83 protein-coding genes and 2 pseudogenes are annotated in these 93,071 nt (G+C 65.8%); 37 read left to right on the top strand and 48 right to left on the bottom strand.

Annotated elements, in window-relative coordinates; genetic code table 11:
- The 3 genes and pseudogenes from AB3347_RS23360 to AB3347_RS23350 form a co-directional block, all read left to right on the top strand.
- A pseudogene (locus tag AB3347_RS23360) lies at positions 1–120 on the top strand (IS1595 family transposase); the annotation flags it as partial.
- 76 nt (positions 121–196) lie between these two features.
- Positions 197–1,309: a DNA polymerase IV gene (dinB, locus tag AB3347_RS23355; protein WP_369094104.1), complete on the top strand. Its 1,113-nt coding sequence runs from the start codon at positions 197–199 to the stop codon at positions 1,307–1,309.
- An 88-nt stretch (positions 1,310–1,397) separates the two neighbouring features.
- Positions 1,398–2,294, top strand: coding sequence for a recombination-associated protein RdgC (locus tag AB3347_RS23350; protein WP_369094103.1), 897 nt, complete (start codon positions 1,398–1,400; stop codon positions 2,292–2,294).
- A 145-nt stretch (positions 2,295–2,439) separates the two neighbouring features.
- Here AB3347_RS23350 and AB3347_RS23345 read toward each other — a convergent pair whose 3' ends face one another.
- Complete coding sequence (locus AB3347_RS23345; protein ID WP_369094102.1) at positions 2,440–4,053, bottom strand: catalase; 1,614 nt, start codon at positions 4,051–4,053, stop codon at positions 2,440–2,442.
- A gap of 181 nt (positions 4,054–4,234) precedes the next feature.
- Positions 4,235–4,720 carry an asparaginase domain-containing protein gene (locus AB3347_RS23340; protein WP_369094101.1) on the bottom strand — a complete coding sequence of 162 codons (486 nt, stop codon included), beginning with the start codon at positions 4,718–4,720 and terminating at the stop codon, positions 4,235–4,237.
- A 135-nt stretch (positions 4,721–4,855) separates the two neighbouring features.
- Between AB3347_RS23340 and AB3347_RS23335 the strand changes: the two genes are divergently transcribed.
- A complete protein-coding gene (locus AB3347_RS23335; protein ID WP_369094100.1) occupies positions 4,856–5,614 on the top strand; it encodes an L-asparaginase in 759 nt (252 codons plus the stop codon).
- Between the two features lie 97 nt (positions 5,615–5,711).
- Here AB3347_RS23335 and AB3347_RS23330 read toward each other — a convergent pair whose 3' ends face one another.
- Positions 5,712–6,704: a D-2-hydroxyacid dehydrogenase family protein gene (locus AB3347_RS23330; RefSeq protein ID WP_369094099.1), complete on the bottom strand. Its 993-nt coding sequence runs from the start codon at positions 6,702–6,704 to the stop codon at positions 5,712–5,714.
- 336 nt (positions 6,705–7,040) lie between these two features.
- Here AB3347_RS23330 and AB3347_RS23325 point away from each other — a divergent pair, with 336 nt between their 5' ends.
- Positions 7,041–8,903: a phosphoenolpyruvate carboxykinase (GTP) gene (locus AB3347_RS23325; RefSeq protein ID WP_369094098.1), complete on the top strand. Its 1,863-nt coding sequence runs from the start codon at positions 7,041–7,043 to the stop codon at positions 8,901–8,903.
- A 215-nt stretch (positions 8,904–9,118) separates the two neighbouring features.
- On the top strand, positions 9,119–9,943 hold the full coding sequence (locus AB3347_RS23320; RefSeq protein WP_369094097.1) for a lipid-binding SYLF domain-containing protein: 825 nt from the start codon (positions 9,119–9,121) through the stop codon (positions 9,941–9,943).
- A gap of 31 nt (positions 9,944–9,974) precedes the next feature.
- On the opposite strand, the gene AB3347_RS23315 is transcribed toward AB3347_RS23320, so the two are convergent.
- On the bottom strand, positions 9,975–11,363 hold the full coding sequence (locus tag AB3347_RS23315) for a YfcC family protein (RefSeq protein WP_369094096.1): 1,389 nt from the start codon (positions 11,361–11,363) through the stop codon (positions 9,975–9,977).
- A gap of 13 nt (positions 11,364–11,376) precedes the next feature.
- Positions 11,377–12,495, bottom strand: a complete 1,119-nt coding sequence (locus AB3347_RS23310; RefSeq protein ID WP_369094095.1) for a succinylglutamate desuccinylase/aspartoacylase family protein — start codon at positions 12,493–12,495, stop codon at positions 11,377–11,379.
- A 184-nt stretch (positions 12,496–12,679) separates the two neighbouring features.
- On the opposite strand from AB3347_RS23310, the gene AB3347_RS23305 reads away from it, so the two are divergent.
- Genes AB3347_RS23305 through AB3347_RS23295 form a run of 3 tightly spaced genes read left to right on the top strand, consistent with a single transcriptional unit; the run spans position 12,680 to position 17,639 of the window.
- The gene (locus tag AB3347_RS23305; RefSeq protein ID WP_369094094.1) at positions 12,680–13,642 is read left to right on the top strand and encodes a MurR/RpiR family transcriptional regulator; all 963 of its coding nucleotides are present in this window, start codon (positions 12,680–12,682) and stop codon (positions 13,640–13,642) included.
- A 24-nt stretch (positions 13,643–13,666) separates the two neighbouring features.
- Positions 13,667–16,423, top strand: a complete 2,757-nt coding sequence (locus AB3347_RS23300; RefSeq protein ID WP_369094093.1) for a TonB-dependent receptor — start codon at positions 13,667–13,669, stop codon at positions 16,421–16,423.
- Between the two features lie 10 nt (positions 16,424–16,433).
- The gene (locus AB3347_RS23295) at positions 16,434–17,639 is read left to right on the top strand and encodes a cyanophycinase (RefSeq protein ID WP_369094092.1); all 1,206 of its coding nucleotides are present in this window, start codon (positions 16,434–16,436) and stop codon (positions 17,637–17,639) included.
- Between the two features lie 192 nt (positions 17,640–17,831).
- On the opposite strand, the gene uvrA is transcribed toward AB3347_RS23295, so the two are convergent.
- Positions 17,832–20,681 (bottom strand): excinuclease ABC subunit UvrA, encoded by a 2,850-nt coding sequence (uvrA, locus tag AB3347_RS23290; protein ID WP_369094091.1) that lies wholly within the window; start codon positions 20,679–20,681, stop codon positions 17,832–17,834.
- A gap of 350 nt (positions 20,682–21,031) precedes the next feature.
- Between uvrA and AB3347_RS23285 the strand changes: the two genes are divergently transcribed.
- The gene (locus tag AB3347_RS23285) at positions 21,032–21,757 is read left to right on the top strand and encodes an acetyltransferase (RefSeq protein ID WP_369094090.1); all 726 of its coding nucleotides are present in this window, start codon (positions 21,032–21,034) and stop codon (positions 21,755–21,757) included.
- Between the two features lie 213 nt (positions 21,758–21,970).
- Positions 21,971–22,474 carry a single-stranded DNA-binding protein gene (ssb, locus tag AB3347_RS23280; RefSeq protein WP_027867110.1) on the top strand — a complete coding sequence of 168 codons (504 nt, stop codon included), beginning with the start codon at positions 21,971–21,973 and terminating at the stop codon, positions 22,472–22,474.
- 433 nt (positions 22,475–22,907) lie between these two features.
- Here the strand turns inward: ssb and mnhG are convergent, their stop codons facing one another.
- The 7 genes from mnhG to AB3347_RS23245 are packed head-to-tail and all read right to left on the bottom strand — an operon-like array spanning position 22,908 to position 29,901.
- Positions 22,908–23,315, bottom strand: coding sequence for a monovalent cation/H(+) antiporter subunit G (gene mnhG, locus AB3347_RS23275; protein ID WP_369094089.1), 408 nt, complete (start codon positions 23,313–23,315; stop codon positions 22,908–22,910).
- Positions 23,312–23,590: a K+/H+ antiporter subunit F gene (locus AB3347_RS23270; RefSeq protein ID WP_369094088.1), complete on the bottom strand. Its 279-nt coding sequence runs from the start codon at positions 23,588–23,590 to the stop codon at positions 23,312–23,314. The genes mnhG and AB3347_RS23270 overlap by 4 nt, the downstream gene beginning before the upstream one ends.
- The gene (locus tag AB3347_RS23265) at positions 23,574–24,092 is read right to left on the bottom strand and encodes a Na+/H+ antiporter subunit E (protein ID WP_369094087.1); all 519 of its coding nucleotides are present in this window, start codon (positions 24,090–24,092) and stop codon (positions 23,574–23,576) included. The genes AB3347_RS23270 and AB3347_RS23265 overlap by 17 nt, the downstream gene beginning before the upstream one ends.
- Positions 24,089–25,708 (bottom strand): monovalent cation/H+ antiporter subunit D, encoded by a 1,620-nt coding sequence (locus AB3347_RS23260; RefSeq protein WP_369094086.1) that lies wholly within the window; start codon positions 25,706–25,708, stop codon positions 24,089–24,091. Before AB3347_RS23260 ends, AB3347_RS23265 begins: the two co-directional genes overlap by 4 nt.
- Positions 25,705–26,049 (bottom strand): Na+/H+ antiporter subunit C, encoded by a 345-nt coding sequence (locus tag AB3347_RS23255; protein ID WP_369094085.1) that lies wholly within the window; start codon positions 26,047–26,049, stop codon positions 25,705–25,707. The genes AB3347_RS23260 and AB3347_RS23255 overlap by 4 nt, the downstream gene beginning before the upstream one ends.
- On the bottom strand, positions 26,049–28,979 hold the full coding sequence (locus tag AB3347_RS23250) for a monovalent cation/H+ antiporter subunit A (protein ID WP_369094084.1): 2,931 nt from the start codon (positions 28,977–28,979) through the stop codon (positions 26,049–26,051). The genes AB3347_RS23255 and AB3347_RS23250 overlap by 1 nt, the downstream gene beginning before the upstream one ends.
- Positions 28,980–29,001: 22 nt before the next feature.
- On the bottom strand, positions 29,002–29,901 hold the full coding sequence (locus tag AB3347_RS23245) for a universal stress protein (protein WP_369094083.1): 900 nt from the start codon (positions 29,899–29,901) through the stop codon (positions 29,002–29,004).
- 154 nt (positions 29,902–30,055) lie between these two features.
- Between AB3347_RS23245 and AB3347_RS23240 the strand changes: the two genes are divergently transcribed.
- Complete coding sequence (locus AB3347_RS23240; RefSeq protein ID WP_369094082.1) at positions 30,056–31,831, top strand: ABC transporter ATP-binding protein; 1,776 nt, start codon at positions 30,056–30,058, stop codon at positions 31,829–31,831.
- On the opposite strand, the gene AB3347_RS23235 is transcribed toward AB3347_RS23240, so the two are convergent.
- Positions 31,813–32,811 carry a Gfo/Idh/MocA family protein gene (locus AB3347_RS23235; protein WP_369094081.1) on the bottom strand — a complete coding sequence of 333 codons (999 nt, stop codon included), beginning with the start codon at positions 32,809–32,811 and terminating at the stop codon, positions 31,813–31,815. The genes AB3347_RS23240 and AB3347_RS23235 overlap by 19 nt on opposite strands.
- A gap of 297 nt (positions 32,812–33,108) precedes the next feature.
- On the opposite strand from AB3347_RS23235, the gene AB3347_RS23230 reads away from it, so the two are divergent.
- The 5 genes from AB3347_RS23230 to AB3347_RS23210 all read left to right on the top strand — a co-directional run bounded on the left by AB3347_RS23230 (position 33,109) and on the right by AB3347_RS23210 (position 36,522).
- The gene (locus AB3347_RS23230; protein WP_369094080.1) at positions 33,109–33,534 is read left to right on the top strand and encodes an organic hydroperoxide resistance protein; all 426 of its coding nucleotides are present in this window, start codon (positions 33,109–33,111) and stop codon (positions 33,532–33,534) included.
- A gap of 597 nt (positions 33,535–34,131) precedes the next feature.
- Entirely contained in the window at positions 34,132–35,301 is a 1,170-nt protein-coding gene (locus AB3347_RS23225) for an MFS transporter (RefSeq protein WP_369094079.1), read from the top strand.
- 194 nt (positions 35,302–35,495) lie between these two features.
- Positions 35,496–36,122: a DUF4254 domain-containing protein gene (locus AB3347_RS23220; RefSeq protein WP_369094078.1), complete on the top strand. Its 627-nt coding sequence runs from the start codon at positions 35,496–35,498 to the stop codon at positions 36,120–36,122.
- On the top strand, positions 36,123–36,398 hold the full coding sequence (locus AB3347_RS23215) for a hypothetical protein (protein ID WP_369094077.1): 276 nt from the start codon (positions 36,123–36,125) through the stop codon (positions 36,396–36,398). It begins immediately after the preceding gene.
- Positions 36,391–36,522 carry a hypothetical protein gene (locus AB3347_RS23210; protein WP_369094076.1) on the top strand — a complete coding sequence of 44 codons (132 nt, stop codon included), beginning with the start codon at positions 36,391–36,393 and terminating at the stop codon, positions 36,520–36,522. The genes AB3347_RS23215 and AB3347_RS23210 overlap by 8 nt, the downstream gene beginning before the upstream one ends.
- 95 nt (positions 36,523–36,617) lie before the next feature.
- On the opposite strand, the gene AB3347_RS23205 is transcribed toward AB3347_RS23210, so the two are convergent.
- From AB3347_RS23205 to AB3347_RS23195, 3 genes are read right to left on the bottom strand one after another with little or no spacing between them, the layout of a single operon-like run.
- Positions 36,618–37,670 (bottom strand): glycosyltransferase family 9 protein, encoded by a 1,053-nt coding sequence (locus tag AB3347_RS23205; RefSeq protein WP_369094075.1) that lies wholly within the window; start codon positions 37,668–37,670, stop codon positions 36,618–36,620.
- Between the two features lie 11 nt (positions 37,671–37,681).
- A complete protein-coding gene (locus tag AB3347_RS23200; RefSeq protein WP_369094074.1) occupies positions 37,682–39,049 on the bottom strand; it encodes a N,N-dimethylformamidase beta subunit family domain-containing protein in 1,368 nt (455 codons plus the stop codon).
- Positions 39,046–39,510 (bottom strand): hypothetical protein, encoded by a 465-nt coding sequence (locus AB3347_RS23195; protein ID WP_369094073.1) that lies wholly within the window; start codon positions 39,508–39,510, stop codon positions 39,046–39,048. The genes AB3347_RS23200 and AB3347_RS23195 overlap by 4 nt, the downstream gene beginning before the upstream one ends.
- Before the next feature lie 196 nt (positions 39,511–39,706).
- Between AB3347_RS23195 and nudC the strand changes: the two genes are divergently transcribed.
- A complete protein-coding gene (gene nudC / locus AB3347_RS23190) occupies positions 39,707–40,528 on the top strand; it encodes an NAD(+) diphosphatase (RefSeq protein WP_369094072.1) in 822 nt (273 codons plus the stop codon).
- Positions 40,529–40,538: 10 nt separating this feature from the next.
- Here nudC and AB3347_RS23185 read toward each other — a convergent pair whose 3' ends face one another.
- Positions 40,539–41,459 carry a hypothetical protein gene (locus AB3347_RS23185; RefSeq protein WP_369094071.1) on the bottom strand — a complete coding sequence of 307 codons (921 nt, stop codon included), beginning with the start codon at positions 41,457–41,459 and terminating at the stop codon, positions 40,539–40,541.
- Positions 41,460–41,544: 85 nt separating this feature from the next.
- On the opposite strand from AB3347_RS23185, the gene folE reads away from it, so the two are divergent.
- The 3 genes and pseudogenes from folE (at position 41,545) to AB3347_RS23170 (ending at position 43,287) form a co-directional block, all read left to right on the top strand.
- A complete protein-coding gene (gene folE, locus AB3347_RS23180) occupies positions 41,545–42,111 on the top strand; it encodes a GTP cyclohydrolase I FolE (RefSeq protein WP_369094070.1) in 567 nt (188 codons plus the stop codon).
- A gap of 117 nt (positions 42,112–42,228) precedes the next feature.
- Positions 42,229–42,501: pseudogene (locus AB3347_RS23175) on the top strand (transposase); the annotation flags it as partial.
- 180 nt (positions 42,502–42,681) lie between these two features.
- The gene (locus AB3347_RS23170; RefSeq protein WP_369094069.1) at positions 42,682–43,287 is read left to right on the top strand and encodes a phosphatase PAP2 family protein; all 606 of its coding nucleotides are present in this window, start codon (positions 42,682–42,684) and stop codon (positions 43,285–43,287) included.
- A 132-nt stretch (positions 43,288–43,419) separates the two neighbouring features.
- Here AB3347_RS23170 and AB3347_RS23165 read toward each other — a convergent pair whose 3' ends face one another.
- A complete protein-coding gene (locus AB3347_RS23165; protein ID WP_369094068.1) occupies positions 43,420–43,848 on the bottom strand; it encodes a hypothetical protein in 429 nt (142 codons plus the stop codon).
- 196 nt (positions 43,849–44,044) lie between these two features.
- Between AB3347_RS23165 and AB3347_RS23160 the strand changes: the two genes are divergently transcribed.
- Entirely contained in the window at positions 44,045–45,280 is a 1,236-nt protein-coding gene (locus AB3347_RS23160) for an RtcB family protein (RefSeq protein WP_369094108.1), read from the top strand.
- Here AB3347_RS23160 and AB3347_RS23155 read toward each other — a convergent pair.
- On the bottom strand, positions 45,270–45,920 hold the full coding sequence (locus AB3347_RS23155; RefSeq protein ID WP_369094067.1) for an HAD hydrolase-like protein: 651 nt from the start codon (positions 45,918–45,920) through the stop codon (positions 45,270–45,272). The two genes, AB3347_RS23160 and AB3347_RS23155, sit on opposite strands and share 11 nt — an antisense overlap.
- A gap of 252 nt (positions 45,921–46,172) precedes the next feature.
- Positions 46,173–47,852 carry a 2-isopropylmalate synthase gene (gene leuA, locus AB3347_RS23150; RefSeq protein WP_369094066.1) on the bottom strand — a complete coding sequence of 560 codons (1,680 nt, stop codon included), beginning with the start codon at positions 47,850–47,852 and terminating at the stop codon, positions 46,173–46,175.
- Positions 47,853–48,644: 792 nt separating this feature from the next.
- Here leuA and infA point away from each other — a divergent pair.
- From infA to AB3347_RS23135, 3 genes are all read left to right on the top strand, one after another.
- On the top strand, positions 48,645–48,908 hold the full coding sequence (gene infA, locus AB3347_RS23145; protein ID WP_027867080.1) for a translation initiation factor IF-1: 264 nt from the start codon (positions 48,645–48,647) through the stop codon (positions 48,906–48,908).
- Positions 48,909–48,997: 89 nt separating this feature from the next.
- Positions 48,998–50,185 (top strand): fatty acid desaturase, encoded by a 1,188-nt coding sequence (locus tag AB3347_RS23140; RefSeq protein WP_369094065.1) that lies wholly within the window; start codon positions 48,998–49,000, stop codon positions 50,183–50,185.
- 83 nt (positions 50,186–50,268) lie between these two features.
- Complete coding sequence (locus tag AB3347_RS23135; RefSeq protein ID WP_369094064.1) at positions 50,269–51,918, top strand: ATP-binding domain-containing protein; 1,650 nt, start codon at positions 50,269–50,271, stop codon at positions 51,916–51,918.
- On the opposite strand, the gene AB3347_RS23130 is transcribed toward AB3347_RS23135, so the two are convergent.
- On the bottom strand, positions 51,908–52,885 hold the full coding sequence (locus AB3347_RS23130; protein WP_369094063.1) for a PHB depolymerase family esterase: 978 nt from the start codon (positions 52,883–52,885) through the stop codon (positions 51,908–51,910). The two genes, AB3347_RS23135 and AB3347_RS23130, sit on opposite strands and share 11 nt — an antisense overlap.
- A 227-nt stretch (positions 52,886–53,112) precedes the next feature.
- Here AB3347_RS23130 and AB3347_RS23125 point away from each other — a divergent pair, with 227 nt between their 5' ends.
- A complete protein-coding gene (locus tag AB3347_RS23125) occupies positions 53,113–54,210 on the top strand; it encodes a hypothetical protein (RefSeq protein ID WP_369094062.1) in 1,098 nt (365 codons plus the stop codon).
- A 49-nt stretch (positions 54,211–54,259) separates the two neighbouring features.
- On the opposite strand, the gene AB3347_RS23120 is transcribed toward AB3347_RS23125, so the two are convergent.
- A complete protein-coding gene (locus tag AB3347_RS23120; RefSeq protein ID WP_369094061.1) occupies positions 54,260–54,760 on the bottom strand; it encodes a hypothetical protein in 501 nt (166 codons plus the stop codon).
- Positions 54,761–55,145: 385 nt separating this feature from the next.
- Between AB3347_RS23120 and AB3347_RS23115 the strand changes: the two genes are divergently transcribed.
- Positions 55,146–55,445 carry a hypothetical protein gene (locus AB3347_RS23115; RefSeq protein WP_369094060.1) on the top strand — a complete coding sequence of 100 codons (300 nt, stop codon included), beginning with the start codon at positions 55,146–55,148 and terminating at the stop codon, positions 55,443–55,445.
- Between the two features lie 248 nt (positions 55,446–55,693).
- Here AB3347_RS23115 and AB3347_RS23110 read toward each other — a convergent pair whose 3' ends face one another.
- Genes AB3347_RS23110 through AB3347_RS23100 form a run of 3 tightly spaced genes read right to left on the bottom strand, consistent with a single transcriptional unit; the run spans position 55,694 to position 56,789 of the window.
- A complete protein-coding gene (locus AB3347_RS23110) occupies positions 55,694–55,867 on the bottom strand; it encodes a hypothetical protein (RefSeq protein ID WP_369094059.1) in 174 nt (57 codons plus the stop codon).
- Positions 55,864–56,286, bottom strand: a complete 423-nt coding sequence (locus AB3347_RS23105) for a hypothetical protein (protein ID WP_369094058.1) — start codon at positions 56,284–56,286, stop codon at positions 55,864–55,866. Before AB3347_RS23105 ends, AB3347_RS23110 begins: the two co-directional genes overlap by 4 nt.
- An 11-nt stretch (positions 56,287–56,297) precedes the next feature.
- Positions 56,298–56,789 carry an Hcp family type VI secretion system effector gene (locus AB3347_RS23100; protein ID WP_369094057.1) on the bottom strand — a complete coding sequence of 164 codons (492 nt, stop codon included), beginning with the start codon at positions 56,787–56,789 and terminating at the stop codon, positions 56,298–56,300.
- 169 nt (positions 56,790–56,958) lie between these two features.
- On the opposite strand from AB3347_RS23100, the gene AB3347_RS23095 reads away from it, so the two are divergent.
- Positions 56,959–58,248 carry an MFS transporter gene (locus AB3347_RS23095; protein ID WP_369094056.1) on the top strand — a complete coding sequence of 430 codons (1,290 nt, stop codon included), beginning with the start codon at positions 56,959–56,961 and terminating at the stop codon, positions 58,246–58,248.
- An 18-nt stretch (positions 58,249–58,266) separates the two neighbouring features.
- Here AB3347_RS23095 and AB3347_RS23090 read toward each other — a convergent pair whose 3' ends face one another.
- The 8 genes from AB3347_RS23090 to dnaA all read right to left on the bottom strand — a co-directional run bounded on the left by AB3347_RS23090 (position 58,267) and on the right by dnaA (position 70,504).
- Positions 58,267–59,439: a Wadjet anti-phage system protein JetD domain-containing protein gene (locus AB3347_RS23090; RefSeq protein ID WP_369094055.1), complete on the bottom strand. Its 1,173-nt coding sequence runs from the start codon at positions 59,437–59,439 to the stop codon at positions 58,267–58,269.
- On the bottom strand, positions 59,423–60,130 hold the full coding sequence (locus tag AB3347_RS23085; RefSeq protein WP_369094107.1) for an SbcC/MukB-like Walker B domain-containing protein: 708 nt from the start codon (positions 60,128–60,130) through the stop codon (positions 59,423–59,425). Before AB3347_RS23085 ends, AB3347_RS23090 begins: the two co-directional genes overlap by 17 nt.
- 1,073 nt (positions 60,131–61,203) lie before the next feature.
- Positions 61,204–62,742 (bottom strand): ATP-binding protein, encoded by a 1,539-nt coding sequence (locus AB3347_RS23080; RefSeq protein WP_369094054.1) that lies wholly within the window; start codon positions 62,740–62,742, stop codon positions 61,204–61,206.
- Positions 62,743–62,780: 38 nt separating this feature from the next.
- A complete protein-coding gene (locus AB3347_RS23075) occupies positions 62,781–63,419 on the bottom strand; it encodes a DUF4194 domain-containing protein (RefSeq protein ID WP_369094106.1) in 639 nt (212 codons plus the stop codon).
- 37 nt (positions 63,420–63,456) lie between these two features.
- The gene (locus AB3347_RS23070) at positions 63,457–64,917 is read right to left on the bottom strand and encodes a DUF3375 domain-containing protein (protein ID WP_369094053.1); all 1,461 of its coding nucleotides are present in this window, start codon (positions 64,915–64,917) and stop codon (positions 63,457–63,459) included.
- A 296-nt stretch (positions 64,918–65,213) separates the two neighbouring features.
- Complete coding sequence (gyrB, locus tag AB3347_RS23065; RefSeq protein ID WP_369094052.1) at positions 65,214–67,715, bottom strand: DNA topoisomerase (ATP-hydrolyzing) subunit B; 2,502 nt, start codon at positions 67,713–67,715, stop codon at positions 65,214–65,216.
- A 94-nt stretch (positions 67,716–67,809) separates the two neighbouring features.
- Entirely contained in the window at positions 67,810–68,916 is a 1,107-nt protein-coding gene (gene dnaN / locus AB3347_RS23060; protein WP_369094051.1) for a DNA polymerase III subunit beta, read from the bottom strand.
- A gap of 193 nt (positions 68,917–69,109) precedes the next feature.
- Positions 69,110–70,504, bottom strand: a complete 1,395-nt coding sequence (gene dnaA, locus AB3347_RS23055; protein ID WP_369094050.1) for a chromosomal replication initiator protein DnaA — start codon at positions 70,502–70,504, stop codon at positions 69,110–69,112.
- Positions 70,505–70,882: 378 nt separating this feature from the next.
- Here dnaA and rpmH point away from each other — a divergent pair, with 378 nt between their 5' ends.
- From rpmH to AB3347_RS23020, 7 genes are all read left to right on the top strand, one after another.
- Positions 70,883–71,017, top strand: a complete 135-nt coding sequence (rpmH, locus tag AB3347_RS23050) for a 50S ribosomal protein L34 (protein WP_040378179.1) — start codon at positions 70,883–70,885, stop codon at positions 71,015–71,017.
- Between the two features lie 33 nt (positions 71,018–71,050).
- Positions 71,051–71,461 (top strand): ribonuclease P protein component, encoded by a 411-nt coding sequence (rnpA, locus tag AB3347_RS23045; protein ID WP_369094049.1) that lies wholly within the window; start codon positions 71,051–71,053, stop codon positions 71,459–71,461.
- The gene (gene yidD, locus AB3347_RS23040; RefSeq protein ID WP_369094048.1) at positions 71,458–71,727 is read left to right on the top strand and encodes a membrane protein insertion efficiency factor YidD; all 270 of its coding nucleotides are present in this window, start codon (positions 71,458–71,460) and stop codon (positions 71,725–71,727) included. Before rnpA ends, yidD begins: the two co-directional genes overlap by 4 nt.
- 10 nt (positions 71,728–71,737) lie before the next feature.
- On the top strand, positions 71,738–73,417 hold the full coding sequence (gene yidC, locus AB3347_RS23035) for a membrane protein insertase YidC (protein ID WP_369094047.1): 1,680 nt from the start codon (positions 71,738–71,740) through the stop codon (positions 73,415–73,417).
- An 83-nt stretch (positions 73,418–73,500) separates the two neighbouring features.
- Positions 73,501–74,877 (top strand): tRNA uridine-5-carboxymethylaminomethyl(34) synthesis GTPase MnmE, encoded by a 1,377-nt coding sequence (gene mnmE / locus AB3347_RS23030; RefSeq protein ID WP_369094046.1) that lies wholly within the window; start codon positions 73,501–73,503, stop codon positions 74,875–74,877.
- A 152-nt stretch (positions 74,878–75,029) separates the two neighbouring features.
- Positions 75,030–75,605, top strand: coding sequence for a DUF1439 domain-containing protein (locus tag AB3347_RS23025; protein ID WP_369094045.1), 576 nt, complete (start codon positions 75,030–75,032; stop codon positions 75,603–75,605).
- A gap of 316 nt (positions 75,606–75,921) precedes the next feature.
- Positions 75,922–76,137: a hypothetical protein gene (locus AB3347_RS23020; RefSeq protein WP_369094044.1), complete on the top strand. Its 216-nt coding sequence runs from the start codon at positions 75,922–75,924 to the stop codon at positions 76,135–76,137.
- Here the strand turns inward: AB3347_RS23020 and AB3347_RS23015 are convergent.
- Positions 76,127–76,768: an Hpt domain-containing protein gene (locus tag AB3347_RS23015; protein WP_369094043.1), complete on the bottom strand. Its 642-nt coding sequence runs from the start codon at positions 76,766–76,768 to the stop codon at positions 76,127–76,129. The genes AB3347_RS23020 and AB3347_RS23015 overlap by 11 nt on opposite strands.
- A 2-nt stretch (positions 76,769–76,770) precedes the next feature.
- Positions 76,771–77,742 carry a CAP domain-containing protein gene (locus AB3347_RS23010; RefSeq protein ID WP_369094042.1) on the bottom strand — a complete coding sequence of 324 codons (972 nt, stop codon included), beginning with the start codon at positions 77,740–77,742 and terminating at the stop codon, positions 76,771–76,773.
- A gap of 140 nt (positions 77,743–77,882) precedes the next feature.
- Between AB3347_RS23010 and pssA the strand changes: the two genes are divergently transcribed.
- The gene (pssA, locus tag AB3347_RS23005; RefSeq protein WP_369094041.1) at positions 77,883–78,671 is read left to right on the top strand and encodes a CDP-diacylglycerol--serine O-phosphatidyltransferase; all 789 of its coding nucleotides are present in this window, start codon (positions 77,883–77,885) and stop codon (positions 78,669–78,671) included.
- 13 nt (positions 78,672–78,684) lie between these two features.
- On the opposite strand, the gene AB3347_RS23000 is transcribed toward pssA, so the two are convergent.
- The 12 genes from AB3347_RS23000 to AB3347_RS22945 form a co-directional block, all read right to left on the bottom strand.
- Complete coding sequence (locus AB3347_RS23000; protein ID WP_369094040.1) at positions 78,685–78,996, bottom strand: metal-sensing transcriptional repressor; 312 nt, start codon at positions 78,994–78,996, stop codon at positions 78,685–78,687.
- Between the two features lie 17 nt (positions 78,997–79,013).
- Positions 79,014–79,940 (bottom strand): aldo/keto reductase family oxidoreductase, encoded by a 927-nt coding sequence (locus tag AB3347_RS22995; protein WP_369094039.1) that lies wholly within the window; start codon positions 79,938–79,940, stop codon positions 79,014–79,016.
- Between the two features lie 97 nt (positions 79,941–80,037).
- The gene (locus tag AB3347_RS22990) at positions 80,038–81,183 is read right to left on the bottom strand and encodes a D-alanyl-D-alanine carboxypeptidase family protein (protein ID WP_369094038.1); all 1,146 of its coding nucleotides are present in this window, start codon (positions 81,181–81,183) and stop codon (positions 80,038–80,040) included.
- 101 nt (positions 81,184–81,284) lie between these two features.
- The gene (locus AB3347_RS22985) at positions 81,285–81,917 is read right to left on the bottom strand and encodes an alpha/beta hydrolase (RefSeq protein ID WP_369094037.1); all 633 of its coding nucleotides are present in this window, start codon (positions 81,915–81,917) and stop codon (positions 81,285–81,287) included.
- A 29-nt stretch (positions 81,918–81,946) separates the two neighbouring features.
- A complete protein-coding gene (locus AB3347_RS22980) occupies positions 81,947–82,273 on the bottom strand; it encodes a ferredoxin (protein WP_369094036.1) in 327 nt (108 codons plus the stop codon).
- 47 nt (positions 82,274–82,320) lie between these two features.
- On the bottom strand, positions 82,321–83,502 hold the full coding sequence (locus AB3347_RS22975) for a VanZ family protein (RefSeq protein WP_369094035.1): 1,182 nt from the start codon (positions 83,500–83,502) through the stop codon (positions 82,321–82,323).
- Entirely contained in the window at positions 83,499–84,143 is a 645-nt protein-coding gene (locus AB3347_RS22970) for an ABC-type transport auxiliary lipoprotein family protein (RefSeq protein WP_369094034.1), read from the bottom strand. Before AB3347_RS22970 ends, AB3347_RS22975 begins: the two co-directional genes overlap by 4 nt.
- 8 nt (positions 84,144–84,151) lie before the next feature.
- Positions 84,152–85,099 carry an MlaD family protein gene (locus AB3347_RS22965; RefSeq protein WP_369094033.1) on the bottom strand — a complete coding sequence of 316 codons (948 nt, stop codon included), beginning with the start codon at positions 85,097–85,099 and terminating at the stop codon, positions 84,152–84,154.
- 2 nt (positions 85,100–85,101) lie between these two features.
- Positions 85,102–85,947 carry an ABC transporter ATP-binding protein gene (locus tag AB3347_RS22960; protein ID WP_369094105.1) on the bottom strand — a complete coding sequence of 282 codons (846 nt, stop codon included), beginning with the start codon at positions 85,945–85,947 and terminating at the stop codon, positions 85,102–85,104.
- An 8-nt stretch (positions 85,948–85,955) separates the two neighbouring features.
- On the bottom strand, positions 85,956–87,107 hold the full coding sequence (locus tag AB3347_RS22955; protein ID WP_369094032.1) for an MlaE family ABC transporter permease: 1,152 nt from the start codon (positions 87,105–87,107) through the stop codon (positions 85,956–85,958).
- A 56-nt stretch (positions 87,108–87,163) separates the two neighbouring features.
- Entirely contained in the window at positions 87,164–88,648 is a 1,485-nt protein-coding gene (locus AB3347_RS22950) for a DUF4080 domain-containing protein (RefSeq protein ID WP_369094031.1), read from the bottom strand.
- Positions 88,649–88,751: 103 nt separating this feature from the next.
- Positions 88,752–89,930 (bottom strand): OmpA family protein, encoded by a 1,179-nt coding sequence (locus AB3347_RS22945; protein WP_369094030.1) that lies wholly within the window; start codon positions 89,928–89,930, stop codon positions 88,752–88,754.
- A 307-nt stretch (positions 89,931–90,237) separates the two neighbouring features.
- Here AB3347_RS22945 and AB3347_RS22940 point away from each other — a divergent pair, with 307 nt between their 5' ends.
- Complete coding sequence (locus AB3347_RS22940; protein WP_369094029.1) at positions 90,238–92,670, top strand: penicillin acylase family protein; 2,433 nt, start codon at positions 90,238–90,240, stop codon at positions 92,668–92,670.
- Positions 92,671–93,071 lie beyond the last annotated feature (401 nt).

Raw genomic sequence — 93,071 nt, 5'->3', positions numbered from 1 at the left:
GTGGCCTCGCGCTACCTGCCCAATTACCTGGGCTGGCGCTGGGCGCTCGACGGCAACCGGATCACCTCTGCCGAACAATTGCTACGCATTGCAATCGGGGTCATCCATAGTCAACGATGACAGCGCCTTCTTTTTTGACGGTTTGCAAGAAAAAACGGATACTGTATGGAATGACAGTAGTCGGCGCCGCCGTCACGTGAATCCTCCGCTCCGTAAAATCATCCACTGCGATTGCGACTGCTTCTATGCATCGGTCGAGATGCGCGACGATCCGTCGCTGCGCGGGCGTCCGCTCGCGGTCGGCGGCCGTCCCGACCAGCGCGGCGTGATCGCCACCTGCAACTACGAGGCGCGGCGCTACGGTATCCATTCGGCCATGGCCACCGCCCAGGCCATGAAGCTGTGCCCGCAGCTGCTGGTGGTCCCGCCGGCGATGGAAAAATACCGGATTGCCTCGCGCCAGATCATGGACATCTACCGCGACTACACCGAACTGGTGGAGCCGCTCTCGCTCGACGAGGCCTACCTCGACGTCTCGGATTCGCCGCACTGCAAGGGCAGCGCCACCCTGATCGCGCAGGAGATCCGGCGCCGCATCTTCGACACCGTGGGCATCACCGCCTCGGCCGGGGTGGCGCCGAACAAGTTCGTGGCCAAGATCGCCAGCGACTGGAACAAGCCGGACGGCCTGTTCCTGGTGCGCCCGGAAGAGGTCGACGCTTTCGTGGCCGCGCTGCCGGTAAAAAAGCTGTACGGCGTCGGCAAGGTGACGGCCGAGAAGATGAGCCGGCTCGGCCTGCAGACCTGCGCCGACATGCGCCACTGGAGCATCGAACGGCTGACCGAACACTTCGGCAGCTTCGGCTACCGGCTGTACAAACTCTGCCGCGGCATCGACGAGCGCGAAGTCAACACTTCGCGCGAGCGCAAGTCGATCAGCACCGAGGAAACCTATACGCCGGACGTGCCGAACCTGGACGCCTGCCTGCGTCTGCTGCCGGATTTGTACGAGCACCTGCTGGGCCGCATCAAGCGCAACGGTGCCGAAAAATTCATCAACAAGCTCTTCGTAAAAATCAAGTTCTCGGACTTCCAGCAGACCACGGTCGAGTGTGTTGGCTATGCACCACATATCCCGACCTATGCGCGCCTGATGGAAACCGGCTGGGCCCGGCACAGCCGCCCGGTGCGCCTGCTGGGCCTGGGCGTGCGCCTGAGCGACACCGAAACGGTCGAGCAACTGCGCCTGTTCGACGACGCGCTGCCGGCGGCGATCGTCGAGGCTGTTGGCGACTCGTCAACAGAATAATTTTTTCCCGCGACAGCGCGCTGAAATTTCCGCTCAGCAGCGTAGAATGTCGTTCCCTTGAAATACTGAAACAATCGGATAACAGCGTATGTGGTTCAAGAATCTCCAGATTTATCGCCTGCCCGCACCGTGGGCATTTAACCCGGAACAGATGGAAGAAGCACTGCAGTCGCAGGCTTTCACGCCCGCAAGCAGCAACGAGCTGCTGCGCCAGGGCTGGGATTCGCCACGCGGCAACGGCAAGCTGGTGCACGTCGTCAACAAGCAGATGCTGATGATGCTGGGAACCGAGAAAAAGCTGCTGCCGAGCTCGGTCATCAACCAGGTCGCCAAGGCCAAGGCGGCCGAGCTGGAAGAGCAGCAGGGCTTCCCGCCGGGTAAGAAGGCCATGAAGGAACTGAAGGAACGCGTGGCCGACGAATTGCTGCCGCGCGCCTTCTCGATCCGCAGCAATGTCTGGGTCTGGATCGACCCGGTCAACGGCTGGCTCGTGGTCGACGCCGCCAGCCCGTCGAAGGCGGACGACGTCATCAAGCTGCTGCTCAAGGCGGTCGACCGCATGCCGCTGGAATCGCTGCGCGTGCAGCGCTCGCCGGTGGCCGTGATGACCGGCTGGCTGGAGTCGGACGAAGCGCCCTACGGCTTCACCATCGACCAGGACACCGAACTGCGCGCCACCGGCGAAAGCCGCGCGGCCGTGCGCTACGTGAAGCACACCCTGGAACCGGACGACATCCGCCGCCACATCGCCGCCGGCAAGCAGTGCACCCGCCTGGCCATGACCTGGAACGACCGCATCAGCTTCGTGCTGACCGAGTCGCTGGCGATCAAGGGCGTCAAGCCGCTGGACGTGATCAAGGAAGGCGAAGCCGTCACCTACAGCGACGACGAGCGCTTCGACAACGACATCACCCTGATGACGGGCGAGCTGGCCAAGCTGCTGGCCGACGTGGTCGAGGCGCTGGGCGGTGAAGCCAAGGCGTAATTAGATGTCGGCGCCGTTCCGGTAACGCGGATGCCAACTATCACCGCGTGGGCGGGGAACCCGCCCACCCTACGAACAGCCTGTGCCCTGTAGGGTGGGCAGGTCTCCTGCCCACGCGTTCAAATAGTGCGTGAATTGACGCGTACTACTTCGCTCCTGCCATCTCCTCGCTGGTCGACGGCTCATCCCCCTGTTCCGGCTTGCCGCTCGAATAAGTCGGTCCCGACCGGTTCTGGTGCGGCGCCGGCTTGCCCGGCAGCGGCGGCAAGGCCTTGGCCTGCTCCAGGTCGATGCCGGCCACCTCGGCCACCCGGCGGCCGTAATCCTCGTCGCAGTGCCACAGGTGCCACACCATGCGCAGCTGGATCGGCGCCGGGCATTTCTTGAGGTCGCCGCCGACGTTGGCGACCAGGTCGTCGCGCTCCCAGTCCTCGAAAGTGCGGTAGCGCGCGCCGGCCTGGGCATAGTCGTCCGTCGTGCGGCTGGTCTGGTAGCGGCCCAGGTGGCCTTCCACGTACTGGTTGTATTCCTTGTCCGGCTTCGGCGCTTCGGCATAGCCGCCCATCAGGCTCGGCTCGTAGTTGATGTGCTTGTCCTCGCCGCGGCCGTCCACGTAATAGGTCATCTGGCCGTCGCGCTGGTTGGTGCGCGCCGCCGCGCCCTCCTGCGGCTGGTTGATCGGCAGCTGCAGGTAGTTCGGGCCCACGCGGTAGCGCTGGGTGTCCGAGTAGGACAGGGTGCGGCCCTGCAGCATCTTGTCGTCCGAGAAGTCGATGCCGTCCACCAGCACGCCGGTGCCGAAGGCCGCCTGCTCGGTTTCGGCGAACACGTTGTCCGGGTTCTTGTTCAACACGATGCGGCCCAGCGGCAGCAGCGGGAACTGGTCTTCCGGCCAGCGCTTGGTGTCGTCGAGCGGATCGAAATCGAGCTCCGGATGCGCGCCGTCGCTCATGAGCTGCACGCAGAATTCCCATTCCGGAAACTCGCCGCGCTCGATCGCCTCGTACAGGTCGCGCGTGGCGTGGCTGGTGTCCTGGGCCTGGATCTCGGCCGCCAGTGCGCTGGTGAGGTTGCGCACGCCCTGCCTGGGCTGGAAGTGGAACTTCACGAGGTGGGCCACGCCCTGGTCGTTGACCAGTTTATAGGTGTTCACGCCCGAGCCTTCCATCTCGCGGTAGGTCGCCGGGATGCCCCATGGGCTCTTGACCCAGGTGACCATGTGCAGGGCTTCCGGGTGGCTGCAGATGAAATCGTAGAAGCGCCACGGCTCCTGCTGGTTGGTGACCGGGTCGGGCTTGAAGGCGTGGATCATGTCGGGGAACTTGATCGCGTCGCGGATGAAGAAGACCTTCAGGTTGTTGCCCACCAGGTCCCAGTTGCCGTCGACGGTCTTGAACTTGATCGCGAAGCCGCGCGGGTCGCGCGCCGTCTCGGGCGACTCCTTGCCGCCGATCACGGTCGAGAAGCGCACGAAGATCGGCGTCTGCACACCGACTTCGTTGAGCACGCGCGCCCGCGTGTACTTGCCGGCGGGTTCGCCGCCGATGCTGCCGTAGGGCTCGAAGAAGCCGTGGGCGCCGGTGCCGCGCGCGTGCACCACGCGTTCGGGGATGCGCTCGCGGTCGAAGTGGGTGATCTTTTCGATGAATTGGTAATTCTCGAGCGTGGCCGGACCACGCTCTCCTACCGAACGCAGCGACTGGTTGTCGCGGACCGGGTGGCCCTGGCGCGTGGTCAGAAAGGGACGCTGCTCGTTCATTGCTCTCTCCTGGTACGGTGCGGTCAGAGAGAGCAGTATAGGCAGGCGCGCGCAGGGACAGCGCGCGCCTGCCGGAGCGCCTGACAATTCCCCTGACGGCTGCGTTGCATCGCCGCGCCGTACTCGCGTACTGTCGCGGCGAGGCGCCTTGCCCTCAGGTTTTTGTCAGACGCTCCAGAAATTACAGCTGCTGGAACACGCCCGCGGCGCGGTTCTTGGTGACGTTATCCCAAGGGAACACCTGGCCGTTCATGGCGACGTACACGCCGGCCGGCAGGGTCTGCGCGACGCCGCAGGCAAAGCCGAGATTGAACAGCGCGTCGGAATTCGCGATCTCGTAGGGGATCATGGCGCCGGTCAGCACGATGGTCTGGTCGAGCCCGGCGGCGCCCAGCACGGCCGCGGTGTCGCGCATGGTGTCGGTGCCGTGGATGATGACGATGGCTTTCTCGTTTGCCGCCTGGCAGGAAGCCAGCACGCGCTGGCGGTCCGGCTCCTGCATGTCGAGCGAGTCGAGCAGGGGCAGCACCTCCAGCTCGACGGGAATGGTCATGCGCGAACGCGCGATCACGGCCGGCAAATGGCTTTCGGCAAAGCCGAGCACGCCGTTCAGTTCGTTGTAGTGTTTATCGAAAGTGCCGCCGGTGGCGATGATTCGCAAAGTCATGTTGGTTTGTCCACGTGCAGAAAAAAGGTGGCTAATGATAGCCGTAAACGGGTGTGTATCCGTATGTGACTGCGCTAGAATCATCCGGATCGGATGAGTAGACTCCCATTTCCATTCTCTTCTTCACTTGTTCCCATGAAAGCCGTCGCACCGGGCACCGTCATCTTCCACCGCCATCGAGGCTATGGCGTGATCACCCACGTCAACCTGCTGACCGGCTGGATCTCGGCGCGCTTCGGCAGCGAGCAGCGCACGCTCGACCTGAACCTGTCGAGCGACGAGGTGCAGCATGCCGACGGCGAGCCAATTTTGTTCCGCCGCGCACCGCCCGACCGCATGCCGCACGCGCGCCTGATGGCCATGGTGCGCGCGCTGCACCAGGCGGGCTACCAGAAGCTGTACCTGTATTCCTGGCCCAAGCCATCGGGGCTGCACTGGCGCTGGCATCTGTTCACCGGCCCGCGCAACTGGATGCAGCGCACCTGGCGCGAAGGCTGGTACGGGTCGGGCGCGGACTACAACAACAATCCGGTGATGGGTTGGGGCGATTCGCCCGGCGCCAGCACCGACGAACTGATCCATGCGCTGGCGAAGTTCGATCCGCAGGGCCTGGCGCAGGCGCTGGGACGCGACGAAGACCACACGGCCTGGTTCGCGCAGGTGTGCGAGCTGCTGTTGCCGGCTTACATGTACAGCCTGAACATGGACCGGCCCGCAGGCGGCAAGCTGGTCGAGGCGCCGCCGGTGCCGGTGGTGCCGGTGCGCGCCGGGCTGCAGCCCTACGCGGGGCCGCAGATCGGCTGGCCGCCGGGCTGGGCAGGTTTGTGGAGCGGCACGCATGTGATGCCGGTGCGGAAGGTGAATCTGATTACCGGGGAGCCGGAGCTGCGCTGATTGTGCGGCGCGCTGCGCTCGGTTTTGTTCTCACTGCGCTGCGCAATCGGATCCCGGCGCAGGCCGGGATCCCATCGTTCTGCCTACGCCGCAACCGTCACCGCTTGCCCAGGGCCTCCGGATTCAGGATGTTATCCGGCTGCCCCGCTGCAAAGCGCACGACGTTCTCGAACGCCGTCTGGAAATAGATCTCGTAACTGTCCTGCTCCACGTAGCCCAGGTGCGGCGTCGCCAGCACCGTCGGGATCCGCAGCAGCGCCGCATCGGGCCGCAGCGGCTCGTTGTTGAACACGTCAAGCGCGGCGGAGCCCGGCCGTCCGGCCCGCAGCGCCTGTTCCAGCGCGCCTTCTTCCACCAGCTCGGCGCGGCTGGTGTTGACGAACAATGCATCCGGCTTCATGCGGGCGAAATCGTCCGCCTTCACGATGCCGCGCGTGGCGTCGAGCAGGCGCAGGTGCAGCGTGAGCACGTCGGCCTGCGCGAACAGCGCCTCGCGCGAGGCCGCGGCCTCGAAGCCGTCGCCCACTGCCGCCTGCCGGCTGCCTTCGCTGCCCCACACCAGCACGCGCATCCCGAAGGCGCGCGCATAGCTGGCGACGAGGCGCCCGATCTTGCCGTAGCCCCAGATTGCCAGCGAGCGCCCGCGCAGCGAGCGCCCCAGGCCATTGAGTACCGGATTAACCGAAGCTGTCTGCCACAGGCCGTCCTTCAGGTTGTTCGCATACGGCACGATCTTGCGGCTGGCCGCCATGATCAGGGCCCAGGTCAGTTCGGACGGCGCCACCGGCGAGCCGATGCCTTCGGCGATCGCGATGCCGTGTTCGGTGGCCGCCGCGACGTCGATGTGGCCGCTGGCCTTGCCGGTCTGCGAGATCAGCTTCAGGTTCGGCAGTCGCTGCATCAGCGCAGCCGGGAAGGCGGTGCGTTCGCGGATCAGCACCAGGGCCTCGAAGGGCGCCAGCCGCGCGGCCAGTTGCCCCATCCCGCGCGCCGAGTGTGTAAATACCTTGACCTCGTGGCCGTCGAGCAGGCGGAAGCACTGCAGGCCGCGCACCGCATCCTGGTAATCGTCCAAAACAGCTATTTTCATGTGAGTTGCTTCCAGTTAACGTTCCATACGTAGCGAAATAACAGCTTCCAAAACGACCTTGAATAGCCTACTACTTTACTCAGGCATTTCTGCTACTTTTTTGTAGTAGCTGAGCACGAATCGGGGTTTTCAGGGTGTACAATCGGCCAATTATTGAGGGTCTGACAGGCTTTATGCCGACCCCAGCAGCACCGTTTCCGGTCCCGTGCGACCGTCGGCACGACCGCCCGCCTTGCAAACCACGCCGCGCTCCAATGGAGCGGAAAGCCATTCTAAGGCACGGCCAGACGGACGATCCTGCCGTGACAGTATTCTTAATTGGCATTGGAGGTATCTATGAACCAGCCCGTGATGGGCGGCGTCGCCGCACTGAACGTTCCAGCTCACGTCAAACACCAAAAGCTCATCAATTGGGTCGCGGACATCGCCGCCCTGACGAAGCCTGACAGCATCTACTGGTGCGACGGCTCCGAAGAAGAGTACGACCGCCTGTGCGCACAGATGGTCGAGGCCGGTACGATGAAGAAGCTGAACCCGGCGAAGCGTCCGAATTCCTATCTGGCCTGGTCCGACCCGTCGGACGTCGCCCGCGTCGAAGACCGCACCTACATCTGCTCGGAAACCCGCGAGCAGGCCGGCCCTACCAACAACTGGATGGATCCGGCCGAGATGCGCCGCACCCTGAACGGCCTGTTCGACGGCTGCATGGCCGGCCGCACCCTGTACGTGGTGCCGTTCTCGATGGGCCCGCTGGGCTCGCCGATCGCCCACATCGGCGTCGAACTGTCCGACTCGCCTTACGTCGCCGTCAACATGCGCATCATGACGCGCATGGGCAAGGCCGTGTTCGACGTGCTGGGTACCGATGGCGACTTCGTGCCCTGCGTGCACACCGTCGGCATGCCGCTGGCCGCCGGCCAGAAAGACGTGCCGTGGCCATGCAATGCCACCAAGTACATCGTCCACTATCCGGAAACCCGCGAGATCTGGTCGTTCGGCTCGGGCTACGGCGGCAATGCGCTGCTGGGCAAGAAGTGCTTCGCGCTGCGCATCGCCTCGAACATGGGCTACCAGGAAGCGCAACAGGGCGGCACCGGCTGGCTGGCCGAGCACATGCTGATCCTGGGCGTGGAGTCGCCCAAGGGTGACAAGAAATACGTGGCGGCCGCCTTCCCGTCGGCCTGCGGCAAGACCAACTTCGCGATGCTGATCCCGCCGAAGGGCTTCGACGGCTGGAAAGTCACCACCATCGGCGACGACATCGCCTGGATCAAGCCGGGCGCGGACGGCAAGCTGTACGCCATCAACCCGGAAGCCGGCTACTTCGGCGTGGCCCCGGGCACCAACGACAAGACCAACCCGAACTGCATGGCCTCGCTGCGCGAGAACGTCATCTTCACCAACGTGGCGCTGACCGACGACGGCGACGTGTGGTGGGAAGGCATGACCAAGCAGGCCCCGGATCACCTGATCGACTGGCAGGGCAAGGACTGGACCCCGGCATCCGGCACCAAGGCCGCCCACCCGAACGCGCGCTTCACCGTCGCCGCGACCCAGAACCCGGTCATCGACGCGGCCTGGGACGATCCGGCCGGCGTGCCGATCTCGGCCTTCATCTTCGGCGGCCGCCGCTCGACCACCGTGCCGCTGGTGACCGAAGCCAACAACTGGGTGGAAGGCGTGTACATGGCCGCCACCATGGGCTCGGAAACCACCGCCGCCGCCGCCGGCCAGATGGGCGTCGTGCGCCGCGATCCGTTCGCGATGCTGCCTTTCATCGGCTACAACATGAGCGACTACTTCCAGCACTGGCTGGACCTGGGCAAGAAAATCGAGGCCCAGGGCACTGCGCCGAAGATCTTCTGCGTCAACTGGTTCCGTACCGGCGAAGACGGCAGCTTCGTGTGGCCGGGCTACGGCGACAACATGCGCGTGCTGAAGTGGGTGCTGGACCGCGCCGAAGGCACTGCGCCGGCCGGCCAGCAGCACCTGTTCGGCACCTCGCCGAACTACGGCGACCTGAACTGGGAAGGCGTGGAATTCACCGAGCAGCAGTTCATCCAGATCACCTCGATCGACAAGGATGCCTGGAACGACGAGCTGAAGCTGCACAGCGAGCTGTTCGAGAAGCTGGCCTACCGCCTGCCGCAGGAACTGGTGGACACCAAGGCCAAGCTGGAAAAGCAGCTGGGCGCATAAGCCGATCCCGGCTGGTGCAATAACAGGAAGGGACAGGCCGCGGCCTGTCCCTTTTGCATTTCCAGCCGAGCATACATCACAGACTGGTTGGAGCAGCCTCCGATCATGCGTACGAATGATTCCGGTTGGCTTTTTCCTGCATTCAAAGTGGCGCTCTCTGCTTGGCACGAGGTTTATGTTGGAGCTTTCCAACGCCACTGAAGGAGGGACTGAGCATGAACACGAAGCGAATCGTTGCGGCTTCCCTTGCCGCGCTGCTGGCGGGAGCCGCCGGGGCTGCCATGGCCCAGGTCGGATCGGCGAAGGAGGCCGCCACGCAGGGCACCGAGCGCAACCGGAAGGAGATGACGAAGGCAGCCGAGCACGTCGGCAAGGCCGTGCAGGTGGTGCACCGGATGGAAGCGACACCGGAAATGCGCGCCCTGCTGCAGCGTGCGAAAGGCGTGTTCGTCTTGCCGCGCTACGGTGAAGCGGCGCTCGGCGTGGGGGCGCGGGGCGGGGCGGGCGTGCTCCTGGTGCGCAATGGGAATACCTGGAGTAATCCCGCCTTCTACCACATGGGAGGCATCACTGCCGGCCTGCAGGCGGGCGCGCAAGCCGGCGCCGTCGCCTTCGTACTGAACGACCAGAAGGCGCTCAACAGCTTCATGCGGAACAACAAGTTCTCGCTGGGCGCCGAAGCTGACCTGACGCTGGTGGACTGGTCCAGGAAGGGGGCAGGCTCGGCCGGGTGGGGCAATATCACTGCCTGGTCGGATACCGAAGGCCTGTTCGGTGGCGCCGCGATCAATCTTACCGACATCGATTACGACGAGGAACAGACCGCGGCCTACTACAACCGTCAGGTAGCGGCGCGCGATGTCCTGAGCGGCAAGGTCAGCAATCCGCATGCGGACACGCTGCGCCAGGCGCTGGCCAATGTGTCCGGCGGCGGCGCGGCGTCGAGCATGGGCAGTAGCGGTACCGCAGGCGCGACGTCGAGCGGTCAGGCCGGGACCAGGAACGCGGAGCGCGAGCGGGAGCGCGAACGCCATCGCTAGATGAAGCCGGCGCCGTCCCGGTTCCGACGCCTCAGTTCCAGCCCATCAGGCAGGGCGGCACCAGCAGCAGCAAGGCCAGCACCAGGTAGATCAGCTGCAGCGGGATCATCCACTTGGCCCAGGTCAGCCAGGGGATGCGCGCCAGTGCCAGCACGCCCACCGTGATGCCGGAGGTCGGGATCATCGGCGTGGACAGCTCGCCCAGCTGGAAGGCGAGGATGGCGGTCTGGCGCGACACGCCCACCAGGTCGGCGAGCGGCGCCATGATCGGCATGGTGAGCGCGGCCTGGCCGCTGCCCGAGTGGATGAAGAAGTTGATCACCGACTGGATCAGGTACATCTTCTGGGCCGCGAACACCGGGTGGCTGGACTGCACCAGCGGCATCAATTCGTGCAGCATGGTATCGATGATGTGGGCCTCGCGCGCGATCACCATGGTGGCGCGCGCGATCGCGATCACCAGCGCGGTCGGCGCCAGGTCCTTCACCCCCTGCATGAAGGCCGCCACCCAGTCGTCGGCGCCGAGGCGCCCGACCAGGCCGACCACGATCGCCATGGCCAGGAACAGGGCCGCGATCTCGTCGATGAACCACTCGTAGCGCACCACCCCCACCACCATCGTGCCCAGCGTGAGCGCGAACAGCGCCAGCACCGCGGCATGGCGGCCGGTCATGCGTTGGTGTCCGTGGTCCGCCACCGGCACCGCCTCCCGGCGCTTGGTCTGGTCCAGTACATAGGTCGGACTCAGTGCCGGATTGTGCTTGACCCGCGCCGCATACCACATCAGGAACAGCACCGTCACCAGGGTTGCGCTGGCCCACACGACCAGCCGGTAGCCCATCCCCGAGAACACGGGCACGCCCGCGATGCCCTGCGCGATGCCGACGTTGAAGGGATTGAGAAAGGCGGCGCCGAAGCCGACCTGCGAGCCGAGGAAGGGAATCGACACGCCGGTCACGGTGTCGTAGCCCAGCGCCAGCGCCAGCGGCACGAAGATCAGGATGAAGGGAATCACTTCCTCGTTCATGCCGAAGGTGGCGCCGCCCAGCGAGAACAGGGTGACGAACACCGGGATCAGCAAGGCCCGCACCAGGGGCGAGCGCGTATGGGCGTGGGCGATCGAGCGGATGGCGGTGTCGATCGCCTCGGTACGCTGCAGCACCGCGAAGGCGCCGCCGACGAACAGCACGAAGCCGATGATCTGGGCCGATTCGACGAAGCCCCGGATCGGGGCCTTCAGCAGCGCCACCGGACCCTGGGGGTTGCTGGCCACGTAGTGGAAGGAAGCCGGGTCGACCAGCTGGCGGCCGTCGACCAGGCGGGTCTCGTACTTCCCGCCCGGGACGAACCAGGTCGCCAGCGCGATCAGGGCCAGGATGGCAAACAGCAGCACGAAGGTGTTGGGCATTCGAAGACGCATACGGATTGACTCCTTATTGGCTCAGCAGGGGACCCGAACGGAAGGGCGTGGCGCCCGCGATCTTGCAGACCTGCATGCCGCGCTGCAGGTAACGGTGGGCGGTGCTGGCGAACAGCAGGCCGTCCTGGCTGGCGCGCAGGGTGGCAGTGACGCCATTGACCGGGTTGACGATGTCGGCCACCGCCTCACCGGCGCCGACCCGGTCGCCTGGCTTCTTCAGCAGCACCAGCACGCCCGATTGCGGTGCATGGAGCGGCTCGACACCGGCCAGCGGGGTTGGGTCGCATTGCGGCGCCGGCGGTGCGCCGAACGGGATGTCGAGCAGGCCCTCGCACGCCAAAAACTGCAGCAGCGCGCGCGCATCCTGCTCGGCCAGGTCGTAGCGCACGTCCATCTCGCCGCGCAGTTCGACCGTCATGGCGGCGCAGGCCGGCGGGATCGGCGTGTCCGCGCCGAAGTGCGCCGCCAGCTCCCACCACAGGCGGCTGCAGGCTTCGTCGAAGGGGGCGCCGCCCGAGGCGCTCGACAGCAGCAGGGCGCGCGCACCGAGCAGCGCGGCCAGCGGTTCCGCCCGTTGCGCCAGCGGGGTGCCCGCGTACACGTGCAGCAGGCCTTCGTTATCGCAATGCAGGTCGAGCACGATGTCGGCATCGATCGCCATCGACAGCAGGGTCTTCTTCAGCAGCGCGACGCTGTCCTGCGCTTCCCAGCGCGCCACGGCGGCGCGCGCCTCGCGGCGGATCGTCGCGACGTTGGCGTGCGCATCGGGTCCGAGGCGCCCGGCCAGCGCCCCCTTCAGTTCCTCCGCGACGTGCAGGAAAGCGCGGTTGAAGTTGACGCCGGTGCCGAGGTCGAAGCGGCCGAAGGGGGTGCCGTGCACCACCTGGGACAGGCCGATGGGATTGGCCGCCGGGACCAGCACGATCTCGCCCTTGACGCGCCCCTGCGCGTCGAGCCGTTCCAGCTCGCGGCGCAGGAACTGCGCCACCAGCATCGCCGGCACCTCGTCGGCATGCAGGGCCGCCTGGATATAGGCCTTCCTGCCGCTGCCGGGCGCACCGTAGTGGCAGGACACGAGTTGGTGGAGGGCGAGTCCCGGCTCGGTCGCGATCGGGTGTGTCTGTATATGCATGCGAGCTCTCCGCTGGCCGGCATGGCGGCTCCGCCGGGGCGGAAACCGCGATGTCGGTTTTTTTACACAGTGTGTATCAATGAAAGAATATTTTCAAATTCCTGTTGAGTTTGCCACAGAAGATGATTACATTTGGAAAATATTTTGAATATTGCATGACATTAAAATAAGCGAAGCAGACAACATGTCCCCATCCGCCAAGGCCAACGCCTCACCCGACATCGGCTTCGCCGAGTCGTCGCTCGGCCAGTCGCTGCTGCGCATGCTGGCCGAAGGCTCGGCGTCGAACCGGACGATCGCCGACCACCTGTTGCGCAACCAGGTGCGCGTGACCGCCCTCGGGATCGAGGAACTGGCCGAGGCCTGCGAGGTGTCGACCGCCACCATCAGCCGCTTCGCGCGCGACCTCGGCTTCAAGAACTATGCGGCGATGCGCAGCGCCGTGGCCGAGACCCTGCAATCGGTGCTGCAGCCGGTCGAGAAGCTGCGCAGCACCATCGCGCGCCGCAGCGCCTCGCCGGCGCTGGAAAGCCTGGGCTATGCGGAAGCGGGCATCATCGCCACCAGCCGCGCGCTCACCAAGGACGAGCTCGATCGCATCGGCAGCGTCCTGATGCGCGCCCGCACCGTGTATGTGCTGGGATTCGGCCTCTCCACCTTCCTGGCCGGCGCGCTGGCCATGCACCTGCAGCCCTTCTGCCGCCACGTGGTCGAAGTCGCGGCCGCCGGCGGCACCGAGGTCGCGGCCAGCCAGCTGGCGACCGTCACCGACAAGGACGTGCTGGTGGTGATCTCGCTGCCGCGCTATACGCTGGCGGCGGTTTCGCTGACCCGCTTCGCGCGCGACAGCGGCGCCACCATCGTCTCGATCACCGATTCGCCCGCGTCGCCGCTCGCCGAACTGGGGCACCACGTGCTGTATGCGCACAGCGCGCACCCGGTGCTGCCCAGCAGTTCGAGCGCGGCGCTGGCCGTCATCGAGGCGCTCGCCGTGTCCCTGATGACCTCCAACAAGGCCAACGTGGCCAAGGCGGCCCGCCACACCGAGGCGATCGCCGCCTACCTCTACGGCGAACACCAGATCCGATCCAGCAGTACGCAGAAAAAAGAGGGCGCCCGCAAGCGCCAGTCCGTGAAGAAGTCCTGAGTCATCACCAACAGGGAGCAATGCATGAGCAAGCACATTTCGAGTACCTTGCGGCCGACCATTCTGGCCACGAGCGTGGTGGCCGCGCTGGGCCTGATGGCGCAGCAGGCCTGGGCCCAGGCTACGCCGCAGCCTGACGTTCCCAAGATCCAGCGGGTGGAAGTCACGGGCTCCCTGATCAAGCGCCTCGACAGCGAAGCGGCGCTGCCGGTGGAGGTGATCTCGCGCGAGAGCATCGACAAGATGGGCGTCACCACCGCGGCCGAGCTCATCAAGAACATCAGCGCCAACACGGCGCCCCTCACGGACGGCCCCAGCATCTCGGACTCGACCTCGGGCCAGCGCGGCTTCAACGGCGCCAACATGCGCGGCATCGGCGTATCGTCGACCCTGATCCTGCTGAACGGCCGGCGCCTGGCCAACTTCGCCTCGCCCGGCGACAACGCCGGCGTCGACCTGAACAACATCCCGGCCGGCGCGATCCAGCGCGTCGAGGTGCTCAAGGACGGCGCCTCCGCGATCTACGGCACCGACGCGATCGGCGGCGTGATCAACTTCATCACGCGCAAGGACTATACCGGCATCGACCTGGCGGCATCGGCCGCCGGCACCCAGCACGGCGGCGCCGGCAAGCGCACCGCCAGCATCAGCGGCGGCACCGGCGACCTCGCCACCGACCGCTTCAACGTCTGGGGCGTGCTCGACGTGCAGCAGCTCGACGCCCTGCGTTCGGGCCAGCGCAGCTTCATCGCCGAGCGCGCACTGGCCACCACGCTGCCGGCCCAGATGTCGAGCAACACCTTCCCCGCCAACGTCGACATCTCGGCCGCCCAGCGCAGCGCCCTGATCGCGGCCGGCCTGCTGCCGGCGGGCAGCCGCGCCAGCCGGGTCAACCCGAGCGCGCCGAACTGCAACCCGCCCGCCACCGTCTACGCGCCCCAGGGCCCGGGCGGCGTCGCCGGCTGCAGCTACGACTACATGGAAGACACCGAGATCTACCCGGATTCGCGCAAGATCGGCTTCATCGGCCGCGCCACCTTCCAGGTCGACGAGAACAACCAGCTGTTCGCCGAGCTGGTGCAGACCGAGGCCACCACCAAGTACGTGCTGTCGCCGAACCCGGTGCGCATCCGCAACCTGCCGGTGAGCATCCTGCCGGACGCCTACCGCCGCGCGCTGAGCGGCCCCGGCCTGCCGTCCACCTTCAGCGGCATCCGCTACCGCATGAAGGAAGCGGGCAACCGCAGCAACGAAGTGACCAGCGAAGCCCAGCGCCTGGTGCTGGGCGCCACCGGCAACATGGCCGGCTGGGACTACGACCTGGCCGTGGCGCGCGCCGAGAACCGCGCGGTCGACCGCTACTTCGACGGCTACGTCCTGTTCGACAAGTTCGACGCGGCCGTGCGCAACGGCACCGTCAACCCGTTCGCGCCTTCGTCCCAGGCCGGCCTGGACCTGATCAACTCGATCAAGGTCGACGACGAGGCGCGCAAGGCCAAGGGCGTCTCGACCTCGATCGACGGCAAGATGTCGCGCGCCCTGGCCACGCTGGGCGGCGGCGACCTGGCGCTGGCCATCGGCGGCGAATTCCGGCGCGAGCACCAGATGTTCACGCCCTCGAAACTGCTCGAGTCGAACAACATCGCCGGCGACCGCGACAGCACGGTGCCGGCCGGCCAGCTGCTCGAGGTCGAGACGGCCGACAACACGCGCAAGGTCGCGTCGGTCTTCACCGAGATCAACGCGCCCTTCACGAAAGAGCTGGAAATGCAGTTCGCGCTGCGCTACGACCACTACAGCGAGGTCGGCTCCACCACCAATCCGAAGATCGGCCTGCGCTGGCAGCCGAACGCCACTTTCCTGGTGCGCGCCTCGGCCGGCACGGGCTTCCGCGCGCCCTCGCTGTCGGACCTGAAGCGTCCGACCATCTTCGGCACCTCGGCCGGCATCCTGACCGATCCGCAATGCGTGGCGCAGGAGGGCAGCATCGACCTGTGCACCGACCAGTGGAACGTCGAGCGCCGCTCGAATCCCGACCTCAAGCCGGAAAAATCGCGCCAGTTCACCCTCGGTACCGTGGTCGAGCTGAACAAGCGCGCCAACTTCTCGATCGATTACTGGAACATCGAGAAGAAGGACGTGATCAGCACCCTGGGCGAGCAGGTCATCATCGAGAACCCGGCCGCCTACAACGGCAAGTACATCGAGCGCGACGAAGACGGCTTCATCTCGAACATCCTCCTCATGAAGGAAAACCAGGGCCGCCTGAAGACCTCGGGCATCGACATCGCGGCCGACTGGCGCAGCGAGCGCGGGGCCTGGGGCCGGTTCGGCGTGAACCTGTCCGGCACCCGCATCCTGAAGTACGACCGCCAGTACGGCCCGTCCGAGCCCTTCCGCAGCAACCTGGGCGTGTTCCTGAACGACCAGGCGATCCAGAAGTGGCGCCACCGGATCAGCCTCGAGTGGGACCACGGTCCGGTCAGCCTGACCCTGGCGAACCAGTACTCGTCCAGCTACACCGACCAGAACACCACCTACGACCCGTTCACCGACAGCCTGCTGGCGCCCAACCACGTGAAGGCCTACTCGCTGTGGGACCTGACCGGCAGCTGGACCATCACCAAGCAGCTCAAGCTGCGCGCCGGCGTGCTGAACCTGCTGGACAAGGATCCGCCGTTCTCGAACCAGGCCTATTTCTTCCTGGCCGGGTACGACCCGAGCTACACGGATCCGCGCGGCCGCAACGCCTTCGTCAGCCTGAACTATTCGTTCCGCTAAGCGAGGGTCTATGCTGAAGAGCCTGTGTTTCGCGCTGGCGCTCGCCGGCGCCTCCGCCGCTGCCATGGCCGCGGAGGCGCCGAAGGGATCGCTGGTCATCATCGGCGGCGGCCTGCGCGCCGAGAACGCCGCGGTGTGGGACAAGATCGTGGCCCTGGCGGGCGGCAAGGGGGCGCGCATCGCCGTGTTCCCGACCGCCGCCCAGAACCCGGCTTTTGAAGGGAGCAAGGCGGCGGAGAACCTGAACCGCCATGGCGCCCAGGCCTTCGTGGTGCCGCTGGCGCCCAAGCTTGCAGGCAGCGACGCCCGCAAGGCGGCGGAGGACCCGGCCATCGCGGACGCGGTGCGCGGCGCCGGCGGCGCCTTCTTCACCGGCGGCGACCAGGCCCGCATCACCGGCTCGCTGCGCCGGCCGGATGGCGGCAACAGCGCGGTGCTCGACGCGCTGTGGTCGATGTACCGGCGTGGCGGCGTGATCGCCGGCACCAGCGCCGGCGCCGCGATCATGAGCAGCACCATGTTCCACGATCCGCCGCTGGACGTGATCCCGGTGCTCAAGCACGGCGTGGTGGACGGCAAGGACATCGCGCCGGGACTCGGCTTCATCGGCGACGAGGTGTTCGTCGACCAGCACCTGCTGGTGCGCGGCCGCTTCGCGCGCATGCTGCCGGTCATGCTGGCCAAGGGCTACAAGCTGGGGCTGGGGATCGACGAGAACACCGCCGCCGTGGTCGGACCGAACCGCGAGGTGACGGTGGTCGGCTACACCGGCGCGCTGGTGCTGGATTTGACCGAGGCCGGCACCGACAAGGCCAAGCCCCTGTTCAACCTGTCGAACGCACGCGTCAGCTACCTGGACAACGGCGACCGTTTCAACCTGGCCAGCCGCAGCTATACGCCCGGCCCAGGCAAGGAAGCGGTCGACAAGAGCCTGCGCGAGCACCGCGAGGCGCTGTTCTACACCGACATCCTGGGCAATACCTCGATCGTCAACCTGCTCGAGAAGCTGGTGGACAGCAACCTGGAGCGCGCCACCGGCCTGGCCTTCGAGGGCCCGGCGAGCCGCGCGCCGGAGCGTGGCTTCGAGTTCACCTTCACCCGGGTGCCGGACAGCCAGGAGTACGTGACCAACCGCGAGGATGCCTGGTCGATCTACCGCATCCGGATGGACGTGCGGCCGGTGCGGATGCAGCAGCCGCTGTACACGGTGGAATGAAAAAAGGCCGCCCTGGATAGAACCAGGGCGGCCTTTTCGTTTGGCAGGAAGTCATCGTAGGGTGCACGGCTTCGCCGTGCGCGCGTTCGAACAGTGCGTGCACTGCAGACGCAGCATCCATGCGTATGGGAGTCGAACGCGCGGACGGGAAACCCGTCCACCCTGCCAAAACTCCCGCTTCGCCTGGCTGGATCAGCCCTTCAGCAGTGGCTTCAGATACTTGCCGGTGACGCTGGCCTTGTTCTTCGCCACTTCTTCCGGCGTGCCCGCGGCCACGATCTGGCCGCCGCCCGCGCCGCCTTCCGGACCGAGGTCGACGATCCAGTCCGCGGTCTTGATCACGTCGAGGTTGTGCTCGATGATCGCCAGCGTGTTGCCCTGGTCGCGCAGGCGGTGGATCACCTTCAGCAGCAGGTCGATGTCGGCGAAGTGCAGGCCGGTGGTCGGCTCGTCCAGGATGTACAGGGTACGTCCGGTATCGCGCTTGGACAGTTCCAGCGACAATTTGACACGCTGCGCCTCGCCGCCGGACAGCGTGGTCGCGCTCTGGCCCAGCTTGATGTAGCCGAGGCCCACGTCCAGCAGGGTCTGCAGCTTGCGCGCGATGACCGGCACCGGCTTGAAGAACTCGTGCGCATCCTCGACCGTCATCTCCAGCACTTCGGTGATGTTCTTGCCCTTGTACTGCACTTCGAGCGTTTCGCGGTTGTAGCGTTTGCCGTGGCAGACGTCGCAGGGCACGTACACGTCCGGCAGGAAGTGCATCTCGACCTTGATCACGCCGTCGCCCTGGCAGGCCTCGCAGCGGCCGCCCTTGACGTTGAACGAGAAGCGGCCCGCCGAGTAGCCGCGTTCCTTCGCGGTCGGCACGGTGGCGAACAGGTCGCGGATCGGCGTGAACACGCCGGTGTAGGTCGCCGGGTTCGAGCGCGGGGTGCGGCCGATCGGCGCCTGGTCGACCGAGATCACCTTGTCGAAGTGCTCCAGGCCGTGGATCGAATCGTGCTCGGCAGGCTCGGTCTGCGAACCGTACAGGTGGCGCGACAGGGCCGGGTACAGGGTATCGTTGATCAGGGTCGATTTACCGGATCCCGAGACCCCGGCGATACAGGTCATCAGGCCCACCGGCAGCGTGAGCGACACGTTCTTCAGATTATTGCCGCGAGCGCCGGTGATCACCAGCTGGCGCGCCGGGTCGGCCTTGGTGCGCTTCTTCGGCACCTCGATTCTGCGGCGGCCGTCGAGGTACTGCGCGGTCACCGAGTGCTCGTTCTTCATGATCTGCTCGAGCGTGCCCTCGGCGATGATCTGGCCGCCGTGCACGCCCGCGCCCGGCCCCATGTCGACGATGTAGTCGGCGGTGCGGATCGCATCCTCGTCGTGCTCCACCACCAGCACGCTGTTGCCGATGTCGCGCAGGTGCTTCAGCGTGGCGATCAGGCGGTCGTTGTCGCGCTGGTGCAGGCCGATCGAGGGCTCGTCCAGCACGTACATCACGCCGGTCAGGCCGGAACCGATCTGCGAGGCCAGGCGGATGCGCTGGGCTTCGCCGCCCGAGAGCGTATCGGCGCTGCGGTCGAGCGACAGGTAATCGAGGCCGACGTTGTTCAGGAACTTCAGGCGCGCCGTGATTTCCTTGATGACGCGCTCGGCGATGTCCTTCTTGGCGCCGCTGAGCTCCAGGGTCTCGAAGAAGGCGAGGGTGTCGCGCAGGGGCTTGTCCGAGACCTCATAGATGGCGCGTTGCTGCGCTCCCTGGCCGATCTTGACGAAGCGCGCTTCGGTGCGCAGGCGTGCGCCCTCGCAGGACGGGCACTTCTTCTCGTTGATGAACTTGGCCAGCTCTTCCTTGACCGCCATCGAGTCGGTCTCGCGGTAGCGCCGCTGCAGGTTGTTGACCACGCCTTCGAAGGTGTGCTCGCGGATCACGGTGCGGCCGCGCTCGTTGACATAGCTGAACGGGATCGCGGTCTTGCCGGAACCGTGCAGCACGGCCTCCTGCGCCGCCTTCGGCAGGGTCTCGAAAGGCTTGTCGAGGTCGAAGTCGTAGTGGGCCGCCAGGCTCTGCAGCATCTGGTAGTAGAACTGGTTGCGGCGGTCCCAGCCCTTGACGGCGCCGGACGCCAGCGACAGGTGCGGGAAGGCGACGATGCGCTTCGGGTCGAAGAACTCGATGTGGCCGAGGCCGTCGCATTCCTGGCAGGCGCCCATCGGATTGTTGAACGAGAACAGGCGCGGCTCCAGCTCCTGCAGCGAATAGCCGCAGACGTTGCAGGCAAACTTGTTCGAGAAGACAGTTTCCTTCTCGGTATCCATTTCATACGCCACGGCGCGGCCGTCGGCCAGGCGCAGCGCGGTCTCGAAGCTTTCGGCCAGGCGCTGCTTGATCTCCGGATTGACCTTGACGCGGTCGATCACGACGTCGATGCTGTGCTTCTCGGTCTTCTTGAGCTTGGGCAGGTCGTCGATCTCGACGATCTTCGCGGCGTTGACGCCGCTGGCGACGCGGAAGCGCACGAAACCCTGGGCCTGCATGGCCTGGAACAGGTCGGTGTGCTCGCCCTTGCGGCCGGCCACGACCGGCGCCAGGATCATCAGCTTGGTGCCTTCGGGCATGGCGAGCACGGCGTCGACCATCTGCGACACGGTCTGGGCCGCCAGCGGTTCGTGCGGGTGCTGCGGGCAGTAGGGGGTACCGACGCGCGCGTACAACAGGCGCAGGTAGTCGTGGATCTCGGTGACGGTGCCGACCGTCGAGCGCGGGTTGTGCGAGGTGGCTTTCTGTTCGATCGAGATGGCCGGCGACAGGCCTTCGATCAGGTCGACGTCCGGCTTTTCCATCAGCTGCAGGAACTGGCGCGCGTAGGCCGACAGCGACTCGACGTAGCGGCGCTGGCCTTCGGCGTAGAGGGTATCGAAAGCGAGCGAGGACTTGCCCGAACCCGAGAGGCCCGTGATGACGATCAGCTTGTTGCGCGGAAGGTCAAGGTTGATGTTCTTCAGGTTGTGCGTGCGCGCACCGCGGATACGAATTTCTTCCATTAAGTTTTTAAAGGCTTTCAATAAGTTTTGCGGGGCCGGCGCACATGGGTGTCGCGGGTGAGCGGGCCAATCGGGGAGAACCCATTAGTGTAGCTGGTTTTTGGAAGTGCTGTACATGCATCCAGCACTTTTGTGCCGCAAGGACACAGCGGCCTGCATGCGTGAGTAGAGGTATCTGATGCGCTCCCGCGCTAGTTCAATAGTCCAGCCGTCAACAATCGGAACTTTTTTATCGGGTCATTCCCGGGTATCCGCACGGACCGCTTCGTAGTAGAGTGTTGATTTCGGGCAAGTCGCATGGGTCTCGTCGGCCATGCGGTCTTGCCGGCAGTGTCGAGCGCGAGGAAAGCATGCAAATTACGACTGAAGACGATTTCACCGGTGTCCAGGAAGACCACCCCTGGGCCGCCCAATTCACGGTGCTGGGCTACGCCAGCGGCGGCATCAGCACCATTCCCCACAACTTCTTCCGCGACTGGCTCGACCAGGAAGCGCAGCATGGCCATTTTCATATCGGCCGCTGCTCGGGCCTCGGGGTAGGCTCGCTGGTCAAGTACGACGCCGGCCACCAGGGCCTGGGGATCGGCCGCTTCGTGGCCGGTGGCCTGCGCCTGCGCTTCCTGCTCAACGGCCAGCACGAGAGCAAGACCATCTCGACCTACATGTTCTCGGTGGCGGGCATGGGCCTGCGCAATGCGCCGCCGCCGCAGTACGGCGATTCGATCGTCAAGAACGACGTCTGGATCGGCGACGAGGTCATGATGCTGGGCGGCGGGATCATCGAGAACGGCTGCATCATCGGCGCCCGCTCGCTGCTGCCGCCAAACTTCCGTTCGGAACCCTACGGCATCTATGCCGGCTCGCCGGCCAAGCTGATCCGCTTCCGCTTTTCCGAAGCGGTGCGCGCGGCCCTGGTCGACCTGGCCTGGTGGGAAATGCCGCTGAGCTGGATCCGCGACAACAACGCAATGTTCCTTCAAGACATGACCGCCGACGAAGACCAGGCCCTTGCCACGATTGCCAGCTTAAAAGCCAGCCGCGAGGCCTATGAGGCGCAGCACGGCAAGCAGACCTGAACCGCTCCGGCAGGGGCGTTCTTGAGGCGGATCACCGCGTTTGCAGGCACCGCCCCGGGCCTGCCGCGGTCTCAGGATACGTGCTGCAGCGCCGCGAAAAAAGCACTTTCGGTTCCTGCTCATCGGCCCCATAATAGCCAGTTGCAGCACACGTTCCCTGACGCTTAGTCACGTGCAGAGTCAGGGCTCTACAAAATCTACTGGAGTATCAACATGGCATCAGTTAACAAGGTCATCATCGTCGGCAACCTCGGCCGCGACCCGGAAATCCGCTACATGCCGAGCGGCGACGCAATCGCGAACATCGCGGTCGCCACCTCGTACAAATCGAAAGACCGCCAGACCGGCGAACAGAAAGAGCTGACCGAGTGGCACCGCATCTCGTTCTTCGGCCGCCTGGCCGAGATCGTCGGCCAGTACCTCAAGAAGGGTTCGTCGGTTTACGTGGAAGGCCGCCTGCAGACCCGCAAGTACACCGACAAGGACGGCATCGAGCGCTACGCGACCGACATCATCGCCGAGAACATGCAGATGCTGGGCGGCCGCCAGGGCATGGGCGGTGGCGACAGCATGGGTGGTGGCATGGATGACGGCGGCGGCTACGAGCCGCAGCAGCGCCCGGCCCCGCGCCAGGCCCCGCCGGCACCGGCAGCCCGTCCGCAGCCGCAGCGTCCGGCGCCGAACTTCTCGGACATGGACGACGACATTCCGTTCTAAACCGAAGCATGTCCTCATGAGCCAAAGCCCGCTTTCTATCAGGAAAGCGGGCTTTTTTCATGGTCGACCCCCGTTCATAAAGCGGTATTGGCTTGCGCGGTTGGCATGCCTCTTCCTGTCCTCTTCCCTCGATGCGTTTTAAAGCGAGGGCGCACATGGCATATTGAGCACGAAGAATGTGCTTGTCTAAGTTAGTAGCCAGGGGTTTGATGAAGCTCAGACAGTCTCGATATACATTGTGGTCGCGTTCGCTATGTGGGCAGAGGGCATGTTTGCCTCGGCCGTGGTAAGGCCCGCCGCCGCAGCGCGTCCATTAACAAGGATGACCGTAGTCTCGAGCGTCGCAAAGGCCGCCAGCCTTCTCCGGTTGGACGAACGCCCGAAGGCGGCGCGACCAGGGTGGCATCCAGTTCGCACGGTGACCGGCAGCTTACTAACGACCGGGAACGCCCTCGTCGGATTCTTCGGGAATGACGTACACATCGCCCGCCGTCGCCCCGGCATCGTGCTTTCTCGCCCGCAGGTCGCGGTAGACGGCGGCGCGCATGATCGTCATCGACACTACCGGCGCGGTCAGCAGGATGAACACCGAGATGATCAGCTCGTGGATGACGGGGCGCGACTTGGCCACCGTGAAGTACAGCATCGAGGCCAGCAGCAGGCAGCCGGCGCCGAGCGTGACGGTGATGGCCGGGCCGTGGATGCGCTGGTAGAAGGTGGGCAGGCGCAGCAGGCCGAACGCGCCGATCAGGACGATGGTGGCGCCGAGCACCAGCAGCAGGGCCACCGGCAAGGCCGCCCAGGCGGGGATGTGTTCGATGCCGCTCAGGAAACCGTTCATTCGATGATCTCCCCGCGCATCAGGAACTTCGCCATTGCCACGGTGGACACGAAGCCGACCAGGGCGATCAGGATCGCCACCTCGAAATACACCTGGGTGCCGAAGCGGATGCCCAGCACCAGCGCCAGCAGGATGGCGCAGATCCACAGCGTGTCGAGCGCCAGCACCCGGTCGTGCGCCGCCGGGCCCAGCAGCAGCCGCAAGGCGCAGCAGCCCATCGCCACCAGCACGCACACCATGGCGTAGCCGATCGCCAGTTCAAGCACGAGTTGCATGGTCGTCCTCCGATTCGAATATCTGGATGAGGGGCGCTTCATAGCGCTCCTTGATGGTCTCGACCCACCACTGCGCGTCGTGCAGGTCGAATACGTGCAGCGACAGCTCATGGCGCTCGGGCAGGATCTCGACCCAGACCGTCCCCGGCGTCATGTTGATGAGGCAGGAGAGCATCGCCAGGCCGTAGGGATCGCGGATCGTCAGCGGGACGCGGATGAACTGCGCGTTCACGGTCTCGTAGTCGCGGAACAGGATGATCCTCGACACGTTGAAGCACGAGCGCACGATCTCGACGAAGGCCATCCACATCAGGCGCAGGAAGGTCAGCGGCGCGCGCATGCGCGGATAGCCGAAGGGCTGCAGCCGGCGCGTCAGCAGCGGCACGGCGATGCCGAGCAGCGCGCCGAACAGCAGGTTGGCCGGGTCGAGCGTCTGGTTCAGCAGCAGCCACAGCGCGCACAGCGACAGCGACACGATGGGGAAGGGCAGCCAGGGCGTCATGGCGTCTCCGCGGCGGGGCCGGGTACCGGGAGCGTGTCCAGCACCTGCCTGAGGTAGAGGGCGGGATGATGAAGGTCGCTGCTGGCGCGCGCCAGGTAGCGGTACACCGGCTGGGCCTGCACCGTCAGCAGCACCGACACCACCAGCAGGGCCGCCACCGGCAGCGCCTCGGCGGCGTGCAGGCGCGGCGGGGCCAGGATTTCCGCCGCCCAGAAGGTGCGCACCCCGAAGCGCATCAGCGACACGATGGCGACCAGGCCGGAAGCGATCACCAGCGCCATCAGGGTCCAGCCGCCGGGGCCGATCGGCGCCAGGCCCGGTCCCGGGTTGACCAGCGCATGGAACATGCCGAACTTGGCGACGAAGCCCGACAGCGGCGGCAGGCCGGCGATCATCAGGGCGCAGCCGGCGAAGGCCAGCGACAGGAAGGCCATCGCGGCCGGCACCCCGCGGCCCTTCGGCTCGACCGGGGTGTCCTCGACGGCATACGCTTCCATCGTCAGCGCCAGCATCGCGGCGCCCGGCGTGCGGATGCGGTCGATCAGCTCGATCAGCAGCACGAAGGCGGCGATGGCGATGGTGGAGGCGATGAAGTAATACAGCCCGGCGGTGACCAGCGGCTGCTGGCCGTAGCCGATCACGGCCAGCAGCGTGCCCGACGAGACGATGGCGGCGTAGCCGGCCATCCGGCCGGCGGTGTCGGTGGCCAGCATGCCGGCCGCGCCGAACACGATGGTCGCCATGCCGCCCCACAGCAGGGCGTCGTAGCCGAAACGCCCGGCCTCGCCCGCGCCTTCCGGGAACACCAGCAGCCAGATGCGCAGGACCACGTAGGCGCCGACCTTGGTCATCAGGACCAGCATGGCGGCCACCGGCGGCGAGGCGGCGGCGTAGGTGGTCGGCAGCCAGAAGCCGAGCGGCCACATGGCGCCCTTGGTCAGGAAGGCCAGCGCCAGCACCGCCATCCCGGCCTTGAGCAGGCCGAGGGCGTGCGGCGGCAGCGCGCCGACCCGTCCCGCCAGGTCGGCCATGTTGAGCGTGCCGGTGGTAGCGTAGATCATCGCCACCCCGATCAGGAACAGCAGGGAGGCGGCCAGGTTGATCGCGATGTACTGCATGCTGGCGCGCAGGCGCGCCACGTTGTAGCCGTGCAGGACCAGGCCGTAGGACGCCGCCAGCATCACCTCGAAGAACACGAACAGGTTGAACAGGTCGTGGGTGAGGAAGGCGCCGTTGATCCCCATCAGCAGGAACTGGAACAGCGCATGGAAGTGCACTCCGATCCGGCCCCAGCGCGGCTGGGCATAGTGCAGGGCGGCCAGGGCCAGCAGCGCGGTGAGCACCAGCATGATGGCGGACAGGCGGTCGGCCACCAGGGCGATGCCGAAAGGCGCGGCCCAGTTGGCGGCGAAATACGCCTGCATCCCGCCGGGCCAGTGCTTGTCGGTCAACAGCACCAGCGCCAGCGCATTGGCCAGCAGGCCGAGTAGCGAGACGTAGCCGACCGCAAATTTCAGCCGGTGGCGGCCCTCGGTGAGCGAGGCGAGCAGCGCGCCGCACAGCAGCGGCAGCAGCACCGGCACGATCACGAGGTGGCGGGTCCAGTCCAGGCTCATTCTTCGGGCTCCTCGCCGTCGACGTGGTCGGTGCCGGTCAGGCCGCGCGCGCCGATCATCACGACCAGGTACAGCGCGGTGGTGGCAAAGCCGATCACGATGGCGGTGAGCACCAGCGCCTGCGGCACCGGGTCGGCCAGGAGCGCCGGATCGGGCGTGGTGCCGGGCGGCGTGAGCGGCGGCCGGTCCACGCTCAGGCGGCCCATGGCGAAGATGAACAGGTTGACCGCATACGACATCAGCATCAGTCCGGTGAGCACCTGGAAGCTGCGCGGGCGCAGCACCAGCCAGATGCCGGAGCCGAACACGATGCCGATGGCGAGCGAGAGCACGGTTTCCATTACCCGATCTCCTTGGTGGGTGGCATGGCGCCCGCGGCGGCGCCTGGCTTGGCCCCTGCCGCGCCCGACACCGCGCGCCGCGAGCGCAGCGACTGGTGCGCCAGCGCTACCAGGATCAGCATGGTGGTGCCGACCACCACCAGGAACACGCCGAGGTCGAACACGAAGGCCGAGGGCAGGTGCAGTTCGCCGAACAGCGGCAGCGTGACATGGGCGGTATGGCTGGTCAGGAAGGGATAGCCGAGCAGCCAGGCGCCGAGGCCGGTGCCGCAGGCGGTTGCCAGGCCACAGCCGATCCAGCGGTGCGGCCGCAGGCGCAGGCGCGACTCGACCCAGTCGGTGCCGGCCACCATGTATTGCACGATCAGGGCGGTGGCGAAGATCAGGCCCGCCACGAAGCCGCCGCCCGGCAGGTTGTGGCCGCGCATGAAGAAGTACACGGCGACCACGCCCATCACCGGCAGCAGGAAGCGCAGGTACACCGCCTGCACCATCAGGTAGCCGTCGCGCGCCTGTTGCCCCGGCTTCTGGCCCACCGCCGGGTCGACGTCGTTGGCCTGCTGCACCGGAATGGCGACGCTCTCCGGCGCCGGGCGGAAGCGCCGCAGCAGGGCGTAGACCGTGAGCGCCACCGCCGACAGCACGGTGATCTCGCCCATCGTGTCGAAACCGCGGAAGTCGACCAGCAGCACGTTGACGACGTTGGCGCCGCCCCCCTCGGGCAGGGCGTGCAGCACGAAGAAGTCGCGCAGGGCGGCAGCGGCGCCGTCCTGCGGCGTGCTCAGGACCGCGTAGCTGGCCGCCGCCAGCCCCAGTCCACCCGCCACCGCCACCAGCGCGTCGCGCGAGCGGCGCAGGCCGGTAGCAAGCGGGATGCGCCCCGCCAGGTGGGCCGGCTGCAAGCGTGGCGGCAGCCAGCGCAGGCCGAGCAGGATCAGCACCGTGGTCACCGTCTCCACCATCAGCTGGGTCAGCGCCAAATCGGGCGCGGACAGCCACAGGAAGGTGGCGCTGGTGGCCAAGCCGGTGCCCCCGACCAGGGCCAGGGCCGCCACCCGGTGGTACTTGGCCTTCCAGGCGGCCGCCACGGCGCAGCCCGCGCCGATCAGCCACAGCAGCGCGAACAGCGGATCGGCATTGGCCAGGGCGGGCGCGGCGAGCTGCGGCACCGGCCAGGCCAGCAGCAGGGGCACGGCCACCATCGCCGCCATCAGCACCAGCAGCTGGGGTTGCAGGCGCCGGGTGCCGGCCACGCGGATCAGCCAGGATGCGCCCTGCGCCAGGCCGAGCATGACGTTCTCGTAGAGCTGCGCGCCCTTCAGGCGGTGCAGCACCGGCACCCGGTCGCGCTGCGCGAGTGCGAACCGGTTACGCAGCACGAGGTAGCCGAGCAGGCCCCCGGCCAGCGCGGCAATGCTCATCAGGAGCGGCAGGTTGACGCCGTGCCAGATCGCCAGGCTGTACTCGGGCATGGTGGGCCCGAGCACCGCATGCGCGGCCACCGCCAGCACGTCGCCCACCACGCGTTCGGGCAGCACGCCCACCGCGATGCACAGCAGGACCAGGCATTCGATCGGCACCCGCATCCAGCGCGGCGGCTCGTGCGGCTCTTGCGGCAGGTCGCGCGCCAGGGGGCCGAAGAACACGCTGATGAAGCGCAGCGAGTAGATCACGCTGAACAGGCCCATCAGGCCGGCCGCCACCGACATCCACCAGTTCTCGCTGCCGCCCACGATCATCGTCTCGGCGAAGAACATCTCCTTGGACAGGAAGCCGTTCATCAGCGGCACCCCGGCCATCGAGGCGCTGGCCACGATCGCCAGCGCCGCGGTGTGCGGCATGGCGCGCCGCAATCCGCGCAGCCGGCGCATGTCGCGCGTGCCGGTTTCGTGGTCGACGATGCCGACCGCCATGAACAGCGAGGCCTTGAACACCGCGTGGTTCATGGTGTGGAAGATCGCGGCCACCACCGACAGCGGGGTGCCGATGCTGAGCAGGACCGTGATCAGGCCGAGGTGGCTGATGGTGGAGTAGGCCAGCAGGCCCTTCATGTCGTGCTGGAAGATCGCAAAGAAGGAACCCAGCAGCAGGGTGCAGACGCCGGCGCTGCCCAGGATCCAGAACCATTCCTCGCTACCGGCCAGGGCCGGCCACAGGCGCATCAAGAGGAACACCCCGGCCTTGACCATCGTGGCCGAGTGCAGGAAGGCGGAGACCGGCGTCGGCGCCGCCATCGCGTGCGGCAGCCAGAAGTGGAAGGGGAATTGCGCGCTCTTGGTCAGCGCCCCCAGCAGCACCAGCACCAGGGCCGGCACATACCACGCATGGGCGCGGATCCGGTTGCCGGCCGCGATCACCTTTTCCAGCTCGTAGCTGCCGGCGATATGGCCGAGCAGGATCACCCCGGCCAGCAGGCACAGGCCGCCGATGGTGGTGACGGTGAAGGCCATGCGGGCTCCGCGCCGCGCATCGTTGCGCTCCTGCCAGTAGCCGATCAGGAGGAAGGAGGTGACGCTGGTCAGCTCCCAGAACACCACCAGCTGGATCAGGTTGCCCGACAGGACCACGCCGAGCATCGCGCCCATGAAGGCCATCATGTAGGCGTAGAAGCGGGCGACCGGATCGCGCTGCGACATGTAGTAGCGCGCATAGAGCAGGACCAGCAGGCCGATGCCGAGCACCATGACGCTGAAGACCCAGGCCAGGCCGTCCATGCGCAGCGTGATGTCGAGCCCGAGGTCCGGCAGCCAGGCGTAGCGTTCCAGCGGCACGCTGCCGTTGGCGATCAGGTCGAAGCGGGAGATGGCAAGCGTCAGGGCCGCCAGGGTGGCGATGCCGGCGACGGCGGCCGGACGGTCGCGCGAGCCGCCGGGCATGCAGGCGGCGATCAGGGTCGCGGCGAAGGGGAGGAGGAGCAGTAGCAGCAGCATCGCTCAACTCCCGCCAGGGCGCTCAGCCATCGGCGCCGCCTTCCTCGCGCACCAGCAGGGTGTCGCAGGCCAGCTGCCGCAGCAGGTCGTCACCGCGGCTGCCCATGAAGACGCGCGTGATGCCGGAACGGGGGCGCACGCCGAACACCACCAGCTGGGTCGAGTTGTCGAGGGCGTAGCGCGCCACCGCCTCGGCCACCCGGCCCTGGACGATGGCGGGGAGCAGCAGCGCGCGGGCTTCGGGCGGCAGTGCGCAGTCGTCGAGGAAGCTCGCGCTGCGCGCCATGCCTTCCTCGACAGCGACCGCCAGCGTGTCGCCGGGGGCGCCGGCGCTGCCTTCCAGCACATGCAGCAGGGTGATCCGGCGGCCGGGAAACAGGCGCAGGGCGGTGTCGAGCGCCTGGCGCGCCGCCTCGGAAAAATCGCTCGCCACCACGATGCGTTCGTAGCTGCCGCGCGTGCGCTGGCGCACGACCAGCAGCGGCTGCGCCAGCTCCTGCGCCAGGCGCTCGGCGGTGGAGCCGAGCAGCAGCTGCTCGAAGCTGCCGTCGCGCGACGCGCCCATGACCACCAGGGCATCGGGCAGGCCGCGGGCGGCGCCGAGGATGCTGTCGGTGACCTCGCCTTCCAGCACCTGCAGGGTCGGCGCCACGCCGGTGCCGGCGAATTCTTCGGCCAGTTCGCGGCGCGCAGCCAGCTCGAAGCGATGGACGGCGGGACTGCCGTCGAGCCAGGACGCGACTTCTTCGGGCGTCTGCGGGCCGTCGCGCACGGTCAATACGGCGAGCTCGGTCTGCCATTCGCGCGCCAGCTGCTTGGCCCGGTCGAGCGGGCGGTCGCAGCGCGCGCACAGGTCGGTCGCCAGCAGCAGGCGCTGGGGCGGGGACTGTAGCGGCAGGGCACGGGTACTGCTGTCGTTCACACGATTCTCCATGCTGGATGGGTGGCAAATATGTCTACTGTACTGTTTTTGCATGGGTTGCGGCAACCCGTTACTTCGAATACATCTGGTCTTCGCGGGGACCGTGGCCTGCGGGCGTGCGCGCCAAGCTCATCCGGGTTGATAAGATTCCATCATGCACATCCTCTGGAATTACCTGCGCCCGCATTGGCGGCTGGCCGTGCTGGCGCTGCTGCTGGCCGGCCTCGCACAAGTGCTGAACCTGGTCGATCCGATCATCTTCGGCAGGATCATCGACGAGTATGCCCTCCACCCCGGCGGCCGGACCGACGACGAACTGGTGGCGGGCGTGCTGCGCCTGCTGGGACTTGCCGTGCTGGTCGCCCTGCTGGCGCGCCTGGCCAAGGCCCTGCAGGACTACGTGACGCGGCTGACCGTGCAGCGGCTGGGCGTGGCGATCTTCAACGACGGCCTGCGCCATGTGCTGCGCCTTAAATACCAGGAATTCGAAGACCTGCGCAGCGGCGAAACCTTGTCGCTGCTGCAGAAGGTGCGCGCCGACAGCGAGCGCTTCATCAATACCTTCATCAATACGGTGTTCGCGTCGGCGGTCGGGGTCTCGTTCCTGGTTTGGTATGCCGTCACCAAGCACTGGCTGCTGGTGCCAGTGTTCCTGGTCGGGGTGCTGGTGCTGGGCGGGCTGACCGGCCTGCTCTCGCGCGAGATCAAGACACAGCAGCGCTCGATCGTGCGCGAGACCAACCGCAACTCCGGCTTCATCACCGAGTCGCTGCGCAACATCGAGCTGATCAAGAGCCTGGGCCTGACCTTCACCGAGATCCGGCGCCTGCGCGCGCAGACCGACAGCATCTTCGCGCTCGAGATGGAAAAGGTGAAGCGCATCCGCCTGCTCTCCTTCCTGCAGGGCAGTACCCTGAGCCTGCTCAAGCTGGCGGTCCTGTTCGCGCTCTTGTGGCTGATCTTCCGCGACGTCCTCTCGACGGGTGAGCTGATCGCGATGCAGTTCATCTCGGTGGCGATCTTCGCGCCGCTGCAGGAGCTGGGCAACATCATCCTGGCGCACCGCGAGGTCGAGGCCTCGCTGCTGAACTTCCGCGCACTGATGGACAAGCCGATCGAGCGCCGCCCGCAGGATTTCGTGGAGATCGGGCCGCTCGAGCAGATCCGTTTCGCCGAGGTCGGCTTTCGCCACAAGGGTGCGCCGGAAGATTCGCTGGTGGACATCTCGTTCAGCGCCGCGCTGGGGCAGACGCTCGCTTTTGTCGGGCCCTCGGGCTCCGGCAAGTCGACCCTGGTCAAGCTGCTGGTCGGGCTGTACGCGCCGGCGCGCGGCAAGGTGTACTACAACGAGATCTCGACCGAGGACCTGCGCTACAACGAGGCGCGGCGCCAGATCGGTTTCGTCACCCAGGAGACCCACCTGTTCGCCGGGACCATCCGCGACAACCTGCTGTTCGTGAAACCGGATGCGAGCGACGCGCAGATCATGGCCGCGATGGCGCAGGCGTCGTGCGCCAGTCTGGTCGAGAAGTCGCCCGAGGGGCTGGACACGCTCATCGGCGAGCGCGGCATGAAGCTGTCGGGCGGCGAAAAGCAGCGCCTGTCGATCGCCAGGGCGCTGGTGCGCGAGCCGCGCCTGCTGATCTTCGACGAGGCCACGTCGGCGCTCGATTCGCTCACGGAAGAACAGATCACCAACACCGTGCGCGACATCTCGGCGCGCGCCGGCCAGATCACGATCCTGATCGCGCACCGGCTGTCGACCGTGATGCATGCGGACGTCATCCACGTGCTGGAAAAGGGACGCATCGTCGAAACCGGTTCGCACGCGGCCCTGGTGGCGCAGAAGGGCCTGTACTACGCGATGTGGCGCCAGCAGATCGGCGAGCGTCCGGTACCTGCAGCGGCCGTTCAGGTGTCCGACGGATAGCGCAGGCCGATCTGTGCGCGGATCCGGTCGAGCAGGGCCATCAGCGCCAGCGTGTCCTCGTGCGTCATCAGGGGATGCTCGATCAGTCCCTGGCGCAGGCAGCGGCCGGCCTCGATCGCTTCGTGGGTATAGCCGTTGCCGAGGTAGGGCGTCGGGATGGTGCGCGAGGAGCCGTCCTGCAGGTCCACCGTGATGCGGTCGGTCAGGTGGAACATGCGGTGCATGCGGATGCTGCCCCCGGTGCCGGAAACGATGAGTTCCGATGCCGATCGCGCGCGGATCGAACAGCTGCAGATCGACAGCGTGCCGCCCACGTGCTTCATGGTGAAGGCGGTGCTGGTGTCGACCGCGACGTCCTTGTCGCTGCTGCTCATGATGGCGCTGGCCTGTACGCTCTCCGCCCTGCCCAGCAGGGCGCAGGCGATCGACAGCGGGTAGATGCCGAGGTCGAGCAGGGCGCCGCCGCCCAGTTCGCGCTTGTTGACGCGGTGTTCCGGGTCGGTGGTCGCGGAAAAGCCGAAGTCGGCATGTACCTGGGTCACCGTGCCGATCTCGCCGGAGGCCATGATGCGCTTCACCTCGGCCAGCGCCGGCAGGAAGCGGGTCCACATCGCCTCCATCAGGAACAGGTTCTTGGCCCGCGCCAGCGCCACCACTTCGCCGGCTTCGCGGCGGTTGATGGCGAAGGGTTTCTCGCACAAAACCGCCTTGCCGGCGCCGAGCGCCAGCAGGGCATTCGGCGCATGCATCGGGTGCGGCGTGGCGATATAGAGGATGTCGACGCCGTCGGCCTGCGCCAGCGCCTCGTAGGAGCCGTAGGCTTGTCCGATGCCCAGCTCGCGCGCAAAGGTCTGCGCGCCCTCCGGCGTGCGCGATCCGACCGCCGCCAGCACCGCGCCGGGCGCGTGCTTCAGTCCGAGCGCGAAGGCGCGCGCGATGCCGCCGGTTCCCAGGATGCCCCACCGTACCGCGTCGTCCATGCGATGTCTCCTCTGCGTTTGCGCCAGTCCTTCGGAAGCATACTCCGGTGCCGCAGCGTTGGGAATGCTGCGGTCAGCGGGACGCATTCGCTGGAGTTAAAAAATCGCTTGCAATTAAATAGTGCGCTATGTATTATCCTTTGCATGGCAAGGACGAGCTGGTCCGCCTGGTCCTGAAGGGGACTGGCAGGGGAAGCCGGCCCGCCGTGCTGTGATCGCTACCAATTAAGTAGCGCACGATACAATCGCATTAAAAATATCTGGGCATTGCCCGCCAACCAGCAAAGGAGCATCACCATGGCAATCGACAAAGTCCTCTACCGTGCAAGCGCCACGGCCACCGGCGGCCGCGACGGCCGCGCCGTCTCGTCCGACGGGGCGCTCGACCTCAAGCTGTCGACCCCGAAGGAGCTGGGCGGCGCCGGCGGCGCGGGCAGCAATCCGGAGCAGCTGTTCGCCGCCGGCTATTCGGCCTGCTTCCTGGGCGCCATGAAGTTCGTCGCCGCCCGCGACAAGCTCAAGATCTCGCCGGATGTGTCGGTGCAAGGCAGCGTCGGCATCGGTCCGATCCCGACCGGGTTCGGCATCGAAGTGCTGCTGCAGATCAGCCTGCCGGGCGTGCCGGAAGAAGAAGCGCGCACGCTGATCGAGCGCGCCCATGTGGTCTGCCCGTATTCGAACGCTACGCGCGGCAATATCGACGTCAGCCTGCAGCTCGTGTAAGACAAGGGTCCGGGTTGCCGGGCAGGAAAGCCAGCCATACGGGAGGACTCCGGCATGGCTGGCTTTCTGTTTTTTTGGCAACGCTTTTGATGATTTCTGTTTAAAAGCGGGATCTAAAGGCGGGCTCTTCAATTTAACAATTCATTTAGTGAATAACGGAAATAGATTTCCGGAATAAGAGCGATAAAAGAAAGCTGCCTTATACATGAGAATTGACTGATTAATTATTCCATTTGTGCAAATGGGAGAATGACATGGCACTTATCCTGGCTTGTTTCTTGGTATTTCAATATTGCTTTCGCGGCGCCTTGGCGTTGCGGCAAACAGTGCGACTCGGAAGCATTTGCTTACATTTAGCCGTTTTTAGGCTGCTTAGCGCTCGCATTTGTACGATTTCATGATGGTCTGATAAGGATGTTGTCATATTTGCGTCGACGCAAAACAACGACATCAAATTTTTTTCCGCACGGCAAACAAAAAAATTTAATGGGCTTTAGAATTGCCTCCCATCAGCTTCCTGACGTAACCATTTAACCGATCAGGATTGGCTGGCATTTCTGAAAATTCGCCGAAAAATTTAACAATCCACGTTTCCCGATGCACACTACTGCTTCCGCTCCGCGTTCCAGTTTCCGTTTCCGTTTCAGTTTCGCGCAACCCCAGCAATACGCCCTGCCGGTGGCGTTTGCCCTGTTCGGCCTGGTGATGGGCTCCTGGGCCGGCCGTATCCCGGCCCTGGCCGAAGGCGTGAAGGTCTCGCACTCCGGACTGTCGATGGTCCTCCTGTGCGGCGGTCTCGGCGCACTCCTGTCCTTCCCGATCTCCTCGTTCCTGATGGGACGCTTCGGTGCACGCAAGTCGCTGCTCATGTCCGGCACGGCCCTGCTGGCCGTGCTCGTCTCGATCGGCATGGCGCCCGACGTCGCGCGCCTGATGATGGCGGTGCTGTTGCTGGGCGTTACCGCCAGCGTGTACGACGTGGCGATCAACTCGGCTGCCACCAAGCGTGAGAAGCAGACCGGCAAGTCGGAAATGTCGCGGTTGCACGGGATCAGCTGTGCCGGCGGCCTGGTGGGGGCGACCCTGGGCAGCCTGATGGCCAGCATGAAGATCGCTCCCGTGACGCACTTCCTGATGCTGGTCGGTCCGCTGGCCCTGGTGCTGTGGCTCTCCTTCCGCCTGATGGATGCCGATGGCGTTCCCGAACAGGTCGAGAAGAAGTCGTTTGCGCTGCCGCGCGGCCCGCTGGCGCTGCTGGGCCTGCTGGGCTTCCTGGGCTCGATGACGGAAGGCAGCATTGCCGACTGGAGCGGTGTGTTCCTGAAGCAGCATTTCGGCGCCTCCGACGGCCTGGCGCCGCTGGCCCTGTCGGCCTTCTCGGTGATGATGCTGATGTCGCGCCTGGTCGGCGACAAGCTGAAGATGCGTTTCGGCGCCCAGCGCCTGGTTACCATCGGCTCGCTGGTGGGCGCCAGCGGCCTGATGTTCGCGGTGCTGGCCCCGAGCGCCTACTTCGCCCTGGCGGGTTTCGCGACCGCCGGCCTCGGCCTGGCCCTGCTGTTCCCCTTCGTGTTCAGCGCAGCCGGTACCCAGGGTCCGATGGCCCTGGCCGCCGTCGCCAGCATGGCCTACAGCGGCACCCTGATGGGTCCGCCGGTGATCGGCGCCGTCGCGCATTTCGCCGGCATGCAGGCCGCGATCGGCTACCTCGGCGGCCTGGCGCTGATCATTGCCTTCGTCGCCAGCCGTACCCGCCTGCTGAAGTAATGTTTTCGCCGGCCCAGGCCGGCACCGATCCTCGCACGGCGCAAGCCGGCTTCCAACGCAGACCGCGCCCGGCGCCGTCTGCGTTTTTTTTCGCCAAGACGGCGCCTGTTTGCGCCAGCCCAAGCCGACTGGGCACGGCAAGAACTTCGCCGGGCCTGGCGTCTCCAAGGGGTATGACGACGAACGGAGGTGCCATGTCCAGCACAGTCAATGCGGTTGCGGTGACGCAGTTCCATGATGGCGAGCTGGCCCAGCCCGACTGGCCAAGCCTGCACCGCCTGGCCGAGCTTCCCGGCACGTGGCGCGCCATCGACGCCAACCACCGCTACAACTGCCTGTTGTGGCAAGAAGAAGACCGGGCGCGCCGGATCGACCTCCCGGCCGCCGAGATCGCTACCAGCAAGCGCCTGATCGACCGCTACAACCAGCAGCGCAACGACGCCGTCGAAGCCGTCGACGAAGCCCTGCTTGCCGGGCTCGACGGCATCGAACCCGGCCCCGAGGCCCGGCTCTCGAGCGAAACGCCGGGCGCCATGATCGACCGCCTGTCGATCCTGTCGCTCAAGATCCACCATATGCGCCTGCAGACCGAGCGCAGCGAGGCTGGCCACGCCCACGTGCAGGCATGCAGCGCCCGGCTGCAGCGCCTGATCGCGCAGCGCCACGACCTTGCCGCCTGCCTCGACCAGCTGCTGCGCGAGGCGCGCGCCGGCCAGGCCTACTTCAAGGTCTACCGCCAGTTCAAGAGGTACAACGACCCTGCGCTCAATCCCTACCTGTACGGGCAGGCGGCGGGCGGCGCGGCTCGGGCGGGCGGCTGAATGGCCCTGCCGCGCATCGATGTCCTCGTTCCCAGCTGCGACCGGCCGGCGGCGCTGGCGGTCACGCTGACGGCGATCGGCGCCCAGGATTATCCCGAGCCGCGCATCGTCGTGTCCGACCAGACCGAAGGCGCCAGCGCACTCGCCCAGCCCGAAGTGGTTGCCGTGCTGCGTTACCTGCGTGCGGTCGGGCGGCAGGTCGACACCTGGCACCACCTGCCGCGGCGCGACATGGCGGAGCAGCGCGCCTTCCTGCTGGGAGAGCTTCGTGGATGATATTCCGGTCGAGCAGGTGCTCGGCCTGGCGTTGCCGCTGCTGCAAGGCCGGGGCGAGGGCGAGGGCGAATCAGGCCTGGCCGATGCCGTGCCGGGAGGTCCTGCGGTGTCGGCCTTGCGCTGACCGGCAAGCGCAGCAACGCGGATCGACATGCCGGCGCCGCCACGCGATCGGCAGCCCGACGGCAGTGCGCCGGTCCGTCAGCAGCGCCGTATGCACTACCAGTAGGGCCACATCCCCGCCGCACGTTGTCCGCTCGGTTCCGTTCCCGCGAGCAGGGCGCGCGCGTGCTGGAGGACGACGGCAGCGCGTTCGGCGGCTGGATCCCAGATGCAGCGGTGGCGCAGCCGGTCGGCCGGCGCCCAGCGCGCAATATCCGCCTTGCTGAACACCACCACGCTGTTCAGCCCCAGTCCGGCGGCGATGTGCGAGACGCCGGTGTCGTTGCAGATCAGCAGCCGCGAGCGGCTCATCAGTGCCGCCATGGCGCCGATCGAGATGGGGGCTGCCGCCTCGATCGCCGGGGTGCGCATATGTTCGGCCACCGCACGTGCCAGCGGCGCTTCGTCGGCCGAGCCGGTCAGGACGGTATCGAAGCCGAATTCGTCCTTGAGCTGGTCGGCCACTTCCGCGAAGCGTTCCGGCGGCCAGCATTTGTCGCGCTTGCGCGCGCCCGGGTGGATGCAGATGTAGTGGCCGGGCTCGAGATCGGGCGCCAGCTTGCTGGTCTCGAGTTCGTCGATGTCCTCGCGCCGCAGCGGGAATTCGAGCTGGGCGCCAGTGATCGGTGCGCCCAGCCGGTCTGGCAGGGCCAGCAGCCGTTCCGGTTCCGCACCGTTCTCGGGGTAGGGAACGAATAGCGTCCGGTCGCTCTGGCTGGCCTCGCCACGGGTGAAGCCGGCCATCGTCTTGGCGCCGAAGCCGGCGACCACGTGGTTGGTCACGTCGCCGCTGCCGTGTAGCTGCAGCGCGAGGTCGAATCCGCGCTCGCAGATCGCGGCATAGTAGCCGGTCAGCGCGTCGTGGCGGACCGCCTGTTCGGGCAGCAGCGGGTGGCCCGGGAAGGGGATGAACTCGTTCAGGTAGGCGTCGAAGCGCTGCGCGAACTGTGCGGCCCAGGGCAGGCCAGTCAGCACGATGCCGGCGTCCGGCAAGGCCGCGCGCAGCGCGCGCAGGGCCGGCACGGCACAGAGCATGTCCCCCAACTGGAGGGCGCGGAACACGATCACATGGCGGATATCGTGGCGCTGCAGGAAGGGTCGGCGACTCATGTGTTCTCCATTCAGGTCCGGCATAAACGGTCGAGCACGTTGCGTGTGATGCGTTCGACCCTGCGGTCGCGCCCATCGCCCAGCACCTGGGCCCAGTCGGTCGTGCCTGCTGAGAACACGGTGCCGCCACGCCGGAACATGCCCATTGCCGCCACATGGATGCCTTCGCCGGCGCGGTGGCGCTCGCGCGGCGGCAACTCCTGCCAGCGCTGGTCGAGCGGACAGGCCGCCAGCAGCTGGTAGCCGTCCGGCGTGCCGGCTTCATCGCGCCATGCCGGCAGGGTGGCAATGCCGTCCTGCCCGATGTGATCGACCGGCACGCCGTCGCATTCGTAGCCGGGCAGCGGCGGCCAGGTGTCGGCGCCGAGCGCATCGCCCCGGCCCAGGCCGGTACCGGCGAAAGTCCAGTGGTCGGGCTGCTGGACGATGAAGCCGCGGGTCTCGCGCGGGCCGTCCCACCAGCCGCCGCCATGGCGGTCGCTCGCGCCGCTCAGGGCGTCTTCCGGCCGTCCGGCGCCGCTGGCGGGCCACCAGTGATCCCAGGCGCCGTGCTTGCCGCCCTGGTGGCACACCATGGCTGTCGCGTCGTCGACCAGGTGGGTGCGCCACCAGCACAGGTTGGCGCCGAACAGCGCCAGGTTGCCGCCATCGGCCACGAAGTCTTCCACCGCGTTGCGCGTGTCCTCGGTCCAGTATTCGTCGTGGCCGACGCTGATCAGGAGCCGGTAGTCGTGCAGCAGGGACGGCTGCGCGTGGATGTCGAGGTCGGTGCAGAAATCGGCCGCATAGCCGGTGCGCGCGAGCCAGCGGATGAAGCGTGCGTCCCAGTGGGCAAAGGTCTGGCGTGGCGAGCGCAGGTCGTAGTGGTCGGCGGCGCCCCAGGTGGCGCCGCCGATGCCGCCGCCCGGCCTGCGCAGCGACACGCGCGCGCCGGGCGGTTGCGCCGAACGGGGCGGATTGGCATAGAAGCAGCCGCCGCCGGAGCAGTTATAGGCATGCCAGGTAGCGACCGGCAGCTTGTAGAGGATCGGCTTGCTGGCCCGGGCGCGCACGACGAACAGGGCGGCCGCGGAATCGGCGGACAGGCGCAGCTCGCCGCCGCGCGGCGTTTCGAGGTGGATCAGGTAGACCCCCGACGGCCAGTCGTGTCCTGTTTCGATCGGGTAGGGCGGCCATTGCCAGTCTTCGTCGGCGCGGCCTTCTGGCAGGTGTTCGGCGTGCAGCCAGCCGCCGCGCTGCGCACCATCCACCCGTACGGGCACCAGCCCGTGCTCCCAGCGGTAGATGGCGATGCGAAAGCGCAGTTCGTCGCCCGAGACGTGCAGGTTCAGGGTATCGCCTTCCTGCACGCTCGGGCGCCCGGGATAGGCATGGATCATGCCGGCAGCTCCGGTTCGCTGCGCTTGGTAACGAGGAAGGGCGGGATGGCCAGTGCGTGCAGGGGCATCCGCCGGAAGGCGGCGACGGCCTCGAAGGGCGTCTCGACGATGGGCTCGTCCTTGCCGTTGACGCTGTACAGGTGCGCCAGGTGGTGCGAGATGCGCGCGCGCCGGCTGCCGTGGGCCAGCGTCAGCGTGGCGGCAAGTTCTTCCTCGTACGCGGGCAGGCTGCGGATTTCTTCGTCGGACGAAAAGCATTCGACCACGATGTCGATCGGACGCTCGAGCCCGGGCAGCCGGGGCAGGTAGTGCTCGCGCAGGTCGCCGGGCTTGCCCCAGTGGTGCTTGTGGCGCGTGAGCCGTTCTTTCTGGATGGCCCAGTCCAGGTGCGAGCCGTGCATGAGGCAGATGCTGGCGTCCTGGGTCCGGTTAATGCCAAGCACAACTGGGGTATCGTCCATCGTGTTCTCCTTGTTCGGGTCCGATGCAGCGAAGAGCCCAACTTGGAGCCTGATGAGCAGCGATTAGTTCACTCCGTTTGCGGGAATCTGCACGCCGCATCAGCGCAGAGGAAAAGCCTTCATGCGGGTGGAAGAACGCTGGCGCGAAAGGCGGTATGATCGGGTCATTGTCCTGTTCGTCCACATGCATCCAACCATGCTCCAGACCCCTGTTTCCTTCCTCCCGCTGTTCGCACCCCGCCCCGATCCGGCGCCCCTGAGTTTCCTGTTCCACGGCGGCAGGCTGCTGGTGCGCGAGCACGACCTGGCGCTGCCCGACGCCGCCACGCTCGACCGGCTCGAGGTCGACCGCGAGCGCCTGCAGCCGCTCGGCCTGTATGGCGAGCGCTACTGCGAGGCCGGCTGGTTCGACAGCGAACCCGCGCTGCCGCCGGGCTATGCCTTGCGCGGCCTGCGCTCGCTGTTCGCGGAAATGGACGAGGCCCTGCTGGGCCTGGCGGCACGCGCCGCCCAGGTCGCGGAATGGGCGCGCACCCACCGCTTCTGCGGGGCCTGCGGCAGCGGCACCGTGCTGGCCGCCGGCGAGCGCTGCTACAAGTGCGTGCAGTGCGGCCACATGGCCTACCCGCGCATCTCGCCGGCCATGATGGTGCTGATCAAGAAGGGCGACAGCGTGCTGCTGGCCATGCACCTGGCCTCGCCGACCAAGCGCTTCGTGCCGCTGGCCGGCTTCCTGGAGGCCGGCGAGTCGGTGGAGGAGGCGATCCACCGCGAGGTCTACGAAGAGGTGGGGCTGCGGGTGCACAACCTGCGCTATTTCGCGAGCCAGTCCTGGCCCTTCCCGCATTCGCTGATGCTGGCCTTTACGGCCGACTACCTGGATGGAGAAATCAAGGTGGACACGTCGGAAATTTCCGAGGCGCGCTGGTTCGGGCCGGACGACGAGTGGCCCGAACGGGTGCCGCACATGTCGGTGTCCAGCGTGCTGGTCGACGCGCACCGCCCGCCGGGACGCTGAGTACGCAGGTTCAGGACTGCGCCGGCAGGTTCTCCGGCGTGCTGCGCAGCGCGGCCTGCGGCTGGGCCTGGGGCTTGGCCCCGGTGCTGCGCAGCTGGACCGCGCGCTGCAGCAGGTCGAACCAGAACGGCGCGCCGAACAGGGTGGTGCCGGCGGTGATCATCCAGCCCGCCGCCTGCAGTGCGAAGGCGCTGTCGAGATGCGGCGGGAAGCTGCTCCAGCCGATCGGCATGGCCCACAGCTGGCGCAGGGCTTCGGCGTCGAGCGCCGTCGGGGCCGCCTTGATCTGCGCCGCCAGCGCCGGGTTCTGCCACAACGTCTGGAACAGGTGGATGCTGTCGATGTTGAGCAGGATGGTGAGCAGCAGCGCCAGCAGGAAGGAAATCAGGAGCTGGCGCCGCTTGTAGACGCCGGACAGGCGCTCCATGGCGCTGTTGAACCACCCGGCGACGCCTTCCTGGAAGCGCAGCAGGTCGCCGCTGGACTGGCGGTACAGCGCCAGCAGTACGCGTTTCACCTGCTCGTCGGGCAGGGCCTCGATTGCCGCCTGCAGCGGAATGGCCGGGTTGCTGCGCAGCGAATCGAGCAGCGCGATCGCGAAGTGCGCCGGTTCGATGTACGATGGCCGCACTGAAAGCGGACGCCTGCCGTGCGCGCTGCCGTGCGGATTGACCAGCGGATGGTCGTACAGGCTCTGCGCCAGCGCCTCGCAGCGCGGATCGTCCAGCATGCGCTTGATGGCGTCGAGCAGCATGTTGGCGCGCAGGCTGAAGGCCGCCGCCAGCGCCTCCTGCAAGGTACTGACGACCAGCGCCAGGGTGCCGTAGCAAAATGTCAGGCCGATGGCGACTTCGAGGACCGTGCTGCCGAACATGGCGATCTCCCAGGACAGGACCACCTGCCACCTTACCTGTCCCGTTTTTGAATACATTATCTTTGCTCAACAAGCTGGCAGCGCCCGGTACCCTGCGCGCATTTTCTATATACTTGCGGCAATCGATTTTTTAAGGTTCACCATGTCTGACAAAGAAGCTTTCACCGAGCACGACTGGCGCCGCCTTCTGGCCAGCCTGGGCGAGGATCCTGAACGTCCGGGCCTGCAGGAGACGCCGCATCGCGTGGCGAAGGCCTGGAAACACTGGACCTCGGGCTATGACCAGGATCCGGTCGAAGTGCTCAAGGCCTTCGAGGATGGCGCCGAGGAATACAACGAACTGATCGTGGTGCGCGGCATCCCGGTCTACAGCCACTGCGAGCACCACCTGGCGCCCTTCTTCGGCAAGGCCACGGTCGGCTACCTGCCGAACGGAAAGATCGTCGGCCTGTCGAAGCTGACCCGACTGGTCGACATCTTCTCCAAGCGCCTGCAGGTGCAGGAACGCATGACGATCCAGATCGCCAACGCGCTGATGGAAGTGCTGGAACCGAAGGCGGTGGGCGTGGTCGTCAAGTGCCGCCACATGTGCATGGAAAGCCGCGGCATCCGCGCCATCGGCGAGGAAACCATCACCTCGGCCCTGCTGGGCGAACTGCAGCCGAACCTGGCGCTGCGCACCGAGTTCCTCGCGCTCGCGCGCGACTAGGCCTTCCGGCCGGCTGGCCGAGGGCTTTCAAAGGGCCGGGCCGTCGCATGATGGCCGGGCCTGCCTTGGAACCTGTTCCGGATCGCCCACCTCCAAGTTATTTTTGGAGGGCGCGCCATGGAACGTCCGGCCTATCCCAGCGACATTTCTCGCGAGCAATTTGAGTCCGTACGTGGGCTGCTGGAAGCGGCGCGCCGCAAGACCCGCCCGCGCAAGCACGACCTGTACGATGTGTTCTGCGCAGTCCTGTATTTCCTCCATACCGGCGCCACCTGGCGCAGCATGCCGCCGGGTTTCCCGCCCTGGCGGACCGTGCACGAGTATTTCACCCAGTGGACCATGCTGCGCGACGGCGACCGCACCCTGCTGGAAAGCGTGCTCGAGCGATCTGGGCGCGAGGTGGAGCTGAATCAGTTGCGACGCCTGCTCAATCGTCGTTGAGCTGGGGCAGCCGTGCGCCGGATCGACACACGTTTGTCACAATCTGTTGCATTTCTCGAAATGTGCGGCGGCTGAGCTCGGCTAAGCTAAGAGAAAAATTATCAATTTTTTATCTTTTGAGCCGGCGCCATGTTCGAGCACCTGAACCTTATTCTGTTTTCGACCCTCAACGCCCATGCCGGACTCACCGGTTGGCAACTGGTGGGCGCCGTGTTCGCGGCCCAGTGGCTGATCTTCCTGGTGCCGCTGTCGCTGGTCATGCTGTGGCTCGGAGGCGGCCCGGGACGCGAGGTCGCGCTGCGCGCCTTTATCGCAGCGGCCTGCGCGCTCACCCTGAACGGGCTGATCGGCCATTTCTGGTACAGCCCGCGCCCCTTCGTCCTCGAGATCGGCCAGACCTTCCTGCTGCATGACGCGGACAGCTCGTTCCCAAGCGACCATGCCACCAGTATCTTCTCGGTGGCCCTGGTGCTGGCCTTCAGCCAGGTGCAGGAGGCGCGCCGGATCGGATGGCTGCTTCTGCCGCTGGCCCTGGTGGTGGCCTGGTCGCGCGTCTACCTGGGCGTGCACTGGCCCAAGGACATGGCCGGTGCGCTGGTGGTATCGGCAGCGATGGCGTGGCTGGTGCAGACGCCGGCGCTGCGGGCCGCCTGCGCACAGTTGCTGCCGTTGATGGAAAGCGTGTACCGCCGCGTGCTGGCGGTGCCGATCGGGCGCGGCTGGCTGCGTCCCTGATCGGCGTCCGGGTAGGTCAGCGCGGCCGGCAACGCAGCGGTCGCGACCTGCGCCGGTGCGGGGGAATCCAACGCACGCAGGAAGCGTGGACGGGCTCCTGCGCCGGCCGCGCTCTCCTACGTTGCCCTGTCCTTACTCTGCGCCGGGCGCCGCCGGGGCTTCGAACACCAGCTTGTCGTGCTCGCCGAGGTGGAAGCTGCCCAGTGCCTGGCCGGTGACGGCTTTCGCTTCCGGCGCCTCCAGTTCGATGCACGACTGGGTGTCGACCTGCCACACATCCTCGCCCGAGCGCAGCGTGTACACGTTGGGTCCGCTCGCGAACAGTTCGATCTCCAGTCCCGACAGGGACACCTCGCCCAGGTCCATCTGGCGCTGGCAGTCCGGCAGCCGGGCGGCGGTCAGGCGCAGCGTCGCATGCTTGCTCCAGAAATAATCCTGTACCACGCGCAGTGTGAGTGCGTGCTCCTTTCCCTCGATCTGGTAGCTGGCCGAGTCGTTGACGCAGCCGGCCAGCAGCAGCGGGGCGAACAAGGGGACGAGCAGCATAAGGGGCTTGCGCATGGTGGTTCCGTGGTCAATTGATGCATGAGTGCATGACCTGACGGAGTATAGAAGGGGCATGGTGCCGGCGCAACCGTGGCCGGGGCATCAGCATTCCGTGCCCAGGCTCGGCGTGCCGATCGCGCACCTGATTCGAAGCGCGCAGCAGCCTTTGTGGATTTGCGCGAAGATAGGTCGCATGAAACAGCATCACACCATGACGCCATCGGGCATCGAACTGCTCTCGCCGCAGGGCGGCAAGCTGGTCAAGATGTGGACGCAGGGCGTCCCGGTCGAGCCGGCAGCGAAAGAACAGCTGGAAAAGCTGGCGCAATTGCCTTTCGTGTTCCATCACGTCGCCGTGATGCCGGACGTACATGTCGGCAAGGGCTCGACCATCGGCAGCGTGATCCCGACCCTGGGTGCGGTGATTCCCGCGGCGGTCGGGGTGGACATCGGCTGCGGCATGATGGCCGCCAAGACCAGCTTGCGCGCGGCCGACCTGCCCGACAACCTGTCCGGCCTGCGCAGCGCCATCGAGCAGGCGGTACCGCACGGCATGTCGCCCAAGACGCGCAACCACAAGGGCCGCGACCTCGGCTCCTGGAACACGCCGCCGCCGCCGGTCGATGCCGGCTGGGCCAGGCTCAAGGGCGAGTTCGACGCCATCTGCCGCAAGTACCCCAGGCTGCGCGGCACCAACCACCACAAGCACCTTGGCACCCTGGGCAGCGGCAATCACTTCGTCGAAGTCTGCCTGGACGAAGAGGGCTTCGTCTGGGTGATGCTGCACTCCGGCTCGCGCGGCGTCGGCAATGCCATCGGCACCCACTTCATCGAGCTGGCGCGCCAGGACATGCGGCGCCACATGGTCAACCTGCCGGACCAGGACCTGGCCTATCTCGAAGAAGGCACCGAGCACTACGACGACTACGTCGAAGCGGTCGGCTGGGCGCAGAAGTTCGCGCGCATCAACCGCGAAGTGATGATGCACAACGTGATCCGCGCGATGCGCGAGGTGATCCCGAAACCCTTCGAGACGCATGTGGAAGCCGTCAATTGCCATCACAACTATGTGCAGAAAGAGAAGCACTTCGGCAAGGACGTGTTCGTGACGCGCAAGGGCGCGGTATCGGCGCGTGAGGGCGAGCTCGGCATCATTCCGGGTTCGATGGGTGCGAAGAGTTTTATCGTGCGCGGCAAGGGCAACCCCGAAAGTTTCAACAGCTGCAGCCACGGCGCCGGGCGCGTGATGAGCCGCACCGAGGCCAAGCGCCGCTTCACCAAGGCCGATGCCGAACGCGCGACGCAGGGCGTGGAATGCCGCAAGGACGAAGGCGTGATCGACGAGATCCCGATGGCCTACAAGGACATCGAGGCCGTCATGCATGCGCAGCGCGACCTGGTCGAGGTGGTGCACACCCTCAAGCAGGTGGTCTGCGTCAAGGGTTAGTAGCCGGCGGGGGCGGATGCAGGATGTGCAGCAGCTCGGCCGGCGTGCCGAACTCGCGGTCCGGCGCCACCCGCCGCAGCGCCTCGATCGGCGCATAGCCCCAGCTCACCGCACCGAAGGCCACGCCGGCACGGCGTGCGGCTTCGCCGTCCAGCCCCTGGTCGCCCACGTACAGCGCATGCGCCGCCGGCACCGCCGCGCGCCTGACCACCTTGCGGATCCGCCCGGCCTTGCCGAACACCGACATCCCGCATTCGTAGTGCCCGAACAGGGCGCTCAGCTGCGGGCCCAGCACCAGCCGCACGTTCTGTTCCGAATTCGACGAGACGATCGCCAGGCGCACGCCGGCGCGGTCGAGCCCGTGCAGCGCTTCCTGGACGCCGTCGAACAGCGGAATGCGCGCCGCGTTCTCGCGCATCAGCCCGATGAAGCTGCGCGAGGCCAGCGGCAGCTTCCAGGCCGGCATGCCGACCTGGCGCATGATGCTGCGGGTATCGTGGTGGCGCAGGTCCTGGGCCTGCGCCGCGCTCACGCGCCGGAAGCCGTGCAGGTCGGCGATCTGGTTGAACACGCTGATGAAGAAGGGGAAGGAATCGGCCAGCGTGCCGTCGAAGTCGAAAATGGCGAGACGGTAAGACATGGGCGCGGGCGCTTGCGATGACAATGCGGCCGATTATAGTCCTTGTCCATCGGGCGCTCCCGCGTTGACAGCGCCCGGATTATCAGGCTTGGAAAGACGGTATTGTTACGATTTATTCAACAATCGCGCCAAGCCGTCCACGGCGCTTCAGCAGAGCCCCGCTGCGCCCATCGTGCAGGAACGGGACGTTAAAGCAACGGTTGTCCTTGCGCAGGAACAAGGCCGGCGGCTGTCCGCGCCGGCCGCGCACCGTCAGGCGGCGATCGCCGTGTCGGCGCTGCCGGCGATGGCGACATGCCGGTTCACCGCTGACAGCACCGCGCGGAACGAGGCCGTCACGATATTGCTGTCGATGCCGACGCCGAACAGGGTCTGGCCGCTGCCCACCCGCAGTTCGACGTAGCAGGCGGCGCGCGCATCGGCGCCGCGGCCGATCGCATGCTCGTGGTAGTCCATCACGCGGATGTCCAGGCCGAGCGCGTTCACGAAGGCATCGATCGGACCGTTGCCGCTGCCGGCCAGCGCCTGCGGCACGTGGCGGTGCCTGACGTCCAGCGCGATCTGCACGCCGTGCGCGGAATCCTCCGTCATGCGGTGGGCCACGTAAGCGTAGGGAGTGTCCTGTTCCAGGTACTCGCGCGCGAACAGCGCGTGGATGCTTGCTGCGGCGATCTCGCGGCCGGTCTCGTCGGCCATGCGCTGCACCGCGCGCGAGAACTCGATCTGCAGGCGGCGCGGCAGCTCCAGGCCGTATTCCTGCGCCAGCAGGTAGGCCATGCCGCCCTTGCCGGACTGGCTGTTGACGCGGATGACGGCGTCGTAGCTGCGTCCCAGGTCGGCCGGGTCGATCGGCAGGTAGGGTACTTCCCAGATGCCGTCCGCCTTCTGCACCGCGAAGCCCTTCTTGATGGCGTCCTGGTGCGAGCCCGAGAAGGCGGTGAACACCAGGTCGCCGGCATACGGATGACGCGGGTGCACCGGCAGCTGGTTGCACTCTTCCACCAGCTGGCGCACGGCGTCGATGTCCGAGAAGTCCAGGCCCGGGTCGATGCCCTGGGTGTAGAGGTTCATGGCCAGGGTCACCAGGTCGACGTTGCCGGTGCGCTCGCCGTTGCCGAACAGGCAGCCCTCGACCCGGTCGGCGCCGGCCATCACGGCCAGTTCGGCCGCCGCCACGGCAGTGCCGCGGTCGTTGTGCGGGTGCACGCTGATGACCAGCGATTCGCGGCGCTCCAGGTGGCGGCACATCCACTCGATCTGGTCGGCATAGACGTTGGGCGTGCTCGCTTCCACGGTGGAAGGCAGGTTGACGATCATCGGGTTGGCGGGCGTCGGCTGCCACACGGCGCTCACGGCATCCACGATCTGCTTCGAGAAATCGAGCTCGGTGGTGGAGAAGGATTCCGGGGAATACTCCAGGCCCCACTGGGTCTGCGGATGCTGCGCCACCAGTTCCTTGATCAGCTGCGTGCCCTTGACGGCGATCTGCACGATCTCTTCGCGCTCCATGCCGAACACCACGCGGCGGAACACCGGCGCCACCGAGTTGTACACGTGGACGATGGCGCGCTTGGCGCCCACCGCCGATTCCACGGTGCGGCGGATCAGCTCCTCGCGCGCCTGGGTCAGCACGATGATGCTCACGTCGTCGGGAATGCGGTTTTCCTCGACCAGCATGCGCACGAAGTCGAAGTCGGTCTGCGAAGCGGACGGGAAGCCGACCTCGATTTCCTTGATGCCGATTTTTACCAGCATCTCGAAGAAACGCAGCTTCTTCTCCGGGCTCATCGGCTCGATCAGGGCCTGGTTACCGTCGCGCAGGTCGGTGCTCATCCAGACCGGCGGGCGTGTGATGGCGCGGCTCGGCCATTGGCGATCAGGCAGCTGGACGGCGGGGAAGGGACGGTATTTGGCGGCGGGGTTCTTCAGCATTGCATTTCTCCTGGTTGCGTGACACGACTGGCCCTGGGGGCGGTGGTGTGGCGGCAGGCTGCCGGACGGGCCACGAACGCTAGGCCCGGCAACCGGTCGGTAGTTTTAGCAGCAGGCGAAAGCGGGCGCGCGCGCCGACCGCCAGCAGGGTGCTGGTGGCGAAGAACGACGGAGTGTGGAGCGGAATCTGGAACATCGGTACAACTTTCCTGAAGCTTGCTGGGCCGGCCGGGAAGCCGGGGCATACGGCGTGGTTTACGCGCGTAGTAGCAGGGCTGCCGGCGATAGCGCGCCGGCGGCAGGTAGGAAAGTCGACAGATGCAGGCGGAAGGACATGCGATCCACTCTAAAAGACGAGTGGACCGCCTGTCAAGCATAAATTTGTGCGGTGCGGAAACCGCACGACCGTCTGGAAACCGCGCCGGCAGCGCCTTCGGCGATGTCGATGGCGTCAGGCCGGCATCAAGGCGCACAGTATGGAAACCGGGCAATAATGTCGGATGTGGAGCCATTTCTGCAGCACAGCACCATCACTGGTATACTGGCGGATTGTCGTCGAAGCAGCGCTTCCGACTTTCCTTCGGCGCCGTCAGCGCAGCAATGCACGACGCCGCCGCCCAAGCCTCCGCATCCGCCTTGCAACTCGCAGGCTGCGCGCTTTCTTCCCTCTGGCCACGGTCGGGCCAGCACAAGCACCATCCACTGCTCCGTCAAGCATCGCCGGGCGGTGCGACCGACGTTACATTGACCCGTGCGCCGCGCGGGCCCTTATTCAAGCATTAGGAGAATTGCATGGCCAAAGAAGAACTGATCGAAATGAACGGGCTCGTTTCCGAAATCCTGCCCGAAATGCGTTTCCGCGTTGAACTCGACAACGGCCACAAGTTGATCGCTTACACCTCGGGCCGCATGAAGAAGAACCACATCCGCATCCTGGCGGGCGACCGTGTCACCCTCGAGATGTCGCCGTACGACCTGAACAAGGCGCGCATCACCTTCCGCCACATTGAAAACCGTGGTCCCTCGGGCCCGCGCCCGGCGCCGCGCCGCCGCTGATCCTGCGCTAGCCTGTACCACGCAGGCGTGCGCTTCCCGCAAGGGAAGCGCACATACTTGGACCTCGCAGCCGACAATGGGAGCATGCGATGGACGAGTTGTTGCGTTTCCTGGCAGATGGCCTGAGCGGCGCTTCCGCGCCTGCCATCGCCGCCTACACCCTGGTGGCCACGCACGTGACCATCGTCGCCGTCACCGTCTACCTGCACCGCCACCAGGCGCACCGCGCGCTGTCCCTGCATCCCCTCGTCGCCCATTTCTTCCGCTTCTGGCTGTGGCTCACCACCGGCATGGTCACGCGCGAATGGGTTGCCATCCACCGCCGCCACCATGCGCACTGCGAGCGCGCGGGAGACCCGCACAGCCCGCGCCAGGTGGGCCTGCGCACCGTGCTGCTGCGCGGCGCCGAACTCTACCGCACCGCCAGCCAGGACATCGATGCCATCGCGCGCTACGCGGCCGGCTGCCCGGACGACTGGATCGAACGCCGCCTCTACAGCCGCTTCAGCTGGCAGGGCGTGGGCCTGCTGCTGGTCGCCGACGTGCTCCTGTTCGGCGTCGTCGGGCTGACGGTGTGGGGCATCCAGATGCTGTGGATCCCGGTGCTGGCGGCGGGCGTCATCAACGGCGCCGGCCACGCCATCGGCTACCGCAATTTCGATTGCCCCGAAGCGGCGACCAACATCGTCCCCCTCGGCCTCCTGATCGGCGGCGAAGAGCTGCACAACAACCACCACACCTTCGCCACCTCGGCCAAGCTGTCGGTGAAATGGTACGAATTCGACATCGGCTGGATGTACATCCGGCTGCTGCAGGGGCTGGCGCAGGCGCGGCCGCTGCCGGCGGCGCCGGGCATCCGCTACCGCCACGCGACGGTCGATGCCGCCACCCTGCGCGCCGTGCTGGCCAACCGCGCGCGCGTGATGGCGGCGCTGAACGCCCGCCTCAAGCCGGCATGGCGGCGCGAGCTGCGCACCATCATGTCCAACAAACCCCTCGGCGCCGGCCTCGACCGCAAATCGGCCCTGCGCCTCTTGATGCGCGACCCCGGCTACCTGGACCGCGACGAGCAGGGCCGGCTGGGCGGCCTGCTGGCGGCTAGCGACTACCTGCGCCGGGTGCAGGCCCTGCGCGAGCAGCTGGCGCAACTGTGGCACCGCTCGCTGGCCAGCGAAGAGCAGCTGATGGAAGCCTTGAGTAGCTGGTGCGCCAGGGCGGCGGCCGATAAATGCGCGCAGGTGCGCGCGTTTGCCGTGGAGTTGCGGGGATATGCCTAACCGGCGTCCCGTTCAACAGTGCCGGTAACAAGCGTGATCGGCTTTACAATGTTGCTATCCTAAGAACAGGTGAGCGACGATCCATGGCCCATATCCATCCTGCCGGCTGGCGCGAGATGTCCGTCACCGGTTCCGCAGCGCGTGAAATCGAAACCCTGACGCTCCTCGAGAAGCGCCTGTCGGACACGCCCTACGAGATCTACCACGGGGTCCACTGGACCAATGTCGAACACGGCTTCTCGGCCTACGGCGACATCGACTTCATCATCCTGGCGCCGAACGGCAGGCTGCTGCTCATCGAGCAGATCGCCGGCTTCCTCAACGAGAGCAAGGACGGCCTGGTGAAGAACTACCAGGGCAAGCCGCGCAAGATCCGCCACCAGATCCTGCACACCATCGAAGGTTTCGCCAAGCGCTACCACGGCGAGCTGTCGATCGACTACCTGCTGTACTGCCCCGACTACATCGTGAAGGACCCGCAGCAGGCCGGCATCGATCCCAGCCACATCATCGACGCCACCACCAAGGGCCGGCTGGGCGCCAAGATCCGCGAGATCCTGCCGATCACCGAGCGCAGCGAGGAATTCGACCGGGTCACGCGCTACCTCGGCGACACCCTGAGCCTGCGCCCGGACCCGAGCTCGATGATCGGCTGCGCCACCAGCATGGTCACGCGCCTGTCCGGCGGCCTGGCCACCTGGGCGCGCCGGCTCGAGTTTTCTCCCTTCCGCCTGCGCGTGGTGGGCACCGCCGGCAGCGGCAAGACCCAGCTGGCGCTGGCCGAATACACGGCCGCCATCGATGCCGGCCTGCGCCCGCTCTACGTCTGCTTCAACCGTCCGCTGGCCGACCACATCGAGCGCCTGGTCCCCAGTGGCGGACGGGTCGCCAACTTCCACGAGCTGTGCGACGCCTGGCTGCGCGCCCAGGGCAAGACGCCCGACTACGGCTCGCCCACCGTCTGGGCCGAGATCGAAGGCGCGCTGGTGGAAGCCGACCTGCCCGAGACCTGGCAGTACGACGTCGTCATCGTCGACGAGGGCCAGGACTTCACGACCAACTGGCGCGACATCGTGCTGCGCATGCTCAGGGAAGGCGGGCGCGCCATCTGGCTGGAAGACCCGGACCAGAACCTGTACGGCAAGGAGATGGTGCCGCTGCCCGGCTGGGTGGTGCTGCACTCGAACACCAACTACCGCAGCCCGCGCGAAGTGGTGCAGATGTTAGGGTCGATCGGCGCCGTGAGCCAGCCGGTGGAAGCGGGCAGCCCGTTCAAGGGCGCCGACATTGAGGAGCTCACCTACCCGGAAGGCGACGTCGAGGCCATGCTGTCGCAGACCCGGCGTGCCGTCACGACCTGCCTGGCCGCCGGCTTCGGGCGCCAGGACATCGCGATCTGCTCCTTCCGCGGGCGAGAGAAGTCGGCCATCCTCAAGCTCGATAAACTGAGCGATGCACACACGCTGCGTTCCTTCACCGGCGCCTACGACCTGTTCGGCAACCCGGTGTTCCGCGAGGGCGGCCTGCTGGCGGAGTCGGTGTACCGCTTCAAGGGCCAGTCGGCGCCGGCCCTGATCTTCACCGAGATCGACTTCGAAGAGATGGACGAACTGACCCTGCGCAAGCTGTTCGTCGGCATGACGCGGGCGCGCCTGAAGCTGGTGCTGGTGATGAGCGAGCGCGCCTCGGTGCAGTTCCTCGACCGGATGAGCGGCGCCGAGATCAGCCCGTGATCGCCGCCGCCGGCCCGGCGCGCTTTGCGCGGAAGAATTCCCAGGCCGCTTCCGCCACCTCCAGGTCGGCGTTCTGCAAGCCGGTGAGCCAGTTGATGAAGCGCGGATAGCGCTTCAGGCGGCTCGGCTCGGCGTGGCCGGCGCCGTCGATCCGGTACAGGCCGACCTGCATGCCATCCGGCGCCTGGCCCCACATGTAGCGGGTGACCCTGGTGCGGCCGCGCGGGTCGCCGGCCGCGAGTCGCAGGACCTCCGGCGTATCGGGCAGGCCCGCCAGCGCGCGCCAGGCGTGAACGCTGTCCTCGATGCCACGCACCGGTTCGATGAACGGCGGCGCGTACCAGTGCTTGCCGCCGTGGTAGGGGATCAGCGGATCGGCCGTGCAGCCGAAGACGAGCGCCGGCAGCGGCACGGCGGGCGCCGGACTGCGGCCGGGCAGCGGCATCCCGGCCAGCACCACCGAGAAGGCCGCCAGCCGCTGCGGGATCTCGACCGCCGCCCTATAGACCATCCAGCCCCCGCGCGAGACCCCGATCAGATAGACGCGCTCCGGGTCGGCACCGTGCCGGGCCACCGCATGGTCGATCAGCGCCGCGATAAAACCGGCGTCGTCCTTCACGGCGACGCGCGCATCCGACGCGAAGCAATCGCTCCAGCCGCCCTTGCCGGCGTCGGGCGCGATCACGACCAGCTGCTCGCGCGCCGCGATTTCCAGCCACACGGACAGCGGCGAAGGAGGATAAGCCTGCCCCAGCACCTGCTGCGCCGAGGCGCCCGCGCCATGCAGCACCAGCACCAGCGCGCGCGTGCCGGGCTTTTCTGCCGGAGGCGCCGCAAGCAGGTAGCGGCGCGCGCCTTCCGGACGCTCGAGCGTGGCGCAGACCGGCGCCAGGACAGGGCCGGCGCTGTCGCTGCTGCCGCGCAGGAGCGCACCGAGGTGTGCTTTGACGCCGGCGTGGCTGGGCATGTGTGGTCTTTCTCTGGTTCAGTGAGTGAGGGCCGGGCCAGCGCGCCAAACGTGCGTTGAAAGAATGGTTATTTGAACACATCAGTTCCCGGAGCAAAACAATTCGCTGCGCCAGCTCAGGGAATGCACCCACGAAGCCGCATTTTATGCGGGTGAGATCGAAATCCGGGCCATGCGCAAGCCGGGCGCGTGCTAGCATTTTGGCCATCATTTTCGGAGGCGGACGCATGAAAAAGCAGCTGGCGGCGAAGGCGGGGCGGATGCGCCTCAGGGTACTGGGCGCATCGGCATTGATGCTGCTGCTGGCGGCATGCGGCGATCACCCGCCCAAGGACGACGATGACGACAAGCCGGCGCCGCCCGCGGCCATCACGATCGTCGCCGGCGACGCCACCGCGTCCGGCAGCGCGGACGGCACCGGCAGCGCCGCCCGTTTCAATGGACCGGGCGGCATCGCCATCGATGCCGCCGGCAACCTGTATGTGGCCGACACCGGCAACCACACCATCCGCAAGATCACTTCTGCCGGCGTCGTCACCACGCTGGCCGGCTCCGCAGGCAGCAGCGGCACCGTCAACGCCACCGGCAGCGCGGCGCGCTTCAGCAATCCGGTCGCGCTCGCGATCGGTCCGGGTAATGTGCTGTACGTCGGCGACAAGCGCCTGGTGCGCAGGGTGGGCACGGCAGGGCAGGTGAGCACGGTGGCGGAGATCCGCCTGGGCAGCAACGTGGACGGGCGCAGCGAGGTGCTGGCCGACATTGCCGGCATCGCGGTGGACGCCCGCGATGACCTGATCGTGGCCAACGGCCACAGCGTGCGCCGGATTACCGCCAACGGCGCGCTGACGATGCTGCAGGGCGAAGAGACCCTGCGCGATACCTTCGGCACCCGGACATTCGTCCAGCGTGGCGTGGCGACCGACAGCAGCAACAACGTGTATGTGGAAAATGCGGGGACCATCAACCGGACCAACGCCGCCAATATCGTGACCCAGAACGTGCTGACCCTGCTGGCCGGCACGGCGGGCCAGCGCGGCTCTGCCGACGGCGCCGGCGCCGCCGCCCGCTTCGAAGACGTGGTGGCGCTGACGGTCGACCCGCAAGGCAACGTGTACGCGGCGGACAACATCAACAACCTGATCCGCAAGATCACGCCTGCCGGCGTGGTGAGCACGGTTGCGGGCAAGCTGAAGGCGACGACGCTGGGCGCCGGCGCGCTGCCGGGCAGCTTCCCCAACCTGCGCGGCCGGACGACCGACGGCAAGGGAAATTTCTACGCCACCTCGGGCAACGCCATCGTCAAGATCGCGCTTCCCTCACGTTGACCTGAAGGGCCGCGCTGCCGCTCCTGTGGGCGGCAGCAGGCGCCGCAGATCAATGGCCGATGGCCGCGGTGGCCACGCCCTGCGCCACGCTGTTCTTGCTGGTGGTGGTGGTAAGCGCGAACAGCGGCTTGCGCGGCGATTTGTCGGTGCTCCATTCATAGGCCACGGTGCTTTTCACGCCGTCCGGCCCCTTGTCCGAGGTATTGCGCTTGCGCTCGGCGCGGAAAGGCGCGGGCGCCTTGCCCACCACCTTCTCGAACATCGCCTGGGCCGTCGCGGCCGGCACCGTCTTGGCGTACAGCGCGCACAAATTCTTGTCCGAGTGGACCACCAGCACGAACTGCCCGTGCTTGCTCGGCACCGACCAGGCGCTGCCCTTGGCGCCCTGCAGGAACATCGCCGCCGCCTCCGCGGGCAGCTGGGGCAGGGGCGCCAGCTGCTTGCGCAGGCCGTCGAAATCGTGCAGGTACTTCAGGCAGTGTGAGGAATAGATGTCCATGAAGGCCGCTGCCTGCTGTTCGGGCGCGGCGATTGCGATTGTGGAAAGCAAGGTCCCTCCGAGTGTGATGGCGGCTTTTTGAAGAAGTCGCATGGATGCGTGCTCCGTCTGGTTACTGGTACGTCTTACTATAGCAACTCAGCCCTGAAATGCTGGGTTGCCTCAGGCAAACGTACGCGCCGATTCGACGGGTATCGCAGCAGGCCGGCCGGGAGCGAAAACTTTTTGCTCGCGGACAAAAGGCGCGTCATTGAGTTGTTACTATCTGCGCAATGCCATTTCTCCCCGCGATGTACCGTTCCAGAATAATGGTTTGGTATCAACAATGTGGAGACCACAGCGTGGCACTTGACGCATATTTGAAAATCGACGGCATCAAAGGCGCATCCGCCGGCGACGGGAACCATGCACATTGGCCGGATATAGGAGCATAACGATGCTTTCAATGATGAAAGCAGTTCTTGCTGCATGTTTCCTCAATCTTGGTTCGGCAGCCGCGGCAGAAAACAAGCTGCCCATCGATGTCGTCAAGTATATAAAGCAGCGTGAAGGATGTGATCACTTCCGGGGCGAGATGCCCGACCCGCCGGACGAACAGCGCATGAAGAAAATCGAGCGCGAAATTCGCAAGCTCTGCATGGGCACCGATAACAAGCTTGAGCGCCTGAAGCGCAAATACGCCACGAACCGAGCGGTCCTGAAGCGTCTGAATGAGTTCGAAGAGAAAATCGAGTAGCCCGTCAGTAGCACCTGTCAGAGCTTCGCAAAGCACGAAAAATTCGGTTTCTCCAATCTCTTGATGAAGGTATTTTTTACTCAGTTCCAGCGTTCGCCCTTGCCAGCGCCATCGCATAGGGCGACCTGTTACTGAAACCGCCATCTACCTGGGCAAGAGGGGCAGTCCAGGTCTTTGCGTGGCAAGTCCGCAAACGACAAGGGCGCTGACTGAGCGCCCTTGTCGTTTTCAAGTACTTCATCTAACAACTAGCGGCGACGGCGGCGTAGCCTCAAGACCAGTGCTGTGAGGACCGCCGAGCCGATGAACGAAAGGACGATGATGTTAAGTGCCTTTTCGACATACATTTGCGAAGGCAACGCAACATAGACAAGTACGGCCACCAAGAAGGCGATGACAAGGGAGATGAATGTGTGTTTCATGCGAAGGGCTCCGCTGAAGGGCAATTTAGGTACATGCCGGCGTTGGTGCCGCCCGCCTGCATGATCTCTTCCACAAAAGACGCACAGTTGTTGGGCAAGACTAGCCACCGCCATTTCTTCGCTAGTAGTTCTTCCAGTTTTTTGTGCGCTCCGGCAGGGTTCGGAAGGTGGACGATCCAGCGGCGAATCTCGCGCTTGCCGTTTTCCCTTAAATATCGCATGTATCCGCTCTCCGACATGAACTTCGGCAGATCGTTTTTCCCCGCTACGTGAAAGTAGTACCCGTCTCCCACGTGAAGCAAAGCATGGCCACAGAAATTGATGCCGTCGCCAGATACAACAACGGCGCACGTGTGCTTGAAGTCAGACGCTTTGAGTGGGCAGACGACCATTTCATCGCCGTTGTAGGCTTCGGACATATCCCCTCCGGTTAGCAGACTTTATTGGCTGAACAATCCCAACCGCCAGAAGTGTTTCCCTGCGATCCTCCGCGAATGCTTTGCTTCACATAGTTCCACTTGATTTTTGCGAACGCTAGCTGAACCCGTTCGGTGATGATTCCGCTCTCACCGCTGTCTGGCGTCATGGTCGCTATCATCAGGTTTTCCAGCTCGATCCTAAAATACGGGATTGCCTTGCCGTCACCATCAGCCCGCATGAACTCAAACATGGCTTTCGGGATAGTCTTGCCAGTTGCACAGGTCTGAAGGAGGAGCGGCGACGACGTATCGGCCAGCTTCTTGAAGGTAATTGGGTAAAGGTCAGCCCTGCCCGTAGTATGGCCTCCTGCTGTCGATAGGACCCCGGCTCTGGGCTGGTGGACCGCGTACAAGACATTGCTTACCTCGATCCAATTGCGGTGCCGCTCGTCTTCCGACTCGCCGTTGATACCCTCGATCTTCAGGTATGCGTCACTTGCCATTCTTGCCTCCGCTATAAGGGGTGAATTGTGATTCTTGCCTCACTGTATAAGGGTGACGTTGGCAAGAGTCAGGCGCGGAAGATACGTAGATCAACAGACAGCCCCAGGTGTCCACTGGGCTTCATATAAATATCTTTCCCTAGTTCAATTTCGGTTATAGCATCTCGGCATGAACGTTATCCCTGCCCACGGAATTACTCCTCCCCGCATCCGCCGCCGCCAAACCATCGCCCTGGTGCTGTTGGTCGTCACCGGCGTCATCAACTACCTCGACCGCGCAACCCTCTCCGTCGCCAACGAGTTCATCCGCGCCGATCTCGGTCTTTCGCTTGGCCAGATGGGCCTGCTGTTGTCGGCATTCTCGTGGAGCTATGCGCTATGCCAGCTTCCGGTCGGCGCACTGGTCGACAAGATCGGCCCGCGCTGGCTGCTCGGCGCCGGCCTGGTGGTATGGTCGCTGGCACAGGCCGCAGGCGGACTGGTGTCGACCTTCGGCTGGTTCGTACTCGCGCGGGTCGTGCTCGGTATCGGTGAGGCGCCGCAGTTTCCATCGGCGGCGCGGGTCGTCAGCAACTGGTTTCCCACCCGTTCACGCGGTACCCCGACCGGCATCTACAACTCGGCCTCGCCGCTGGGCTTTGCGCTCGCGCCCCTGTGCCTGTCGCCCCTGATCGCTGCGACCAGCTGGCATTGGGCGTTCTTCATCACCGGTGCGCTCGGTCTCGTGGCGGCCGTCGTCTGGCTGATGCTGTACCGCGACCCGGTGCGCGGGCAGATGTCCAAGGAGGAGCTGGCCTACCTCGACGAAGGCCAGACCATGGAGGAGGCGCCGCAAGCGGGCTTCGCGTCCTGGCGCGCCCTGTTCCGGCACCGCGCCACCTGGGGCATGATGCTCGGCTTCTTCGGCTCGGTCTACCTGAACTGGGTCTACCTGACCTGGTTGCCGGGCTACCTGCGTGCCGAACGCGGCATGGACCTGGCCTACGTTGGCGTGGCGGCGACGATTCCCTTCCTGTGCGGCTTCGCCGGCGCACTGGTGGCCGGCTGGGCATCGGACCAGATCACCCGGCGTGCATCCTCGGTGATCGCCGGCCGCCGTGCGGCGGTCGTGATGGCAATGCTGGGCATGGTGGCGTTCACGATTCCGGCCGCGCTGGTCGAGAGCAATACGCTCGCCATTGCCTGCATCTCGGTGGTCATCTTCCTGGCCAATGCTGCCTCGGCCTGCTCCTGGTCGCTGGTCACGGTCGTGGCGCCGCGCAGCCGTATTGCTTCACTGGGGGCGATCCAGAATTTTGGCGGCTTCATCGGCAGCGCGCTGGCGCCGATTTTCACCGGCTACATCGCACAGAGCTATTCCTTCGTCCCTGCACTGCTGGCCGGCGCCGCCATCGCCTTCACAGGTGCAATGGCATACCAGTTTCTGGTACTTCGGCCGATTCCCGAGCAGGGTCCTTGAACCTCCGGCTAGGACTGCTCAGCAGCGTGCGCCAAGCGCACGCTGCAATTCACCAGCCACCCAATCGAGAGCGACACGTTCTTGCTCCAGTCGTATCGATGCTCCCCAGGCGTGCTGTTTAAGTCCTCGATAAACCGCTGCCTCACTGGCGTGCAGGCGTTCCAGCTCCTGCGCCGGATGCTGGCTCGGCTCCTCGCTCCATAACGGGCGGTGCTGGAGCAGGGTGTCCTGGTCCATAAGGAAGGACCGCAAGTTCGGCAGGACGCCACGTGCACGGTTCAGGATCGCGAAGCCATGCGTGTCGATGTCGCCCCAGTACAGGCAGTGGGCGCCGCCAAGCCAGGGCAAGCCCCCCAGTTGGTCGACGCCGTAGCCGAGCGCCATGAAGGCGACCACGCCCGGTAAATCCTCCAGCGCAAGCCCGGTCTGCAGGTTTTCGACAATCAGGACATGACAAGGATCGAGGTCGAGCCGTGCCAGCTCTTCGACCGGGGCGGACAGGTCGCCCAGCCCGCCGATCCGCTGCCGCAGTGCAGGGTCGAGCGCGCGCATGCGAACCAGGCCCGGAACCCTGCGCAAGCCACACAGTGCATGAATGTCGGAGGCCCCAGCTTCGAAGCCATGCAAGACACTGATCAGGCCGCACAAGAGACCTTGGCGCGCTTCGATCCATTTGGTGTCGAGGCCAGGGATCGGCACCTGCCGCAAATAAAGGCCGGAACGGGGATTGGCCTCGAACCAGGCCAGCGCGGCGACCAGGCGGTCGATATCGCTGTCCGAAAAATCCGCCAGCGCATCGAAGGCCGTGGCTGCATGGACGGCCAGTGCAGGCCAGCGCTGTACCAGTTGCGCATGGCGCAGCACGGCGCGGTCCCAGCGGTCCAGTTCACCGATCCACCACGCCAGTTGGCGCGGGTTATCGAGGCGCAGCCGCTCGGGCAAGCGCTGGGTCCCCAGGGTGCGCCATCGACGCTCGGTCCAGCACAGCGTGCCCTCGCCATTCCAGGCCTGCCAGGTTCGAACCCAGGCGTGGGTGGCTGCCATCTGGGCCAGCGCGGCCTGCTCGCCCGGCAGACCCAGGGGAATGTCGAGCGGCCAGGCCTGACTGGCCGCGCCGGCTTCGAGCCAGGTGCGGTGCTGGCGCCCGAAGCGCCGTAGCAATAGCTGCCGAACCTCAGCGGGTGTTTTCAAGAGCGGTACCCTCCTGGGCCGGCAGGTTCAGGCGCTGGCGCTGCTCGTCGTATTCGATCGACAGCACGCTCGATATGCGGCGGTCACGGATATCGACGAAACATGCGCCGCCAATGAAAGGCTCGAGCGTCATGACCGACTTGAGCGGCGTAGCGACAATCATCTGGAAGCCGAAATTGGCGAAGATATTCATTGCCAGGGCCGTGAATTCGTTGTCGGCCTTATCAAAGGCTTCGTCCAGCACCACCGGCGCATACGTCGGAAAGCCCGTCTCGCTGCCGCCGAGCTGGTAGCGTAGCGCCGCCGCCAGCACGGTGGTGGCCAGCTTTTGCCGCTGTCCGCCGGACAGGCCGGCGCCGCTATGGTGAACCTGGATTTCCTGGCCCGCATCGTCGAACTCGCGCGCGATGAACTCGACGTGCTGGCGCACGTCGAGCACCGCATCGCGCCAGCGCCGGTGCGCAGTTTCCTGGCTCGCCAGCCGGTCCACCAGGCGGCGCAGCTCGATGAAGCGCTGCTCGGCGGCGTCGCGTTCCTCGGTCCAGGCATGGCTGAGGGCAGCGACGATGTCCTGCTTGAACTGGCGCACCTCTGGAAGCTGGCGGTCCTTCGGCTGGATATGCAGGTAGGTCTGCTGGTCCCCGCTGCGGTTGAACGGCACCTGGCGCAGGCTGTCGTTGACCAACTCCATGCGCGCCAGGATCGCCTTGCGGCCATCGTTCAGGTAACTCGACAGGGCAGCCAGGTTCTGGTGGCTCTGGTCGTGCAGGAGTTCGAAGAAACGTTGTTCATGGGCGGGCAGGCCATCGGTTTCGAGGCGGGCAAGCTTACCGAAGAAATCGGGAGCGGCCACCAGGCGCGCATCCAGGCCATCCGACTCCGCCTTCCAGCGTCCGATGAAGATGGCAAACTGCGCTTCGACAAACTTTTCGCCCTGCGCCAGCTCGCTGTCGATGGCCTTGATTTCCTCGTTCAATATCCTGGCGACGGCGCGATCGGCGCTGTCCACCTCTTCCAGCGCGATTGCTTCGCGCCAGGCCTGGAAACGCTGGTTGAGGCCGGCTTGCTGATGAGGCGTGAGCGGAACGATGCCGGGATCGGCGCGCAGTTGTGCAAGCTGGGCATCGAGCTTCGCCACTTCCCGTTCGGCGGTGCGCAGCGCGACCGTTTCCTCTCCCACTGCGTGGCGCGCCTGCGCCACCAGTTCCAGTTGCGCGCGCAGGCGTTCGTCGATGCGCTGCAGATTGGCATTGCCGTCGCGCAGCGCTGCGAGCTGGCGTTCGATGGCGGCGATGCGCTCGGCCAGCGGCAGCACGTCGACTTCCTGCCACTGTATGTTGGCCAGCGTCTGGCAATGCAGCAGGCGCGCGCCGCGGCCCTGGCGCTGGGCACGCAAGGTTTGCATGCGATCATCGAGTTCACTCGCGCGCGCTTGCAGCTCGCGCTCTTCCTGCTCATACAGCGCGAGCTTCTCGCGGTTATCGAAGCCCAGTATCCAGTGACGTCGGGCGTTGGCGGCGTGACGATCGTCCTTCTCGTGGCGTGTGCGGCTATGCTTGACCTGGCCCTCGCGGGTCAGCGCGCGTTCGCGCGCCGCGCGGAAGCCGCGTAGGGAATCGACGCAGGCGTAATCGAAGCGCTGACGCAGCTCGGCCTGCAGCCAGTCGGCGAAGCCGCCATCCCTGAGCCGCAACTTCAGCACCAGCGATTCGGGCGCCAGCGCGCTGCCGGCCCCCTTCTCTGCGCGCACGGTGCGGTAGTAGGTCAGGCGGGTGCCGAGATCGACCTCGTTGATATGGCCGGACAGCGCGGCGTAGTGCGAATCGTCGACCAGGATCGACAACGCAAAGCCGCGCAGCACGCGCTCGATTGCGCCGCGCCAGGCTTGCTCCTCCGGCTTGACCTCGAGTAGTTCGCCGACAAATGGCAAGGCCCCCTCGGCGATGCCGATCGCCTGCGCCAGCTGGCGCCGCAACAGCAGCATCGGCGCCGGAATATTCGAGGGCTGGCGGCGCAGGGACGCGACTTCCTGGCTGATGCCGGACAACGCGCCGCGCGCAGCGTCCAGTTCGCGCCCGAGCGCGGCGGCCGCGTCGTCGTAGCTGTCGTCGTTTTGCCATGCGTCGATTTCCTGGCGCGCCATGCCGAGCAGCTCTGCGAATCCCTGCGGGTCGCCGCGGAAGTCCCATGCCAGCGCTTTGCAGGCGTCCACCGCCTGGCAGCGCTTGTGCAGGCGCGTTTCGCGCTGCGAGACGAGGACATCGCGCTGGTTCTCGAAAGATTCGATCTGTTCGCCGCCTGCTTCGCGCCGTTGCCGTTCGAGGTCGGCCACGGCAGCGCTGCGGTTGTCGAGGTGCCTTGCTGGCGCTGCACCTTGCCCGCCAAAGCTGCGATCTCGATCGCACGCTCGGCGATGCGCTTTTCCAGCAGCCGGATGCGCAGGCTTTCGCGGTAGCTGTGCATGCCGGCCATTAGTTCTTCGAGCGCGTTGCGCTGCAGCGCGAGCGTGTCCATCTGCTGGTGGCGCCGGCGCGCCGGCGCCAGCGTCTGCACCTGCTCGCGCGCGGTGACCACGGCCTGGTGCGCGGCATTGAGCTCGCCGAATTCCGCGACGAGGCGGTCGGCGACTGTGAAGGTTTCCGGCTTGTCCAGCATGAAGTCGCGCAGGAAGGCGTTCAGGTCGCCCATGTTCTTCGCCGACTGCGTCTTGTGCAGCAGACGCAGCGCCATGTCGCTGTCGATGCCGAGCAGGCGGCGGAAGCGCTCGCTGTAAGGTGAAAATTCGTCGCGGGCGAAGGCATCCGGTAACAACAGCTTAAGCTTGCGCACATCGAAGTTGTTGCTACCGAAGTCGCCGATCTCGCGCAGGTCGAACGGACGCTCGAGGATCAGGAAGTAGCGTTTGACGTCGGCGTTGCCGTTGGCATTCCCCCTGATCCAGAACAGTTGCACCAGCACGACATGCTGGCCAGCCGCGCTGGCATAGTGCAGCGCCAGTGCCGACCAGGTGGTGCCGGTACGCAGGTAGCGTACCGCCGACTCGCCCGAGGCAGCGTTGGTCTGCGCAGTCCACGCGCCGCGCACGTAGCTGGGCAAGTTGCGGTCGCGGCCCGCACGTTCGGCTTCGCGGGCGGCGGCGTTGAAGTCGATCCAGCGCGGCGGAATCAAGAGGGCGGACAGGGCGTCCAGCAGCGTCGACTTGCCGGCGCCGGAACGTCCGACGATCAGAAAGCCACGCTCGCTGATCGGAATGTCGTGACGGCCGCTGAAGGTGCCCCAGTTATAGACCTGCAGTCGGGTCATGCGGAACTGCTGGGCGGCATGCCTGGACGGAGCCTTGCTCATTCCTGGTCCTCGTCGTCGATTGCCTGCTGGCCCGGCGCCGTGGCATCGCCTGCCGCCATGCGTTGGTACAGCGTGGTGAGCGTGATGATTTCCTCGGCCGAGAACAGCAGCTTGAGCGTGGGCGAGATCTCGAAGCGGTCTTCGCTGCCGCGCAGCTTTTGCAGGATGTTGTGCTTCTTCAGTTTTTCGATCGATGCGTTGACGCGCTTGGTGAAGCCGGCACGGTCGGTGCTGGTGGAGCGCTCGTAGGGAAGCAGATTTTCCAACATGTCGTCGCGCGCCACCACGGCGCGCTCGCCATGGGCGTCGGCCTGGGTCAGGCGCTGGCGCAGGAACAGCAGAAGTACCGAATCAATGAAGGTCAGCTGCGCGCGCCTGAGCAGGATCGGTACGTCCAGCTCTTCCGCGCTGACCTGGCTGGTGAAGGCTACCTGCAGGTCGCGGTCCAGGACCAGGTCCAGGAACAGCTCGGAGAGGCGACGCCGGATCACGGCTTCGTCGCGCAGCAGGGCCGTCCACAAGGCCGAATGGCGCCTTCCCTCGAGCGCAGGACCGGACAGCAACTGCACCAGCACGCGCCGGGTATCGAGCGGTAATTCGCCACTGTCGTTGACGAAGAGCGCGCCCGCCGGCATCGCATCGGCCTGAACAGAGGTGTTATCCGTGCCGGACTCAGGATGGGTCACGCTGCTTCTCCCTGAAAAAATAGATGAGTGGGATGCGCGCCTTGCGCGCCACGCCGTCCGCGCCAGTCCAGCCGACGGTTTCGTGATTTTCCGATACGATACCGCGCCTTACCCCGAGGGCAAGCAGCCCCAGCACGCTGCCAAGGCCCTGACCCGCCGGGTATTCCAGCAGGATGTCGGCGATCGAAGCCTGCGTACGCTGGGCGAGCACGGCGCCGACATGGTCTTCCAGCGAACGGAAGTCGATCTCGGACTGCGCCACCAGATCGCCAATCGTGGACAGGTCCAGCGACGGTTCGTCGCCTTCGCCCATGGCGCCGGGCAGGGCTTGCAGCGCCGGATCGTGCAAGACCCATTGCGATAGCGAGCTCAGTTTGCTGCTGGTGAGCGTCAGCGTGTACTGCAGTGCGTCGCTTGCCTTGACCTCGTCCTTCAGCTGCAGCGCCGCCTGCTGCGCCTTGCGCAGAAGCTGGTTCAGGCGGCGCTGTTCAGCGAATTCGCGGCTTTGTACGAAATGCTTGAGGCTGCGTGCGAACGATTGCAGGACGTCATGCACCATTCCACCCTGTTCGAGCAGAGTGCGGGTCAGGTGCAGCAGGAAACGTCGCTCGCTGCCGTCTAGCGTGGCGACGAAACGGCGCGACATGAGCTGGTCTAGCGCGTCGTCGAGCGCGGCGGACTGCAGCGGATCGGTCAGCAGGCGCCAGAACGCGGAAAAGCTGCGGCCGGCATCGCTTTCCGAAATCAGGTCGATGCCGGCGAACAGCGCGTCGAGTACGTTGCCGCGGTTGCCGTCGTGGTCCATCAGGCGTTCGCGCAGCGAGCGGTTCAGGCGTTCGAACTCGTCGCGCACACGGCGAAAATCGCCCGCCAGGTCGTCCGCCAGCGCGATGATCTCGCGGGTGCGCTCGAGTGCGGTCGCATCGGACAATATCTCAAAACTGCCGCTCTCTACCGCTGCGATCTCGCGCTCGATGCGTTCCTTTTCAGCGCGCAATCGGGCGCTTCGGCGTGCCTGATCGGCATCGGTGTCATCGGCCAGCTTGCCGAGGGCCCCGATAACCAGGCCGAGCCGGCTTTCGGTAGCGGCGCTGTGCGGTTTGGTGAGGCTGGACACGATGCGGATCGCCTCGACGGTCGCCGTCGCGAGCTCATAGGACTCTTCCTGGGAACCCGGTGGAAAGCGCCGTTCCAGATAGCCTTCGGCGAGCCATCCGGCTATGTAGAGCTGTGCCGTCCTTGGCCAGTCTTCGCCCCGGTTACGCAATTGTTCGAGGTCCCGCTCGATGCGCTCGTGCAGGATCGAGGCGGGCAGGCTGCGCTCGTTGTCGTAGAGATGGGTTTGCAAGAGCGCCAGCACCGCCGGTCCGGTGTCGGCCGCGAGCAGGCGCCAGAGTGGCTGAGTGCGCAGATGGCGATAGGTGGCGAGCGGTTTGTCGGTTTTCATGGTGTGCTGGGCGGTTCATTCTACGCATGTTTTTTGCGAAGTCCAGTAACCGGCCATGCCTAGCCGCTGGGCGCTCGTACTGCCATGCTCCAGCGCAAAGTGTTTTTATTGGGTGAACCTCGACTGCCTTCTGACGTGGCCAAATATGTCGACCGGCGCGCGGGTTGGGCCCACGTCCGAAACGAGTTTCCTGAAGCACAGCCAGTTTCGAACAAGCGGTAGACAGTGACATGCTTTTGCAAGCAACAATGAAAACGGCCTCGCGAGGAGGCCGTCCTGGTTGAAGCGCAGGTCGATCAGACGTCGATATTCCCCGCCTGCAGCGCATTCGACTCAATGAAGTTCCTCCGCGGCTCCACCTCATCCCCCATCAGCGTGGTAAAGATCTGGTCCGCCGCAATCGCGTCCTCGATCTGCACCTTCAGCAGGCGGCGCACGGTCGGGTCCATCGTGGTTTCCCACAGCTGTTCCGGGTTCATCTCGCCCAGACCCTTGTAGCGCTGCTTGCTCACGCCGCGTTCGGCTTCGTCGCGCAGCCACAGCATGGCTTCGTGGAAGCCGCGCACCGCGAACTCCTTCATCTTCTCGCCTTCGCCGCGGCGCATGATGGCGCCTTCGCCGATCAGGCCCTGGAAGGTGGCGGCGGCGTTGGCCAGCACGGCGTAGTCGTTGCTCTGCACGAAGTCGGCGTCGATCGAGGTGACGTTGACGTTACCGTGGCGCATGCGCTCGATGCGCAGCGCGTGCTTTTCGCTCAATTCGTCCGAACGCACGACCACCTTCACGGCCGGGTCCTTGATCGCCGCTTCCATCGCCTGGGCCGAGGCTTCGGCTTTTTCCAGCGTGCTCATGTCCAGCGTGACGCCGGCCGTGATCGCGGTCAGGGCGGCGCGGTCGATCACGCGGGTCAGGCGCATCATGATGGCGTTCGACAGGTTGTACTGGCGCACCAGCTCGCTCAGCGCTTCGCCGGTGATCGGCTCGGCGCCTTCGCGCGGGATCAGGGAGGCGCCGTTCAGCGCCACCGACATCATGTAGCTGGCTTCTTCCAGGTCGTCCTTCAGGTAGCGCTCGTCGCGGCCGTGCTTGACCTTGTACAGCGGCGGCTGCGCGATGTAGATGTGGCCGCGTTCCACCAGCTGCGGCATCTGGCGGTAGAACAGCGTCAGCAGCAGCGTGCGGATGTGGGCGCCGTCGACGTCCGCGTCGGTCATGATGATGATGCGGTGGTAGCGCAGCTTGTCGACGTTGAATTCGTCCGGGCCGATCGAGGTGCCGAGGGTGGCGATCAGGGTGGTGATCTGCTCCGACGACAGCATCTTTTCAAAACGCGCCTTTTCCACGTTCAGCACCTTGCCGCGCAGCGGCAGGATGGCCTGGAACTTGCGGTCGCGGCCCTGCTTGGCGGAGCCGCCTGCCGAGTCACCCTCGACGATGTACAGTTCGGCCAGCGCCGGGTCGCGTTCCTGGCAGTCGGCCAGCTTCGAGGACAAGCCCAGCCCGTCCATCACGCCCTTGCGGCGGGTAAGGTCGCGCGCCTTGCGCGCCGCTTCGCGTGCACGCGCCGCTTCCACGATCTTGCCGCAGATGATCTTGGCGTCGTTCGGCTTCTCCATCAGGAAGTCGGTCAGCGTCTTGGCCACGATTTCTTCCACCGGGCCGCGCACTTCCGACGACACCAGCTTGTCTTTGGTCTGCGACGAGAACTTCGGTTCCGGCACTTTCACCGACAGCACGCAGGTCAGGCCTTCGCGCATGTCGTCGCCCGAGATCTCCACCTTGGCCTTCTTGGCGAAGTCGTTCTCGTCGATGTACTTGTTGATCACGCGGGTCATCGCCGCGCGCAGGCCGGTCAGGTGGGTGCCGCCGTCGCGCTGCGGGATGTTGTTGGTGAAGCACAGCACCTGCTCGTTGTAGGCGTCGTTCCACTGCATCGACACGTCCACCGAGATGTTGGTGCCCTGGTCGGACATGCGGTCGCCGGTGGCCTGGAACACGGTCGGGTGCAGGACGCTCTTGGCCTTGTTGATGTACTCCACGAAGCCGCGGGTGCCGCCCTCGAAGGCGAACACTTCTTCCTTGCCGCTGCGCTGGTCGCTCAGCTTGATGTTGACGCCGTTGTTCAGGAACGAGAGTTCGCGGATGCGCTTGCTCAGGATCTCGTAGTGGAACTCGACGTGGGTGAAGATTTCCTCGTCGGCCCAGAAGTGCACCTCGGTGCCGCGCTTGTCGGTGTCGCCCAGCACCTTCATCGGCGAGACTTCGACGCCGTCGACCACCTCGATGATGCGGTCCAGCGGGACGCCGCGCGAGAATTCCAGCTGGTGGATCTTGCCTTTCTGGCGCACGGTCACGCGCAGCAGCTTCGACAGCGCGTTCACGCACGACACGCCCACGCCGTGCAGGCCGCCGGACACCTTGTACGAGTTCTGGTTGAACTTGCCGCCGGCGTGCAGTTCGGTCAGTGCGATCTCGGTGGCCGAGCGCTTCGGCTCGTGCTTGTCGTCCATCTTGACGCCGGTCGGTATGCCGCGGCCGTTGTCGGTGATCGAGATCGAGTTGTCGGAGTGGATCGTGACGTGGATCTCGGTGCAGTAGCCGGCCAGGGCTTCGTCGATCGAGTTGTCGAGCACCTCGAACACCAGGTGGTGCAGGCCGGTGCCGTCCGAGGTGTCGCCAATGTACATGCCCGGACGCTTGCGCACCGCTTCCAGACCTTCCAGGATCTGGATCGAAGACGCGCCGTATTCGTCCGCCTTGGAGGCGGGAGTCATTTCTGGTTGGGTATTCTCGGACATGGACTGCTTTCTATAAAACGGATGATTCAGGCTGCCTGCAGCCTGCGCCGCCATGCCGGCTTGCGCCGGGATGGCGGTGGTGACGATTCGTCAGTTAGATACGCATCGGCATGACGACATACTTGAAGTCGCCATTGTCGGGAATCGAGATCAGCGCCGACGAGTTCGAGTCGCCCAGCGCGATGTTCACCTGGTCGCACTTCAGGTTGTTCAGCACGTCGAGCAGGTAGGTGACGTTGAAGCCGATGTCGATGGTGTCGCCACCGTAGTCGATCTCGAGTTCTTCGACCGCTTCTTCCTGGTCGGCGTTGGTCGAGCTGATCTTCATGACGCCCGGCTCGATGATGCAGCGCACGCCCTTGAACTTGTCGCTGGTCATGATCGCGGCGCGCTGCAGCGAACGCAGCAGCTCTTCGCGGCTGATCGTGAAGTCGTTCTTGTAACCCTTCGGGATCACGCGGGTGTAATCAGGGAACTTGCCTTCCACCAGCTTCGAGACCAGCTCGATGTCGGCGAAGGTCAGCTTGACCTGCGAGGCGGCGATGTCGAGGCGGACCTCTTCGTCGCTTTCTTCCAGCAGGCGCTGCAGTTCGATGATGGTCTTGCGCGGGATGATCACTTCCTGGCGCTCGAAGGACTGCTCGGTGGCCACCTGGCAGAAGGCCAGGCGGTGGCCGTCGGTGGCCACGGCGATGATGTTGTTGCCGTCCAGCACCAACAGCAGGCCGTTCAGGTAGTAGCGGATGTCCTGCTGGGCCATGGCGAAGTGCACCATGTTGAACAGGTGCTTCAGCGTCTTCTGCGGCAGGGTCACCGAGGCGTTGTAGCTGTCCGCCACCGACACGGTGGGGAATTCTTCCGCGGCCAGGGTCTGCAGGGCGAAGCGCGACTTGCCGCTCTGGACGGCCAGGCGCTTGTTCTGCAGGGTCATGGTGACGTCGCCCGATTCCGGCAGCGCGCGCAGGATGTCCAGCAGCTTGCGTGCCGCCACCGTGGTGCCGGTCACGTCATCGCCCGAGCCGATGTTGGCGAGCGTGGTGATCTGGACTTCGGTGTCGGTCGAGAGGAACGAGACGCTTTCGCCGTCCTTGCGAATGAGGATATTGGCCAGAATCGGCATAGTGTGCCGACGCTCGACAATACCGCTCACGATCTGCAGTGGCCGGAGAAGCGTGTCTCGGGTGGTTTTGACCAGTTGCATAGATATCCTCAGTTAAGTATTAATTATTTATTGCTCTAACACTATTTTGCCAATTGCCCGTGGCAAACACAATGTAGGGTGGACGGCTTCGCCGTCCGCGCGTTCGACTATCCGTGAATAACCGTATCGTGTCTAATCACCTGCTGGTTGAACGCGCGGGCGGGAGACCCGCCCACCCCACGAAAATCCCCAATCAGCCCTTCAGCGTCTGCTCCAGCACGTGCAGCTCATGGTTGCACTCGGCGTTCTTCTGGCGGTCCTGGGCGATCTTGCGCACCGCGTGCAGCACGGTGGTGTGGTCGCGGCCGCCGAACAGCTCGCCGATCTCGGGCAGGCTCTTCTGGGTCAGCTCCTTGGCCAGGTACATCGCGATCTGGCGCGGACGGGCGATGTTCGCCGGGCGGCGCTTGGAATACATGTCCGCCACCTTGATGTTGAAGAAGTCCGCCACCGTCTTCTGGATGTTCTCCACCGAGATCTGGCGGTTCTGCACCGACAGCAGGTCCTTGAGGGCTTCCTTCACCACGTCGATGGTGATGTCCTTGCCGTGGAAGCGCGAGTAGGCCAGGATCTTGCGCAGCGCGCCTTCCAGTTCGCGCACGTTCGAGCGCAGGTGCTTGGCCACGAAGAACGCCACGTCGTCCGACAGCGTCACGTTCTCGGACTGCGCTTTTTTCAGCAGGATCGCCACGCGCATTTCCAGCTCGGGCGGCTCGATCGCCACCGTCAGGCCGGAGTCGAAGCGCGAGATCAGGCGGTCGTCCATGCCGGTGATCTCCTTCGGATAGGTATCCGAAGTGATGATGATCTGCTTCTTGGCCGCGATCAGCGCCTCGAACGCATAGAAGAACTCTTCCTGCGTGCGGCTCTTGCCGCCGAAGAACTGGATATCGTCGATCAGCAGCATGTCGAGCGAGTGGTAATAGTGCTTGAAGTCGTCGAAGCCTTTCCGCTGGTAGGCGGTGACGACGTCGCGCACGTACTGCTCGGCGTGGATGTAGCGGATGCGCGCGTTCGGGTTGTCGGCCATGACCTGGTTGCCGATCGCATGGATCAGGTGGGTCTTACCGAGGCCGACGCCGCCGTAGAAGAACAGCGGGTTGTACGACACGCCCGGGTTGTTCGCGACCTGGATCGCGGCGGCGCGCGCCAGCTGGTTGGCCTTACCGGTAACGAAGCTCTCGAAGGTGAGGTCGGTGTTGATCCGGCTCTGCTCGCGCTTGGGCGAGTTGGCGATGTTCACGTTGCCCTGGATCGGCTGCTGTTCCGGCTGGCGCGGCGCATCGAAGTTGGTGGCGCCAGCCGCAGCGGTCGCGGCAGGACCCGCCGGCTTCTTGGCCGGGTTGTTCTTCGGGTCGAGCACGAACTGCACCTCGACCGGCGCTTCCCAGTACTGGCAGGCGAGTTCGGTGATGCGCGTGGCGAACTGGGTCTTGACCCAGTCGAGCTTGAACCGGTTCGGCGCGGCGATGCGCAGCTTGCCGTCCTCGTAATCGAGGACGACAAGCGATTTGATCCACGCACTGTATTGCTGCGGCGTCAGCTCGAGTTCCAGCTGCGCGGAACAGGTCTGCCAAAAATTTTCCATACTTCGCTAGTTGATACGTAACACGCTATTTTACCTGTCTCGGCCGAAGTTATCCACAGGTTGGCCCCACTATTTTCAACCGAAGCCGCGCTTTTTGCAGCAGCGCCGGCGCGACAAGTCAGACAGACAACAGCTCGTCAGGAAAAGGCGAGGAAACAACGGCTTCCTTGACAGCTGGACCGGAAATCGAGTCTAATTCAGGGTTCCCCGTCCGTGCACCCTGTCAGGCTGATAAATCAGCGTGAAGCTGCTCAGGCGAAAATGAGTATCTGCTAAGGCGTGACGCTGGCTTAACATCTGCGAACTGTCATTGGCGACGAATCCTGACACGACGTCAGACCCGATTTTGCATTTTCTTTTGCTTTAAGCGAGACCACCATGAAACGTACTTACCAACCTTCCGTCGTCCGTCGTAAGCGCACGCACGGCTTCCGCGCACGTATGGCTACCCGTGGTGGCCGTCAAGTCCTGAACGCACGCCGCGCCAAGGGCCGCAAGCGCCTGGCTGTCTAAGTTCCTTAGACCAGCAGATCGACGCGGTCGGCCATGACAGGCGAAGGTTCGCACGACTTCGCGCGCGTTCGGCGTATCGTTAAAACGGATGAGTTTTCATCCGTTTTTCGTTTGCGGCCGGCGCAAAAATCCGCGCATTTCGTGCTCTACACCCGGCCCAATTCCCTGCCGCATGCGCGGCTGGGCGTCGTTGCGGCCAAGCGTTTCGCGCCGCGCGCCGTCACCCGCAATACGATCAAGCGCGTCACGCGCGAGCTGTTCCGCACCAGCGAGCTGCAGCCCTTCGATTGCATCGTGCGCCTGTCGCGGCCGGTCAATAGCAAGGACGGGCCCGCCACCACGCGCGCCCTGAAGGCCGAGCTGCGCGCCGAGCTCACCCGCCTGTTCGCTTCCCAGCGCCCGCGCCGCGGCGCGCCCACGCCGGCAGTTCCCCCGACGCCATGAAGACGCTGCTGGTCTGGTTCCTTCGCGGCTACCAGCTGCTGCTGTCCCCGCTGCTCGGGCAGAAATGCCGTTTTTACCCGACCTGCTCCAATTACGCGATCGAAGCGCTGCGCGTGCACGGCGCCGCCCGCGGCTCGCTGCTGGCGGCGCGCCGCGTGTGCCGTTGCCATCCGTGGAATCCGGGCGGCGTCGATTTCGTCCCGCCGGCGCCTGAGGACAAGCACCAGCAACCTCCACCAGCCGCTCGCGGTTGTAACCACTCCTGACTAGACTCCAATGGAACTCAATAAACGTACCGTCCTGTGGATCGTGTTCGCCATTTCCCTGATTGTTCTCTGGAACAACTGGATGGTGGCCAACGGCAAACAGTCGCTGTTCTCGCCGGCCCCGCCAGCCGCCCAGGTGGCGCAGCAGCAGGCCAAGCCGAATGACGTGCCGGCCGCCGCGCAAGCGGGCGCTGCCGCCGTCCCTGGCGGGCCGGGCGCCAGCCCGGCCGGCGCCGCCCCGGCGGCCGCCGCGCCGGCAAGCCAGCGCGTCACCATCACCACCGACGTGGTGAAGGTCGACATCGACACCCTCGGCGGCGTCATCAAGCGCCTCGAACTGCTGAAGTTCGCCGACCACTTCGACAAGACCAAGAACCAGGTGCTGTTCAACGTGGGCGGCAACAACACCTACCTGGGCCAGACCGGCCTGGTCGGCAGCACCCCGGCCGGCGTCATGCCGAACCACCAGACACCGTTCGTCGCCCGTCCGGGCGTGCGTACTCTGGACGCCAACGGCACCGTGCAGCTGGTGCTGGACGCGGAGCAGGGCGGCGTGCGCCTGACCAAGACCTTCACCTTCCGCAAGGGCGACTACACCATCGGCGTGCGCCATGACGTGACCAACCTCACCGAGGCCCCGGTCCAGCCTTCGCTGTACCTGCAGCTGCAGCACGACGGCAACAAGCCGGCCAACGATTCGTGGTTCATGTCGAGCTACACCGGCCCGACCCTGTACACCGCCGAAGACAAGTACCAGAAGCTGACCTTCGAGAACATCGAGAAGGGCAAGGCCGAGCACTCGACCAAGGCCAATAACGGCTGGGTCGCGATCTCGCAGCACTTCTTCGTCTCGGCCTTCATCCCGGCCGACAAGGCGCAGCGCGACATCTACACCAAGAAGATCGCCACCAACCTGTATGCGATCGGCACCGTGCAGCCGCTGGGCACCGTGGCGCCGGGCGCGACCATCTCGAACGACGCCCGCCTGTACTCGGGCCCGCAGGACGAGAAGACCCTGGAAACCATCGCTCCGGGCCTGGAGCTGGTGAAGGACTACGGCGTGCTGACCATCATCGCCAAGCCGATCTTCTGGGTGATGGACCACTTGCACGCGCTGCTGGGTAACTGGGGCTGGACCATCGTCGCCCTGACCGTGCTGATCAAGCTGGCCTTCTTCCCGCTGTCGGCCGCCGGCTACCGCAGCATGGCCAAGATGCGCGTGGTGACCCCGAAGATGCAGGCGATCCGCGAGCGCTACAAGAACGACCCGCAGAAGATGCAGCAGGCCACCATGGAGCTGTACAAGACCGAGAAGATCAACCCGCTGGGCGGCTGCCTGCCGATCCTGGTGCAGATGCCGGTGTTCTTCGCGCTGTACTGGGTGCTGCAGTCGTCGGTCGAGATGCGCGGCGCGCCGTGGATCGGCTGGATCACCGACCTGACCCAGCCTGACCCGTTCTACATCCTGCCGATCGTGTACGCGGTGTCGATGTTCATCACCACGAAGCTGAACCCGCAGCCGACCGATCCGGTGCAGGCGAAGATGATGCTGTTCATGCCGCTGGCATTCTCGGTGATCTTCTTCTTCTTCCCGTCCGGCCTGGTGCTGTACTGGGTGGTCAACAACATCCTGTCGATCGCCCAGCAGTGGGTCATCACCAAGAAGTTCGAGACCGGCACGGCGAAGTAATCGTCTTCCGGCTTCACCCGAAAGCCCGCGCTTGCGCGGGCTTTTTACATTCCGCGTCTCCCCGTATCCCTTACAATCCCCCCATGAAACTCGACACCTCCCCCATCGCCGCCATCGCCACCGCCCCCGGCCGCGGCGGCATCGGCGTCGTGCGCGCCTCCGGTAAATCGCTGCCCGGCCTGATCGAGGCCCTGTTCCCGGGCGTGACACTGGCGCCGCGCCACGCCACCTACATTCCCTTCAGGGCCGCCAACGGCGACGTGATCGACCAGGGCCTGGCCCTGTACTTCCCGGGCCCGCATTCGTATACCGGCGAGGACGTGCTGGAACTGCATGGCCACGGCGGTCCGGTGGTGCTGCAGATGCTGCTGGCCCGGGTGCTGGAAGCGGGCGGCCCGCTCGGCCTGCGCCTGGCCGAACCGGGCGAGTTCACCCGCCGCGCCTTCCTGAACGACAAGCTCGACCTGGCCCAGGCCGAGGCCGTGGCCGACCTGATCGACGCCTCCACCGAAGCGGCGGCGAAGTCGGCCTCGCAGTCGCTGTCCGGCGCCTTCTCGCAGGTCGTGCACACCCTGGTCGACCAGACCATCAATCTGCGCATGCTGGTCGAGGCCACCCTCGACTTCCCCGAAGAAGAAATCGACTTCCTCGAAAAATCGAATGCGCGCGGCCAGCTGGCCGGCATCATCGAGGCGCTGGAAAACGTGTTCCGCCAGGCGGCGCAGGGCGCCTTGCTGCGCGAGGGCCTGAACGTGGTGCTGGTGGGCCAGCCGAACGTGGGTAAATCGTCGCTGCTCAATGCCCTGGCCGGCGCCGAGGTCGCGATCGTCACGCCGATCGCCGGCACCACGCGCGACAAGGTCACGGAAACGATCCAGATCGAGGGCATCCCGCTCAACATCATCGACACGGCGGGTATCCGCACCGACGAGGGCATCGACGTGGTCGAGCGCATCGGTATCGAGCGCACCTGGGGAGAGGTCGGCAAGGCCGACGTGATCCTGCACCTGCTGGACGCCAACCTGGGCCCGAGCGCGGAAGACGAAAAGATCGTGGCCGCCTTCCCGCAGGGCGTGCCGGTGCTGCGCATCTGGAACAAGATCGACCTGTCGGGCCACAAGCCGTCGATGGACGTGTCGCCCGACGCCACCCACCTGTACCTGTCGGCCCACGAGAAGCTCGGCATCGACCTGCTGCGTGCCGAACTGCTGCGCATCGCCGGCTGGCAGCAGACCGGCGAGTCGCTGTACCTGGCGCGCGAACGCCACCTGATTGCGCTGCGCGCCGCGCGCGAGCACCTGGAGCTGGCGCGCCAGCACGCCATGCAGGACGACCAGTCGCTCGACCTGTTCGCCGAGGAGCTGCGCCTGGCCCAGGACCAGCTCTCCAGCATCACCGGGCAGTTCACGCCGGACGATCTGCTGGGAGTGATCTTCAGCCGCTTCTGCATCGGGAAGTAGCAGGGCGGTCGGCTTTGCCGACCGTGCGCGCAAACCCGGCGTCAACAGATGTGGGCTGTTATTCGTTTGCCGCCCACCCCACGTATCGTCACTGCGCAACAGGTGCCGGCATGCTAGGCTAGCCGTCCAGACTGAACAGGAGGGCAGGGACGATGGCGGACAATCACGGAATCACCCGGCGGCGCCGGCTCGTGCAGGGCGGGCTGCTGCTGGCGGCCTGCGCGCTGCTGTCTTCCTGTGCCAGCCTGTCCGGCCCGCGCCAGGTCGAGATCCCGCTGCGCAAGCTGCAGGCCGGTATGGAGCGCCGTTTTCCGCTCAATCATCCCCTGATGGGCCTGTTCAACGTCCGCCTGTCGCGCCCCATGCTGTCGATCCAGCCCGAGCCCGACCGGGTGGCGCTGGCACTGGACGCCTCGGTAGCGCCGCCCTTCGCGCGCGATACCTGGGCCGGCAGCCTGGCTTTTTCCGGCCGCCTCTACGTCGATCCGGGCCGCCCGGCCGTGATGATGGCCGAACCGCGTGTCGACCGCATTGCCATCGGCGCCAGCCCGGAGGCCGAACGCCAGCTGGCGCGCGTGGCCAGTTCCCTCATCGACACCGTGGTGCGCGACACCCCGGTCTATACCTTCGACATGCACGACCTGCGCTACGCCGGTGTCCAGTACATCCCGACGCGGATCGAAACCACACGTTCTGGTCTGCTAGTGACGCTGGAGCCGGCGAAATAGACCATCAGTGGCGTTGCCGCCACGCGCACGTTTGCGTGCATACGTAAAGATTAGCAATACGCTATTATTTTTCCGCCTGCGGACGAGTTTATTGCTGGATACAACGCGAGTCCTTGGGGGAATTGTTGTTCCCAAGCCGAATCGGCAGTTCACGATTGCAGAGCCGGTTCATTCGGCGCACACTGGGACGCTTGGATGTGCACTGAACTGCCGTGGCGCGAACCCGCTGCGGTACACGCTTGAGGTTTCTCATGGGCACGATGTTCCGCTGAAGTAATCTTGGTTGGACTTCAGTTTGTCGTGTAGGGGGTGGATCTTGGAAACGACACAGGAAAGTTTTCCGGACAAGGGCCTGGCTGCCGAGCCAGTGCTGGCCGCGGTTGCCGCCGTGTCGCCAGTCATGCCGTCGCGGGCGAGCCTGCCTGCGAAAGGCTCGTGCTGGTACTGCGAGAAACCGCTCGACAGCGTACGCCGTTTTTGCGGCAAGGGCTGCGCGGACTCGTTCGACGAAGAAGCCGAATTTACCCGCTAGGCAGGTGCGCCCGGGCTTCCTGTCCGGCGGCCAGCACGCGCAAGGCCCGTTCGTAGTCGAACGCGGCCACCGCCGCTTCCAGCTCCGCCATGCGTGCCGCGCCCAGGCGGGTGCACAGCCCGGCGCGCTTTTCCGTCACGAAGTCTTGTGCGGCGCTGTCGCCGAGATCGAGCAGCGTGCATAGCCGCGCCAGCTCGCCTTCCGACAGCACGGCTTCGGACGGGGCAAGGCTGGCGGAGGCCGGCGCGGCCACCAGGCCATCCACCTGCGCGATCACCCGCGCCAGCTCCGCTTCGAGCCGGTCGAGCAATCCAGGGTTGGCCGGCGAACCGGCGCGCAGCAGCTGTTCGGTCTCCACCGCCAGCACGCGCAGCGGGCGGGCCTCGATCATGGCCGCCGCACCCTTCAGGGTATGGGCAATACGGTGCGCCAGCGTGGCGTCGGCGGCCGCGATCGCGTCGCGCAGGCGCGTCACATTGCCGGCATAGTCGGAACGAAAGCGGGTGAGGACGCGCAGGTACATGGACTGGTCGCCCATCATCCGCTCGAGGCCGGCGGCAACGTCGAGCGCCGACATGGAGGCTGGAGCGGTCGCCGGGACGGCCTGCGTGGCGCCGGAAGGAGACAGCACGCTCACCGGGTAGTGAACGACCAGGCGCGGGTCACCGGTACGCCGTTCACCGAGCCCGAGAAGCTCACCTCATAGGTGGTGGCGGCCTTCAGCGGCGCCAGCGGGACGATCGCGACGGCGGTGCGCTCCTTCGCGGTGGCCGACGCGTTCACCACCTGCACCTGCAGGTTGGCGCCGCCGCGCGGACGCACGGTGAAGCTCTCCATCGTCACCGGGGAATCGATGTTGGCGTGCACGCTGATCGGATAGCCCACCTCGTTGATGCCGGCCACCGGATCCGGGTCTTCGGTGTCGCTGTAGAAGTTCGGCGTCACGCCGGTCTGGCCATTGAACGGCCAGGTGACGACGGTGTTCGCGGCGATGCCGGGACCGAAGCCGCCGCGGGTCGCGAAGTCGGCGGTGAAGTAGTTATAGCGGCTCGCGGAGGTGGCGGCGCCGGTGCCGATTTCCCGGAACTTCGGTTCGAACATCACGAAGCGATGGTAGATCGCGGTGATCAGTTCTTCGGCCATGAAGAAGCCGCTGCCGTTGGTCGTGCCAGAGATCACCTCGCCATAGGCATAGCCCGAGTCGGGGATGGTGTAGCCGGCCGCGTTCAGGCGGTCCTTCAGGGTAACGCCGGTGAAGCCCGGGGTGCCCGGCTTCTGGTCGTGGCTCATCACGTTGTTGGTGCGCAGGTACTCGGAGTGACCCAGCGCCGCACGATTGATCAGCGCATTCTCTGTCACCGCCGGCACGCCTGCCTGGGTGCGGCGGTAGTTGATCCAGTTGCGGCCGTCGACCGCGATGTTGTTTGTCAGCGCAGGCGCGGAAGGATCCGGGGCGGCTGTCGGGGGCACGGCCGGGGTGCCGGCGAGCGGCGACCCAGCCACCGGGCCGGCGCCCGTGCTGTCGCCACCGCCGCCGCAGGCGGCCAAGGTCGACGCGGCCACCAATGCGGCGATGAGGAAGCGCCAGCGCGGCATATAGCTCATGTTGCAACTCCTGTCAATACTGTGAGACGAAGCGACATTCTAGAGTAAAACAGCGGGGGCTGCCGCCCGTCGCGTTGCGCGACGCCCGCATAATTCTCTCCCTGTAGAATATGGCATCGATCTTATTGCCGAGCCATCAATTGCAGCCACCTAAGCCAACCAGCCGGCAGCGCCTCGCGCGCGCCAAATTTGCCCTGCCCAGTTTCGTCACGCTGCTGTCGATTGCCTGCGGTTTCGGCAGCATCGTGATCTCGGTGGACAATGCGCATGTCGGGTCTCCGGCCGACTACCGCCTGGCCGCGATCCTGCTGGTGCTGGCCGGCGTGTTCGACGCGCTCGACGGCTTCGTGGCGCGCCTCACCAAGACCCAGTCCAGCTTCGGCGTGCAGCTCGACTCGATCGCCGACGTGATGAACTTCGGCTGCGCGCCCGGCCTTTTGTTGTACTGCTATGGCTTCGCGCAGATGGGCGCCGCGCACCCCACCCTGGTGCGCATGGGCGGCCTGGCCTGCTTCGTGTTCGTCGCTTGCGGCGCGCTGCGGCTGGCGCGCTTCAACGTCATGGTCGGCCGCACCGACCCGCGTTATTTCGTCGGCATGCCGATCACCGCCGGCGCGGCCTGCGTGGCGTCGGTGGTGGTGGCCTGGCCCGACCCCGCCACCACCATGGCGCAGTGCTTCGCGATCATCGCGTTGATGCTCGCGGTGGGCACGCTGATGGTGTCGACCGTGCGCTTCCCCAGCTCGAAGCACCCGAGCGGCAAGACGATGCTGGCGCTGGTGGCGGTGTGCGCGGTGCTGCTCGCCGTGCTGCAGACGCGCTTCTTCGTGCTGTTCTTCCTGCTGTACGTGTGCGCGACCCTGCTGCTGAACATCGCCTGGCGCATGGGGTGGAACGGCGTCGCGCCGCCCAAGGTCTACGAGGATTGACGGCTTCGCAGGCTCAAACGAATTTATCGAGCATCGCCGCCAGGTGCACCGCGCGCGCCTGCGCTTCCTCGAGGTCGCCCGCATTGCCGGCCTGGGTCTGGATCGCGCCGGCCAGCAGCTGCACGAAGGAGCGGTCGAGCGCCTTGCGCGCCGCCGCCATCTGCTGGGCCACGGCATCCACATCCGAGGGTTCGGCGGCGAGCGCGATCAGCTTCTGCACCCCGCGCAACTGGCCTTCGATGCGCGCCAGCCGGTTCAGCAGGTCTTTCTTCTGCTGCGCGGTGAGGGCGCTGCCCTCGATGATCTTCAGCGGGGTGTCGGCCATGTGCGCACCGTTCTGGTTCAGGCGACTTCGTGGCCGCGCGCGGCGCGCAGGATGCGGAACCAGTCGCCGCGTTCGAGCTGGAAGCCGGTTCCCGCCACCGCTTCGCGGATCGCTTCGAAACGCCCGGTGCCGGTGAGCGGGACCGGGCGGCTCGGCAGCTGCATGATCCAGGCGAACAGCACGCTGGCGAAGGGTTTCTCCATGCGCTCGGCGATGGCCTGGATGACGCTGCGGACCTCGGCGGCCCGGGCGTCGTCCGAGGTGAACAGGCGCCCGCCGCCCAGCGGCGACCAGACCATCGGTGCGATGCGCAGGTCTTGCAGGCCGTCGAAGGTCTGGTCGAACATCGGCGTCGTGACCATCGGAGAAAACTCGACCTGGTTGGTGCTGAGCGCCACCCGGCGGTTCAGGCATTCGAACTGGTGGCGCGTGAAGTTCGACACGCCCACGTGGCGCACCTTGCCGGCCTGCTGCAGGCGGGTGAAGGCTTCGGCGATCTCGTCGAAGTCCATCAGCGGGTCGGGGCGGTGGATCAGCAGCAGGTCGAGGTGGTCCGTGCCCAGCTGGCGCAGCGATTCCTCGCTGGATGCAACGATGTGGGCGGCCGTGGTGTCGTAGTGCTGGATGCCGTGCTGCGGGCGCTTGCCCGATACCAGCTTGATGCCGCACTTGCTCACCAGTTCGAGGCGATCGCGCAGCGAAGGCTGGGCGCGCAGGGCTTCGCCGAACAGGCCTTCGACGCCGTAGTCGCCGTAGATGTCGGCGTGGTCGAACGAGGTGACGCCAAGCGCGATGCACTGCTCGATGAAGGCCACGCGCTGCTGCACCGACATGCCCCAGTCGTTCATGCGCCACATGCCGGCCACGATGCGCGAGAGTTCGAGTCCGCCTTCGCGGGTGGCGATGCGGGGGCAGTGCAGGTCGGCGGGGAGCGGGGCGGTCATTGGCGTGGATCTGGTTGTCTGAGTCGTACGATTATAAAGAAAAAGCCCGCCCGGGCTTGCGCACGGACGGGCTTCTCGGCGGGAGGTCAAGCGGGGATCACTGCATCCACAGGCGCATCGAGTCCCAGGCGCGGCCGAAGATGCTGGCTTCCTGCACTTCGTCCAGCGCCACCACCGGCAGCGCGATCAGCGGCTTGCCGTCGACCATCATCTTCAGGGTGCCGACCTGCGCGTTGCGCGCCAGCGGGGCGACCAGCGGGTCCTTGCGCTCCAGGACCGGCTTCATCTTGCCTGCCACGCCCTTCGGCACGGTGACCAGCACGTCGCGGGTGAAGCCGAGCTTCACGTTCGATTCCGAACCTTTCCATACCGGCACGGTCGACACAGCCTGGCCCTTCGAATACAGCTTGACCGTGTCGAAGTTCTGGAAGCCCCAGTTCAGCAGCTTCTGGCTTTCCTGGGTGCGCACCGAATCCGAGGCGGTGCCCAGCACCACCGAGATCAGGCGGCGCTGGCCGGCGTTGCCGTTCGGGCGGCGCGCCGAGGCGATCATGCTGTAGCCCGAGGAATCGGTGTGGCCGGTCTTCATGCCGTCCACGGTCGGGTCCAGCCACAGCAGGCGGTTGCGGTTCTGCTGGGTGATCTTGTTGTAGGTGAACTGCTTGATCGAGTCGATCTTGTAGAACTCCGGGAAGTCGCGGATCACGTTCGCGGCCATCATCGACAGGTCGTGCGCGGTCGAGTAGTTGTTCGGGTCCGGCAAGCCGTGCGGGTTGGCCCAGCGGGTGCCCTTCAGGCCCATGCGCTCCGCTTCGCGGTTCATCAGGGTGACGAAGGTGCCTTCGTCGCCAGCCACCGCTTCGGCCAGCGCCACCGCGGCGTCGTTACCCGACTGGATCATCAGGCCGTGCAGCAGGTCGTTCACCGACACCGGAACCTTGGGATCGATGAACATCTTCGAGCTGCTGCCGTCCACCTTCCAGGCGCGGGTCGACACGTTGACCATCGTGTCCAGGGTCAGGCGCTTGTCGTGGATCGCACGGAAGGTCACGTAGGCCGTCATCACCTTGGTAAGCGATGCCGGTTCGATGCGGAGGTTGGGGTCTTGCGCGGCGATGACCTGGCCACTCGTCGCATCGAGCAGCAGCCACGACTTGGCTGCGATGGTCGGCGCCGGCACGGTCTGTGCACTGGCCGAAGCCATCAGCAGGCTGGCGGCAACAGCCGCTAACAGTTTTTTCATGGGAGTGTTCGCTGTAAAAAAAATGCTAATGCAGAAGTGCGCAAGGCAACACTCGAAGTATTGCCTCGAAAGAAGGGACTAATTATTGCACAGCGACAGCGTCAATTGTCACGTCGCGACCACATTTCTACGACAAGATTTTTAATGTGGCCCAGCTTGCGGTGGAAGAAGTGGTCGGCGCCCGGGATCACGGTCACCGGGATGTCGAGCGGGCGCGCCCAGTCGAACACTTCTTGCAGGGTGATCGTATCGTCAAGCTCGCCGTGGATCAGGATGGTGTCGGCGGGGACCGGCGGCATCGGCCACTTGCCGGCCGCGGTGCCGACCAGCACCAGGCGTTCGGCCGGGCGGCCGTCAAGCGTCAGGCGCTGCTGGAACTGGGCCTGCACGAAGGTACCGAAGGAGAAGCCGGCCAGGGCCACCGGCAGGCCCGGGTACTGCGCAGTCATGTGACGGTACATGATGTCCATGTCGTCCACCTCGCCGCGGCCGTCGTCGTGCACGCCCTCCGATTCGCCCACGCCGCGGAAGTTGAAGCGCGCGGTGGCGTAGCCGAGGGTGACGAAGGTGCGCGCCAGGGTCTGGGCCACCTTGTTTTCCATGGTGCCGCCGTACAGCGGGTGCGGATGCGCCACCAGGGCGATGCCGCGCGGTGCGCCTTCCGGCAGGTCGAGGATGCATTGCATCTTGCCGGCGTGGCCGTCGAGGGTAAACTTGTGCGAATACTTGTTCATTACGTGCTGGGCTAGTCGTGCGGGGATGATCAGATTTTCAGGCGCTCCACCACCTTGCCGCCCACCAGGTGGGTGTCGATGATGTCGTCGATGTCGGCGTTGTCCACGTAGGTGTACCAGGTGCCTTCCGGGTAGACCACGAGCACCGGCCCTTCCTCGCAGCGGTCGAGGCAGCCTGACTGGTTGATGCGCACCTTGCCCTGGCCGTTCAGGCCGAGTTCCTTGATGCGCTTCTTGGCGTGCTTCTGTGCTTTCTCGGCGCCGCACTTGCCGCAGCTCTGGCGGGCATCCTTGCCGTCGCGCTCGTTCATGCAGAAGAAGACGTGGTGCTTGTAGAAGGATTGATCGTCGTTCATGTCGGTCTCTTAAGGAGGTGCGCAAGGCGCAATGATACGGCAAATACTCAGGGGGCCGGGTCGGCCACGCCGGGACGCGGCTCCTGGCGGTTCAGCTTGTGCGAGGGCAGCAGCAGGAACCACAGCGCAAGGAAGGGCCACAGCAGGGACAGGAACTGGGCCGCCCCGTTAAAGTTCAGGAACTTGCCCTGCACCCAGCCCTGCAGGGTGGAGACGAAATACGGGTTTACCGGGATCGTATTGACGACCACCAGGCTGAGGACCAGGGTAACCACGGCGAGGCGCCGCTGCGCCACCTGCGGCGCGAACACCAGGCCGGCCAGCATGATCAGGCCGATGATGAAGCCGCCCTCGGCGCCCGGCGTCACCCACACGAAGGCGTTATCCGGGCGGAACAGCAGCGAGCTGGCCAGCGCCTTGACCAGCAGCGCCGTGGCCAGGAAGACCACCATCAGCAGGAAGCGCGGGGCATTGCGGCGCACCAGGCACATCAGGGTGAGCACCGCGCCGGTCATGCCGCAGGCGGTGATGATGGTCTCGGACAGCCAGAACTGCTCCACCGTCATCATGGTGTCGGGACGCAACATGGCCACCAGGTCGATCTCGGTATCGAACCAGCGCGACAGCCAGTCCGAGACGATCGGCAGCACCTGGCCGTGCCCGAACAGGTAGCTTTGCGGGTAGATCTGGGCCAGCGGCCACAGCGCCACCAGCACCAGGCCCTGGCTGGCGTACGGGGCGAACCAGCGGCGCCGCAGCTGGAACAGGCGGCTGCGGTCGAGCAGGCCGGGCGCCCACCAGGCGCCCAGCAGCGCGCCCACCAGGCAGCCGCCGGCGTTGGTGAGCAGGTCGAGGTTGGAGGGCACGCGGCTGGGCAGGAAGTTCTGCACGGTCTCCATCGTGCCGGTGACCAGCACCCCGCCAATCGCCGCCAGCAGCACCGCCCAGATGCCACGGATGCGCGGGTACATCGACAGCACCAGCAGCACGCCCAGCGGGATGTAGCCGACGATGTTGACGCCGACGTCGAAGCCGGTCCAGTAGCGCGGCTTGACCAGGTTCAGGAAGGTGAACAGCGGCAGCCCGCTGTCCCTCCAGCCCGAGAACGGGTACCAGCTGGCGTAGACGATCAGCAGCAGGTAGGCCAGCAGCGCGGCGCGTGAAATGGGCGAGCCGCGTCCTTCGCGCGGGCGCTCGCGCAGATCGACGGCGACGCTTGGTTCGGTCATCGTTTGCGGGTGTCGAGCGTGGACAGCCAGGCCAGGATGTCGGCCGCGACCGCGTCGGTGCTGGCGGCGAGCGCGCGCGCGCCGCCCGGCGCGTCGGCGCTCGGGGCCGGCGTGGCGCGCGTGAAGCTGCGCTGGTCGACCAGGCGGTGGTCGTTGAACAGCGAGGCGCGCAGGGTCAGCTGGCCTTCGCTCTGGTTCGCGCCGGTGAAGGCATGGACGAAGTCGTCCACTTCCACGCGCAGCAGCGGCACGCCGGTGGAGGCATCGGTGGCCGAGAGCACCTTCATGCCCGATTGCGCCAGGCGCGTCTTGACGCGCTGGGTGAGCATCTGCAGCGGGTTGCCGGCCCAGCGGCTGTTGGCATAGGTGCGGGCCTGCAGCGCGTCGGCGTAGTTCAGGCGGTAGTACATGCGCTCGTTCTCGAGGGCCGAGGGGCCGGTGGCGTCCATCACGACGATGGCCGGCATGGCCGCGGGCGCGGCCGCCGCCTGCTGGAGCGGCGCCGAGGGACCGAAGTCGTAGGTCGTGCCGTCGTGGGTCTTGGTGCTGGCGCAGCCGGCCAGCAGGGTCACGGAGACAAGCGCGCAAGCGCCGAGTGCGGGCAGGGAGCGGATCGGAAGACGAAGCAGATAGGCGGTCACGGTGGTCCTCATTTGGTCGGGGGCACGAAGCCCGGTTCGCCCGGCCCCGGCTGGGCGCTCGGTGCGCCGAACAGGATGCTCTGCGGGCGGTCGGACAGCGAGGTGGCGGTGCGCTTCACGGCGCGCAGGGCGCCGCGCGCCTCGTCGGTCATCTGGACGACGTGCGGCAGGGTCTGGAGTTCGAGTTCGCTGGTGGCCGACTGCAGCGAGCCGACCGCGCCGTTCAGGCGCTCGAGCGGGCCGTCCGGCGCCTGCAGGCGGGTGGCCAGCTGGCCGTAGTTGTCGGCGGTGGCCTGGATGCTGGCGGCGGCGGTGTCGAAGGAGTTCAGGCTGCGGTCGAGTTTTGCCGTGAGCGCCGGCAGGCGCTCGATGGTCGGTTCCAGCTTTTGCGGGATGGCGGCGTAGGCGTCGGCCGCCTTGCCGATGCTGTCGAAGGCGCCGACGATGGTCTTCTGGTTCTCGTCGGTGACCATCTTGGCCAGGCTGTCGGTGATCTGTTCAGTCTTCTCGAGGATCGCCAGGCCGCGCTTTTCCAGGATGTCGAGCAGGCCCGGACGCAGCGGGATGCGCGCCGGCTGGTCTTCGCGCTGGGGCAGGCGCGGCGAGCCGGTGCGGTCGTCGTCGAGCTGGATGAAAGCGATGCCGGTCACGCCCTGGTAGCCGAGCGAGGCGAAGGTGGTGGTGGTGATCGGCGAATCCTTCTCGACCGACAGCTTGATCAGGATCTGGCCGGTGACGCGCGGGTCGAACACGATCTGGTCGACGCGGCCCACTTCCAGGCCGCGGTAGCGCACCGTGGCTTCCGGGTTGAGGCCCGGGATCGACTGCGTGGTGACGATCTCGTAGGGCACCAGCTCGGTGCGGTCGCGGTTCAGCCACAAGCCGGCCAGCACCGCGGCGACCACCAGGGCGATCGTAAAGACGCCCGTCATCAGGGCATACGACCTGTTTTCCATATTCAGTCCTCCGAATCGTTCTGGGCGTTGCGCTCTTCGAGCACTTCCAGCGCCCGCTGGCCGCGCGGGCCCAGGAAAAAGTGTTTGATGAACGGATGCTGGACCCGCAGCACGTCGCAGGCCGGTCCCACCGCCAGCACGTGCTTCTCGGCCAGCACCGCGATGCGCGACGAGAGCGCGAACAGGGTGTCGAGATCGTGCGTGACCATCACCACGGTGAGCTTCAGCTCGCTGTGCAGGGTCTGGATCAGCGACACGAAGGCATCCGACAGGTCGGGGTCGAGGCCCGCGGTGGGCTCGTCCAGGAACAATAAACGCGGTTCGAGCGCCAGGGCGCGCGCCAGGGCCGCACGCTTGACCATCCCGCCCGACAGGTCGGACGGCATCTTGTTGGCGTGTTCCGGGCCCAGTCCCACCATGTCCATCTTGAGCAGCACCGCGTCGCGGATCACGTCCTCGGGCAGCGCGCGCAGTTCGCGCATCGGGAAGGCGATGTTGTCGAACACGCTCAAGGCCGAGTACAGCGCGCCCTGCTGGAACAGCATGCCCCAGTGGTTGCGCATGCGCTGCAGCTGTTCCGGATCGGCCTTGCTGATGTCTTCGCCGAATACCTTCACACTGCCCTCCGACGGACGCTCCAGGCCCAGCATCTGGCGCAGCAGCACGGTCTTGCCGGTGCCGGAGCCGCCCACGATGGTGAGGATTTCGCCGGCATAGATGTCGAGGTTCAGGTCCTGGTGCACCACGGTGCGCCCGAAGCGCGTCCACAGATTGCGGATCTCGACCACCGGCGGCCCGACGTCTTCCTCGGGGCGCTTGTTCAGGCGCTGCGGCGCGCGTTCTTTCATGTCCGCCATCAGAACCCCACGTCGTTGAAGATGATGGCGTACACCGCGTCCGCCAGGATGACCACGGTGATCGCGGTGACCACGGCGGTGGTGGTGCCGCGGCCCAGGCTCTCGGTGTTGGGCTTGATGCGCAGGCCGAAGTGGCAGGAGACCAGCGCGATCAGCATGCCGAAGGTGGCCCCCTTGAGCAGGCCGATGCTGTAGTTCACCACCGGCACCGCGTCTGGCAGCTTCTGGATGAAGTAGCGGAACGACAGGCCGAGTTCGATCTTGGCCGAGACCATGCCGCCGATCAGGGCCATGGCGTCGGTCCAGACCACCAGCAGCGGCATCGAGATGGCCAGCGCGATCACCTTCGGCATGATCAGGCGCTGGCCGTGCGAGATGCCCATCACCAGCATGGCGTCGAGTTCCTCGGTCACCCGCATCACGCCCAGCTGGGCGGTGATCGACGAACCGGAGCGGCCGGCCACCAGGATCGCCGCCAGCAGCGGGCCCAGTTCGCGGATCACCGCCATGCCCAGGATATTGACGATGTAGATGTCGCCGCCGAACATGCGCAGCTGCTGCGACGACAGGAAGGACAGCACGATCCCGATCAGGAAGCCCACCATCGCGGTGATGCCGAGCGCCTGGAAGCCGGAGTGGTAGATGTTGGCCGAGATCTCGCGCCAGGGCCCGGCCTGCGGGCGGCGCAGGAAGCGGCCGATGTCCAGGATCAGCTGGCCGATCAGGCTGACGAAACCGCGCAGATGCTCGAAAAAGGACAGGATGCCGCTGCCCAGCACGATCAGCCAGTTCAGCGGGCTGACCTTTTGCCGCGGCAGCGTGAGGGCGCTGGCCTTCTCGATGCGGCCGAACAGTTCTTCGTGCTGCGGATCGAGCTTCAGGCGCGCGGGGCGCTGCTTGCCCCAGGCGTTCCAGAGCATCTGGGCGCCGACATGGTCGAGGCGCTCGATGCCGGACAGGTCCCAGTCGAGGGACTGCTTGTGCTTGAGCGAGGCCAGGGTACGTGAAATGGCCTTGAGGACGCCGCGCCGCGCCAGCGTATGCACCTGCCAGACGCCGCTGGCGACGACAGACTGGCCCGCGCCCTGGCCGCGATGTGCGTCCGAATCGGGATGCTGGATGGTTAATATTGGCGCATTTTCAATCTGCATTGCGCCAGTGTAAAAGAGAATCGTTATCGCTGCTACACGGTTTCTAACGTAGCGCGCTATGTCGCCAGATGGCGGATCTGGCGTTCGGGCGCGGCCGCCGCCGGCTTGTGCACTGGGGCCGTATCGAGCTTGCCGGCATAGTCGCTGGCCAGCAGGGCAGCGGCTTCGTCGCGCGCCATGCCGCGCAGCTGCAGCCATTCCTGCACCAGCTTCGCCAGCTTCTCGAGGGCGATGCGGTGGGTGGCGTCGGTCTTCGCATAGATCCAGTCCGAGAAGGCCATGAAGTTGTCGAACGGGGTCTCGCCCAGCAGCGTGCGGGTGGTGTTGGCGAAGCGCCCCGAGTTGGCGACCAGGTCCCAGTAGCGGGCAAAGCGCACCAGGCGCTGCATGGTGGCGAAGTCGACCTGGCTGGTGGCCAGCACGGTATACGGTGGATAGTGATCGTAGACCATGCCGAAGGGCTCGGTGTAGCGGATGATCGGCGTGCCGCGCAGGCGTTTGAGGATACCGAACTGGATCTCCTGGGCGCCGAGTTTGACCAGTTGGTCAAAACCGCGGGCGAAGCTGGCTACGTCCTCGCCGGGCAGGCCGGCGATCAGGTCCACGTGCAAGTGGGTGGTCGAGTGTTCGGTGAGCCAGCGGATGTTGTCGGCGGCCTTGGCATTGTCCTGGCGCCGGCTCACCAATGCCTGCACTTCCGGGTTGAAGCTCTGGATGCCGATCTCGAACTGCAGCGCGCCTGGCGGGAATTTCGCGATGCCCTCCTTGAGCGCCTCCGGCAGGTGGTCGGGGACCAGCTCGAAGTGGGCGTAGACCGGGTCGTCCGGATTCTGCGCCAGCTTGTCGAGGAAGAACTGCATGATCCGCAGGCTGGTCTTGACATTCAGGTTGAAGGTGCGGTCGACGAACTTGAACAGGCGCGCGCCCCGTGCATACAGCGACTCCATCTCGGCCAGGAAGGCGTCGAGCGGGAACGGCCAGGCGGTCTTGTCGAGCGAGGACAGGCAGAATTCGCACTTGAACGGGCAGCCGCGCGAGGCTTCCACGTACAGGGTGCGGTGGGCGATGTCTTCGTCGCTATACAAAGAATAGGGCAGGGCGATCTCCGCCATCGGCGGCTGCACGCCGGCGTGCACCTTCATCAGCGGCTTGGGGCCGTTCAGGATCTCGCCGCACAGCTTCGGGAAGGTCACGTCGCCCCAGCCGGTGACCACGTAGTCGGCCAGCCGCACGATCTCCTGCTCGCCCGTTTCGTGCGAGACCTCGGGGCCGCCCAGCACCACGGTGACCTGGGGCGCGACGCGCTTGAGCATCGCCACCAGCCGGGTGCTCTCTTCGACGTTCCAGATATAGACGCCCAGGCCGACGATGCGCGGCCGGTGCGCGAGGATGCGCTCGACCAGGTCGCTGGTCTTGGCGCCGATGACGAATTCGTGGATGCGCGTCTGTTCCTGCAGCGGGCCCATGTTGGCAAGCAGGTAACGGAGTCCGAGGGAAGCGTGGGTGTAGCGCGCGTTGAGCGTGGAAAGCAGGATGGTCATCCCACGCATTGTACCGAATGCAGGCGCCGCGCCTGCAGCGGCGGCGCCACAAAAAAGAAAAGCGCCCGGCGCGGGCCGGACGCTTCTGGCAGGCCGGAGAGGCTTACTTGGTGACGGTGCGGGTACCGACCACTTCGATGGTCACGCGGCGGTTCTTGGCGCGGCCTTCGGCGGTGGCGTTGTCGGCGACCGGCTGGGTCTCGCCCTTGCCTTCGGTGTACAGGCGTGCCGGGTCCAGGCCCTTCGAGACCATGTAGGCCTTGACGGCTTCGGCGCGGCGCAGCGACAGCTTGTTGTTGTAAGCGTCGGTGCCGACCGAGTCGGTGTGGCCGACGGCGATCATGACTTCGGTGTTCAGGCCTTCCAGTTTCGACATGAACTCGTCCAGGGCTGCCTTGCCTTCCGGCTTGACGATGGCCTTGTCGAAGTCGAACAGGGCTTCAGCGGCGATCGAGACCTTTTCCGAGGTCGGGACCGGTTCCGGTGCCGGCTGGACCGGGGTGGCGACCGGTTCCGGTGCCGGTGCCGGCGCTGCTTCGACCGGTGCCGGTGCAACGTAGGCGGCCTTGGCCGGACGGCCGAACTTGTAGACCAGGCTCAGCGAGGTCATGTGGACGTCGCCGTTGTTCTGCACGCCGTCGGTCACGCGGTAGCGCTCGATCTCGCCGCGCAGTGCCAGGGCTTCGGTCAGCTTGAACTCGGCGCCCAGGCCCAGCTTGGCGTGGCGGCGGCCTTCGTTCGGCGGGTTCGGGTTGGTCACGGCGTTCAGCACGTTGCCGCTGTAGTGGGTACGTGCCTTGGCGTACTGCACGCCGGCGCGGGCCAGCAGCGACAGGCGCTCGGTCAGCGGCAGCTGGCCGACCAGGTCCAGGTTCACGCCGCGGAAGTCGGTCTCGCCGTGCAGCGTGCGGCCACCGGTGGTGCCGGCGTCGAAGCTGAAGTCACCCAGGTCGAAGTAACCTGCCTCGATGGCGAAGTAGCGGTTCAGCTGCTTGCCGACGAACAGCTTGTAGCCGGTGTCGCGGTTGTCCGCGTTGAACGAGGTCAGCGGGAGGCCAGCCTGGGACATGCCGCGTGCCAGGTCGTTGTTGTAGATCTTGGCGCGCGAACGACCAACGCCCGCACCCATGTACCAGGCGCTGTTGGCCCAGTCGGGATTCACGAAAGTCGCATCGGCTGGCGCCGACTGCTGGGTTGCGGTGTCCTGCGGCGCGGCTTGGGCGCTCATCATGGTTGCGCAGGCCAGTGCGATCAGTGCGGCGAGTTTGCTGGAAGTTTTCATTGTTCTATTTTCACTAAATAACATGGTTGATCATGGGGCCAAAAGCCACAACTCTTGGGTAATTGCAGAGCGAAGTATTACCTTTTGGCATCTTGCGTACTGTTCGTTATCTCGCATAAGAATCAATATTTTCGAGAAAACAACAGTGATTGTACTAAAAATGCTGCAACGCATCAGTTTACGGGCTGGAGTGTGCGGTCTCCCTGCCTGCTCATCCATTTATCTGCGTTGCATATCGTGCGGGCAAACCTTCAGGGTTACAGTGACCGGCACATGTCAAACGCGTTCGCGACGCAGAAAGGTCCCCATGCAAGGCCGCACCACCACATACCAGATCCCTGTCAAGCTGTTGTTCGCCACGACGCTGGCGCTGGCGCTGGCCGCCTGCGGCCGCGACCCGGACGCCGGCCAGTCCGCCACGATGTCGCAGACGTCCGCCCGCACGCAGGCGGTCCCGCGCATCAAGGTCGATGTCGCGCGGACCTCACACGGGGTGCCGCACGTGCAGGCCACGGATTTCCGCAGCCTGGGCTATGGACTGGCCTATGCCTACGCCCAGGACAACGTCTGCATGTTTGCCGATTCCCTGCTGACCGTGCGCGGCGAGCGCTCGCGCTTCTTCGGCGCCGAGGCGCGCCCGCGCCAGCGCACGGGCGACGAATACGGTGGCGGCAGCGGCTTCATGGACCTCAAGAACGAGGACAGCGATTTCTTCTTCAAGGGCTATATTGACCTCGACCGCCTGCGTGCCGACTATGCCGCCGGCCCTGCGGAGCCGCGCCAGCTGCTCGAAGGCTTCGCCGAGGGCTATAACCGCTACCTGAAGGACCAGGCCGGCAAGCTGCCTGCGGCCTGCGCTGGCGCCAAGTGGGTCAAGCCGATCAGCTTCGACGACATGGCCCTGGTGGTGGCCGAAAAGGCGCTGCACGCATCGGGCCAGGTGTTCGCGGCCGATTTCGTGGCTGCCGGCCGCACCCCCGGCGAGACGGTGAGCCTGGCCAAGCTGGCACCGCGCAAGGTCGACACGCGCACCCTGGTCGCCCAGCTCGAGCACCTGAAGCGGCAGGGCATCGGCAGCAATGCGCTGGCGGTCGGCAAGGACGCCTCCGCCAACGGCCGCGGCCTGTTGCTGGGTAACCCGCACTTCCCCTGGACTACCACCGACCGCTTCTACCAGGCGCACCTGACGGTCCCGGGTCGTTACGACGCCATGGGCGTGATCATCGGCGGCGTGCCGGCAGTCGTCATCGGCTTCAACCGGGACGTCGCCTGGAGCCACACGGTGACCACCGCCTACCACTTCACGACCTTCCGCCTGGCGCTGGATGCCGGCGACCCTACCGGCGCCACTTATCTATATGACGGCGAACGGCGCAAGATGACGTCGAAGACCGTCACGGTCGATGCCCTGCAGGCGGACGGCTCGGTGCGCGCGCGCAGCAAGACCTTTTACTTTAGCCACCAGGGCGCCGTCATTGTCCGTCCCGAAGCGGGCATGACCTGGAGCTCGACCGCCGCCTTCGTACTGGCCGACCCGAACCGCAACAACACCCGCATGCTGGAACAATGGCTGGGCATCGGCCAGGCGCGCAGCGTGCGCGAGCTGAAGGCGTCGATCGACAAGGTGGTCGGACTGCCGTGGGTGAACACGATCGCGGCGGACCGCGATGGCAATACCCTGTATGCCGACGCCAGCGTGGTGCCGCACATGAACACGGACAAGTTCATCAATGGCTGCCTGCTGCTGGAAGCGGCCCTGCTGTTCGACGGTTCGCGCAGCAGCTGCGGCTGGGGCCAGGACCAGGGTGCCCCGAGCGGTATTTACGCGCCGAACAACGGGCCGTGGATGATGCGCACCGATTACGTCGGTAATTCCAACGACAGTTATTGGCTGACCAATCCGAAAGCCCTGCTGACGGGGCCCGCCCCGTTCGGCTATTCGCCGCTGTATGGCGGCATCGGTATCGAGCAGAGCCTGCGTACCCGTCTCGGCTTCCGCCAGCTCGAGGACCTGCTCGCGCAAAAACGCACGCTGGGGCTGAGCGACATGCAGGCACTGGCCTTCTCGAACCGCGTCCATGCGGCCGAGTTGGTGCTGCCGGAGCTGCTGACCGCCTGCGCCGGCGCAAGCGACGCGCTGTCGCGCCAGGCATGCACGACCCTGCAGGCCTGGGACCGCCGTGCCGACGTCGACAGCCGTGGTGCCGTCCTGTTCCGCGAATTCTGGAGCATCGCCTCCAGGATGCCGAACAAGTGGGCCACGCCTTTCGACCCGGCCGATCCGGTCCATACCCCGCATGGGGTGGCGCCGGCAGCGATGCCCGGCATGCTGGCGGCGCTGCGCACTGCGGCGGGCAAGCTGCAGTCGCTCGGCATCCCGCTCGACGGCCGTCTCGGCGACTACCAGGTGGAGCCGCGCAACGGCGTGCGCATTGCGCTACACGGCGGGAATGGCGACGAAGAGGGCACCTATAGCTCGCTGACCATGGCGACTCCGCTGGGTAAGGATGGCTATGTGGGCGTTGTGTGGGGGCAGAGCTACATCCAGACCGTGGGCTTCGACGCCAATGGCCCGGTGGCGCAGGCAATGCTGACCTACGGCCAATCGACCGATCCGAAGTCGCCCTGGTACGCCGACCAGACCGCGGCCTACTCGCGCAAGGAATGGCCGGTGCTGCCGTTCACGCAGCAGAAGATCAAGGCCGATCCGCACTATGTGAGCATGAGCCTGCGGGATTGAGCCCTGTCTGGATGAGCCACCTTGTTCCGGCCTCGGCCGGAACAAGGTCGTTCGTACAGTCATCCCGCGTTTAAGCCAGCCTGAAATGTCTCAAAAACTCACACCAGGCCCTTGCGCCATGGCCGGTGGCTTTGTTATGATTCTTGTCTTCCAACGCTGCTTCGATTCGCAAAACGAACGACAGCGAAAGAAAAAAGAGGGGCTTGACGAACAACGCAGAACACCGCATAATCTCGCTTCTCTGCTGCTGACGAACACAACGCTTCGTAACCAGGCAGCAAGGTAGTACAGAACAAGAGTTCTTTAACAATCAACAGTCGATAAGTGTGGGCGTTTGATGAAGGTGCCGGCTGGCTTAGGTCAGCTGCATACTTAAATTATCAAATGTTCACAAGAAATAA

Origin of the sequence: Massilia sp. X63, assembly GCF_041023745.1 — a bacterium.
Lineage (GTDB): Bacteria > Pseudomonadota > Gammaproteobacteria > Burkholderiales > Burkholderiaceae_D > Telluria.
Note: the sequence above shows the minus strand (reverse complement) of the source record. Positions and strands in the feature narration are given on the sequence as shown.

Excerpts from the sequence above, each read along its gene's own strand:
- AB3347_RS23130 (WP_369094063.1), bottom strand. The coding sequence starts at position 52,885 with ATGCCCAGCCACGCCGGCGTCAAAGCACACCTCGGTGCGCTCCTGCGC.
- AB3347_RS23265 (WP_369094087.1), bottom strand. The coding sequence starts at position 24,092 with ATGACGCCCTGGCTGCCCTTCCCCATCGTGTCGCTGTCGCTGTGCGCG.
- infA (WP_027867080.1), top strand. The coding sequence starts at position 48,645 with ATGGCCAAAGAAGAACTGATCGAAATGAACGGGCTCGTTTCCGAAATC.
- dnaN (WP_369094051.1), bottom strand. The coding sequence starts at position 68,916 with ATGCAACTGGTCAAAACCACCCGAGACACGCTTCTCCGGCCACTGCAG.
- AB3347_RS23330 (WP_369094099.1), bottom strand. The coding sequence starts at position 6,704 with ATGAAAATAGCTGTTTTGGACGATTACCAGGATGCGGTGCGCGGCCTG.
- ssb (WP_027867110.1), top strand. The coding sequence starts at position 21,971 with ATGGCATCAGTTAACAAGGTCATCATCGTCGGCAACCTCGGCCGCGAC.
- AB3347_RS23000 (WP_369094040.1), bottom strand. The coding sequence starts at position 78,996 with ATGGCCGACACCCCGCTGAAGATCATCGAGGGCAGCGCCCTCACCGCG.
- AB3347_RS23230 (WP_369094080.1), top strand. The coding sequence starts at position 33,109 with ATGGCAATCGACAAAGTCCTCTACCGTGCAAGCGCCACGGCCACCGGC.
- AB3347_RS23215 (WP_369094077.1), top strand. The coding sequence starts at position 36,123 with ATGGCCCTGCCGCGCATCGATGTCCTCGTTCCCAGCTGCGACCGGCCG.
- AB3347_RS22940 (WP_369094029.1), top strand. The coding sequence starts at position 90,238 with ATGCAAGGCCGCACCACCACATACCAGATCCCTGTCAAGCTGTTGTTC.
- AB3347_RS23285 (WP_369094090.1), top strand. The coding sequence starts at position 21,032 with ATGCAAATTACGACTGAAGACGATTTCACCGGTGTCCAGGAAGACCAC.
- AB3347_RS23220 (WP_369094078.1), top strand. The coding sequence starts at position 35,496 with ATGTCCAGCACAGTCAATGCGGTTGCGGTGACGCAGTTCCATGATGGC.
- AB3347_RS23085 (WP_369094107.1), bottom strand. The coding sequence starts at position 60,130 with ATGGAGTTGGTCAACGACAGCCTGCGCCAGGTGCCGTTCAACCGCAGC.
- AB3347_RS22955 (WP_369094032.1), bottom strand. The coding sequence starts at position 87,107 with ATGCAGATTGAAAATGCGCCAATATTAACCATCCAGCATCCCGATTCG.
- mnhG (WP_369094089.1), bottom strand. The coding sequence starts at position 23,315 with ATGAACGGTTTCCTGAGCGGCATCGAACACATCCCCGCCTGGGCGGCC.
- AB3347_RS22985 (WP_369094037.1), bottom strand. The coding sequence starts at position 81,917 with ATGAACAAGTATTCGCACAAGTTTACCCTCGACGGCCACGCCGGCAAG.
- AB3347_RS23135 (WP_369094064.1), top strand. The coding sequence starts at position 50,269 with ATGGCCCATATCCATCCTGCCGGCTGGCGCGAGATGTCCGTCACCGGT.
- AB3347_RS23315 (WP_369094096.1), bottom strand. The coding sequence starts at position 11,363 with ATGCGTCTTCGAATGCCCAACACCTTCGTGCTGCTGTTTGCCATCCTG.
- AB3347_RS23300 (WP_369094093.1), top strand. The coding sequence starts at position 13,667 with ATGAGCAAGCACATTTCGAGTACCTTGCGGCCGACCATTCTGGCCACG.
- mnmE (WP_369094046.1), top strand. The coding sequence starts at position 73,501 with ATGAAACTCGACACCTCCCCCATCGCCGCCATCGCCACCGCCCCCGGC.
- AB3347_RS23345 (WP_369094102.1), bottom strand. The coding sequence starts at position 4,053 with ATGAACGAGCAGCGTCCCTTTCTGACCACGCGCCAGGGCCACCCGGTC.
- AB3347_RS23235 (WP_369094081.1), bottom strand. The coding sequence starts at position 32,811 with ATGGACGACGCGGTACGGTGGGGCATCCTGGGAACCGGCGGCATCGCG.
- AB3347_RS23100 (WP_369094057.1), bottom strand. The coding sequence starts at position 56,789 with ATGGCAAGTGACGCATACCTGAAGATCGAGGGTATCAACGGCGAGTCG.
- AB3347_RS22995 (WP_369094039.1), bottom strand. The coding sequence starts at position 79,940 with ATGACCGCCCCGCTCCCCGCCGACCTGCACTGCCCCCGCATCGCCACC.
- AB3347_RS23105 (WP_369094058.1), bottom strand. The coding sequence starts at position 56,286 with ATGTCCGAAGCCTACAACGGCGATGAAATGGTCGTCTGCCCACTCAAA.
- nudC (WP_369094072.1), top strand. The coding sequence starts at position 39,707 with ATGCTCCAGACCCCTGTTTCCTTCCTCCCGCTGTTCGCACCCCGCCCC.
- rnpA (WP_369094049.1), top strand. The coding sequence starts at position 71,051 with ATGACAGGCGAAGGTTCGCACGACTTCGCGCGCGTTCGGCGTATCGTT.
- AB3347_RS23205 (WP_369094075.1), bottom strand. The coding sequence starts at position 37,670 with ATGAGTCGCCGACCCTTCCTGCAGCGCCACGATATCCGCCATGTGATC.
- AB3347_RS23110 (WP_369094059.1), bottom strand. The coding sequence starts at position 55,867 with ATGAAACACACATTCATCTCCCTTGTCATCGCCTTCTTGGTGGCCGTA.
- AB3347_RS23270 (WP_369094088.1), bottom strand. The coding sequence starts at position 23,590 with ATGCAACTCGTGCTTGAACTGGCGATCGGCTACGCCATGGTGTGCGTG.
- AB3347_RS23160 (WP_369094108.1), top strand. The coding sequence starts at position 44,045 with ATGACGCCATCGGGCATCGAACTGCTCTCGCCGCAGGGCGGCAAGCTG.
- AB3347_RS23070 (WP_369094053.1), bottom strand. The coding sequence starts at position 64,917 with ATGAAAACCGACAAACCGCTCGCCACCTATCGCCATCTGCGCACTCAG.
- AB3347_RS23310 (WP_369094095.1), bottom strand. The coding sequence starts at position 12,495 with ATGCATATACAGACACACCCGATCGCGACCGAGCCGGGACTCGCCCTC.
- uvrA (WP_369094091.1), bottom strand. The coding sequence starts at position 20,681 with ATGGAAGAAATTCGTATCCGCGGTGCGCGCACGCACAACCTGAAGAAC.
- AB3347_RS23155 (WP_369094067.1), bottom strand. The coding sequence starts at position 45,920 with ATGTCTTACCGTCTCGCCATTTTCGACTTCGACGGCACGCTGGCCGAT.
- AB3347_RS23025 (WP_369094045.1), top strand. The coding sequence starts at position 75,030 with ATGGCGGACAATCACGGAATCACCCGGCGGCGCCGGCTCGTGCAGGGC.
- AB3347_RS22945 (WP_369094030.1), bottom strand. The coding sequence starts at position 89,930 with ATGAAAACTTCCAGCAAACTCGCCGCACTGATCGCACTGGCCTGCGCA.
- gyrB (WP_369094052.1), bottom strand. The coding sequence starts at position 67,715 with ATGTCCGAGAATACCCAACCAGAAATGACTCCCGCCTCCAAGGCGGAC.
- dnaA (WP_369094050.1), bottom strand. The coding sequence starts at position 70,504 with ATGGAAAATTTTTGGCAGACCTGTTCCGCGCAGCTGGAACTCGAGCTG.
- AB3347_RS23185 (WP_369094071.1), bottom strand. The coding sequence starts at position 41,459 with ATGTATTCAAAAACGGGACAGGTAAGGTGGCAGGTGGTCCTGTCCTGG.
- AB3347_RS23195 (WP_369094073.1), bottom strand. The coding sequence starts at position 39,510 with ATGGACGATACCCCAGTTGTGCTTGGCATTAACCGGACCCAGGACGCC.
- AB3347_RS23240 (WP_369094082.1), top strand. The coding sequence starts at position 30,056 with ATGCACATCCTCTGGAATTACCTGCGCCCGCATTGGCGGCTGGCCGTG.
- yidD (WP_369094048.1), top strand. The coding sequence starts at position 71,458 with ATGAAGACGCTGCTGGTCTGGTTCCTTCGCGGCTACCAGCTGCTGCTG.
- AB3347_RS22960 (WP_369094105.1), bottom strand. The coding sequence starts at position 85,947 with ATGAAAGAACGCGCGCCGCAGCGCCTGAACAAGCGCCCCGAGGAAGAC.
- AB3347_RS23320 (WP_369094097.1), top strand. The coding sequence starts at position 9,119 with ATGAACACGAAGCGAATCGTTGCGGCTTCCCTTGCCGCGCTGCTGGCG.
- AB3347_RS23340 (WP_369094101.1), bottom strand. The coding sequence starts at position 4,720 with ATGACTTTGCGAATCATCGCCACCGGCGGCACTTTCGATAAACACTAC.
- AB3347_RS23140 (WP_369094065.1), top strand. The coding sequence starts at position 48,998 with ATGGACGAGTTGTTGCGTTTCCTGGCAGATGGCCTGAGCGGCGCTTCC.
- AB3347_RS22990 (WP_369094038.1), bottom strand. The coding sequence starts at position 81,183 with ATGAAAAAACTGTTAGCGGCTGTTGCCGCCAGCCTGCTGATGGCTTCG.
- AB3347_RS23170 (WP_369094069.1), top strand. The coding sequence starts at position 42,682 with ATGTTCGAGCACCTGAACCTTATTCTGTTTTCGACCCTCAACGCCCAT.
- AB3347_RS23260 (WP_369094086.1), bottom strand. The coding sequence starts at position 25,708 with ATGAGCCTGGACTGGACCCGCCACCTCGTGATCGTGCCGGTGCTGCTG.
- AB3347_RS23325 (WP_369094098.1), top strand. The coding sequence starts at position 7,041 with ATGAACCAGCCCGTGATGGGCGGCGTCGCCGCACTGAACGTTCCAGCT.
- folE (WP_369094070.1), top strand. The coding sequence starts at position 41,545 with ATGTCTGACAAAGAAGCTTTCACCGAGCACGACTGGCGCCGCCTTCTG.
- AB3347_RS23115 (WP_369094060.1), top strand. The coding sequence starts at position 55,146 with ATGCTTTCAATGATGAAAGCAGTTCTTGCTGCATGTTTCCTCAATCTT.
- AB3347_RS23095 (WP_369094056.1), top strand. The coding sequence starts at position 56,959 with ATGAACGTTATCCCTGCCCACGGAATTACTCCTCCCCGCATCCGCCGC.
- AB3347_RS23075 (WP_369094106.1), bottom strand. The coding sequence starts at position 63,419 with ATGCCGGCGGGCGCGCTCTTCGTCAACGACAGTGGCGAATTACCGCTC.
- leuA (WP_369094066.1), bottom strand. The coding sequence starts at position 47,852 with ATGCTGAAGAACCCCGCCGCCAAATACCGTCCCTTCCCCGCCGTCCAG.
- AB3347_RS23335 (WP_369094100.1), top strand. The coding sequence starts at position 4,856 with ATGAAAGCCGTCGCACCGGGCACCGTCATCTTCCACCGCCATCGAGGC.
- AB3347_RS23305 (WP_369094094.1), top strand. The coding sequence starts at position 12,680 with ATGTCCCCATCCGCCAAGGCCAACGCCTCACCCGACATCGGCTTCGCC.
- AB3347_RS22950 (WP_369094031.1), bottom strand. The coding sequence starts at position 88,648 with ATGACCATCCTGCTTTCCACGCTCAACGCGCGCTACACCCACGCTTCC.
- AB3347_RS22975 (WP_369094035.1), bottom strand. The coding sequence starts at position 83,502 with ATGACCGAACCAAGCGTCGCCGTCGATCTGCGCGAGCGCCCGCGCGAA.
- AB3347_RS23225 (WP_369094079.1), top strand. The coding sequence starts at position 34,132 with ATGCACACTACTGCTTCCGCTCCGCGTTCCAGTTTCCGTTTCCGTTTC.
- AB3347_RS22965 (WP_369094033.1), bottom strand. The coding sequence starts at position 85,099 with ATGGAAAACAGGTCGTATGCCCTGATGACGGGCGTCTTTACGATCGCC.
- rpmH (WP_040378179.1), top strand. The coding sequence starts at position 70,883 with ATGAAACGTACTTACCAACCTTCCGTCGTCCGTCGTAAGCGCACGCAC.
- AB3347_RS23200 (WP_369094074.1), bottom strand. The coding sequence starts at position 39,049 with ATGATCCATGCCTATCCCGGGCGCCCGAGCGTGCAGGAAGGCGATACC.
- AB3347_RS23255 (WP_369094085.1), bottom strand. The coding sequence starts at position 26,049 with ATGGAAACCGTGCTCTCGCTCGCCATCGGCATCGTGTTCGGCTCCGGC.
- AB3347_RS23250 (WP_369094084.1), bottom strand. The coding sequence starts at position 28,979 with ATGCTGCTGCTACTGCTCCTCCTCCCCTTCGCCGCGACCCTGATCGCC.
- AB3347_RS23125 (WP_369094062.1), top strand. The coding sequence starts at position 53,113 with ATGAAAAAGCAGCTGGCGGCGAAGGCGGGGCGGATGCGCCTCAGGGTA.
- AB3347_RS23010 (WP_369094042.1), bottom strand. The coding sequence starts at position 77,742 with ATGAGCTATATGCCGCGCTGGCGCTTCCTCATCGCCGCATTGGTGGCC.
- AB3347_RS23080 (WP_369094054.1), bottom strand. The coding sequence starts at position 62,742 with ATGACCCGACTGCAGGTCTATAACTGGGGCACCTTCAGCGGCCGTCAC.
- AB3347_RS22980 (WP_369094036.1), bottom strand. The coding sequence starts at position 82,273 with ATGAACGACGATCAATCCTTCTACAAGCACCACGTCTTCTTCTGCATG.
- yidC (WP_369094047.1), top strand. The coding sequence starts at position 71,738 with ATGGAACTCAATAAACGTACCGTCCTGTGGATCGTGTTCGCCATTTCC.
- AB3347_RS23350 (WP_369094103.1), top strand. The coding sequence starts at position 1,398 with ATGTGGTTCAAGAATCTCCAGATTTATCGCCTGCCCGCACCGTGGGCA.
- AB3347_RS23165 (WP_369094068.1), bottom strand. The coding sequence starts at position 43,848 with ATGCGCAAGCCCCTTATGCTGCTCGTCCCCTTGTTCGCCCCGCTGCTG.
- AB3347_RS23295 (WP_369094092.1), top strand. The coding sequence starts at position 16,434 with ATGCTGAAGAGCCTGTGTTTCGCGCTGGCGCTCGCCGGCGCCTCCGCC.